Source organism: Leptospira hartskeerlii (assembly GCF_002811475.1).
Classification (GTDB): domain Bacteria; phylum Spirochaetota; class Leptospiria; order Leptospirales; family Leptospiraceae; genus Leptospira_B; species Leptospira_B hartskeerlii.
Genome location: NZ_NPDL01000004.1, coordinates 173,015 through 288,357 on the forward strand (window position 1 = coordinate 173,015; position 115,343 = coordinate 288,357).

General features: G+C 39.4%; 101 protein-coding genes and 1 tRNA gene (2 of these 102 running past the window's edge). 54 read left to right on the plus strand and 48 right to left on the minus strand.

Going from position 1 to position 115,343, the window contains the following annotated elements:
* Positions 1-162: the 5' portion of a hypothetical protein gene (locus CH352_RS08580; protein WP_100704890.1), read on the minus strand. 60 nt of this gene lie to the left of the window's left edge; only the first 162 of its 222 coding nucleotides appear in the window; the start codon lies at positions 160-162; its stop codon lies beyond the left edge, outside the window.
* 97 nt (positions 163-259) lie between these two features.
* On the opposite strand from CH352_RS08580, the gene holA reads away from it, so the two are divergent.
* On the plus strand, positions 260-1,363 hold the full coding sequence (holA, locus tag CH352_RS08585) for a DNA polymerase III subunit delta (protein ID WP_165780125.1): 1,104 nt from the start codon (positions 260-262) through the stop codon (positions 1,361-1,363).
* On the opposite strand, the gene CH352_RS08590 is transcribed toward holA, so the two are convergent.
* A complete protein-coding gene (locus CH352_RS08590; RefSeq protein WP_100704892.1) occupies positions 1,308-2,204 on the minus strand; it encodes an AAA-type ATPase lid domain-containing protein in 897 nt (298 codons plus the stop codon). The genes holA and CH352_RS08590 overlap by 56 nt on opposite strands.
* Before the next feature lie 7 nt (positions 2,205-2,211).
* Positions 2,212-3,786 carry an LIC10012 family protein gene (locus CH352_RS08595; RefSeq protein ID WP_100705272.1) on the minus strand — a complete coding sequence of 525 codons (1,575 nt, stop codon included), beginning with the start codon at positions 3,784-3,786 and terminating at the stop codon, positions 2,212-2,214.
* 134 nt (positions 3,787-3,920) lie between these two features.
* On the opposite strand from CH352_RS08595, the gene CH352_RS08600 reads away from it, so the two are divergent.
* Positions 3,921-4,475 carry a lipoprotein LipL21 gene (locus CH352_RS08600; protein WP_100704893.1) on the plus strand — a complete coding sequence of 185 codons (555 nt, stop codon included), beginning with the start codon at positions 3,921-3,923 and terminating at the stop codon, positions 4,473-4,475.
* A gap of 80 nt (positions 4,476-4,555) precedes the next feature.
* Here the strand turns inward: CH352_RS08600 and lenA are convergent, their stop codons facing one another.
* The 10 genes from lenA to CH352_RS08650 form a co-directional block, all read right to left on the minus strand.
* Positions 4,556-5,308, minus strand: coding sequence for a lipoprotein LenA (lenA, locus tag CH352_RS08605; RefSeq protein WP_100704894.1), 753 nt, complete (start codon positions 5,306-5,308; stop codon positions 4,556-4,558).
* A 68-nt stretch (positions 5,309-5,376) separates the two neighbouring features.
* On the minus strand, positions 5,377-6,330 hold the full coding sequence (gene dusB, locus CH352_RS08610; RefSeq protein WP_100704895.1) for a tRNA dihydrouridine synthase DusB: 954 nt from the start codon (positions 6,328-6,330) through the stop codon (positions 5,377-5,379).
* Complete coding sequence (gyrA, locus tag CH352_RS08615) at positions 6,327-8,840, minus strand: DNA gyrase subunit A (RefSeq protein WP_100704896.1); 2,514 nt, start codon at positions 8,838-8,840, stop codon at positions 6,327-6,329. Before gyrA ends, dusB begins: the two co-directional genes overlap by 4 nt.
* 30 nt (positions 8,841-8,870) lie before the next feature.
* Positions 8,871-10,784 (minus strand): DNA topoisomerase (ATP-hydrolyzing) subunit B, encoded by a 1,914-nt coding sequence (gene gyrB, locus CH352_RS08620; protein ID WP_100704897.1) that lies wholly within the window; start codon positions 10,782-10,784, stop codon positions 8,871-8,873.
* 86 nt (positions 10,785-10,870) lie between these two features.
* Positions 10,871-11,332, minus strand: a complete 462-nt coding sequence (locus CH352_RS08625) for a DciA family protein (RefSeq protein WP_100704898.1) — start codon at positions 11,330-11,332, stop codon at positions 10,871-10,873.
* Positions 11,329-12,426 (minus strand): DNA replication/repair protein RecF, encoded by a 1,098-nt coding sequence (gene recF, locus CH352_RS08630; RefSeq protein ID WP_100704899.1) that lies wholly within the window; start codon positions 12,424-12,426, stop codon positions 11,329-11,331. The genes CH352_RS08625 and recF overlap by 4 nt, the downstream gene beginning before the upstream one ends.
* A 12-nt stretch (positions 12,427-12,438) precedes the next feature.
* The gene (dnaN, locus tag CH352_RS08635; RefSeq protein WP_100704900.1) at positions 12,439-13,560 is read right to left on the minus strand and encodes a DNA polymerase III subunit beta; all 1,122 of its coding nucleotides are present in this window, start codon (positions 13,558-13,560) and stop codon (positions 12,439-12,441) included.
* A 325-nt stretch (positions 13,561-13,885) separates the two neighbouring features.
* On the minus strand, positions 13,886-15,193 hold the full coding sequence (gene dnaA, locus CH352_RS08640; protein WP_100704901.1) for a chromosomal replication initiator protein DnaA: 1,308 nt from the start codon (positions 15,191-15,193) through the stop codon (positions 13,886-13,888).
* A 315-nt stretch (positions 15,194-15,508) separates the two neighbouring features.
* Positions 15,509-16,456 (minus strand): hypothetical protein, encoded by a 948-nt coding sequence (locus CH352_RS08645; protein WP_100704902.1) that lies wholly within the window; start codon positions 16,454-16,456, stop codon positions 15,509-15,511.
* A gap of 17 nt (positions 16,457-16,473) precedes the next feature.
* Positions 16,474-17,397: a branched-chain amino acid transaminase gene (locus CH352_RS08650; protein WP_100704903.1), complete on the minus strand. Its 924-nt coding sequence runs from the start codon at positions 17,395-17,397 to the stop codon at positions 16,474-16,476.
* Between the two features lie 110 nt (positions 17,398-17,507).
* Between CH352_RS08650 and mnmG the strand changes: the two genes are divergently transcribed.
* On the plus strand, positions 17,508-19,394 hold the full coding sequence (mnmG, locus tag CH352_RS08655) for a tRNA uridine-5-carboxymethylaminomethyl(34) synthesis enzyme MnmG (protein WP_100704904.1): 1,887 nt from the start codon (positions 17,508-17,510) through the stop codon (positions 19,392-19,394).
* Between the two features lie 212 nt (positions 19,395-19,606).
* Here the strand turns inward: mnmG and CH352_RS08660 are convergent, their stop codons facing one another.
* On the minus strand, positions 19,607-20,350 hold the full coding sequence (locus CH352_RS08660; RefSeq protein WP_100704905.1) for a hypothetical protein: 744 nt from the start codon (positions 20,348-20,350) through the stop codon (positions 19,607-19,609).
* Positions 20,351-20,661: 311 nt separating this feature from the next.
* On the opposite strand from CH352_RS08660, the gene CH352_RS08665 reads away from it, so the two are divergent.
* From CH352_RS08665 to CH352_RS08685, 5 genes are read left to right on the plus strand one after another with little or no spacing between them, the layout of a single operon-like run.
* Positions 20,662-22,122, plus strand: coding sequence for a M20/M25/M40 family metallo-hydrolase (locus tag CH352_RS08665; protein ID WP_100704906.1), 1,461 nt, complete (start codon positions 20,662-20,664; stop codon positions 22,120-22,122).
* A gap of 1 nt (position 22,123) precedes the next feature.
* Positions 22,124-22,915, plus strand: a complete 792-nt coding sequence (locus tag CH352_RS08670) for an RsmG family class I SAM-dependent methyltransferase (protein ID WP_100704907.1) — start codon at positions 22,124-22,126, stop codon at positions 22,913-22,915.
* Positions 22,890-23,651: a ParA family protein gene (locus tag CH352_RS08675; protein ID WP_100704908.1), complete on the plus strand. Its 762-nt coding sequence runs from the start codon at positions 22,890-22,892 to the stop codon at positions 23,649-23,651. Before CH352_RS08670 ends, CH352_RS08675 begins: the two co-directional genes overlap by 26 nt.
* Positions 23,651-24,532 carry a ParB/RepB/Spo0J family partition protein gene (locus tag CH352_RS08680; RefSeq protein WP_100704909.1) on the plus strand — a complete coding sequence of 294 codons (882 nt, stop codon included), beginning with the start codon at positions 23,651-23,653 and terminating at the stop codon, positions 24,530-24,532. The genes CH352_RS08675 and CH352_RS08680 overlap by 1 nt, the downstream gene beginning before the upstream one ends.
* A gap of 3 nt (positions 24,533-24,535) precedes the next feature.
* The gene (locus CH352_RS08685) at positions 24,536-24,961 is read left to right on the plus strand and encodes an acyl-CoA thioesterase (protein WP_100704910.1); all 426 of its coding nucleotides are present in this window, start codon (positions 24,536-24,538) and stop codon (positions 24,959-24,961) included.
* On the opposite strand, the gene CH352_RS08690 is transcribed toward CH352_RS08685, so the two are convergent.
* Genes CH352_RS08690 through CH352_RS08700 form a run of 3 tightly spaced genes read right to left on the minus strand, consistent with a single transcriptional unit; the run spans position 24,958 to position 26,791 of the window.
* Complete coding sequence (locus tag CH352_RS08690) at positions 24,958-25,464, minus strand: YaaR family protein (RefSeq protein WP_100704911.1); 507 nt, start codon at positions 25,462-25,464, stop codon at positions 24,958-24,960. The genes CH352_RS08685 and CH352_RS08690 overlap by 4 nt on opposite strands.
* A complete protein-coding gene (locus CH352_RS08695; protein WP_008589609.1) occupies positions 25,461-25,808 on the minus strand; it encodes a bactofilin family protein in 348 nt (115 codons plus the stop codon). The genes CH352_RS08690 and CH352_RS08695 overlap by 4 nt, the downstream gene beginning before the upstream one ends.
* Positions 25,808-26,791: a M23 family metallopeptidase gene (locus tag CH352_RS08700; RefSeq protein WP_100705273.1), complete on the minus strand. Its 984-nt coding sequence runs from the start codon at positions 26,789-26,791 to the stop codon at positions 25,808-25,810. The genes CH352_RS08695 and CH352_RS08700 overlap by 1 nt, the downstream gene beginning before the upstream one ends.
* Before the next feature lie 119 nt (positions 26,792-26,910).
* On the opposite strand from CH352_RS08700, the gene CH352_RS08705 reads away from it, so the two are divergent.
* Genes CH352_RS08705 through CH352_RS08725 form a run of 5 tightly spaced genes read left to right on the plus strand, consistent with a single transcriptional unit; the run spans position 26,911 to position 32,777 of the window.
* Positions 26,911-27,717, plus strand: coding sequence for a TatD family hydrolase (locus CH352_RS08705; protein WP_100704912.1), 807 nt, complete (start codon positions 26,911-26,913; stop codon positions 27,715-27,717).
* Positions 27,710-28,963, plus strand: a complete 1,254-nt coding sequence (serS, locus tag CH352_RS08710) for a serine--tRNA ligase (protein ID WP_100704913.1) — start codon at positions 27,710-27,712, stop codon at positions 28,961-28,963. Before CH352_RS08705 ends, serS begins: the two co-directional genes overlap by 8 nt.
* Positions 28,964-29,016: 53 nt before the next feature.
* Positions 29,017-30,297, plus strand: coding sequence for an OmpA family protein (locus CH352_RS08715; protein WP_100704914.1), 1,281 nt, complete (start codon positions 29,017-29,019; stop codon positions 30,295-30,297).
* Positions 30,298-30,350: 53 nt separating this feature from the next.
* Positions 30,351-31,202 carry a substrate-binding periplasmic protein gene (locus tag CH352_RS08720; protein WP_207766623.1) on the plus strand — a complete coding sequence of 284 codons (852 nt, stop codon included), beginning with the start codon at positions 30,351-30,353 and terminating at the stop codon, positions 31,200-31,202.
* A gap of 3 nt (positions 31,203-31,205) precedes the next feature.
* The gene (locus tag CH352_RS08725; RefSeq protein WP_100704915.1) at positions 31,206-32,777 is read left to right on the plus strand and encodes a hypothetical protein; all 1,572 of its coding nucleotides are present in this window, start codon (positions 31,206-31,208) and stop codon (positions 32,775-32,777) included.
* On the opposite strand, the gene recR is transcribed toward CH352_RS08725, so the two are convergent.
* The 4 genes from recR to CH352_RS08745 are packed head-to-tail and all read right to left on the minus strand — an operon-like array spanning position 32,774 to position 35,684.
* Positions 32,774-33,367, minus strand: a complete 594-nt coding sequence (gene recR, locus CH352_RS08730) for a recombination mediator RecR (protein ID WP_100704916.1) — start codon at positions 33,365-33,367, stop codon at positions 32,774-32,776. The genes CH352_RS08725 and recR overlap by 4 nt on opposite strands.
* Positions 33,360-33,707 (minus strand): YbaB/EbfC family nucleoid-associated protein, encoded by a 348-nt coding sequence (locus CH352_RS08735; protein ID WP_100704917.1) that lies wholly within the window; start codon positions 33,705-33,707, stop codon positions 33,360-33,362. The genes recR and CH352_RS08735 overlap by 8 nt, the downstream gene beginning before the upstream one ends.
* A gap of 10 nt (positions 33,708-33,717) precedes the next feature.
* Entirely contained in the window at positions 33,718-35,166 is a 1,449-nt protein-coding gene (gene dnaX, locus CH352_RS08740) for a DNA polymerase III subunit gamma/tau (protein ID WP_100704918.1), read from the minus strand.
* 59 nt (positions 35,167-35,225) lie between these two features.
* The gene (locus CH352_RS08745; RefSeq protein WP_100704919.1) at positions 35,226-35,684 is read right to left on the minus strand and encodes a nucleoside deaminase; all 459 of its coding nucleotides are present in this window, start codon (positions 35,682-35,684) and stop codon (positions 35,226-35,228) included.
* A 73-nt stretch (positions 35,685-35,757) separates the two neighbouring features.
* Between CH352_RS08745 and CH352_RS08750 the strand changes: the two genes are divergently transcribed.
* Entirely contained in the window at positions 35,758-37,362 is a 1,605-nt protein-coding gene (locus tag CH352_RS08750; protein WP_100704920.1) for an anti-sigma factor antagonist, read from the plus strand.
* On the opposite strand, the gene CH352_RS08755 is transcribed toward CH352_RS08750, so the two are convergent.
* Both CH352_RS08755 and CH352_RS08760 read right to left on the minus strand, forming a co-directional pair.
* Positions 37,359-37,571, minus strand: a complete 213-nt coding sequence (locus tag CH352_RS08755; protein WP_165780126.1) for a transcriptional coactivator p15/PC4 family protein — start codon at positions 37,569-37,571, stop codon at positions 37,359-37,361. The genes CH352_RS08750 and CH352_RS08755 overlap by 4 nt on opposite strands.
* A 115-nt stretch (positions 37,572-37,686) precedes the next feature.
* On the minus strand, positions 37,687-38,619 hold the full coding sequence (locus tag CH352_RS08760; RefSeq protein WP_100704922.1) for a ferredoxin reductase domain-containing protein: 933 nt from the start codon (positions 38,617-38,619) through the stop codon (positions 37,687-37,689).
* Between the two features lie 257 nt (positions 38,620-38,876).
* Here CH352_RS08760 and lpxD point away from each other — a divergent pair, with 257 nt between their 5' ends.
* On the plus strand, positions 38,877-39,929 hold the full coding sequence (gene lpxD / locus CH352_RS08765) for a UDP-3-O-(3-hydroxymyristoyl)glucosamine N-acyltransferase (protein WP_100705275.1): 1,053 nt from the start codon (positions 38,877-38,879) through the stop codon (positions 39,927-39,929).
* A 416-nt stretch (positions 39,930-40,345) separates the two neighbouring features.
* On the opposite strand, the gene CH352_RS08770 is transcribed toward lpxD, so the two are convergent.
* The 3 genes from CH352_RS08770 to CH352_RS08780 form a co-directional block, all read right to left on the minus strand.
* Positions 40,346-41,539, minus strand: a complete 1,194-nt coding sequence (locus CH352_RS08770) for a multidrug effflux MFS transporter (protein WP_100704923.1) — start codon at positions 41,537-41,539, stop codon at positions 40,346-40,348.
* Positions 41,540-41,570: 31 nt separating this feature from the next.
* The gene (locus CH352_RS08775; RefSeq protein WP_100704924.1) at positions 41,571-43,184 is read right to left on the minus strand and encodes a long-chain fatty acid--CoA ligase; all 1,614 of its coding nucleotides are present in this window, start codon (positions 43,182-43,184) and stop codon (positions 41,571-41,573) included.
* Between the two features lie 113 nt (positions 43,185-43,297).
* Entirely contained in the window at positions 43,298-44,014 is a 717-nt protein-coding gene (locus tag CH352_RS08780) for a hypothetical protein (protein ID WP_243396182.1), read from the minus strand.
* 111 nt (positions 44,015-44,125) lie between these two features.
* On the opposite strand from CH352_RS08780, the gene CH352_RS08785 reads away from it, so the two are divergent.
* The 5 genes from CH352_RS08785 (at position 44,126) to CH352_RS08805 (ending at position 50,931) form a co-directional block, all read left to right on the plus strand.
* Positions 44,126-44,392 carry a metal-sensitive transcriptional regulator gene (locus tag CH352_RS08785; RefSeq protein WP_100704925.1) on the plus strand — a complete coding sequence of 89 codons (267 nt, stop codon included), beginning with the start codon at positions 44,126-44,128 and terminating at the stop codon, positions 44,390-44,392.
* Positions 44,393-44,541: 149 nt separating this feature from the next.
* Positions 44,542-44,772, plus strand: coding sequence for a YgaP family membrane protein (locus tag CH352_RS08790; RefSeq protein ID WP_100704926.1), 231 nt, complete (start codon positions 44,542-44,544; stop codon positions 44,770-44,772).
* 5 nt (positions 44,773-44,777) lie between these two features.
* On the plus strand, positions 44,778-46,205 hold the full coding sequence (locus tag CH352_RS08795) for a TolC family protein (RefSeq protein ID WP_100704927.1): 1,428 nt from the start codon (positions 44,778-44,780) through the stop codon (positions 46,203-46,205).
* Positions 46,195-49,344 (plus strand): efflux RND transporter permease subunit, encoded by a 3,150-nt coding sequence (locus CH352_RS08800; RefSeq protein WP_100704928.1) that lies wholly within the window; start codon positions 46,195-46,197, stop codon positions 49,342-49,344. Before CH352_RS08795 ends, CH352_RS08800 begins: the two co-directional genes overlap by 11 nt.
* A 129-nt stretch (positions 49,345-49,473) precedes the next feature.
* Entirely contained in the window at positions 49,474-50,931 is a 1,458-nt protein-coding gene (locus CH352_RS08805) for an NAD(P)/FAD-dependent oxidoreductase (protein WP_100704929.1), read from the plus strand.
* A 439-nt stretch (positions 50,932-51,370) separates the two neighbouring features.
* On the opposite strand, the gene CH352_RS08815 is transcribed toward CH352_RS08805, so the two are convergent.
* Positions 51,371-51,452, minus strand: a tRNA-Leu gene (locus CH352_RS08815).
* A gap of 116 nt (positions 51,453-51,568) precedes the next feature.
* Between CH352_RS08815 and hisB the strand changes: the two genes are divergently transcribed.
* The 6 genes from hisB to CH352_RS08845 all read left to right on the plus strand — a co-directional run bounded on the left by hisB (position 51,569) and on the right by CH352_RS08845 (position 57,213).
* Entirely contained in the window at positions 51,569-52,150 is a 582-nt protein-coding gene (gene hisB / locus CH352_RS08820; protein WP_100704931.1) for an imidazoleglycerol-phosphate dehydratase HisB, read from the plus strand.
* Positions 52,147-52,779: an imidazole glycerol phosphate synthase subunit HisH gene (gene hisH / locus CH352_RS08825; protein ID WP_100704932.1), complete on the plus strand. Its 633-nt coding sequence runs from the start codon at positions 52,147-52,149 to the stop codon at positions 52,777-52,779. Before hisB ends, hisH begins: the two co-directional genes overlap by 4 nt.
* Entirely contained in the window at positions 52,776-53,510 is a 735-nt protein-coding gene (hisA, locus tag CH352_RS08830) for a 1-(5-phosphoribosyl)-5-[(5-phosphoribosylamino)methylideneamino]imidazole-4-carboxamide isomerase (protein ID WP_100704933.1), read from the plus strand. The genes hisH and hisA overlap by 4 nt, the downstream gene beginning before the upstream one ends.
* Before the next feature lie 95 nt (positions 53,511-53,605).
* Positions 53,606-54,823: a vitamin K epoxide reductase/DsbA family protein gene (locus tag CH352_RS08835; protein WP_100704934.1), complete on the plus strand. Its 1,218-nt coding sequence runs from the start codon at positions 53,606-53,608 to the stop codon at positions 54,821-54,823.
* An 8-nt stretch (positions 54,824-54,831) separates the two neighbouring features.
* Entirely contained in the window at positions 54,832-55,374 is a 543-nt protein-coding gene (locus CH352_RS08840; RefSeq protein ID WP_100704935.1) for a hypothetical protein, read from the plus strand.
* A gap of 18 nt (positions 55,375-55,392) precedes the next feature.
* The gene (locus CH352_RS08845; RefSeq protein ID WP_100704936.1) at positions 55,393-57,213 is read left to right on the plus strand and encodes a DUF885 domain-containing protein; all 1,821 of its coding nucleotides are present in this window, start codon (positions 55,393-55,395) and stop codon (positions 57,211-57,213) included.
* On the opposite strand, the gene thiD is transcribed toward CH352_RS08845, so the two are convergent.
* The 3 genes from thiD to CH352_RS08860 are packed head-to-tail and all read right to left on the minus strand — an operon-like array spanning position 57,210 to position 60,196.
* Entirely contained in the window at positions 57,210-58,013 is an 804-nt protein-coding gene (thiD, locus tag CH352_RS08850; protein ID WP_100704937.1) for a bifunctional hydroxymethylpyrimidine kinase/phosphomethylpyrimidine kinase, read from the minus strand. The genes CH352_RS08845 and thiD overlap by 4 nt on opposite strands.
* Positions 58,014-58,031: 18 nt before the next feature.
* A complete protein-coding gene (locus tag CH352_RS08855) occupies positions 58,032-58,385 on the minus strand; it encodes an MGMT family protein (protein ID WP_100704938.1) in 354 nt (117 codons plus the stop codon).
* Positions 58,382-60,196 carry a sensor histidine kinase gene (locus tag CH352_RS08860; protein WP_100704939.1) on the minus strand — a complete coding sequence of 605 codons (1,815 nt, stop codon included), beginning with the start codon at positions 60,194-60,196 and terminating at the stop codon, positions 58,382-58,384. The genes CH352_RS08855 and CH352_RS08860 overlap by 4 nt, the downstream gene beginning before the upstream one ends.
* Before the next feature lie 27 nt (positions 60,197-60,223).
* Between CH352_RS08860 and rsgA the strand changes: the two genes are divergently transcribed.
* The 5 genes from rsgA (at position 60,224) to CH352_RS08885 (ending at position 69,033) form a co-directional block, all read left to right on the plus strand.
* Positions 60,224-61,192 carry a ribosome small subunit-dependent GTPase A gene (gene rsgA / locus CH352_RS08865; RefSeq protein WP_100733509.1) on the plus strand — a complete coding sequence of 323 codons (969 nt, stop codon included), beginning with the start codon at positions 60,224-60,226 and terminating at the stop codon, positions 61,190-61,192.
* Positions 61,176-62,489 carry a hypothetical protein gene (locus CH352_RS08870; protein WP_100704941.1) on the plus strand — a complete coding sequence of 438 codons (1,314 nt, stop codon included), beginning with the start codon at positions 61,176-61,178 and terminating at the stop codon, positions 62,487-62,489. Before rsgA ends, CH352_RS08870 begins: the two co-directional genes overlap by 17 nt.
* Positions 62,490-62,693: 204 nt before the next feature.
* Positions 62,694-63,623, plus strand: a complete 930-nt coding sequence (locus tag CH352_RS08875; protein WP_100704942.1) for a FecR family protein — start codon at positions 62,694-62,696, stop codon at positions 63,621-63,623.
* 218 nt (positions 63,624-63,841) lie between these two features.
* A complete protein-coding gene (locus CH352_RS08880) occupies positions 63,842-65,461 on the plus strand; it encodes an LIC10124 family lipoprotein (RefSeq protein ID WP_243396183.1) in 1,620 nt (539 codons plus the stop codon).
* The gene (locus CH352_RS08885; RefSeq protein WP_476737701.1) at positions 65,458-69,033 is read left to right on the plus strand and encodes a tetratricopeptide repeat protein; all 3,576 of its coding nucleotides are present in this window, start codon (positions 65,458-65,460) and stop codon (positions 69,031-69,033) included. Before CH352_RS08880 ends, CH352_RS08885 begins: the two co-directional genes overlap by 4 nt.
* A 2-nt stretch (positions 69,034-69,035) precedes the next feature.
* Here the strand turns inward: CH352_RS08885 and trmB are convergent, their stop codons facing one another.
* The gene (gene trmB / locus CH352_RS08890) at positions 69,036-69,689 is read right to left on the minus strand and encodes a tRNA (guanine(46)-N(7))-methyltransferase TrmB (protein ID WP_100704943.1); all 654 of its coding nucleotides are present in this window, start codon (positions 69,687-69,689) and stop codon (positions 69,036-69,038) included.
* Between the two features lie 49 nt (positions 69,690-69,738).
* On the opposite strand from trmB, the gene CH352_RS08895 reads away from it, so the two are divergent.
* The 3 genes from CH352_RS08895 (at position 69,739) to CH352_RS08905 (ending at position 71,880) form a co-directional block, all read left to right on the plus strand.
* Positions 69,739-70,677, plus strand: a complete 939-nt coding sequence (locus CH352_RS08895; RefSeq protein WP_100704944.1) for an MBL fold metallo-hydrolase — start codon at positions 69,739-69,741, stop codon at positions 70,675-70,677.
* A gap of 82 nt (positions 70,678-70,759) precedes the next feature.
* On the plus strand, positions 70,760-71,098 hold the full coding sequence (locus CH352_RS08900; RefSeq protein ID WP_100705279.1) for a PilZ domain-containing protein: 339 nt from the start codon (positions 70,760-70,762) through the stop codon (positions 71,096-71,098).
* 77 nt (positions 71,099-71,175) lie between these two features.
* A complete protein-coding gene (locus CH352_RS08905) occupies positions 71,176-71,880 on the plus strand; it encodes a hypothetical protein (protein ID WP_100704945.1) in 705 nt (234 codons plus the stop codon).
* On the opposite strand, the gene yihA is transcribed toward CH352_RS08905, so the two are convergent.
* The 3 genes from yihA to CH352_RS08920 are packed head-to-tail and all read right to left on the minus strand — an operon-like array spanning position 71,877 to position 75,751.
* Positions 71,877-72,551 (minus strand): ribosome biogenesis GTP-binding protein YihA/YsxC, encoded by a 675-nt coding sequence (gene yihA, locus CH352_RS08910; protein WP_100704946.1) that lies wholly within the window; start codon positions 72,549-72,551, stop codon positions 71,877-71,879. The genes CH352_RS08905 and yihA overlap by 4 nt on opposite strands.
* Positions 72,552-72,566: 15 nt before the next feature.
* Positions 72,567-73,820 carry a tRNA lysidine(34) synthetase TilS gene (gene tilS / locus CH352_RS08915; RefSeq protein ID WP_165780128.1) on the minus strand — a complete coding sequence of 418 codons (1,254 nt, stop codon included), beginning with the start codon at positions 73,818-73,820 and terminating at the stop codon, positions 72,567-72,569.
* Positions 73,821-73,822: 2 nt separating this feature from the next.
* A complete protein-coding gene (locus CH352_RS08920) occupies positions 73,823-75,751 on the minus strand; it encodes a GAF domain-containing SpoIIE family protein phosphatase (protein ID WP_100704947.1) in 1,929 nt (642 codons plus the stop codon).
* A gap of 342 nt (positions 75,752-76,093) precedes the next feature.
* Between CH352_RS08920 and CH352_RS08925 the strand changes: the two genes are divergently transcribed.
* Positions 76,094-78,139: a sigma-54-dependent Fis family transcriptional regulator gene (locus tag CH352_RS08925; protein ID WP_100705281.1), complete on the plus strand. Its 2,046-nt coding sequence runs from the start codon at positions 76,094-76,096 to the stop codon at positions 78,137-78,139.
* On the opposite strand, the gene CH352_RS08930 is transcribed toward CH352_RS08925, so the two are convergent.
* Complete coding sequence (locus CH352_RS08930) at positions 78,136-78,534, minus strand: SET domain-containing protein (protein WP_100704948.1); 399 nt, start codon at positions 78,532-78,534, stop codon at positions 78,136-78,138. The two genes, CH352_RS08925 and CH352_RS08930, sit on opposite strands and share 4 nt — an antisense overlap.
* A 4-nt stretch (positions 78,535-78,538) precedes the next feature.
* Positions 78,539-80,413: an ABC transporter ATP-binding protein gene (locus CH352_RS08935; RefSeq protein WP_100704949.1), complete on the minus strand. Its 1,875-nt coding sequence runs from the start codon at positions 80,411-80,413 to the stop codon at positions 78,539-78,541.
* A 267-nt stretch (positions 80,414-80,680) separates the two neighbouring features.
* Between CH352_RS08935 and CH352_RS08940 the strand changes: the two genes are divergently transcribed.
* The 6 genes from CH352_RS08940 to CH352_RS08965 all read left to right on the plus strand — a co-directional run bounded on the left by CH352_RS08940 (position 80,681) and on the right by CH352_RS08965 (position 87,872).
* The gene (locus CH352_RS08940; RefSeq protein WP_100705282.1) at positions 80,681-81,292 is read left to right on the plus strand and encodes an ACT domain-containing protein; all 612 of its coding nucleotides are present in this window, start codon (positions 80,681-80,683) and stop codon (positions 81,290-81,292) included.
* A gap of 123 nt (positions 81,293-81,415) precedes the next feature.
* The gene (locus tag CH352_RS08945) at positions 81,416-82,909 is read left to right on the plus strand and encodes an HD-GYP domain-containing protein (protein ID WP_100704950.1); all 1,494 of its coding nucleotides are present in this window, start codon (positions 81,416-81,418) and stop codon (positions 82,907-82,909) included.
* Between the two features lie 143 nt (positions 82,910-83,052).
* Entirely contained in the window at positions 83,053-84,540 is a 1,488-nt protein-coding gene (locus tag CH352_RS08950) for an HD-GYP domain-containing protein (RefSeq protein WP_100704951.1), read from the plus strand.
* 72 nt (positions 84,541-84,612) lie between these two features.
* Positions 84,613-85,758 (plus strand): chorismate synthase, encoded by a 1,146-nt coding sequence (aroC, locus tag CH352_RS08955; RefSeq protein ID WP_100704952.1) that lies wholly within the window; start codon positions 84,613-84,615, stop codon positions 85,756-85,758.
* 145 nt (positions 85,759-85,903) lie between these two features.
* Positions 85,904-87,358: an NADH-quinone oxidoreductase subunit G gene (locus CH352_RS08960; protein ID WP_100704953.1), complete on the plus strand. Its 1,455-nt coding sequence runs from the start codon at positions 85,904-85,906 to the stop codon at positions 87,356-87,358.
* Positions 87,345-87,872, plus strand: a complete 528-nt coding sequence (locus CH352_RS08965; RefSeq protein ID WP_100704954.1) for a NuoI/complex I 23 kDa subunit family protein — start codon at positions 87,345-87,347, stop codon at positions 87,870-87,872. The genes CH352_RS08960 and CH352_RS08965 overlap by 14 nt, the downstream gene beginning before the upstream one ends.
* A gap of 60 nt (positions 87,873-87,932) precedes the next feature.
* On the opposite strand, the gene CH352_RS08970 is transcribed toward CH352_RS08965, so the two are convergent.
* The gene (locus tag CH352_RS08970) at positions 87,933-88,232 is read right to left on the minus strand and encodes a DUF433 domain-containing protein (RefSeq protein ID WP_100704955.1); all 300 of its coding nucleotides are present in this window, start codon (positions 88,230-88,232) and stop codon (positions 87,933-87,935) included.
* 351 nt (positions 88,233-88,583) lie between these two features.
* On the opposite strand from CH352_RS08970, the gene CH352_RS08975 reads away from it, so the two are divergent.
* From CH352_RS08975 to rsx, 4 genes are all read left to right on the plus strand, one after another.
* Positions 88,584-88,985, plus strand: a complete 402-nt coding sequence (locus tag CH352_RS08975; protein ID WP_100704956.1) for a hypothetical protein — start codon at positions 88,584-88,586, stop codon at positions 88,983-88,985.
* A 321-nt stretch (positions 88,986-89,306) separates the two neighbouring features.
* Positions 89,307-90,998 (plus strand): RICIN domain-containing protein, encoded by a 1,692-nt coding sequence (locus CH352_RS08980; protein WP_100705283.1) that lies wholly within the window; start codon positions 89,307-89,309, stop codon positions 90,996-90,998.
* Positions 90,999-91,139: 141 nt separating this feature from the next.
* Positions 91,140-91,670 carry an RNA polymerase sigma factor gene (locus tag CH352_RS08985; protein WP_008590710.1) on the plus strand — a complete coding sequence of 177 codons (531 nt, stop codon included), beginning with the start codon at positions 91,140-91,142 and terminating at the stop codon, positions 91,668-91,670.
* 1 nt (position 91,671) lies between these two features.
* Positions 91,672-93,030, plus strand: coding sequence for an LIMLP_03685 family anti-sigma factor (gene rsx, locus CH352_RS08990; protein ID WP_100704957.1), 1,359 nt, complete (start codon positions 91,672-91,674; stop codon positions 93,028-93,030).
* A gap of 59 nt (positions 93,031-93,089) precedes the next feature.
* Here the strand turns inward: rsx and CH352_RS08995 are convergent, their stop codons facing one another.
* On the minus strand, positions 93,090-93,776 hold the full coding sequence (locus CH352_RS08995) for a YwaF family protein (RefSeq protein WP_100704958.1): 687 nt from the start codon (positions 93,774-93,776) through the stop codon (positions 93,090-93,092).
* 45 nt (positions 93,777-93,821) lie between these two features.
* Positions 93,822-94,646, minus strand: coding sequence for an acyl-CoA thioesterase (locus CH352_RS09000; RefSeq protein WP_100704959.1), 825 nt, complete (start codon positions 94,644-94,646; stop codon positions 93,822-93,824).
* A 99-nt stretch (positions 94,647-94,745) separates the two neighbouring features.
* Here CH352_RS09000 and CH352_RS09005 point away from each other — a divergent pair, with 99 nt between their 5' ends.
* Complete coding sequence (locus CH352_RS09005; protein ID WP_100705284.1) at positions 94,746-95,342, plus strand: TetR/AcrR family transcriptional regulator; 597 nt, start codon at positions 94,746-94,748, stop codon at positions 95,340-95,342.
* A gap of 20 nt (positions 95,343-95,362) precedes the next feature.
* Here CH352_RS09005 and CH352_RS09010 read toward each other — a convergent pair whose 3' ends face one another.
* From CH352_RS09010 to CH352_RS09030, 5 genes are all read right to left on the minus strand, one after another.
* Positions 95,363-95,959: a hypothetical protein gene (locus CH352_RS09010; RefSeq protein ID WP_100704960.1), complete on the minus strand. Its 597-nt coding sequence runs from the start codon at positions 95,957-95,959 to the stop codon at positions 95,363-95,365.
* Between the two features lie 77 nt (positions 95,960-96,036).
* A complete protein-coding gene (locus tag CH352_RS09015; protein ID WP_100704961.1) occupies positions 96,037-96,693 on the minus strand; it encodes an SAP domain-containing protein in 657 nt (218 codons plus the stop codon).
* A gap of 14 nt (positions 96,694-96,707) precedes the next feature.
* A complete protein-coding gene (locus CH352_RS09020; RefSeq protein ID WP_100704962.1) occupies positions 96,708-97,277 on the minus strand; it encodes a DNA-3-methyladenine glycosylase I in 570 nt (189 codons plus the stop codon).
* A gap of 114 nt (positions 97,278-97,391) precedes the next feature.
* The gene (locus CH352_RS09025; RefSeq protein WP_100704963.1) at positions 97,392-98,141 is read right to left on the minus strand and encodes a glucose 1-dehydrogenase; all 750 of its coding nucleotides are present in this window, start codon (positions 98,139-98,141) and stop codon (positions 97,392-97,394) included.
* Between the two features lie 53 nt (positions 98,142-98,194).
* Positions 98,195-98,623 (minus strand): MarR family winged helix-turn-helix transcriptional regulator, encoded by a 429-nt coding sequence (locus tag CH352_RS09030; protein ID WP_100704964.1) that lies wholly within the window; start codon positions 98,621-98,623, stop codon positions 98,195-98,197.
* A gap of 288 nt (positions 98,624-98,911) precedes the next feature.
* Here CH352_RS09030 and CH352_RS09035 point away from each other — a divergent pair, with 288 nt between their 5' ends.
* Positions 98,912-99,328 (plus strand): hypothetical protein, encoded by a 417-nt coding sequence (locus CH352_RS09035; protein ID WP_243396185.1) that lies wholly within the window; start codon positions 98,912-98,914, stop codon positions 99,326-99,328.
* Here the strand turns inward: CH352_RS09035 and lsa26 are convergent.
* On the minus strand, positions 99,318-100,109 hold the full coding sequence (gene lsa26 / locus CH352_RS09040) for a surface adhesion protein Lsa26 (RefSeq protein WP_100704966.1): 792 nt from the start codon (positions 100,107-100,109) through the stop codon (positions 99,318-99,320). The two genes, CH352_RS09035 and lsa26, sit on opposite strands and share 11 nt — an antisense overlap.
* 402 nt (positions 100,110-100,511) lie before the next feature.
* Between lsa26 and CH352_RS09050 the strand changes: the two genes are divergently transcribed.
* The 3 genes from CH352_RS09050 to CH352_RS09060 are packed head-to-tail and all read left to right on the plus strand — an operon-like array spanning position 100,512 to position 104,217.
* Positions 100,512-101,942 (plus strand): choice-of-anchor D domain-containing protein, encoded by a 1,431-nt coding sequence (locus tag CH352_RS09050; RefSeq protein WP_243396186.1) that lies wholly within the window; start codon positions 100,512-100,514, stop codon positions 101,940-101,942.
* Between the two features lie 9 nt (positions 101,943-101,951).
* Entirely contained in the window at positions 101,952-103,871 is a 1,920-nt protein-coding gene (locus tag CH352_RS09055) for a S8 family serine peptidase (RefSeq protein WP_100704969.1), read from the plus strand.
* Complete coding sequence (locus CH352_RS09060; protein ID WP_100704970.1) at positions 103,861-104,217, plus strand: hypothetical protein; 357 nt, start codon at positions 103,861-103,863, stop codon at positions 104,215-104,217. Before CH352_RS09055 ends, CH352_RS09060 begins: the two co-directional genes overlap by 11 nt.
* 36 nt (positions 104,218-104,253) lie before the next feature.
* On the opposite strand, the gene CH352_RS09065 is transcribed toward CH352_RS09060, so the two are convergent.
* Complete coding sequence (locus CH352_RS09065) at positions 104,254-105,285, minus strand: alpha/beta hydrolase (protein WP_100704971.1); 1,032 nt, start codon at positions 105,283-105,285, stop codon at positions 104,254-104,256.
* Positions 105,266-106,702, minus strand: coding sequence for a flavin-containing monooxygenase (locus CH352_RS09070; protein WP_100704972.1), 1,437 nt, complete (start codon positions 106,700-106,702; stop codon positions 105,266-105,268). Before CH352_RS09070 ends, CH352_RS09065 begins: the two co-directional genes overlap by 20 nt.
* Positions 106,703-106,821: 119 nt before the next feature.
* On the opposite strand from CH352_RS09070, the gene CH352_RS09075 reads away from it, so the two are divergent.
* Together CH352_RS09075 and CH352_RS09080 are read left to right on the plus strand one after the other, a co-directional pair.
* Entirely contained in the window at positions 106,822-108,525 is a 1,704-nt protein-coding gene (locus CH352_RS09075; RefSeq protein ID WP_100704973.1) for a GMC family oxidoreductase, read from the plus strand.
* Positions 108,491-109,537 carry a CPBP family intramembrane glutamic endopeptidase gene (locus CH352_RS09080; protein ID WP_243396187.1) on the plus strand — a complete coding sequence of 349 codons (1,047 nt, stop codon included), beginning with the start codon at positions 108,491-108,493 and terminating at the stop codon, positions 109,535-109,537. Before CH352_RS09075 ends, CH352_RS09080 begins: the two co-directional genes overlap by 35 nt.
* 37 nt (positions 109,538-109,574) lie before the next feature.
* Here the strand turns inward: CH352_RS09080 and CH352_RS09085 are convergent, their stop codons facing one another.
* Positions 109,575-110,879 carry a hypothetical protein gene (locus CH352_RS09085; protein WP_100704974.1) on the minus strand — a complete coding sequence of 435 codons (1,305 nt, stop codon included), beginning with the start codon at positions 110,877-110,879 and terminating at the stop codon, positions 109,575-109,577.
* A 248-nt stretch (positions 110,880-111,127) separates the two neighbouring features.
* Between CH352_RS09085 and CH352_RS09090 the strand changes: the two genes are divergently transcribed.
* A complete protein-coding gene (locus tag CH352_RS09090; RefSeq protein ID WP_207766634.1) occupies positions 111,128-112,579 on the plus strand; it encodes an NAD-dependent succinate-semialdehyde dehydrogenase in 1,452 nt (483 codons plus the stop codon).
* A 126-nt stretch (positions 112,580-112,705) separates the two neighbouring features.
* A protein-coding gene (locus tag CH352_RS09095) for a SpoIIE family protein phosphatase (protein WP_100704976.1) crosses the window boundary here: on the plus strand, positions 112,706-115,343 show its 5' portion. 506 nt of this gene lie beyond the right edge of the window; the window shows 2,638 of its 3,144 coding nt (coding positions 1-2,638); its start codon is at positions 112,706-112,708; the stop codon falls past the right edge of the window.

Sequence of the window (115,343 nt, forward strand, 5' to 3'; positions counted from 1 at the left end):
TCCATCCGGGCCGTACAATTTCAGAGATTTTCCTAAATCGGAAAAATCCCTTTGGCGTATAGGCTCTATTGCAGGCACCCTGGATTGATTTAGGATCGGTTTGATATAAGTAAGATAATCTTCTTGAGCAGAAATTCTCTGTACGCCGTCGCTAATTCTCATAGGGCCTAAACCTATCTAAAAGATCGGAAAAATCCCAGATCTACTTTAGGAAAAGAATCGGATCATCGGCTTGACTACCTGCGGAAATCCTTTCAGGATGATTTCCGTGGCAGATACAAAAGTCTCGAATTCCTACGACAATCTGATCGATTTTCTACATAAGACCAAGCCAAACCTGGAGACTTTGCCTCAGATCCTATTTGTGGTTTCTCAGGATTCTTACGAATTCGGTGTGGTCAGTGATCTATACAAAGCAGCTTATAAAAAAAGTGCGGATCCTTATGAGATCGTGGTCTTCGTAGCTGAGCCAGGCGATCTGGAGAATTTTCAGAACGAAGCTGGAAACCTGGACATGTTCGCGGCACAGAAATTATTCATCATCAAGTCTGGTGTTACATTCTTCAAACCTTGGTTGGGAAAAACAAAATCTAAAACTTCTCCCAAATCTTTCTCAGTTCCGGAAACGGTAAGAATTCTGATCCACTATGATCATTGGGATCTTCCTAAAGAATTGATTTCCATATTCAGAGACAAGGTTTCTCATTTTAAATCTTCTAAAATATTTCCTGATAAAAGAAAAGAAGCCTTCTTAAGAGCTGCCAAAGAAGTAGAAATAAAATTAGACGACGAAGCGGAAGAAGAATTTTTACTCAAAGTTAATCCAAGTGCCGGTGCATATTTAAAGAACTTAGAAAAACTAAAATTATACTTAGGCAAAAAAAGTTTCAATCTTGCAGATCTAAAAGAAGTACTATTTCAAAGTTCAGAATTCAGTTCTTCTGAGATTGTGGATTATTTTTTCGAAAAGGATTATGGAAGATTTTCCAGAGAGTTTTCAAAATTCAAAATAGGGAAGGATTCACTTCTCATTTTTCTTTCCCTAGTAAAGGATCATTTAGACAAATTAAGAATTTATAAAATTATTCTAAGAATGTATGACAAAGTACTGAGTGAAAAAGAACAATCAGATCTACTTGGGATCGGAGCCTATTCTCCTGCTCGAAAGAATCATACTTTCAAAAGACTAAAAAAAGAAAGTTCAACATTTAACGATATGGAAATTAAAGAATTGTATGAGTTCTTATTAGAAATGAACCAAAAAATCAAAACAGGTTCCGAAAAGGAAGAAACCGTTTATTATTTCTTTAGGAAGATGGAGGATTTTTTCCATCCTCGGAATCGAACAGTTCGAACTCGGTGATCTTTCTATAAATTGTTCTTTCAGAAATTCCTAATATTCTCGCAGCCTTTTCCCTGTTTCCATTTACGAGGATCAAATTGCGTCGGATAATTTCTCTTTCATAATCTCTAAGAGGAATTCCTGTGCGTACAGTAAGACCATCATTTTGTTTGTAGCCAGTTTCGAATAATTCCGGAGGAAGATGTTTCGTATCCAAGGTCTTCACATTATGCATAGAGACCATCGCTTCCAAAAGATTCTTTAGCTGATGAAGATTACCTGGATAATCGTACTCTAATAAAAACTTTCCTAACTTTTCAGAAATTTTAATATTCTTACGATTGTATCTTTTACCGATCAGATCTAGAAAAAAGCGGGTCAGTGGAGGAATGTCTTCCTTTCTATCTCTTAGCGTAGGAATTTTTACCTGAAGAGTTTGGATCTCAGTCATCAAGGATTCCTGCAGTTTACCAGACTTCACTTTTTCAGGAAGATCAGGTTGATCGGAAAGTAAGTATCGATTCTTCCCTTTTTCATTCCGTATCTTTTGCAAAAGTTGCACTTGAAAACTCGGATTCAAATTTGAGAAGGCTTCTAAAAAGATCGTAACCCCAGATTTTCCGTCTAACTTAGAAAATATCTCGGAAGTTTCTTCTTCTGATTCGGAAACAGAAAAATCAAAAACTTGATATTGAGGAAACCTGTCTTTGCAGAAGGAGTGGAACAAATAGCCCAAATAACTTTTTCCGGTCCCTGATTCTCCTAAAATTAAGATGGGTAGGTCGGAAGAGACCGCTTGTTTCATACGATCCAAGATCTTACGGGTAGATGGAGATAATGCGATAAAATTAGATTCTTCCATGGCTCTGCTACGGCTGAGAAACTTCCAGGATCTCTCCCTTTACTAAACAATCGAATTTGAATTTTTCCGTATTTCTTAGATAATTTCGAGCAACGGAAGGATCACATTCTAAAATTTTAGCAGTAGAGAAAGTATATCGTTCTAACGAATCCGGTATTACTTCGACCCCCTCTGAAGAAAAAGAGGATGAAAGAAACGTAACCGCCCATACTCCTTTTTTTCCCTCTGAAAATCCGGAAGTATTCGGGACTCGGATCCAGAACGCCTTAGACCCAGATTTGACTAAAACTTTTGGAAAATTTCCGAAATATTCTGAATTGGAAGCTTCGCTTACAGAACTGGAGAATAGAGATGCAAAATTGCTGCGAACCGGCTCAGAAGTGAGGACTTTCTCCTTCTTTACTTCTTCATAAATACTTCCGAGACTCCATGGATTTAGGAATTCTCCTAAGGAATACTTGCCTGCAAACTCTACTTTTTCGAGAGAAGAATCCTCTATTTTCATTTTTGGATCTGGAGAAGCGTTGGTGCTGTATAATTTTCCTTCTTTGAACACCAAAGTTTTGGAATCTCTTGGAGTTACTATTCTCTGGAAATAGGAAACTTCTCTGAATTCTGCTCCTCTCTTTGCTGCTTCTTTATGTTCCCTACGTGCTTCCGGCCCAGCATAGGAAGAATATAGAATAGAAACTTTTGCTCCAATCTGACTAAGACCCTCGATCGCAGCTCCATATCCACCAACTGAATTAGAAGCCTTCGCGTTAGTGAGAATGCTAATCATTCTTTCCTTTTTCTTTCCTGGAGAATCTTCCGAACTTAGAATCCTTCTTAATCGAAGAAGTGCATTTGTAAGATCTTGGGTGTTGGATTTTCCTTCGGATTTAAAATCCTTCCATTGTTTGATAAACTCCGAACGGCTGGATTCAGGAAAAACTTTGGAACCATTCTCGCTAAAAACAACTAAACGAAATTTTGTTTCCGGTTGCCAAGAGATCGCTTCTAATTGCGACATAAATTCTTTTCTTTCCGGTGCATAAGAATAAGAAGAATCAAGCACGATGGTTTGAGACTTCGCGGCTCGGACTGGTTCTCTGGAATATTCTTTTATCTTTTTCTTGGGAACCAAAGGAAAAGAATCCTTGGTCAACTTCTCTAAGGTCTCAAATAGATCTTTTCTGCCTATGATGGAGTATTCTTCCATTTTAGAAAGATTACAGTCATACACGGAACGATCAATTCGGATCTTCTCCTCGATAGACAACTGGTCTCGAACTACATAATCCGGTTTGAGTCTGGAACAAGTTTGTTTAAATTTTTCTCTTGAGACCTGGGGAATTAGAAAATCTTTTATTTCCGGATCTGAATTCGGAGAGAGTTGTTCTTTTATCTCAACAGAATAGAACCTTGTCGCGTAGAACTGGCCCAATTTTGCTAATTCATATGGCTTATCTCCTGTTCCTTCCAAAGACTGAGGAGCTTGTCCTTCCCAATTTCCTGGAAGAAATACAACTGTCGTCGCTATTGCGTCGCTAGCTGCCAGAGTTAGCAGAGCAAAAAGATAATTTCGGAAATTTTTTGACAATTGTGCGTTGCGAATAAATATTTTTTTACCAAAAAGTTGGCTGCTTTTAATTTTAAACGTATTCATTAAAAAATGGCTTGCGGAATCCGTTTAATGGATATATTCCTCAATTCCATCTGATCAAGGAGAAAATGATGATCAAGAAAGTAATCGTTATTGCACTATCTGCTGCATTACTTACCTACTGCGGAGCTAATACCGCTCAAAAAGACGCTACTTCCGTTGGTGACGGGGGATGGTCTTTCGAAGGCTGGGGTGGACCACCTGAGCAAAGAAACGACGGTAAAACTCCAAGAGATACCAATCCTAAAGACTATTATTACATGAAGTTCGCTTCTCGCGCATCTGCTAAAGCTGTTGCGAAAAAAAGTCTCGCTATGATGCAGTCTACCTGCCGCGAAGCTTCTCGCTTACAAGGTGCTTCCGACGTTGTTAAAAAAATGGTCGGTGAGACAGTTGAATCCGCATCCGGAGTTTCCGACGGTGAAGCAACTGCTTCCGTTATCGTTGGTACTTCTGCAGGTATCGTTAAAGGAGTGGGAGTTTACGAGTGTAAAGCTACTGGTCCAGGTTCCGATCCTAGCGATGTTTCTAAAGACAACTGGGAAGAATGCCAGTGTGTTATTTACGCTAAATTTCCAGGTGGACGCGACGCTCTCGTAGCTAAAGCTCAAGAAATCGGTAAATAATATTAATTCAGTTCGAGTTTCTACTCTAACTGGAAAGGAAAACCCCGCCTTACAAAAGGTGGGGTTTTTTATTTTAAGTTTTACTGAGTTGGTTGTTGTTCGGAAAGAGTTATGCCAAATTCAGTCGCAAGGGAATTTACAGATTCCTGATAAATATCTCCTTTCTCAAAAACGGCCTTTAAAGCAGAAATTGCAGCCTTCTTGAATTCTTCCTGTTTAGCCGGGTCAGTAGTTTTATTGAGTTCGATCAATTTTAAACTCGCTGCCTTTAAATTTCGAACGCTATCTCCCAAAAGAGGATCTCTGGAAATATTAGAAGATACAGGTTGGATCCAAATATCGTGCAAGTTATTTAGCTTTCCACCTTTCAAGATAGAACCGTAACAACGTACTTTAGAAAATTCTCCACTTGCTTCAGACTCAAAGCAAGACATTCCCTTTTCTAGTTTTCCTTTAGAAGGAGAAGTAAGAGAATTTTTAGCAAACGCAGTGTCTCCGTCTGCTACCACGAATAGAACCGCATCGTAGAAGTTTTTAAGAAGTGCAAAACCTTCTTTTCCATCTACTGTTTTAAGTTTCAGATAATCTGTTACCGTTTTATTCCCTTTAGCATCCGTAAATTCGAAAGGAACGATCTCTAATCCGTTTACTTCTTCGAATTCGTAAACTAAAGTGACTTGTTCCGATTTTTCTTTGGTTCCTGGCTTTTTATAAACGTTTTGATCCACGCCGGAATATTTTGTTCCAACGATCTGTTCAACCGGAGCTTCTTCTTTCTTTTTATCACATGCGAGTAATGCAAGTATGGTGAATATGAGTGCAATGGCTCTCATCAAATTCCTCCTTGAAAGGAATTATCAGCTTATTTTGGAAAACCTTTGTCAATCTCAATCCTGGCGGATCAAGAAGCTATACTCAAACTGTTTTGAGCTTCGCGAAGTATTTGGATCAGTTTTTCCGGATCTTCCATTTTGAGAAGTTCCATTCTCATCGGTTCCACTTCCTTTCTGGATTGTATATAACGTACTAAATGTTTCCTAAGAAGGATCAATCCGTACTTATCTCCGAATGTTTCTCTCATCAACTGTAAATGATTTATAGTAGTAGATACAATCTCCTCGAAACTTAGATCTTCCTTTTTAATATCGGAAAATATCCATGGGTTTCCGATGGAATTCCTACCGATAAGGACTCCGTCCACTTTCGACTCTTCTTTCCTGCGGACTGCTTCCTCATAACTACTAACGTCTCCGTTGCCGAAGATCGGAACTTTCCTTTCGGATTTGATATCTGCGATCGCGTCCCAGTCCGCTTTTCCGGAATATCCCATTTCGCGGGTCCTTCCATGAACTGAAATTGCCATCACTCCTGATTCTTCTAAAATCCTGGAAACTTCCATATAGTTTCTAGAAGTATCGTCCCATCCTAAGCGGATCTTAGCGGTCACTGGAACATCCAGCGCCTTTCTCATTTCTTCTATTATCTTTCCTGCATATATGGGTTTGCGGAGAAGTCCCACTCCGGATCCCCTCATGGAAACATTGCGGGCAGGACAGCCCATGTTCAGATCTATAATGTCTGGATTTAATTCACGAATTCTTTTTGCCGCATCTACTATAATCTCAAGCTTGTTGCCGAAGATCTGGAAAGTAATCGGCCTTTCTTCTTCACGAAAACGTAATAGAGATAATGCTTTTTTCGAACCTACTGCAAGGCTGTCTGTGGAAACAAATTCGGTATAGGAGAATGCAGATCCATATCTGCGGGCCATGGTTCTAGTCGGGCTATCACTGATCCCGGCCATCGGCGACATTGCCAACCAACCGGGAATTTCGACAGAACCGATACGGATCATTTTTCTTTGCTTTCACGAATCACGGTACAATCTTGGACTCTATCATTGTCCTTGATGTCCACGACTCTGACTCCCACTGCAGTTCTTCCCATTTTAGAGATTTGATTCGCCTCAGTTCTGATGACCATTCCTTGCTGAGTGACTAGGATAATCTCATCTTCTTCGCCCACGGAGCTCACTGCAACTGCGGCTCCGTTTTTCTCTCCAACTTTCAAGAAGGCCATTCCTTTGCCTCCTCTTCCTTTGGTACCGAACTCTTCAAAGCCTAAACGTTTTCCGTAACCGTTTTCGGAGATGAGGAATATATCGTCGCCTTCTACCACTTTAGAAAGACCTACGATCGCGTCTTCTTTGGAAAGTCTCATCCCGGTCACACCTTGGGCGGTTCTACCTTGAGCGCGGATTGTATCCATTTCGATTCTAAGTGCTAGTCCGTTTGCAGAGAAGATCATTACGTTATCACCTTTTACGACGGAAATTACTTCGATGAGTTGGTCTCCGTCTCTAAGGCCGATCGCGATGATACCTGATTTCTTAACATTACCGAATTCGGATAATTCTACTCGTTTGATAAATCCGTTTTTGGTAACGAGTAAAAGATCTTTTCCTTTATCTTCTTCTCTGAATGTAAAGATTGCAGAGACGGTTTCGTTCTCTCCTAGTCCGATGATAGCCTTTAAAGATTTTCCTCTGGCTTCTTTGGAAGCCTGGGGAAGTTCGTATGCCTTCATCATGTAAACTTTTCCGGTATTGGAGAAGAACATGACATTGTCGTGTGTCATGGCGGTTTTCATTATCTTGACTACGTCTTCTCTTTTCTGAGAAAGTCCTTGGATCCCTTTTCCGCCGCGTCTCTGTCTTTTGAAAGTATCGAGAGGAAGTCGCTTTATGAATTGGTCATAAGTAATTTGTAATACAACTTCTTCGTCTGCGATCAGATCTTCTGCGTTGAAAGTAGAAGATTCTACACTTTCTAAACTAATATCAGTCTTTCTTTTGTTTCCGAATTTTTCAGAAACTTCGGCCAACTCAGTGCAAACTATGTCGGACACTCTTTCAGGTTTTGCTAGAATGTCTTTCAGATCCAAGATAAGAGCACGAACTTCTGCCAACTCATCGATGACCTTTTGAACTTCCAAAGAAGTAAGTCTTTGTAGTCTCATCTCGAGAATTGCATCGGCTTGGATATCTGAAAGAACGAATCGAGCCATCAATTGTTCTTTTGCTTCCGCAGCATTTTTGGAAGCGCGGATTACTTTGATTACTTCTTCAATATTCTCGAGAGCAATCTTCAATCCTTCTAAGATATGGGCGCGTTTTTCCGCTTTATCTAGATCAAATTGAGTTCTACGAACGATTACTTCTTTTCTGTGAATTGAATAAGCGGTAAGGATCTCTTTAATATTGAAGATCTTAGGCTTATTATCCAAGATCGCAAGCATCGTAATCCCGTAACTTACTTGTAGTTGAGTCAGTTTTAAAAGTTGGTTCAGGATTACTTGAGCATTTGCATCTTTTTTAATATGAATCTCTACTCGGATCCCTTTCCTATCCGATAGATCTAAAATTTCAGAAATTCCCTCGACTTGTTTCTCATTAACAAGCTCGCCAATTCTTTCTAGAAGAGTCTTTTTATTTACTTGGTAAGGAATTTCGGTTACGACGATTACTTCTCTGCCTTTTTTGTTCTCTTCGATTTCTACTTTAGAACGAATACGGATCGAACCCTTTCCGGAATGGTATGCAGATAATAAGCCTTCTCCGCCGATGATCGTACCACCGGTAGGGAAGTCCGGACCTGGCATTATTTTAAGAATTTCTGATATACTTATATCAGGATTTTTGATTACTGTAATAACAGCTTCAATCGTCTCTCTTAAATTATGTGGAGGAATGTTTGTAGCCATTCCCACTGCAATTCCGGAAGAACCGTTTACGAGTAAGTTAGGAAAATTTGCAGGAAGTACATCAGGTTGTTGTTTGGTATCATCGAAGTTCGGAGAAAAGTTTACTGTTTCCTTTTCGATATCTCTTAAGAGTTCTTCTGCAACTTTTGCTAGTCTTGCTTCTGTGTATCGATAAGCTGCAGGATTATCTCCGTCGATTGATCCGTAGTTTCCTTGCCCGTCAATAAGAGGGACTCTAAGAGAGAACTCTTGGACCATACGGACTAATGCATCGTATACGGAGCTATCTCCATGTGGGTGATAGTTACCTAATACTTCTCCTACGATTTTGGCGCATTTAACGTAGGGCCGGTCGCTTCTCCAGGCCCTTTCATTCATTGCATGTAGAATACGTCTGTGAACCGGTTTTAAACCGTCTCTGACGTCAGGCAAAGCTCTTCCCACAATTACGCTCATCGCGTAACCCAGGTAGGCTTCCTTCATTTGGTCTTCGATTTCGACAGGAATTACCCTGACGCCATTCTTCAATGCCTCGCCAATATCCGGACGGGAAGAAAGACTAAATCCTAAAGTTTTTGTCTCGTTCTCTAGCTCTTCGCTCATTTGTTTTTAGAATTTCCTATTACCAATATATTAAAGATCAAGGTTCGCAACTTTTGCAGCGTTGACCTCGATAAAGCGACGTCTCGGATTTACTTCATCGCCCATAAGTATATTAAATGTATCTTCTGCTTCCACATAGTCATCGAGTTTTACCTTTAGAACGACTCGCTTTTCAGGATCCATAGTTGTTTCCCAAAGTTGCTCCGGATTCATCTCACCCAAACCTTTATATCGTTGGATGACTGCCTTCTCTGTTCCTAAGGACTTTAAATACTCATCCTTCTCCTTATCAGAAAATAGATAAGCCGATGTCTTGCCATGTTTAACTAAATACAAAGGAGGCTGTGCAACATATAAATATCCTTTCTCTATGATGGATTTCATATAACGAAAGAAGAATGTAAGAAGCAAAGTGCGAATATGAGAACCGTCTATATCAGCATCTGTCATAATAAAGATTTTATGATAACGAGCCTTATCTACGTTAAATTCATCTTCACCAATCCCGGTGCCTAATGCAGAAACCAAAGTGCGAATTTCTTCATTTCCGAGAATTTTATCTAAACGAGCTTTTTCTACGTTCAGAATTTTTCCCTTTAGAGGAAGAATTGCCTGGTAATGTCTATCTCGTCCTTGCTTAGCGGAACCGCCTGCTGAATCTCCCTCTACAATATAAAGTTCAGAAGCTGCGGGATCTTTTTCAGAGCAGTCCGCTAATTTTCCAGGAAGACCACCACCTTCCAAAACTGATTTACGACGGGTTAAATCACGTGCTTTACGAGCGGCTTCGCGTGCCTTAGCAGATAATATACATTTTTCTAATATCTTTTTAGTAATCGCTGGATTCTCTTCAAAGAAAAGGGAAAGACCTTCTCCAGTTAGAGTTTGCATGATCCCTTTGATCTCTGCGTTTACTAACTTTTCTTTTGTCTGAGAGTTAAACTGAGGTTGAGGAATTTTTACTGAAATCACTGCAGTGATTCCTTCTTTTAAATCCTCTCCAGATAATGCAGTAGGTTGTTTTTTTACGAGCTGTTGATCTTTCTTTAAGAAATCATTAAGAGTTCTAGTTAAAGCTGCGCGAAAACCTTCTAAGTGAGTTCCACCCAAGTTATTGTTAATATTATTGGTGAAACAAAAAATATTTTCGGAATATGTATCAGAGTATTGGATCGCTATTTCAGCGACCACATCGTCTTTATTTCTTTCGAAGTGAATTGTTTTGTGAAGTGGGTGCTTGTTCTCATTCAGATATTCAACGAAGGAAACAATCCCTCCATCAAAGATGAACTCATGCTTTTCTGAGTCAGACTTCCTTTTGTCCTGAACGATAAGTTTTAGGCCCTTATTCAAAAATGCCAATTCTCTAAAACGAGAAGTTAGTACATCAAAATGAAATTCAGTGGTAGTAAAAATACTCGAATCCGGTTTGAATCGGACAACTGTCCCTCTTTCGGTAGTATCTCCGATTACATTCACTGGACCCTGAGGCACACCTCTGGAATATTTTTGATGGTGGATTTTACCTTGTTGATGAACTTCCACTTCCAATGATTCTGAAAGAGCATTGACTACGGAAACCCCGACCCCGTGGAGACCACCAGACACCTTATAGGCATCGTTCTCGAACTTTCCACCAGCGTGTAGAATAGTCATAACCACTTCGATCGTGGAGATATTTTTTTCAGGGTGGATAGCGGTAGGAATACCCCTACCATTATCCTTCACTTCTATAATATTATCAGGAAGAATGGAGATTGTGATCTCGGTACAATGGCCGGCCATTGCCTCGTCTACGGAGTTATCAACGACCTCATAGACCATCTTATGAAGACCGGTCTCATCTTGGGTCCCGATATACATTCCGGGGCGTTTGCGTACGGCCTCTAATCCTTCTAGGATTTTGATCTGACCTGCGCTATAACTGCTCTCTGGTTGGCTCATCGGTCCTCCGGAATCTAGGAATAGTTTTCCTGAATTCGCTAAGGAGGCAAGGAAATTCGGCTTATTATTTAGAAAGAATATCCCTCTTAAAGATATTCAATTAGCTCTAAAAGTCTTTTTTTCGCGATAGGATCGGTTTCTTTTTCAGCTAAAGAAACTAGGTTTTGTTTGCCTTCCAATCCGGTTTTATCCGCGGTATGCGAAGGGGATTTTTGTTTTTTAGGAGTGAGATTACCGATCCTAATTTCTATTTTTTTTACTACATCTCTTCCCAAGTACCGAGCAGAATAACTTAAGATCCTTTTTCTCATAAAAAGGATCTCCTGTTTATATGCAGAGTGAACAGTTAAGATCACCAGCGTATCACCGTTTAACGCAAATGGTTCGGAATGACTCGCATATACCGGACCTATTATGTCGACCCAACGTTTAACTAAAGTTTGAACTGCGATCTTCTCTGCTAAACTTTCTTCCGTTAAGCCCAAGTTTTGAAGAATGGTTTTAAATTCCTGAGGATCGATCTTTTGTATCTTAGGTTCTTCTTTCATTGGTAAGGAGTAACTAGTCCGTTTTTGACTACAAAGATCTGTTTTTCATCTTCTAATCTTCCTACATAATCGGAGATACCTTCCAGATCGGTAGTGGTAAAGAAAGCCTGTCCTGAATTCAAAACCAGATCCACAAAATATTCTCTTCTTTTTACATCCAATTCTCGGATCACGTCATCAATTAGAAGAATCGGGGTCTTTCCCAATTTCCTGCGATAATATTCGAAAGCTGCCGCTTTTAAAGAAATTACAGTACTTCTTTTCTGGCCCTGAGAAGCGAAGTCCATAATATCACGATTATCTTCTCCGATATACAGATCGTCTCTATGGATCCCGACAGAAGTATAACCTAGTTTTCGATCTCTGTTAATATTTCTTTGTAAGGTTTCTTTAAAATTTTCCAGGTCGAAAAAACTGGGTTTGTATTCCAGATTTAGATTATCTCTTCCACCACTGAGCTTTTTTAGATTTTCTCTATAGATAGGATCAAATTCTAAAATGAACTCTTTTCTTTTATTAAAAATACTGATCCCTTTTTCTATCAGTCTTTGGTTCCAAACTTCATAAAGACCAGGATCGGAAGAACCACTTTTTAAAAGTGCGTTCCTCTGTTTTAAGATACGATTATATTCTATTAGATCATTTAAGTAAGAAGGATCTAAAGAAGAAAGAAGACTATCCAAAAACCTTCTTCTTTCAGAAGGCCCACCTTCTACGATCACCAGATCCAAAGGTGTCATTAAAACACTCAGAAACTTACCGACTAACTCGGATCTTTTTTTAACTTCTTCTTGGTTGAATTTAAGTTTGCGACGACTGACCGGTTTTTTAGAAAAACCTAATTCATAAATTTCTCTTTTATGATCTCTATCTACTTCGCCTTTGATATAATATCCGTCGGAATTCCAACGGATCAAATTTCCTTCTTCTGATTCTCTAAAACTTTTCAGCCAAGAGATCATGGAGATTGCTTCGAGTAAGTTTGTTTTTCCTTCTCCGTTTTCTCCCACAAAGAAAATAAGCCTGGAATGGAACTCCAGGCTTATTTGTTCGTGATTTCTGAAATTGAGAAGCCTTAGGCTTCGTAAAAACACAGATCTTCTCTTTTAGATTTTCATCGGCATGATTACCGATATAAAATCAGGATCAGAAGGATCCTTGAACACTACAGGTGAACTTGAATCACTAAACTCTATTCTGAATTCATTATCATCAATAGACTTGAATACATCGGATAAATATTCACCTTTGAATGCTACAGTAACCTCATCACCAGAATAATCAATCGGCATATTGATACTAACCTCGTTCACTCCTTGTGTTTGAGCGTAGAAGTTAATATTATTTTTTGTGAATGTTAAACGTATCTGACGAGTGGGTTCTTCTGCTGCGATCAATGCTTGTCTAAGATAGATCTGGAATCCTTCTTTAGGGATTACAGCACTGAATTTAGAAGACTTAGGAATTACTTGCTCATAATTCGGGAAGTTACCTTCGATCAATTTACAAAGAAGCTCGATCTGATTTGCGTTCACATAGATTTGATTGTCTATGATTCCGATCTTTCCTGTTTCTGCAGTCGCGATCATTTTAGAGATCTCTCTGATTGCCTTAGAAGGAATGATCACCGAATCTTTGAATTTCAAAGTAGTGGAAAGAGGTCTTTCGATCTTACATAACCTTCTACCATCAGTAACTGCAAATACAAGTTTATCTCCTTTAGGAACCATAAATAGTCCATTGAAAATATATCTTTGGTCTTCATGAGCAATTGCATAAGAAGTCTTACGGATCATCTCTGCAAACATAGCAGTAGGAAAATCAGAGATATTAGATGCATCCACTTTAGGAATGGTTTTGATCTCTTCCGCATCCATTCCATTCAATTTATTTTTATAATCATTCTTCTTAGTAGCGTCGGTGATATAAGTAATACTCGAATCAGCATCGCTATCTTCAGTTGAGAGTAAGGCCTCTTCGAAGTGAATGGTTTTAAAAATACTGGATAATTGTTTTGCAGGTAAAGAAATATCTCCCGACTTTTCTACTTGAGCATTTAATGATGTTTTAATAGATATTTCTAAGTCAGTCGCAGAAATAGATACGGAAGAAGTTTCTGCTTCTAATTTTAAGTTGGAGAGAACCGAACGTATCTCTCTCGCAGAGATTACTCCCTCTACAGCGTGAATCGCTTTTAGGAACTCGGATGTGTTCACTTTGATCTTCAATTTGCATTCTCCATTTATATAGGTGATCTATATATAGATTCTTATATATGTACTGTTGTAGTACTTGTACCTGTGCATATGTAGATAAGAGTCATAACTCTTTAGATAAGGGAAATATGTCGCATATATATTGAAAAGTACAATTTCCAGGGACCGGAAAAAACTCCTTCGTATCTGCTATAATAACCTTCAAAACCAAAGTCTATAAGGGACAATAATTTTGTGTTATGTCTTATTTACTTGTTATACATAGAATATTAACTATTTATTTACAGGTTATCTATAGGTCTATGTCGCCTTTAGATAAGAATTGAAACTAAGTTTTTTATTGGAAACGGAATCGGTTCAGAACTTCTTCCACTTTAATGGAAAATTCTTTATCGACTTTCATCTTATTTTCGATGTTACGAACTGCGTGGATTACAGTGGTATGCTCTGCAGAGAACATTCTTCCTACCTGACTTTTATTCAGTCGGAAACCTTTATGTAATACATACATACAAAGATGTCGAGGGATCACATACTCAGGCTTTCTACTCTTTCCCATCACCTCGTTCGGATCCAGATTATAAAGAGAAGAAATATTTTCTATGACCTTGTCTTGGCTAAGTTGGAAATTCTTTTTACGGAAGATACGATTCTTCAGTATCTCTTCTATCATTGTTGAGGTGAAGAATAGATGAGAGAACGCTCTTTTATGAAGAGCTAAATCATTCAAAGCGCCAAGAAGCGCGCGAGTATCATCTTCAATTAGATCCGCAATGAACTGTATATGTTCCTGAGAAAGACCCAAATTCAAAATCTGGCAGTTCTTTTCCAGAATGCCAACGCGAATGTCTCTGTCAGGTGGTTGAATATCTGCCTGAACACCAGTTACAAATCTAGATTTTAATCTTTCGTGAAGTGGAAGTTCGGAACTAGGACGATCTGACGCGATTACTATTTGTCTTTTTCTTTCGAACAGAAAGTTGAAGATAGAGAAGAACTCTTCTTGGGTTTTCTCCGCTCCTGTATTCAAAAGTTGGATATCGTCGATCAAAAGGCAGTTATAAGATTGGTACTTAATTTTAAAAGATTCGATAGAATCTCTAGATTGAAGAGCGAACAAAAACTCGCTCATAAATGACTTTATATCTACGTAATGTACCGTTTTCCAAGGTTCTTTTTTAAGAATTTCGGAACCCATAGAATGCAGAAGATGCGTTTTACCCACACCTACTTTTCCGAATAAGTATAAAGGATTGATCTCTGCAGGATTTTTTACACATTCCATCGCTGCGCTAAAAGCAAGACGATTGGTGTTCCCTACGATAAAATTATCAAAAGAGTAATCCGGATTAAAAGAATATGACTTATCTTTGAATTTTTCCTGAAGAACTTCAGTTAGATTAGAAGCCGCTTCTAAAACGATTTCTACCGGGACTCTGTTTCCGCTGGCTCTGAAGATTGCTTCTTCTATATGGTTTTGGTATTTTTTCTCAACATGTGTCTTTATATTAGAAGATGGAGCTATGAGAATACAACGATCGTCAGTTAAACTCTCTAATTGTAAGGTATATATAAACTTATCAAAGTACGTAGGAGGAATTTCCTTGGAAACTTCCTCTAATACACGCTTCCAACTAGGGTCCAAAAAAAACTCCAAAGAAAAAAATCAAATACGCACCGACGACTTTATGAATACGAAACTCGTATTTGTCTCGGAAAAGAAAAAACTGAATTAGGAAACGGTCTGAAGGACCATCCGACGAGATTACACTATTTTTCTTCCGTCAGTCGCATACAAATGAAAATTCGGAAATCGAAAAGGAAACCTTAGGAAAAACATAGTGGATTAGTGATAGATAAGTCATTATGTCACTTAGTGCAATTACTAGTATTTTATTACATTTAACCGTTGTTATGCGAAGTGGACATTTGAGAGTTTAAAGAAAATATAAAGAATTTCCTATTTTTGTTCTAGGAGAGATAGCTCATGTATAAGCAAAGATAACGCAATGTTCTCTTGTCCATGTATTCTCTCGTGTAATTTTTCCTTAAAACGAAAGATAGCTTCCATCTTAGGTAAATTAGAATCAAAATCTGACTTGGAGAACTCTTGTAACAATAGTAATCCGATTAGATCTAAGAAGTCTTTGAAGGAAAAATCTTCTTTCCAATCGGAATGCTCTTCTTTGTATTCCACTATCCATTCTTCTAATCTAAGATAATCCAATGGTTGTCTTAGATTTCCATTAATTCTTTGAGAAATTTGTTCCAGCACAGCCGGTGGACAATCAAAGGATACCATACTTCCACCTTTCGCAGTAAAGTAAGGTATTGAATTTTTATTATGTAATTCCTTGATCACTTGTTGAGGAAGATAACCGAAAGGAATGCAGACCGCTCGACTCACGATCGTTTCTTTCAATTGTTCTAAGTCGTTTACTATAAATATAAAACGAGTGAAGAAGGGAGCTTCTTCCAAAGATTTTAAGAGTGCAGTCTCCGCTTCGTTACCGATCAAAGATGCATCGGGGATGATGATAAATCTTATCTTAGAAAGATGCGGTCTATAATAAAGTCTTGTGCGGATCAACCAACGGATAGTGAACTCTTCCGGGTTGTCTTCCTTACCAATCGCTATTTGCTTATTCTTTTCTAATGGAAACCAAACAATATCAGGATGAGAATGATGCATGAACGCTCTGCAAGAAACGCAGTGTCCACAAGAAGTTCCTTCTAAACAAAGAACATGTCTTATGAATCTTTCGACTGCGGATTCTTTTCCGGTACCTTCGGGTCCGTGAAAGATCAGTAGGGGAGGAAGAAGGTCAGGTTGAGATGAGTATTTTTTTAAGAATACTAGTGCCCTTTCTTGGCCTTGGATTTCCTCGATACCGAATGCGGAAGACATGTTCCTTTTATTAAAGATTAATAAACAGGAGTCAACCAGTGTTTGTAGTTTTGATTTTTTCCAACTACTAGATCAAAGAATGTGGACTGAAGTTTTTTAGTGATTGGTCCCATCTCTCCGGTCCCGATCTTTCTCTTATCAACTTCACTTACCCAAGCGATCTGCACTCCTGTTCCGGAGAAGAAGATCTCATCAGCTATATAAAGTTCACTTCTTGTGATGTCTCTTTCGATAACTTCGTAACCTGAGTCTTTTGCAAGTTGCAGAACGGAACGTCTTGTAATTCCCTCAAGCAAAGAAGAAGAGATTGAAGGTGTGATGATCTTTCCATCTCTTACTATGAAGATGTTCTCCGCAGAACCTTCACTTACTAGACCTCTGCCATCTAAGAAGATTGCTTCATCATATCCGTTTTGAACTGCTTCCGATTTTGCAAGAGCGGAGTTTACATATCCACCGGAGACTTTGGAGAGAGTAGGGATGACAGTATCATCGAACCTTCTCCAACTAGAAACCATAGTAGTCAGTCCACGTTTAGTATCTAAGTAATCATCCAGCTCCAAAACATAAATTGCAAGTTCAGTAGGAACATCATGGAACCTTGGGGAAAGTTGCAGCGCAGAAGTATAAATGAAAGGTCTAAGATAAACGTTCCTTCTGTATCCGGATTGTTTTAGTAGATCTAAGGTTATGTCACGGAGTTCTTCCGGAGTTTTTGTGAATTGCAACTGCATGATCTTAGTAGAATTCACAAGACGTTTATAATGATCTAAGATCCTGAAAACATATAAGTTATCAGAACTAGAATCATAATATCCTCTGATGCCTCCGAAGACTGTGGTCCCATATTGTAAGGCATGAGTTTTGATGTTTATATTTGCTTCTGACTCCGGGACTATTTTTCCTTCGAAGTAAGAGAGTTTCTTGATGGATTCGGGCATGTACAGGGAACCTGAAAGTGATACTATTGATTACATGATTCTAAGCATAGGCTTTACTGTCGACTAATGATCGACCGAACGATTCGCTTATGCAGGAGTGCTAGGTCTGAATGAATTCTTCTTTTTTTCCCAATCGATTTGATTGTGTGGTGGTCGGTGCTGGTCACGCAGGCTCCGAGGCTGCCTATGTCTCTTCTCTTGGCGGTGCTAGAACTTTACTTATCACAATGAACTTAGATACGATAGGACAAATGTCTTGCAATCCTGCGATCGGTGGAATTGCAAAAGGACATATGGTTCGAGAAGTAGATGCACTTGGTGGCTTAATGGGAAAGGTCATCGATGCAACTGGTATCCAATTCAAAATGTTGAATACTTCGAAAGGTCCTAGCGTTTGGGCTCCAAGAGCTCAAGCGGAGAAGAAAGAATATCAACTTAAAGTAAAACATACACTTGAATCCATACAGAACTTATCCATCAGACAAGATACAGTAGAAGATCTTTTGATAGAAGGAGATCGTATTATTGGAGTTCGGACAGGAAGAGGTTTCGAAATTTTCACCAATCATCTGATCCTAACTACTGGGACTTTCTTATCTTCTATCGTTCATATAGGAACTTACCAAAAAGAGAACGGAAGATTCGGAGAGCCTACAGTTAAAGGGCTTTCTCATTCACTTGCGAAGTATAATTTGAAATTAGGAAGATTGAAGACCGGAACTCCACCGCGAATTCATAAAAATTCCGTGGATCTTTCTGTGATGAGCGTGCAAGACGGTGATCCGGATCCTTCTCCTTTTTCTTTCTCTACAACTAAGATCACTCGCAGACAGATCCCTTGTTATATCACTTACACGAATGAAAAAACTCATCAGTTGATTAATGAGAACATTCATCTTTCTCCAATGTATTCAGGTCAGATTAAATCGACTGGGCCTAGATATTGTCCTTCGATAGAAGATAAGGTTGTTCGTTTTGCTGATAGAGAAAGACATCAAATTTTTTTAGAGCCAGAAGGTTACGATACACAAGAGATCTATTTGAATGGAGTATCTACTAGTCTTCCGGAAGAAGTACAATGGAAACTTGTGCGTTCGATTGTAGGCTTAGAAGAAGCAGAGATCTTAAGACCTGGATATGCGATCGAGTATGACTATGTTGATCCTACAGAATTAAAACCTACATTAGAAACTAAAAAGATCAAAGGTCTTTATCATGCGGGACAGATTAACGGCACTACAGGTTATGAAGAAGCAGCGGCACAAGGTTTGGTTGCAGCTTATAGTGTACTTTCCTCGTTAAGAGGGGAGGAGCCAATGTTATTCTCTAGAGGTGAATCTTATATCGGGGTTCTTGTAGATGATCTAGTTCATAAAGGTGTGGAAGATCCATATAGAATGTTCACTTCTCGTGCGGAACATAGACTTCTTTTAAGACAAGATAATGCAGATCAAAGACTTATGAAGTATGGATATAAGATGGGTCTTGTGTCTGAAGAAACCTTCAATGAGATGACGAGTAGATATAAAAAGATCTCTGAAGTTAAAGAGAAGATACAATCTACTCCTCTCAAACCTCTCCCTGAGTTTGAAGCTTTATTAGAAAGAAAGGGAATCCAAAGTTTAAAGTACGGTGCAAAGCTGGACTCGTTTTTGAAAAGACCAGAGATTGCTTTTGAAGATGTTAAGTTTTTAGTACCTGAGTCAGAAGAACTGAGTGCTCAAGATAGAAAAGTTATCGAGATGGAGATCAAGTACGAAGGTTATATCAAAAGAGAACAAGATACTATCGATTGGAAGAATAGATATCTTACTACTCCGATACCTGAAACGATCGATTACTCGTTGGTGCCCGGTATTAAGAAAGAAGCCATCCAGAAACTTACTAAACATCGTCCTTTAAATTTAGAAAAGGCAGCTCAGATCTCTGGTGTCGATCCAAGTGATATTGATATGCTTCTTTTTTATATCAAAGGAAGAAAGCCGAGTCCGGTTTAAAGACTGCTGATAAAACAAAAACCCCGGGTTGCCTCGGGGTTTTTTATTTCTGTTTATATACTTACCAACTTTGTTGCGCGTTTCCGTGTTGGAATTCCAACGTTTCACGTGAAACGGGAGATATTATCTGAACTGGTTCGTCTTTCAAAAGGAATAAAAAAGGGAGAGCGATTGCCCTCCCTTCTCTCTGTTTCACATGAAACGCAGGTAGTTTATTTTCCGTAAACGAGCTCGTGAGTTTTCTCCACTGCCCATTTATCTCCCTGTTTGATTAAGAAAGTAAATTGTTGTAAACGATTCTCTTTATCCCAGATCAATCGATTCATTCTTTCAATTGTTCCTTGAACATTCATACGGCTTAGAAGTTTTCCATTCGAATCAAAAGTCAAGACAGTAGATGCAGCTTGTTGTTTATCTTCATTGTAAATATTCTGTTGGAATAGTCCTGGCTTGTTCGGGTCTTTAACTATAGCAAATCTTTCAGTCGTCTTTGCATCAACCCATTCAGTTTGGGCTTCTTTTACCAACCCGTTCTCACCCCAAGAGATGATCGTGCAGGTAAGTATATTCTTTCCGTTTTGATCTATTAGTTCGATCGATGAAAGAACTCCTGCTTTATTGTATCCGAAGTTTTTGGATTCAAGGTTCACTCCGTCTTTATTATAGAGTTCTTCCTTTAGGATTTTTCCATCTTTGTATACGAACTTGGTGTAACCATCAGGCTTTCCATCTTGTCCGATATAGTTTTCCTTAATCAATTTTCCAGAAAGATCATATTCATACTTAGCAGTATAGATTAGATTACCTTTCGAATCTTTTACTAGCTCTTGAGTAGGTCCGCCTTTTTCGAATCCTAAAACGATCCTATCGGTATGAGACCACTTTCCGGGAGTGAAAGAATGTATCGGGCTGATGCAGAAGATAAAAACGAAAGAGAAGAATACTCTTTTTAACATGGAGATTACCTCCTTCTAGACATCGACTATTTGCGTAAAATGTTAAGAGTCTTTTTAGGAAATTTGAATGGATTTCTTCCGTAATGATACCGGATCAAGATCAGATATTGAGGTCTTTTCTTTTTGTAGTATCTGTAAGACTCTTGGAATCTCATTTTACTTTGGTAGGAGGTCCTACAGAAAATTATAACATTCTGTTCTCAGAATCAAAGGAAAACTCCTTGCCGAAGCCAACTGACTGAATATTTTTTTACGGGCTTCTACACCGAAAACATTAGAAGCCAATAAAGAAAGACTAGTGGAGAGGAAATATGTCCCTCAAAAAAATCGGAATCACAATCCTTGCTCTTATTGCGATCTTCGTCCTTTATACAATCGCATTCACTGAAAAAGGGATCAAACCCATCCAACCTGAAGCTATTGTTCCGAACTTAGATTACTCTTCTCTAAGTGAAGAAGCAGCAAAAGATCTACAGGCATATATCAGAATAGCTACTATCAGAGGTAGAGAGAAAGAAGGTGCACTCTTTTTAAAATCTATCTTGGACAAGAGAGGAATTCCTTCTCGCATTATTGAATATCCTGGTAAGCCGGATAGAGCATCTCTTCTCGCTGAGTTAAAAGGTAAAGATTCAACGAAAGAAGGGTTAATACTTACAAATCATATCGATGTTGTAGAAGCAGATGCAAAAGATTGGGACGTTCCTCCATTCTCCGGAGTAAGAAAAGGAGATAGAATTCATGGGAGAGGCGCAGTAGATGTTAAGGGTCTTGGCATCATGCAACTTTATGCATTCTTACTTATTCATGAGAAAAAGGTCCCGCTAGAAAGAAACTTAATGTTCCTTGCTATCGCAGATGAAGAAAGCCGCTCAGAACACGGAGCAAGATTCTTAGTAGATAAACATAAAGAAATATTCAATGGATATGAATATGTTTGGAATGAAGGTGGAACTGGATCGAAAGACATAGCTATCAAAGGATCTAAAGTTTTCAACATACAACTAGCGGAAAAAGGTGCAGTGTGGTTGGACTTAAAAGCTAAATCAATTCCGGGACATGGAAGTACTCCTCCTGTATCTTATGCTGCAAAGTCCATGGTAGATTTTTTGCAAGATGTGCAGAACATCGGAAACAAAACGATGATCAAGGATGAGACTGCAGCATTCTTCTATTCATTAGGAGGGATCAGTAATTTTCCAGATTCATTTGTGTTAAAGAGATCTAGAAATCCATTACTCTTTTTGATCTTAAAAGGTGTGATCAACTCCAACAGACATCTTAGAGCAATGACTAGAAACACAGTGAGTTTAACTGGTATCGATAGTCATCCTATCGGAATGAATGTGATCACTTCCGAGACAACCGGTTCTTTAGATATTCGTATTCTTCCTGGACAAGATGAGAAAAAGATCTTTGAAGAAGTGAAGGCACTCGGAGAAAAATACGGAGTAGAAGTGAGTGCTCGTCACTTAGAGTCCGGAAGTATTTCTCCGATGGATGGATTACTTTTTAGAGTTCTCGCCGGTACTGTGACTACAGTTGAACCTGGATCCATCGCTACACCATTCTTATCACCTGGAACTACTGACAGTTCGTATCTCAGACAAATTGGATTAAAATGTTACGGACTTATCCCCGCATTACTTTCCTCGGAAGAGATAGATGGAATTCATGGTAAGAACGAGAGCATGAGTGTTCCTCAGCTCAAGATGGGTATTGAAATTTTATTCAAATCTATCATCGAATACAATCACCAAGTCGCAAAGTAGAATGACAGAAACAGAGACAAGCCATCCGGACTTCAATCATGATCCGGATGGGATACAAGCTGCGGTAAAATATAGATTCCCAAAAGACGCAGAACAGATCCTTCCCTTATTCGATTGGGAACTTGTCTCTTTATTCTTATCCTTCCTAAAAGAAAAAAATCAAGCAGGCGGTTTTTTCTCCAAAAGAGATACGAACGAGATCTTAGATCGTCATGTTCTTGAATCAATCTTTCATATTTATAAGATCCATCAGATACTTGGATCGTTTAACAAGATGAAGGTGGGAGATGCTGGCACAGGTCCGGGTATACCCGGCTTCTTCTTTCGTTGTTTAATAGAAAAGGAAAGGCCTAAGTTAGTTCTATTAGATTCACAAAGAAGAAAGCTTTCTCATACAGAGACTTTCGTGAAAGAAAATAAGATCACAGGTGTGGATTTCCTTTTTGCAAGGGCGGAGGACTGGAAAACTGACTGGAATTTGGGTGTTTCTAGGGGGTTTGTGCCCTATCCTTGGAGCGCAGAAGTCTTAAGTAGATGTATTATAAAAGGAGGATATTATGTCCCTTTTATCGGGAAAGACGAGTTTGATTCAAAGATTGAGAAGAAGATCTTAACTGATAGTGGCTTTGAAGTTATTAAGACCGTATTTTTATCTGAACTCGAATTTTTAGGCATGCGACATATTAAAGTCTTGAAAAAGGTCGGATCGGCAAGGCAAGGTATTCCTAGAGCTTGGAAGCTCCTCGAGAAGGAGAGCAAAGAATTCTATGGGAAAGATCGTATCCATCAGTAATCAAAAAGGCGGCGTAGGCAAGACTACTACCTCCATCAATCTTGCAGCAAATCTGGCTGCGATTGGTAAAAAAGTTTTAATCGTAGATTTTGATCCACAAGGTAACTCGGGATCCGGTTTAGGGTTCGAGATCAATACTCTCCAAAATACTTCTTATGAACTTTTGATCGGAGAATCTTCCGCAGCGGAATGTATCAAAAGAACTGATATCGAAAATCTTCATATCATTCCTTCAAATATCAATTTGTCAGGTGCGGAAGCTGACTTATTGGGAGAAGAGAATCGTGAGTATCGTTTAAAAGAAGCGATCGGTCATTTGAGAACAGAGTATGATTATATACTCATCGATTGTCCTCCTTCTCTTGGTGTTCTAACTATCAACGCATTATCTGCGGCTGATAGTGTGATGATCACTCTTCAAACTGAATACTTCGCTTTGGAAGGACTGACTCAGCTAATGAAGATCATTTCTCTTGTGCAGGAAAAATTGAATCCTTCACTTGAGCTTGAAGGTGTGCTGCTTACTATGTTCGATAAGAGAACCAATCTTGCACAACAAGTGGCAGAAGACGTTAAGTCTTATTTTAAAGAAAAAGTATATACTACAGTTATCCCAAGAAATATCAAACTTTCAGAAGCTCCATCTTTCGGTAAGTCTATTCTTTCATATGATCCGGATGGGATAGGTGCTCAAAGTTATAGAAGTCTAGCGATCGAAGTTGCCGGTAAAAATTAATGAGCGCTAGTCCAAAACCGAAAGCATTAGGAAGGGGACTCGGGAATTTAATTCCTGTTTCGGAGGAAAAATCTTTCAAGGAAGCAGGTGGAGAAGGTTCGCTTAGAGAAGTAAAACTTTCCGAGATCCGTCCGAATCCTGACCAGCCAAGAAGAACTTTTAATGAAGAATCTTTGCGTGAACTTGCAGAGACTATCAAAGCTCACGGAGTGATCCAACCGATTGTAGTTAAGGACACAGGTTCAGGATATGAGATCATTTCAGGAGAGAGAAGATATCGTGCATGTAAAATTGCAGGCTTCGTAAAAATTCCTGTAGTAGTTAAAAAAGCCAATATTCAACAAACCTTGGAAATGGCTCTTATCGAAAATATCCAAAGAGAAAATTTAAATCCGATTGAAGAGGCTTTGGCTTACAAGACTCTTTCTGAAAAATCCGGATTAAAGATTACCGATATCGCATCTCGTGTAGGTAAGAATAGAGCGACTGTTTCTAACTTAATTCGTCTTTTACAATTGCCTGATTCAGTTATGGATTTGGTAAAGAACGGCAGAATATCAGAAGGTCATGCAAGACCGCTTCTATCCATCGCGGATCGTAAAAAGTCAGAACAGCTAGCTTATCAAATTGCAGAGAAGGGTCTGACTGTCCGTCAGGTAGAAGACATCGTTGCAAATTTAACTGAAGAAGCTCCGGTTAAAGAAAAGAAAAAATCCAAACGTAAAGAAGTAGATATTGTAGAACTCGAAAACAAGTTCCGCAAAAAATATTCGATGAAAGTGGACATCACTCATAATTCTTCTTCCGGAAAAGGAAAACTCAGTATTGCTTATCCAAGCTTGGATGCTTTGCAAAAAGTTTTAGACGCTTTAGGATTGTAATCCATGAGTTCTAACGAATCGGAGTTTTATTATACTCTAAGAGTACGTTATTCCGAGATCGACGCACAAGCAGTAGTATTCAACGCTCATTATCTCACATACTTTGATACAGCTCTAAACGAGTACATGAGATTTTTAAAATACGACTATAAGGGCGAATTAGAAAAGAATGGCCTGGACTTTGTAGTAACTCGTTCACTGATAGAATACAAATCACCTGCAAGATTCGACGAAGAACTAAAAATTTATATAAACGCAGGAGAGATCAAACCTGCTAGCATTCTTTGGAATATTCAGGTCCGAAAAGTATCGGACGATAGTTTGGTTTGTAACGGAGAATTGACCTGGGCGTTTTTACAGTTAGAATCCAGAAAGCCTGCAAAACTTCCCGAAGTATTTAAGAACTTAGGATCTAAAACACTATCTTAATTCATCAGGTCTACTAATAGACCGCGAATATCTTCCATTCTTTTCATCAGATCAAAAGTAGAATTTTCAGGATGAATAATAAAGTCTGCTAGAGTCTGGATCTTATCATCTACAATTTGGATCACTTGGTAAACTTTCTCTGAACCACCTCTTGCTCTGGTACGTAAAGTTTCTAAACTAGTATTACGATCCATAACTTCTTTCAGGATACCTTGAACGATCCTTTTATAAACTTCTAGATTTGCGTAAGTAGGGGATTTTAAAAAATTTCTCTCAGCATCGGGAAGGTCCCTAAGTAGAGAATTTAGATCTCTTGTTCTTTCCTGATTATAAGGAAGTAGATGTTCTACTAGATCGAAAAATTCACTTTTAGAATCCGGTATCTGGGAATCTGATACGGAACTTGGTACAGGTTGGTATAAGGAAGAACTTAGAGAAAGTCCGAAGTCTCTTTTTCTACGTGATTCTGTGCGAGGATCTTTTTGCTGAGATTGGATCTTCAATGAGTGGTCGGGTTAATCTTACAATTTCCCTCGAATTGTACTCCCTCTTCCATAACTACCTTTGGAGTGATGATATCACCTTTCATACGGCAGCTGGCGAGCAAAGTCACTCGTTCCGACGCGAATATATTCCCATTAATTTCACCGCCGGCGACGACAATACGAGCTTTAATATCCGTATCGACGATTCCGGTCTTTCCGATTAGGACTTTTCCGTCGGTTTTTATGGTTCCCCTAAAAATACCGTCGATACGTAGAAGCCCGGAAAGTTTGAAGTCTCCGCTGAATTCGGCGCCTTCGCCGATGATGCTATTTACTGCTAATTGCTCTTCTGTATGGGCCATCAGTCTTGGATCTGGTTCAAGAATGCAAAAGGATCAATCGCTCTGGTGCCCACATGAATTTCATAATGAAGACTGTACTGAGGACTGTTTTCCGATTTCCCAACGAAGCCTAATACTTCGTTTTTGGAAATTTGCTGGTTCGCTTTCACTTTTACACGATCCAAATTAGAGTAAATCGTTTTCCAACCGAATTTGTGAGCTACTTTCACAAAGTATCCGGTATTACGAGTATATCCAATCTCATATACAGTTCCTGGAGCAGTTGCCACTACTTCCGATCCAGCGAAAGCACCGATATCTAATCCATTGTTAAAGTCTCTACGAGCGGTAACCGGATTCAGATATTCTCCGTAAGGATAAAGAACATATCCTTTTACCGGCCAGATGGACGGGGTTTGACGGATTAGATTTTTACGTTTCTTTAATATACTTATGATTTCTTGCGTGAGCTCGTTTGCAACTTTAAGATTGTGAACGTCTTCTTTCAGGCGAAATACTTCTGCACCTGGTGCTAAGTTATTATCGGGACCAAGAGCAAGCTTTTCTGCTCCACCGATCCCTTTTGCAACTTTGGAATTGTCTCCGGTCAATCTTCCATAAAGTGCGCCTACATGATTGTGATAGTATTCAACGTGTTCATGAAGACCGTTGATCTCTTCTTTCATTTTAGCAGACTGACGAATGAAGTCTTGGTTGGATAAATTCAACTCAGTAAGCTGGTGAATAGATCCCGAATGACTAAGAACGTTAATAGAGCTGATAAGAAGAAGGACCAGAATTGTCCCGATGAAGATTGTGATCGCTCTGTAAGAGATATGAAAGTTGATCGTCTTTTGTTCGGAGTGAGGGATCACCATGACGGTGAGACGTTCTTTACCCTTCTTATTCCAATTTGCTATTTTGATATCTAGCTTAAGCTTCAGATCTTGGTATTTATATCTGAGCCTATAATAAAGTAGTGCAAGATAGGATTTAAGATTCAAGCTATTATGTCCCAAACCAACGAGTTTCCCCGTTCCGTTGTTATGCTGTAAGGATTCTAAAAAATTCTCTTTTCAGTCAATACAAATCATGAAAACTGCCTTTTAAAAGCCGTTTTCACATGTACACCATCATCGACACTCACTGCCACTTAGATATAATACAAGAGCAAGGGCAGGATATTGCAGAATCTCTAAAAAAAGCAAAAGAATCCGGTATAAAAAAGATCGTCCAGATCGGTATCGACCTTGAGAGTTCAATTAGAGCGAAAGGTTTATCTGAAAAATTTTCAGATGAAGAGATAGAAATATTTTATTCGATCGGATGTCATCCAACTGAGACTCACGAATTTCCAAAAAAAGAAGAAATTTTGACACTAGTCAAAGAAAACGTGACGGACCAAAAGTTATCCGCGATCGGTGAGATCGGATTAGATTATTATCACGATGCCTCGACTAAGGCATATCAGGCGGACGTGCTTCATTCTTTTTTAGAAGCTTCTTCTCAATATTCTCTTCCTGTAGTTATTCATTCAAGAGATGCAGCAGAAGATACAGTTTCTATTTTGAAAGAACATAGAGACAAGGCATTTGGAGTGATCCATTGTTTTACTTATGATTATCCAACCGCGAAGAAGTTAGTAGACCTTGGATATTATATTTCCTTTTCAGGAATTGTTGCATTTAAGAACGCAAGAGATATCCAAGAAGCAGCTGAAAAACTTCCGTTAGAAAGTATGTTGATCGAAACAGATGCACCGTTTCTTGCACCTCCACCTTTCCGCGGAAAAAGAAACGAACCATCTTATACTAAATTCGTTTTAGAGAAAATGTTCGCGCTAAGAAAAGAATCCAACTCAGAAGTAGAAAAAACTTTGTATAATAATTCCCTAAAATTCACGCAAAGGAAGGCGTACCATCATGATTGATCTGAAATATATCACTGATAACACTGAAGAATTAAAATCTAATCTGGAACTGAGAGGTTTTAAAGATCTCGCAGTTTTGGATCAACTTGCTGACATCATCCAAAAAAGAAAGGGCCTTCAAAAAGAAGCGGATGTATTCCGTGAAGAAAGAAATAAAGCAAGTAAAGAGATCGGAAAAGTAAAACAAGCAGGTGGAGATATTGCAGCTGCTTCTTCCGCAGTGAAAGAGATCGGAGATAAGATCAAAAAGATTGAAGATGATCTTGAATCCCTTGAATCTAAACTTTTGGAAATCAATTTAGGTCTTCCTAATATTCTAGACAAGGATGTTCCTGTAGGCAAGAACGAGCACGATAATAAAGTTTTGTATGAAGTAGGAGAAGTCAGAGACTATAAATTTACTCCTAAGCCTCATTTCGAATTGGGAGAAGCATTAGGCTGGTTCAATTTTGAAAAGGGTACTAAGCTCGCAGGCGCGAGGGCTTACACATATTTTGGTCTAGGTGCTAAATTAGAAAGAGCACTCGCAAATTTCATGCTTGAAACTCATACAACTGAGCATGGATATACAGAAGTTTGGGTACCTGTCATGGTAAACGATGAATGTATGACCACTACAGGACAGTATCCTAAATTTAAAGACGAATACTATAGATTGGAAAGAGACGAACTCAATCTAATCCCAACTGCAGAAGTTCCTTTAACAAATCTATACAGAGATGAGATTATTCCTGAAAGCTCTCTTCCTGTATCTATCACAGCTCATACTTCTTGTTTCAGAAGAGAAGCGGGTTCTTATGGAAAAGATACGAGGGGTCTTGTTCGAGTTCACCAATTTCAAAAAGTAGAACTTGTGAAGTTCGCTCGTCCGGAAGATTCCGAAGAAGAACATAAAAAGATGCTTTCTCATGCTGAGAATATCCTGAAAAAATTAGGGATCCGATACAGAGTGATGTTATTATGCAGCGGTGATATTTCGGCTGCTTCTTCTAAAACATACGATCTAGAAGTTTGGATGCCTGGTTTGAATCGTTGGATGGAAATTTCTTCCGTTTCTAATTTCAAGGATTTTCAGGCAAGACGTGGTAAGATCCGCTACAAATCCAAAGAAGGCAAAAACCAATTAGTCCATACTTTGAACGGTTCCGGTTTGGCGATCGGTAGGACCTTGGCTGCAGTTATAGAAACTTATCAAAAAGAAGATGGAACGATAGAGTTCCCTGAAGCTTTGAAAAAATATCTCTGATTTTTTCTTCGAAAAAGTATCAGGTTTTTCTCTAAAAGACAGATAGTTAGAGTATGGCTTCGAAAATCCATACTCAGTTTTCTAATTCTTTTAAGATCGTTTCTGTCTTACTTTGTTATTTCATATTCGCAGGATTCTCAGTATCCGGTGCAGAAGATTCTTCCGTAAAAGGAAAAGTTGCTCTTCTTAAAGGAGAGGTTAATACTTCTTTAAACGAGTTTGGGATCAGTCTTTCGGAAGACGGTAATATTCTATATTATTATTCCAAACGTAAGAATTCAAATTACTCAGATCTTTTCAAATCTGTAAAAACCAAAGACGGATGGAGTTTAGGCGTAGAAGTTTCCGAATTAAACTCTCAATTCGACGATCAAAGTCCCTTCATTATTGAAAATGAGAAAGCGATCATATTCTCCTCTAACCGAGACGGAAGTATAGAGTTCAAATTAAGTAGCGGTAAGATTGGAGTCTCTAGAGATCTATATTTTTCTACTTTGAAAGATGGAAGTTGGGATAAGGCTACTAGACTTCCTCAGGAAGTGAACACTCCAGCAATCGAGGAGAATCCATTTTTAGCTGGAAGCTATTTATTCTTCACTCGTTATCCATTCGGAAAAGTTGCTGAGTCAGACATTTATATTTCAGAATACAAAGATGGCTCTTGGAGAAAAGCAATCCGTATGGAAAGTCCCGTGAATACGGAACACGCTGAGATTGCAGCTACTATGAGTAGAGATAGCAAGTATTTGTATTTTTCTTCCAATCGCCCTGGCGGTTACGGTGGATTAGACATTTATAAAGTAGAAATTAAGGAAGACGGAACCTTTTCACCTGCCGTTAACCTAGGACCCGTAATTAATTCACCAGGTGACGAAGCATTTTACATTGAAACTCCTGACGGTAAGAATGCATACTTTTGTAGGCTCGTGAAAGAAGGCGGGAATTACGACATCTACGAATTTTCAGTAAATGAATGGGAGGAATTGAAGAAAAATAAAAAAATCTCCTTAGAATCTATTCATTTTAGAACTGGCTCCTTTGAGATCGAAGAAGAGTCTTTTGAAATTTTGGACAGATTGGTTACCTTCTTAAATGAAAATTCATCCATAAAATTGAAGATCACAGGACATACAGATTTGCACGGAGATCCGAGCGACAATTTAGAATTAAGTCGTAATCGGGCCGCAGCAGTGAAGGAATATCTGGTCAAGAAAGGGATCTCCTCAGGTAGATTTACTACGGACGGAAAGGGAAGCAAGGAGCCGATTTATCCGGAAAAAAACCCTGAAACGGACCGTAAAAATCGTAGGACCGAATTTCAGATTTTAGAATAAACTAAAAACTCCTTTAACAACCTGAAGATGCCGATAACCTAGGTATCATGAAAATGCGGAAGCAGTTTCAGTCGGCATTCTTCTCGGCCATTGTACTTTTTATCTCTCTAGACTTATATTCCCAAACCAAAGCTATACCTTCTAGATTGGATTCCGTCCTTTCGAAGAAAGAATTGGTGGTCGGGGTCAATCGAGTTTACGAACCTTTTTACATCCAAGACCCGAAAGAAGGTTTTCCAGGTTTTGATATGGAACTTGCAAAGTTATACGCGGATTATTTGGGAGTTGCACTCAAAGTAAAACCTCTCAAAACTTTTCGTCAATTTTCGGATGAGATCGCGGCAGGTACGATAGACATTGCAATGGCGGGAATGTCTACTGATCTAAGTCGTGGAAAGACTGTTACTTTTTCCGATCCTTATCTTCTTACAACTCCTGCTGGTCTTGTGAATAAACGTTCTCTTCCTCCTGAACCAGAAGGTAGTATCGTAACTACTAGAACTTTTAAGTCCTTAGAAGATTTAGCAGTTCTTAATGCTCTTTCATTTTCCGTAAGATCCAATACTACAAATCACAATTATCTTTTGAGAAGGTTCGGTAAGAACCAAATTTACAGTTATCTTTCGGATTCCATTGCGATAGATGCATTAACAAAAGGGAATGTGATTTGTTATGTTGCGGATAGTTTGTATATTCTATCCTTATTACAAAAACAGCCGAGCCTAAAAGCTAACTATGTGGCCCTAATAAATCCTGTCATGGACGAGTATATAAGTGCTGCATTACCTTTGAATGACTTAGTTTTTGCGGATAATTATAATTTCTTTATTAAGGAATTAAAAAGGACAGGAGTGATAGAAGGTCTACGCTCTAAATATTTTCTAGGAAGCAGTTGGGTAAAATAATTCGTGTTGGACTCTCTGTTTCAAAAGATCCGAACTTTCGTCCTAGTTATTTTTGTTCTTGCTGGTATTTCTATTTCTGCTCAGGAAGTAGAGGAAAAGACAAAGATAGATTTCCAAGGAAACTATAGGGTGCGTGGTTTCAATTTAGGAAGAGATATTTATACTTCCAGACAGACTCCTGTGACTCCATATAATCGTTCTGATTTCGTACAGCAGTATAATAAAGACACCCTCACAAAATATCAAAATGAATTAGCTGCTAGAGAAAAAGGTTATCCTAGCACTCTCAGTCCTCAGAAAGAAGATACAACTTATTACGATGCAAGGATGACCTTGAATATGAACTTCTCCACTTCGAAATATTTCGAAGCATTGGTGGGTGTTCAGATAGGGGATATTATCTTCGGGGGAAGAGGAGTTAATCAAAGTTCCAGTGTTGGACCTGGACAAGGCGGAGAAGCCACATTTAGTTCTGCAGTGAATATGCAGACAAACTTTCTCTATCTCAATTTTAAATTGCCTGAGAAAAGTTTTACTGCAAGGGTTGGTCTTCAACTTTTCACGTCAGCACAAGGTAGAGTAGTGTTCGTACCTGGAACAGGAGTGAACTTAACCAAAGATATCAGGGATTGGAATACAACAATAGAGGGTGGTTGGTTCGTAGCGAAGCAGAATAATCTTACCGATTTGGATAAAAATACTTTCGCGGATAAAAATTACCAAGGTTCGAATATTTATTTTTATAAGATTAAAACTAGTTTCTTTAATAATGCAAAACATGAGCTATATAGTTTTTACTTGGATGATAATTTAAGAGATATTCAGGATGTAAGTGGTGTGTATGGTCTTGTTTCCAGAACAAGCGAAAGTAATCAATTGTTCTGGCACGGTCTATTCAACGAATTCAATTTTTCGGATTTTACATTAACTGTTCATGGTATCTATAATCACGGACATGTTAAATCTTTGAATCCTTATAGAGATGCAAATGGGGACGAGATCCAAAGAAAGTACGACTTGTATCAGATCAAAGGCGGATTCTTTGATACACAACTCTCTTATCGATACAATGAATCCGTAAGTGTTACCGCAATGGGTTCCGGTTCAACAGGAAGACCTGGTTACGAAAAAGATGGTACTAGATCTAATTTACATGGAAATGGTTATCGAACATTACTCCCAGGATATTCTCTTTCCAACATTGCAAACGACTTTACGGGAGGTTATGCATTATTCTCCGGTAGAGACATGAGCGGTCTATATGAATACGGGATTTTTACGGATATAGTTTTATCAGGCCCTCTGGTCTTAACTTTAGGTTATTATAGATTATATGGAACCAAATCTCCACTTATAGATAATAACAGATTTTACAATGAGGAAAACTTCTATCATACTTCTGCATACTTTGGCCAGGAATATAACCTGAACCTAAGATGGAGTGCGTTCAGAGATATGCAGATACTTTTACGTTCCGGTTATTTTGTGGCAGGAAACGGATTGAAAGCTTATTTAGACACGACACAAGGAACAATCTTAAGAGAATTGTTCGTCACTGCAGAGCATAGATTCTAAAGTTTGAGTCTGGAGCGAATTGCCCTTCCTAAAGTGTATTGGTCCGCGAGCTCTATAGAGCCACCCACAGTAATTCCATAAGCAATCCTGGTAACAGTTACATTAAAATTCTTTAATTGATGGTTTAGATAATCGGCAGTTGCGTCCCCTTCTAATGTAGGGTTTGTAGCAACTAAAACTTCTTTCAAATCCTCCGGTTCGATTCTACTCAGAAGTTCTCTAATGCGTAGATCTTGAGGTCCAACTCCTTCTAAAGGAGAGATCACGCCGTTTAATACATGATATCTTCCTTTGAATTCTCCTGTGTTTTCTATAAAGAAAACGTCTTCAGGTTGTTCAACCACGCAAACTGTATGACTGTCTCTTTTTTCGGAGAGGCAAAGATCGCAGATCTCTTCTTCAGAATATGAGCCGCATCGAGAGCAGAAACGGATCCTTCCTTTTACTTCCGATAAACTTTGAATGAACCCGTTAAAAACTGCGGGGTCCTGTCTTAATAAATGAAAACTGATACGGTAAGCACTTTTTCTTCCGATCCCAGGAAGAGAAGAAAGAGCATTTACCATTCCCTCGATTAAATGTTCAGCCAAGGTTACCGCCGAATAATTTGGAAATTTCGGAGAGATCCAGTCCGCCTGTGATTGATTTTAATTCGTACTCGGCAGCTTGTTTTGCTTTTTGGACGGCATCGTTAGTCGCTGCCATTACCAGATCTTCTAACATTTTATTATCTTCTGAATCGAATAATGCACGATTGATCTTTACATCTACGATCAGTCCATCTCCGGTCGAAGTGACTTGCACCATGCCAGCGCCTGCGTCACCCATTACTCTCAAGCTAGAGATCCTCTTTTTGATCTCTTCCATTTTGCCGCGCATTTCTCCCATCTTGGAAAAAATTTCGGATGCGTTTTTTAGATTTTCAAACATGGTTTACACCCTAGAGTCCCAGCTTGGGTACTTTGGAAGGATCTATATCCGTTCCTAAAAATTCGTTTTTAAAAGATTTTTCCCATTCTGCGTCTTCAGAAGAAACACCTTTAGCCAGATCTTCTAGAGAAGAAAGTGGCCCTGCTTTTTGTTCTTGAGGAATTTCTTTCTTCTCATTAGACACAATTGGAGAAGGAGTCGGGGCTGCAGTTTGTATTTCTTTTGCCGGAGTAGGAGCTTGCTTTTTTGGAACTTCGAATGCGACGGATGCTGTGCCGGCGTCCTGATCTTGGATCATCAATATGAGATGATTGATCCTATCTACAAGTCCTGCAAGACTAGGTTTAGCTAGATCTTCCGTAAGTTTTTTGATCTGAATCTCAATGAAAATTTTAATCTCAAAAGAGTTTCTTAAACGAAGAGTTTTAACTTTTTCGAATAATTCAAAAAGACGAAAAGAAAGTTTGTTCAACGCGATAGGGTCAACCGATTCGAAGTCCTTTCTCATCTTGATCAAATCTTCTCTAGGATAGTTTGCTGATTCGGAATCTGCTGCGGAATCTTTCACTAAACATACTGTATGAGTGAACTCGATCGAATCCCAAAGAAATTTGTATATGTCCTGACCTTCTTGGTATAAGTTCTCGATGATCTGTAATGACTTGGAAGAATTTTCTTCATCTACCAGGCTCTTAATAAAATCGGATAAGAAATCGATCCCATGATAACCGATCATTTTTCTGATCTCGGATCCTAAGAGTTTATTATCTGTGAACACAAGAGCCTGCTCCATAAAGGAAAGCATATCTCTTACAGAGCCGTCACCCTTCTTCGCTACCCAAAACAATCCTTCCGAATCGTACTTTGTGTTTTCTTCCTTACATAAATTCTCCGCGTAATCTTGGAGTACGGATAAAGGAACTTTTTTAAAAATAAAGTCTTGGCAACGGGATAAAATTGTCTCTGGAATTTTATGGTACTCTGTGGTTGCTAGAACGAAAACCACGTGAGCTGGAGGTTCTTCTAAAGTTTTTAAAAGTGCATTGAAGGATTGGTCAGTAAGCATGTGCACCTCATCTATGATGTACACTTTGTATTTACCGCCCATCGGAGTGAATTTTACGTTATCTCTAAGTTCTCTGATATTTTCTATACCGCGGTTACTAGCAGCATCTATTTCAAGAACATCTCCGGAAATTCCTTTAGTGATCTCTTGGCAAGAATCGCACTGATTGCATGGCTCGTTATCGATAGGATTTTGGCAGTTTAATCTTTTTGCAAAGATCCTAGCGATTGTAGTTTTTCCAACACCACGAGGGCCGAAAAAAATATACGCATGACCTATCTTTCCGGATTTAACCGCGTTTTGTAATGCACCGATCGCAAGATTCTGATGGATCACGTCCTGGAATCTTTGGGGACGATATTTGCGGGAGAGAACTTCGTGATTTCCGGCCATAGGTTGTAATTTTACCAGATAGTATGGGACAAGAAAGAAGGAAAAGCCTAAAAGTCCGTCTAATTTCTCTTATCTTTGAAGAAAGTTTTGAATAACTCTGTGGTAGCTTCTGACTTAATTAGTACGAGTTCTGGAAAAAAATTTCTACTATAGATCGTTTCTAAAGGAAGGGAAGATATTCCTTCTCCCAATTTTGCGGGGACCAGATATGCTACTTTAGGGATTCTAGAAAGAAGAATAGAACCTCCACACATCAAACAAGGTTCCAATGTGGTTATGAGGATACAATCAGTGAGATATCTTTCCTTGCAGATCCGTTTTGCTTCAGAAATAGCGAGAACTTCGCTATGTAAGGAAGAATCTTCCGAAATTTCAACTGAGTTGAAAGCTTCACAGACTAAACTTCCGTTTTTGTAAATTTGTGTGAAACTAGGGATCTCATCGGACTTTTGAGTACGAATTTCCGCAAATCGGTCTAAAAAAACCTTAAGTAATGGCTCTATAATTTCTTGGCTCATTTTCGGTTTCTATTTCCGTTTCCCTTTTAAATTCTTCTTGCTCTTAGCGTATGTAAATGGTTTTTTCTAGCGCATGATTCTTTCGGCCAAATTGATGAGACCGGCCGGTTCTTCCGCAAAGTCCAATACTCTACTTATACGTTTAAATTCTCCTACGGGACCTGCTTCCGTTCAAAGGCAACCTTTAGTTTTAGGGCTAGCCTTGGACAGAAGTTGGTCCATGAAAGGAAGTAAGATGGATTCGGTGATCCAGGCATCTTCTTCCTTGGTCAATTGGTTGACCCGTCGCGATTTTTTAACCGCTGTTGCTTACGCAGAAGACGTTCAGGTCATCCAACCGCTAGTTCCTTTGGCCGAAAAAAATTCAGTCATTCATAGATTGAATTCTATCCAAGTGGGTACTTCTACCAACCTAAGTGGCGGATGGCTTCATGTTCTGAGAACCTTAGAATTACATCCTATCGCTGATGGTTATAAAAGAGTTATCCTTCTTACTGATGGAAATCCAACATTAGGGATCAAGGATCCTGTTCAGCTCATCCAAATTGCAGCTGATGCTTATAAAAAAGGGATCAGCACAACTGTTATCGGTTTCGGTAACGACTTCAACGAAATTCTTTTAAAAGAGATCGCAGAGTCCGGCGGAGGAAATTTCTACTACGTGGAAACTCCTGAAGAGACTGGAGATATATTCTTCAAAGAGTTTGGAGACATCGGGACCTTATACGCGCAATCTATCGAACTCAAAGTGGATTTTCCGAAAGGAATGGATTTTCTTGATATAGTCTCAGAAGTTTCTTCTTACCAAGAGCCTGACCCTGAAGAGACAGGACGTACTAAAACATTGGTATTAGAAGTCGGAGATATGAGAGCGGACGATGTAAAAAGTCTAGTGGTACAACTTCGCCCAACTAAAAAGGAAACTCCTGCGAATATTAACATTTCTGCAAGTTATTATGAATTAACCGATGGCGCTAAGTTAGAACAGAAAACTATAGATATTCCGTTAGATTGGAGCGATGACTCTGCCAAGGAAGATGCCGACGTAGTTGTCGAGGCTACGATCGCGAAAACCGGAAAAGGTTTAAGAAAAGCCGGAACACTTCTGAAAGAAGGTTATACAGAAGAATCTATTGCGCTCTTGAATGATCTTATTAAAGACATTAATGAGAAGGAAGAATTAGCTCCGGAAGTTTTACAAACTCTTGGCTTTCGGGTGAGTTCTTTAAAGAATCGGATCTTGGAAAATTCTCCTACGGCAGCAAAACATTTGGTGGCTTCAGCCTCCGAACTTCAATACGGAGCGATGGAAAACTTTCCGGACGATGGAGTGGAATACCACGATCAGATCTTTGCCTTCCGTACGAATGAAGATATAGATCTTTATAAATGCCCTGAGATTAAAACTGCGATCCAAGAAAAGATGAAAGAAGGTTACAGATACATAGTATTTAATCTGGCTAAATCCTCTTATATTGACTCTTCTGCGATCGGTATGTTAATACAAATCGCAGGTTGGCTTAGAAAAAGAGGCGGAGAATTGATCGTTAGTAATCTAAGATCTTCCGTTAAAAAAGTATTCTCGATCACTCGATTAGAATCTCATATTCGCGCTTCTGAAACGGAAGAAGAGGCCCAAAGTTTATTAAAGGCCTGGATAGAAAGTAAGGCGGTTTAGCTTAGTGCGCTTTCCGCCGCAAGTATTGCATCTTTGACTTCCGAGTATAATCCGACCGGGATCGCGATCCCTTTTTGGGTAGGTTTGTATTCACCTTCGCTGTCTGTGTACCAAACTCTTAAGTTCAGATATTTATTTCCTTTAAATTCTGAAATTTCGACTCGGATGATCTCACCTTTGCCTTTATCGATATCTCGGATTACGCTCATAGTTTTCCCTTCCTGACGGCAAAAGACTAAATTCCCGGTTTTGGATTTCCAGTCGTTTTCGAAATAAAAAAGGCTCCCGTAGGAGCCTTTACTTAGAAAAATTTTAGAAAATCGATCAGTAGGTTTCCACGAATAATTGGTGGGCGCCTTCCAGATGATGTTTGTATTCTTCGTAAGTTCCGGAGTTTCCGTCGATCTTTTGGATCTCTTCGATTACTCCTTTTTCCATTCCTTTCGGACCACCGCAGATATAGAAACGTCCACCGGAAGAGAGAACTTTTTTAACTTCCGCTTCTAACATTCTAACTCTGTGAGAGATATACATTCTTCCGCCGTCGAAAGGATTGTTTTCTTCTCTGGAAATAGCGGTAACCAATTTGAAATTAGGGAACTTCTTCTCTAATCCTCTTAGGTAATCCATCATTACTAACTCATCGGAGTAAGGTGCTCCGTATACAAGAGTAACATTACCAGTGAAGTTAATAAGTTTATGTTCAAGAAGTTCTTCGCTCATTCCAACAAATGGAGCGATACCGGTTCCAGTTGCGAGGAACATGATGTCTCCGGAGAAGTCAGTGTTTGGAAGAAGGAATTTTTTTCCGGAAGGTCCGGTCATCACTACTTCGTCACCTTCTTTCAGATCACAAACGTAATTAGAACAAACTCCTTTGAACTGAACGTTTCCTTCCGCATCATAAACATTATCTCTTTTGATAATGAATTCGATCGTATCTTCTTTCATTCCGAAAGAGTAACTAGGAGAAGCGATTGAGTATAAACGCACTGTGTAGGCTGCGTCTGCTAAACCCTTTGCTTTTTTCTCAGGGTCTTCTCCAGGAGGAATGATACCGCCGGATTGTCCGATCAAATAAGGATACTGGCCATGGTCGATTGCTATAGTAATTCTATGAATTAAGGACTCGCCTTCTTTTTTAGGTCTTTTACCTTTTCCAGTTTCTGGAGTAAGTAAAACATTACTGATAACCTTAGCTTTTAGCGGGTTTGATTTTTTGAATATATTGATTTGCGGCTCTCTAACGGGCTTCATAGGCGGGCTGGATCCTGATGTCGATTTCTAATGTATTACAGATTTTTTTCGGAAGCTAATTCGTCAAACGGGATATTTCCAAAGGAAGAAGGGTCATTTTTCCGTATTATGTCTTCTTTATCTTTAATCCTTAGATAAGTACCTCTCTATGATATACATTAGCTTATCTAAGTAATTCGTTCTGAAATTTCGGATAGATCCGAATTCGATCCATGGATACGTTGGCAGATACTAAAAGTCTAGGAAAGAGGGTCTTAATGGCTAGATATACCTTGGAAGAACTGGCTTCCAAAATTTCCGGAGCAAAAATAGAAAATTGCGCGGACCCCAAAAAAGTTCAGGTGGAATCCGTTTCTCCGATTAACCCGGGAGTTACGAACAGCATTAGTTTTCTCGCAAATAAGAAGATGTTAAACGAGGCTAAGAAGACAGCCTCTACTATCATCCTTACTACTTCCGAGTTTGCAAAGGAATTAGAAGTGCCTTGTTTGGTTGTAGATAAACCGGATCTAATACTTGCTCAGGTCTTAGATCTGATCTATCCTCCTCATAAGTTCGAAAACAAAGTAGAAGCGAATGCATTCGTTCATCCTAAAGCAAAGATCGGTAAAAATTGTTATATAGGAAATTTTGCATCCGTTGGAGAAGATGCTGAGATCGGAGACAACTCTGTCCTAGAAGATGGAGTTCGTATCGGAAGAGGGGCAAGAGTCGGAGAAGGTTCCCATATAGGGCCGAATAACGTGATCCACCACGGAGTCATTATAGGAAAAAGATTTAGATCTTTCGGAAATTGTACTATTGGCGGAGATGGATTCAGATTTGTATTTGCAAACGGTAAACACAACAAGATCCCTCAAGTCGGAACAGTGATTGTGGGAGATGATGTTGAGATGGGTTCCAATAGCGCAATCGATAGAGGCGGTCTGGAAAACACAATCATTGGCGACGGCTGTAAATTCGATAACCTAGTTCATATCGGTCACAACTGTGTATTAGGAAAGAATGTTGTAATTGCGGGTTACACTGGTGTCGCAGGTTCTACAACGATAGGAGATAACGTTACTATCGGCGGAGGTTGTGGCATCGCGGATCATCTTAGCATCCCAAGCGGGACAATCGTAGGTGGAGGAACTTCTGTCAGAAATACTCTCACTAAGCCTGATATCTATGTGGGCTGGGACTATGGACTAACTTTCCCGGAGTTCCAAAAACTCAGAGTGAATATCAAGAACGTGGTCAATTTCCAAAAATGGGCCAGAAGAATAAAGGCTATAGAGTCCAAACTCGGTCTTAACTCCGAGGAATAAGCTATAATCTAAAGTGGCCCCGATTCGAGATACTCAGCTTAGAATCGCCTAAATCAAGGATTCTAAGCTGAGTCCAAAATCTTTCCGAATTATGTCCAATAGGCTTGACATGGTTCGGAGAAGGTTCAATTCTTCGCCTTATCCCAATCCGGAGGCTAGCCTTGAATACCCGACCCAATACTGAGGTCTTGGACCATATTCCAAACTCCCAGATTTCCGGGCGGGACTTTCCTCAAATAAATAGATTAGGAAAGTTGTTGGATTCTTATGCGGACAATTTGCTGGAACCACATTCACAAAAAGTGGTGCTTATCAGCGAATTAAGATATACCCGCAATTAAACAAAAACAGATCTTTGATAAGACCCGAATTCTCGGGTCCATCATTCCTTCTTCTCATTTTATCAAGAAAGAATATTAAGATTCTTTAATTCTTTTATGAGCTTTTCCAAAGAAAAATAGAGAAGCTAAAGACATAACGCCGGAAATCGACATCACTGCGATCATCGGATAAGCGGTTCCGTCATGAAGAAGGCTAACTGCCGCAGTGGAAACGGCACCGAATACCATCTGCAATGCTCCCATTAAAGCGGATGCACTTCCTGCATTTTTTGAAAAAGGGGCCATTGCAAGTGCAGAAGCATTCGGAACAATAAGTCCGAAAGCGCTCACTAAGAAGAAGATCAAAACAAGCATAGGAATAAATCCTAGGCCAAAAATTTGGAAGATCACAAGCAAAGAACAAAGTATCAAATAGGAATATCCGACATACTTAACAATTGTTGCCGCTTCGAATTTTTTAAGAAGAATACGATTGATCTGACTTGAGAGGATCAAACCGAAAGCGTTAAATCCAAATAAATAGCTATATTCAGTTTGAGTGAGTCCGTTCAAAACCATGAACACGAACGGAGAACCTCCTATGTAGGCAAACATTACTGAGGCGGAAAATCCGGAACTAAGTACATATGTTTTGAAGATCGGATTGGAAAAGACTTCAATATATTCTTTGATCACTGGAGCAATCTTAAGAGAAATAGAAGAATCTCCTCCTTTGGAGTCTTGAAATATCAAGACTGACCCAAAAAGCATCAAAGTAGAAATTCCCGTAAGAGTAAAAAATATCCAGTTCCAACTTGCAAACTGTAAAAGAAGTCCGCCTACGGTAGGAGCAAGTATCGGAGCGATTCCCATTACTAAAATGATCTGAGAAAAGACTTTAGCTCCTTCATGAGGAGAGAACACATCTCTTACGACTGCCCTTGGGATTACCATTCCTGCGCAAGCGCCCAAGGATTGTAAAAAGCGGAAGAAAATTAATGCATTAACTGAATTCGAAAATCCGCAAGCTAATGAACTCATTATGTATAGCGTAAGACCAATGAGCAAAGGAATCTTACGGCCGAAACGATCTATGATCGGCCCATAAAATAATTGTCCGAAGGAAATTCCAAAAAAGAAACTAGTTAACGTTAGTTGCACGTCTGAGATTGGAGTTCCAAGATCTTTTGCAATCTCATTCATACCCGGAAGATACATGTCGATCGAAAAAGGTGCAATTGCAGTCAAAGCCCCAAGTACTAGGATTAAAATGCCGTTAGATTTGCTCACTCTCCTAGAATTGGATGGGAATACTAGCGGTCTATTCTTCTAATTCTTTTCTTAGAATTTTCTTATCGAACTTGCCTACGCTTGTCTTTGGAATTGCAGAAACCGACCGAATATCATCTATCTTTGGTAATTGCCAGTGAGCAAAATGATCTTTCAGTCGATCATGGATCTTCTTCGGATCTACTTCTTTACCTTCTAGAGGAACCACAAAGATTACTGGGGCCTCGTCTCTTACTGGATCCTTTCTTCCTACAACTGCTGCTTCTAGAACATCCGGATCTGCCATAACAAGATTTTCCATATCTACTGAAGAGATCCATTCTCCTCTTGTTTTGATTAGATCTTTTTTGCGATCTGTGATTTGCATGTAACCGAATTCATCAAGGACTACAACGTCTCCTGTGCGGAACCAACCGTCGGAGGTAAAAGATTCGGAAGATTCCCCGCTTTTATAAGATGCAGCGATCCAAGGTCCTCGTACTAAAAGTTCACCGGGAGTTTTTCCATCTTTTGGAACATCTGTACCGTTATCATCGATTGCACGGATCTCTACCCCGGGGACAGGCACACCTTGTTTAGCTCTGTAAGAATATCTTTTACTATCATCCCAATTTTTCATAAAACCGCGAAGATGAGAGACAGTTCCAACGGGAGAAGTTTCGGTCATTCCCCAAGCGTGAAGAATGGAGATCCCGAACTCTTTTTCAAAACCTTCGATTAGACCCCGAGGCGCGGCTGAACCACCGACTACCATAGTATGGAGTTTCAGATTATATTTCGTTTTCTTTAAGTGTTGATAGAGAACATTCCAAACTGTAGGAACTCCCGCTGTTAATGTAACTTCTTCAGATTCTAATAATTCCGCAAGCGCAGCTCCTAAAAGATGTTTTCCGGGAAATACTAACTTACATCCGGTCATCACTGAAGCAAAAGGAATTCCCCAAGAATTTACATGGAACATCGGAACTACCGGAAGGACAGTTTCTGATTCTCTAATACACAATGCGTCTCCCATGCATATTGACATAGAATGTAAAAATGTGGATCTATGAGAATAAACTACTCCTTTCGGATTCCCCGTCGTTCCGGAAGTATAGCAAATTCCTGCTGCTTCGAACTCATCTATAATTTCGAAATTTTCAACCTCATCTCCTGTTTTCAAAAAATCTTCATACGAGATCGCATTTGGAAGATTCGGGAAAGGAATATTCTCCTTGTCATCGATGATGATAAACTTTTGGACTCCGTGGATTTGACTTAGATTCTTTTCGATCGCAGTAGCTAAAGATTTATCTACAAAGATAAATTTATCCTTAGCTTCGTTGATGATATAAGTAAGTTGTTCCGGAAATAATCGAATATTGATCGTATGAAGAACTGCTCGAATACTCGGGATTGCAAAATATAATTCCAAGTGAACGGAATGATTTAAACAAAAAGTGGCGATTGCTTCTCCGGGTTTTACACCCGCTTTTCGTAATGCACTCATCAAACGGATCGTTCTTTTGTAAAATTCTCCGTAAGTTAATCTTTGGATGGAATTATCATGCCATTTGGTTACGATTTCCTTATGAGGATGAACCTCTTTTGCTCTTTTTAAAATGGAAGGCAAAACCAGTGGATAATCCATCATTGTGGAACGCATAAACTTCTCCGCATAAATTGTCGGGCCAAGATTATTGCATTGAATTAGTTGAGGTCAAGAAGAATCGAAAGAATTGTAAATTGTTTTATCTCTAAACAAAGTTAGTCGAAGATTTACTTGCAATACCCTGCCATCGTAAATCCTAACTCATAAGCTGTGAAAATTTGAATATTTGCCGCCCAAGCAAGTTTAGGATCAGCGTCTGTTAGACCTGACGTTGCGATTGTAATGGGCTCCAATATTTTTTGAGTGAATTCACAGGGAGAAACAGGAATCCCTTGATCACCTTTCATATATTTTCCAAGAGAGAAGAATAGAAAGTTCCTTACAATCTGAGACTTGCCTTGCACTGCGTTTGCGAATTTAAGATAAGATCCTAAATTGGTTTCAAGTTCTTGTCTTGCCTTTAGATCTAACGGGTTTTTCTTTAATTTTGCTGCAGTTGCCTGAAACTTTTTCTCTAGATCTATACGAAGTCTTTCTGCACAAAAGAATTCAGTTCCTTCTTTAGCATGAAAGGTCTCGTATTTAATCCTATAATATTCGAGTTTTCCGTCTTTGTTAAGTTGTAGATGTTTTCCTTCTCCTACTTCTGGAACATATACAATTTGCCCGGTAAGGTAAGTTTCTCGGATATTCTGCTCGGATATTTTATACAAAGTATCCAACATAATTTTCTCATTTTCGATAGAAGCATACTTTCCGGAAGAGAGGAATTGTAAACATGCCTCATTGATGTCCGGATGTTCCGCATAGACCTGTTGCATTCTTTGAGCGGAACCAACGCAAGAAATTAAGAATACGGAACAAAGACTAAGAATGGCTTTCATTTAGATAGAAGATCCGGCAATAAGATGTGTGATCCATCCTTTTTTATTATAATGGGGAGAAGGTTTTAGCATAATACTTGACATTTGCACATACCATACAGGGTATACGTTATGGAATTAGATGAAATAAGAAAACAACTTACTCATAGACTACATAGGATCAAAGGTCAGCTGGACGCGCTTGAAAAGAGTCTGCATAATAAGGATGAAGATTGTGAAAAAACCTTAATCCTACTAAAAGCCTCGAGTCAGGCGCTCAAAAAATTTGGTGAGGCATATGTTCAGGAATATATGGACAGATGTTTTTCCGAAAAGAAATCTTCTGTTTCTATCCAAAAAAACCTGAAAAAAGCGATTAAAGCCGCGTTCTCCTTATAATCCCTTCCTTTTAAGCAATCCCACACTTCTGCTATTGCGTTCGAACAGGCTTCGGACGCTCTTAAATTTATTGCATCTATAGATTTCTGTTGACTAATCATATACCCCTACGGGTATATGGATATTATATACCTAGGGGGGTATATAATATGGAGAATACAAACACTCAAAGCTGGTACTTGGAGAGAGTCTTGTTCCTGATTGCGGGATCCGTCTCTTTGATAGGTTTAATCATCGCGAACTTTTTCAGCCAGTGGGGACTTGTTCTAAATCTTTTAGTTGGGATCAATATGATCCTCTTTTCCATGACAGGATTTTGTCCTATGGGGTTTATTCTTACTCGATTGGGCATCCCTAAGAAATGCGGATCTGATAGGTAAATCCAATGAGATCTAAATCCGCTCTATCGCTTATACTGGGTGGGGTATTGTGTACGATACCTATTCCTAGCAAGGCTTCCGATCCTAATATGGATTTTTTCTCTGTATGGGAAAAGGTCGCCGGAAATTCTCCTTCTTTACAAACAAAAAGTTTGGAGATAGAAGCCGCGAAATCCGCAAGCGCTAGAGCGGGTTTACACTGGTTTCCAAAATTATACACAGATGTTCGTACGTATCAAACGAACGATCCAATCTTAAATTTTACGGGAAAACTGGGCCAAAGATCTGCAACTCAATCCGATTTTTCTACTGCAAGCAACCGGTCTAATCTTTCCAATTTTTTGGATTCCAACAACCAACTTTATCAAAATATAAATCCGAATTCGGCAAATATATTTGCGAAAGATACCTTAAATCACCCGGGAAACAATATCTATTCACGGGGAACTTTAGGTCTTGAGTTTTCCGTATATGAAGGTGGATCTGGGAAGGCCTTCAAGGAAATTAAAGATAAAGAGCTTCAATCTTATGTTCTTGAATCTGAATATTTTAGAAAAACTTTATATATTCAAACGGCTGTAGCATTTCATTCTTCTTTAGTGTTTTCCGACGGAGTTAAGGAAAGAGAAAAAATACTTCGTCAGTTGGACTTCTTTGTAAACGCGTATAGGCTGGATACCGCAGGGAATCCAATCGGACATTCCGGTTCTTTGGCATTAAAATCCGTTCAACTTAGGGTTTCTTCTGAAATAAAGGAGAAGGACCTTTATCGAAAAGAGTCCTTAGAATCGATCAGAATATTGTCCGGTGGCGCGCTGGAAAATTTACAACCTTCTGAAACTTCTTCCTCTCGTTTTTATGAAGAAGCTTTACCTTTGCCATCTTCCGAATCTGAGAGGCGTACTGCGATTTCTAAAATTCTAGAATCTCATTCAAATATATCTAAACAGAAGGTTGAGATGGAGAATTCAAAATTTCTTCCTAAGGTAGGAGTTTACGCGGAAGCGTATGGATATAACGGAGATAGGAATTTTGCAAACTCATACAACGCTGGTGTTTTTTTGCAAATGAATCTTCTTAATCCTACTGATCTCGGTTCCAAAAAAGAAGCTATGATCCAAGCGGATGTCGCAGAAACAAAAGCAAAGGAAGCAAGACTAAAAGAAAATTCTGATTTTAAGATCCTTTTAGAGAAAGAAAGAGTATTGTCTGAAAATCGAAAAGATTCCGAACAATCCTACCGTATCCAATACGAACAACTTCTTCTTTCTCAAACATTATTCAAAAGAGGTAATATTCCTGCTTCTAGTTTAGCGGAAAGTTTTTCCAGGACTTCGGACGCTTTGTCTAGGAAAGAGTTTATGGATTTAGAATATTTAAGAACAAGAGCTCAGCTCATCCTTTATTCAGAGGAAAACGATAATGGGAAATAATAAACAAGAACAAGCCGAAGGCTTTGCAGGAATACTTGCGGGAAAATTTATCCGCTCTAAGCTAACTCCGATCTTTGCGATAGTAAGTATCTTTGCAGGAATTTTATCCGTATATTTAACTCCAAAGGAGGAAGAGCCTCAGATTTCAGTTCCGATGGTGGATATTTCCTTTTCTTCTCCTCAATATTCTGCAAAGGAAATGGAAAGAAAAATTACGGAACCGGTAGAAAGATCCGTCTGGGGATTAGAGGGAGTGGAATACGTATATTCTGCAACTAGAGACCACCAGTCTTTGATCACTGTCCGTTTTAAGGTGGGTGAACCTTTAGAACCGTCGTTGGTTAAGATCCACCATAAAATTTTAGAGATCAGAAATCAACTTCCTCAGAATACTTCCGATCCATCAGTAAATTCTTATACAATCGACGATGTTCCTTTCCTAGCTATCACATTCAGTTCTACTGAAAAGGACGACTATTCTCTTCGTACTTTAGTTTCTCCTTTGGCAAGAGAGCTTTCCTCTACCCCAGATCTTTCCAAAGTGGAATTATTAGGAGGAAGAAAAAAATCAGTTCGAGTAATTGCAAATCCCCAAAGAATGAAAGAGTTCGGTGTGGATTTTATCCAATTGGCCGAAAGTCTTCAGGCAAATTCTTCCGACTTTCCTGCAGGGAAAAATTGGGGAGTCAAAAATGTTTATGACATAGAGATAGGTTCTTCTATCCGAAATACTGACGATCTAAATAAGATCCCTATCAAACAAAGTTGGGGAAGGGTTGTTAAACTCGGAGATATAGCACAAGTATACGAGGGTCCTCAAGAGAGAATCAAACAGTCCTTCTTCTTTCAAAAGGAAAATCCCGATGTTGGGGAGAATGCAGTCACAATCGTGTTTTCCAAAAGAAAAGGTACTAACGTAGAAGAATTGTCGAAAATTATCCGAGAACGTGCGGATGAATTTAGAAAAGATCTTCCTAACGGAATAAAACTGAGTGTGATCAGGGATTATGGCAGCACAGCAGGAGTAAAATCCAAGGAGCTTATTGAACATCTTCTTATCGCGACTATTTCAGTTTCAGTTTTGATCGCTTTATGGATGGGGATCCGCGCTTCTTTCGTAGTGTTCGTAGCGATCCCGGTTACGTTAGCTCTTACATTGGCAATTTATTATTTCATGGATTACACTTTAAATCGTGTAACCTTGTTCGCACTTATTTTTTCGATCGGGATACTCGTAGATGATGCAATAGTTGTGGTGGAGAATATAGAGCGGCATCTCGCCTTTCCTGGAAATAAAGGAAAGATCAGATCTATCTTGGATGCAGTTTCGGAAGTAGGAAATCCTACTATCTTGGCAACCTTTACCGTAATTGCTGCAATATTGCCGATGGCGTTCGTGCGCGGATTGATGGGACCATATATGAAGCCGATCCCCGTTGGAGCTAGCCTTGCAATGCTTCTTTCTCTTTTTGTAGCCTTCTCCGTTATTCCTTGGATTAGTTTAAAAATTTTGAAAGAGCATACTGCTACAAACGCAGGTCAGAAAATTTCTCGCTTAGATGCGATTTATCTTAAAATAGCAGGCTGGCTTTTAGAATCCCGATCGAACTTGATGAAAATGCTTACTTTGATCCTCGCATTATTTGCTATTTCGATTTCCTTAGTGGCATTCAAAGCGGTGAAAGTGAAGATGTTACCATTCGACGATAAAGACGAATTTCAAATCACTTTGGATTTTGATCCTAGAACCCCACTTTCTAAAACCGTAGAATTAAGTGGCGAACTCGCAAAATCCATTTTAAAGGAAGAGAATGTGGAGAAGATCCAGATTTTTGCCGGAGAGCCCGCACCCTTCTCCTTTTCTGGAATGGTAAAACATACATTTTTAAGAAGAGAAGAATGGAAATCGGATCTTCATATAGTTTTAAAAGACAAGGATTCTAGGAAAAAAAAGAGTCATGAGATCATAGAGTCCATTCGTCCTATTTTAGAAAAATATAATAAGGAAAATTCTGTACTTAGTAAAATATTGGAGATTCCTCCTGGACCTCCTGTTCTTTCTACATTAGTAATAGAAATATACGGGCCGACCGAAAAGGAAAGGATCCGAGTAGCTAAAGAGATCCGTTCTATAGCGGAAGCGCAAGAAGGAGTAGTAGATCTGGATTCTAGTCTTTCAGAAATAAGACCTAAAATCAGATATCCGTTCAAATTTGATAAAGGTGGACTTGCAGGAATTCCTTCTTATATGATCGCTAAAAATGCGGGATTTTTTTTCGGAGAAACTCCGGTGTTCATTCTATCCGAGTCGGATCATCCTGAAGATATTTCTGTCGACCTATCCGTCCCGAATGAATTTAGATCCTCATATTCTCCGTTTTCAAGTTGGGATCTATCTTCCCAATTTTCAGGATCTGTTTCTCCAAAGAATTTATTAGGAGAAGGAGAAAGAATTTCTTCTAAAGTACTCCATCGAAAAAATTTAAAACCATTAGAGTATGTAACCGCTGAATTTTCCGGAAAAGAAGAAGCTCCCGTTTACGGTATTCTTTCTTTGACTCCTAAAATTCAATATCCGATCTACACTTCGGAGGTACCCTGGAATACAAAACAGCCGACAGTAAAATGGGATGGGGAATGGTTCATAACGTATGAGGTCTTTCGAGACTTAGGCGGGGCATTTGCAGTTGTGATGATCTTGATCTATATATTGGTGCTTGGTTGGTTCCAAGATTATAAACTTCCGATCATCATCATGGCGCCGATACCGATCTCCCTTATTGGAATTATCCCAGGGCATTTAGTTTCTGGAGCTTACTTCACCGCGACGTCTATGATTGGATTTATCGCCGGAGCAGGGATCATAGTTCGAAATTCGATCATCTTAGTGGATTTTATTCAGGCCGAGATTGATGCAGGTAAGGATTTGAAGAGAGCAGTCTTAGACGCGGGAGTAGTTCGTTTTCGTCCGATGTTTTTGACCGCGGCAGCAGTGATTGTTGGATCTTCCGTTATGTTATTCGATCCTATTTTCCAAGGTTTGGCAGTGTCTTTGATTTTCGGAGAGATTGCAGCAACAGTGCTGAGCAGGTTCGTCGTTCCTGCGTTTTACTTTTGGTTTTCAGGAAGAAAAGCGTAAAACAATAACAAAAATAGGTCGTTTCAATAGAAGCGACCTGACAATTGTCGTTCTTTAAAAATCCGAATAAGTATCCTTTTTAGTTTGGATTTTTTCCTTTTTTGATATAATACCTATAGGGGTATATGTATGAAAACCGTAATTTTAGGCGGCGGAATTTCCGGCCATACAGCCGCGACACTTCTTAAAAAGTATGTAAAACAAAAGCACGAAGTCGTGGTAGTTACACCGAACTCACAATGGAATTGGATCCCTTCTAATATTTGGGTTGGGGTCGGGGCAATGAAACCTTCCCAAGTCACTTTCGAGTTGAAGCCGGTATATGACAAATTGGGAATTCGTTACGTGCAAGCGAAAGCGATTAGTATCCATCCGGAAGGTGGGCCTGAAGGCAATGGATCCTATGTAACTATTGAATATGTTTCCGGAGAAGAACAAGGAAAGAGAGAAACAATAGAATACGATTTTTGTGTGAACGCTACCGGACCTAAATTGAACTTCGATGCGACTCCAGGTTTGGGCCCTCAGCATGGGAATAGCTTGTCTGTTTGCACTTATTCACACGCTGAGGAAGCTAGCAAAAAATTAGGAGAAGCGATCCAAAGGATGAAGTCCGGAGAAACTCTTAACTTTGTGATCGGGACTGGGCATGGAACATGCACATGTCAAGGAGCAGCATTCGAATATTTATTCAATATAGACTATGAATTGCGTAAAGCTGGAGTGCGAGATCGTGCCCGTCTACTCTGGATCTCGAATGAATACGAATTGGGCGATTTTGGAATGGGAGGAATGCACTTGAAGCAAGGCGGCTATGTTACCAGCAGTAAAATTTTCGCGGAGTCTTTATTTGCCGAGCGAGATATTCAATGGAAGACTCGCTCCCATGTAACCAAATTAGAAAACGGTTTGATCTATTTCGTTACTCTAGATGGGGAATCAGGATATGTTCGCAGTGATTTTACAATGCTAATCCCGCCTTTTTCAGGAGTAGGATTAAAAGCCTATTCCAAATCCGGCCAGGAAATCACTGATACCTTATTTGCTCCGAATGGAATGATGAAGGTAGACGCAAACTACCAAGCGAAATCTTTCGAGCAATGGGAGCCTAAAGATTGGCCTAAAACATATCAATCGCCTTCGTTTCCGAACTTATTCGCTATTGGGATCGCATTCGCTCCGCCTCATCCGATTTCAAAAGTTATGAAAACGGAAGAAGGAGTGCAAATTTCTCCTACACCTCCTCGTACCGGAATGCCTTCCGCAACTATGGGACGCGCTGTCGCTAAAAGTATCGCCGACATGATCCTGAAGGAAAAACCCTTCCCAAGTCATACTGCCTCAATGGCGGAGATGGGAGCTGCTTGCGTCGCGTCCGCCGGAAAAGGATTATTTAACGGAACTGCTGCTTCTATGACCGTGTACCCTGTGGTTCCGGACTACAAGAAATATCCGAAATTCGGGCGATCCTTAAAATATACCACCGGAGAGATCGGATTGGCAGGCCATTGGATCAAGCTGCTTCTACACTACTTGTTCCTTTATAAGGCAAAAGCTAAGCCTGGATGGTGGGCGATTCCGGAATAAATGGGAGGGACAGATGAAAGTTGAGAACGTAAAGGAATGGATTCCGTTGGAAAATGCACAACTAAGGGATGCGTATACCCAAGGGGACTTCACTTCGGTACCTGGAAAAACCTTACTAAGATTACGTACCTGCGTTCTTTGGCAAATCTGGAGATTTTTTTGGATTAACGTGCGTATGACGTTGATGATCCTTAAATCTCATCACTGATTTCCGACGTTCGAATCTTGAATTTTTTGTCTTACTTAGTTTTGCCGAAGAAGGGACTCGCCTTTACGCAGTTTACCATCCTGGTAAACTAAGCTCCGAGGCGTCTCGTCTGAGCCTCAGGACATCCTGTCCTTCGGTCGCAAACATTACGCTCCCTAAGGGTCGCTATATTTGCTTTCTCAGACTCGCTTCGAGTCCCTTAGATCTTAATTTAATATCAGTGAAATTTTTTGCCGAAGAAGGGACTCGAACCCCCACGGTGTTACCCGCTGGTACCTGAAACCAGTGCGTCTACCAATTCCGCCACTTCGACTTGTGGTTGGAGGGATTTCTTTCCCTACGGATAATTTTGGCCTTGGGGACTTTCCGTCAGCTTATTTTTGGAATTCATTGACACGATAATTAATAGGAAAGTAGGGTCAGGATAGAATGAAAGAAGAACGCAAAACTTCGGAGACGGACATCAAGCTCTCCCTGAATATTCGGGGTACAGGAAATTATAAATTCGATACTCAAATCCCGTTTTTCGAGCATATGCTTTCCCATGTTTCTAAACATGGTCTTCTGGATATTGATCTATGGTTACGAGGCGACATAGAAATCGACTGTCACCATAGCGTTGAGGATACTGCTATTCTTCTTGGTGCGACTCTTCACAAGCAGTTGGGAGACAAAGCAGGTATCCGAAGATACGGTCATTATACCCTTCCAATGGACGAGGTTCTTACCACTGTTGCTGTGGATCTGGGTGGTAGGTATTATTATAAATACACCGGTCCGGAACTCGTTGGTAAGTTTGGAATATACGATGCTGAGCTGTCGTTGGAATTCCTACAGAAATTTGCTTTGAATGCAAAGATGAATCTTCACGTTCATGTTCACTATGGGGAAAATCGTCATCATATTCATGAATCTATTTTTAAAGCTTTCGGTAAGGCTTTGAGAATGGCGATTGAGATTGATCCTGCTGCGGGCGGAGCAATTCCTTCTACCAAGGGCGTTTTGGAATGATTGCCGTTCTTGATTACGGAATGGGGAATATCCACTCCTGTTTAAAAGCGATCTCACTCTTTACTAAAGATTTTTCTTATACTAAGGAACCTTCCGTTTTGAAACAGGCGGATGCGATCATTCTTCCTGGCGACGGGCATTTTGATAAGGCAATGAAAAATCTAAATGAATCCGGTTTGAGAACTTTCGTGGATGACCATGTTAAGGAAGGAAAACCTTTGTTCGGGATTTGTATCGGTTTTCAAATTTTGTTCGAAGATTCCGACGAAGTTGTTTCCGAAAATAAGAATGCGACTGTTCCTGGACTCGGTTATGTCAAAGGTAAGATCCGTAAGTTTAAGGGAAAAAACTACAAGGTCCCTCATATCGGATGGAATAAATTATATAAAAGAAATCCTTCTAAAAGTAATTTATTGAAAAATTTAGAAGACGAATCATTCGCTTATTTTATACACTCCTACCGTCCCGTTGGAGTGGAGAGTTCCGCGATTACCGGTTTCTGCGATTATTATGGGGAGAAGTTTCCCGCAGTAGTTGAGAAAGGAAATATTTTCGGAACACAGTTCCATCCCGAAAAATCCTACTCCTTCGGTCTAAAGATTCTGGAGAATTTTATTCAATCCTTATGATTTTAATTCCGGCCATCGATTTGTTGGATAATTGCGCTGTCAGATTATTCAAAGGTAAATACGACGAAAAAACAATCTACTCCACCGAGCCTTGGAAACTTGCGGAAGGTTTTGAAAGAAACGGTGCCACCCTCCTACATCTTGTCGATCTGAATGGTGCTAGAAATCAGATAGGGATTAATACTGAATCTATTTCAAAAATTCGTAAATCTTCTAATCTAAAGATCCAACTAGGCGGAGGGATACGCGATAAGGAGAAGTTGGAATATTACAATTCCATTGGTATTGATCGTTTTATTCTAGGAACTGCTGCCGTAAACAATCCGGAACTTTTAGACTTCGCTTTGAAAAAATATGGAGAAGATAGGATCGTCGTAGCGGTAGATGCCAGAGACGGTATAGTCAAAATAGCAGGTTGGGAAGTAGACTCCGGCGTGAAGTATCTGGACCTTCTGGAAAAAATGAAACAGGCAGGTATCCGTAATATTATTTTCACGGACATCGCACAAGATGGAACTTTGGCGGGTCCAAACCTTAACGCATATAAGGAAATTTTAAGTAGATATAATTTTCAAGTAATAGCCTCCGGTGGTATTTCTTCTTTAAAAGACATCATGGCATTATCTACATTAGGGACTTCTGTTCCAATGTATGGCGTAATTACTGGAAAAGCTTTATACGAAGGTAAAATAGATCTGGCCGAAGCTATTACAAGCCTGGGCTCCGATTAATTTTTAATTCCTGTTTATCAGCACCGATCCGCATATTTTTTCTTTCCTTATGCCTTCCTGGTACGTATAAAGGTATTTTGTAATCGGAGTCCCGAATGAAAAAACTGTCCCCTAGCTCTATTCTTGCCGTAATTTCCGGTATCGCTGCATTTATCTCGTTCTTATTGATCCGAAAATATTTCGGAGGAGAGACTGCAGATGGACTCGCGCAGTCTCTTTGTGATGCAGTCAGTGAATCTGGTTCTTGTTCTAAGGTTTCCGAAAGTAGCATCTCTGCGATCAGAAATGTTCCTTGGTTAGGAGATCTTCCGATTGCACTTTTCGGATTCGCATTTTACGGATTCGTTACATACCTTTTTATCCGATCCGAAAAGAGTCCTGAAAACAAAGAAGGTTACCTTCTTCTTTCCTTTTACATTTTGCTTGTAGCATTGGTGATCGATCTTGGATTATTCTCCGCTTCCGTATTTTATATAGATGCGATTTGCGGACTTTGCGCGGTTACTTGGATCTCTACTTTGATCTTGGTTGCAGGGACCTTCTTCCAAATTAAAGACTATAAGGACAAGTCGTTGAAAAAAGCATTCAGCATCTTTCAACTGGAAGGTTTAAATACTTATATAGTAGTTTTATTGTTCTTAGCGGCAGGCCAGATCGGAGGAAAATCTTTCCACGACTCTTTAGTAGATGGAGAACATACAGGTGTAGCTCAGATCCAAAAACAATTGGCTGATTACGAAAAAGCACAACCTGTTTCAATTGATCTGCAAGGCTCTTCTATTCAAGGAGATCCTAATGCCCCGATTACCATCGTAAAATTTGCCGACTTCAATTGTGGCCATTGTATGGACACTTCTCATATTCTAAAAAGAATTTTGAGAGATTATCCAGGATTAGTAAAAATCGTTTATAAAAATTTCCCGTTAGACGCGAATTGTAACCGATTGGTCCAATCTCCCCGTCCCGATGCGAGTTCCTGTGTGGCTGCTTCTGCTGCGATATGTGCGGATAAGCAGAATAAATTCCCTGCAGTTTACGAAGGACTTTATAGAAATACCGAAAATAGGATCGCTCATTCTCCTGCTTCCGTTCTGAGTTTAGCTCAACAAGAAGGATTGGATATGAATCAGTTCCGAGCTTGTCTATCTTCTCCTGCGGTCCGTAATCAGATCAATAAAGAAGTAGATGATGCAGCGAAGGTAGAGATCCATAGTACACCTAGTTTATTTATTAATAATAAACCGATCCAAAGTGGAACTCCTAAGGAAGCTTTCTTAAGAGCTTTGATTGAAAGTTTAATTAAAAAGGTCTGAGGTTTTAAGTGTCGGAAGCAGCCGAAGTCTCCAAAAAGAATTTTTATTGTAGGAACTGCGGCTCTTCCATTCTTTCCGATTCGGAAAAATGTTTGTTTTGCGGTTCTTACCAGTTACCTGGAAGAATTCCTTTTTTCAAATTTTTATCCGAAAGTAGATTATTTAGGACGGCATTCTTTTTTCCTTTTTCGGCTCTGATTGCTTTTGCACTTCCAATCATACACGCGTTGAATCCGATCCCATTCTTAGATTGGTCTTGGATACTTCTCATTTCCTTTTTCTTTTTTACATTCTCCATCTTCGGATTCGTTTCAGAATGGATCTTTTTGAATAAGTTCAAAGGAGATGCAAAAGATTTTAGAGAAGGATTTTTCGAATGGCAGAAGACTTTGTATCTTCGCAATCCTTATCTTTCCTATTTCGGAATGTTCTTATTCGTATGCGTTCCTTTATTAAATTGGGAAAACCATTTTTCTTTTGCGGCGTCTTCTTCCGCAATTTGGACACTCTTACTCGTATTTTTATCTAAGATCCTCATTCCACTTTTCTAAACATCGGAGTATCCATCCATGCTGAAGAAGATCCTGATCATCTCTTTATCGACTATTACTATACTTGCCATTTCTTTAGGAATTTTAATTTGGCATACGATCAATTTCAGACCTATCACATTAGGTTTATATTATGAAAAGATCTTTTGGGAGAATGTTCTGGATGATCCGGAAACGCTAACCTCTCTTAGGATTTTGGATTCTTGGGGGATTACCTCTCACAATTACAAATGGTCGGACTCTTCTCCTGAAAAGGAAATGGAAAGAGCAGACAAAGCGAAACGAGATTTGGAAATTCTTAAGACGTACGATTCTTCCGGATTAAGTGGAGAAGATAAGATCTATTATAAGGCTTTAGAATGGGATCTTGAGTTAGCTGCCGATTACGAAAAATTTATTTATAATTCTTATCCGGTAAACCAACTGTTTGGCGTTCAAAATCATATTCCTTCCTTTTTAGCAACTTCTCATATGATAGAAGATTATGAAGATGTGGAATCTTACATTGTTAGGCTCAAAGGGATTTCTGCAAAATTGGATCAAGTGATCCGTGGTTTGGAGATCAGACAATCAAACGGTGTAATCCCACCCGATTTTATTTTGCGAAGGGTCTTGGATGAATTAAAGAATTTCCGGGTTAAAAATCCGGAAGAGAATATTCTTTACGTAAGTCTCCGCAAAAAATTAGAGAAGAATGATGAAATCCTCTCCGAACAGAAAACTTCCTCTTTAGCGGAAGTGAAAAAGATTTTAGAAAGCTCGGTCTATCCGGCTTATTCTAAACTCCAAAATTTTTTAGAACAACAGCTTAAGTCAGCGGATAATAAAGCAGGAGTTTGGAAGCTTCCGAACGGCGAAAAGTTCTATGAACATACTTTAAAATATCATACTACAACAAATCTTTCTCCACAGGACGTTCATTCTATCGGACTTTCGGAAGTAGCGAGGATCCAAACCGAGATGAAATCCATTTTAGAAACCTCAGGGATCAAAGTTTCAAATTTGCAAGCAACCATGAAGCAGTTGAGAGAAAAACCTGAGTTTCAATTCCCGAATACTCCGGAAGGAAAAGAAAAAGTCATAGAGGTTTATAAAGAGATCTTAAAAGAATCGATTGAAAGATCTAAACCCATCTTCCCGTCTTGGCCTAGAGCAAAAGTGCAAGTGGAAAGAATTCCTGAATTTAAAGAAGCAGGGGCACCCGGAGCGTATTACGAAGAACCAAGCTTGGATGGAAAACGTCCCGGAGTATTCTACGCAAACTTGCGCGACTTAAAAGAAATTCCTAAGTTCGGGATGAACACATTGACTTATCATGAAACAATTCCAGGACATCATTTGCAGATTGCTTGGTCCCAAGAATTAACTTCTGCACCTAGAAAACTACGAACCACACATTTCACTGCATTTGTAGAAGGCTGGGCTTTATATGCGGAAAGACTTGCAAAAGATTATAATTTTTACTCCGCCCCATACATCGATTTAGGAAGACTACAAGCCGAGCTGTTTAGAGCCGTTCGTTTAGTTGTGGATACTGGAATTCATTATAAACGTTGGAGCAGAGAAGATGCGATCCAATATATGTCCGACAATACTGGGATGGCTCCTAAAGAAGTTTCTGCAGAGATTGAAAGATATATTGTCTATCCGGGGCAGGCTTGTTCTTACAAGATAGGGATGATCTCTTTTTTAAAAATGAGAGAAGATTGGAAGTCCGTCAAAGGAGAAGCCTTCGATATTAAAGAATATCATGGTTTTGTTTTAGGAAAAGGTTCACTTCCATTGGAAATTTTAGAAAAAGCCTCTAAGGAAGAATTGGGGCTCGTTCCTAAAAACTAGAGTTTTGGATTATGATTTAATGTCTTTGTCTTTCCTGCGGGGAACGACTGCAAAATTGCCGCATGTAGGAATTCCCTTGCTTTAGGCACAGATTCTGAAAGAGGAAATCCTTGGGCCAAGTAAGACGCAATCGCAGAAGAATAAGTACATCCGGTTCCATGCGGATTAAAGTCCTCTACGAAAGGTTTTGTATATTTTATAGTTTTTCCATTCGGAATTCCTAATACGTCCAGCGCCTCTTTGGAATTTTTGATATGTCCACCCTTTAATAAAACAGGCACACCTAGTTTTTTAGCAAGGGAAATTGTCTCCGACTCCATTGAATCGATTTTGGAAATTTCACCTGAGCCTAATATTTTTGCCTCATCCAGATTTGGCGTAACGAGACTTGCCATTGGGACTAATTCTGAGATCAGAGATTGGATTGCTTCATCTTGTAAAAGTTTGGCTCCGCTTGTGGCAACCATCACAGGATCTATTACTAACTTGAAGTTTTGACCTTTAGCTTTGTACTCTTTTAGGATTTTAGAAATTCTCAGGATTAGACTTTCGGAGAATAACATTCCGGTTTTGATCGCCTTCACAGGAAAATAAGAAAGCACAGCTACGAGTTGTTTTTCTAGAAAATCAGGATCTACTTCTAAAATTCCGGTGACACCGTCAGGATTTTGAGCCGTTAAACAAGTGATCACAGATGTTCCGAAAGATCCGGTGGAGTTGAAAGTTTTTAGATCTGCTTGGATCCCCGCTCCACCTCCGGAGTCAGAACCTGCGATTGTTAATACTACCGGCTTTTGCATTTGGGACCTTACATTAAATTAATCAGGCCAGCCGAATCGTTTCCAATCCACGACCTCTTCTCTAGAAAATTTGATACCTTCCGATTCTAAAAGTTTTTTTTGTATAATTGCTCTAGGAGTATCTCCTCTGTGGGAAATTTTTCCCATACTATTGATGACTCTTTGCCAAGGTATCTTCTGCTCTTGACTTTTTTTTAATGCATTTAATGCGTAACCAACTGCCCGGGCCGCCCTGGGTTTTCCGATTAGAACCGCAATCCTACCATAGCTTGTAACTTTTCCTTTCGGGACCTTCTTTACGATTTTATAAACTAGGTCGTAAAAATTCTCTGCCTTTGGTTCTATCTTTTTCTTTTTGGGTTTAGCGGTCATACGGCAGGTTTTTCTAAATTTGTCTCTGCAATTGGCTGAGGAGGTCTAAGAGGTAGTTCAACTTTGAATACAGTTTTTCCAGGCATGGACTCCACTGTGATCTTCCCTTTGTGTTTTTCTACGATACCTTTTACAATACCAAGACCAAGCCCGGAACCTTCTCCTTGGTCTTTAGTAGTGAAGAATGGATCCCAGATCCTATCTTTGATAGAAGGATTAATTCCTGGGCCATCATCCTGTACTTCGATCGTAACTGTGTCGCCGGCAGAATATACAGATAGTTCAATCGTGCCCTGGCCTCGAATGGCTTGGTTTGCATTCTGGATTAGATTAGTCCAGACCTGGTTTAGCTCATCCGGATTACATACAACCTTAGGAATTGCGGAGAAGTTCTTCTTCACTTCTACTCCATACTTAAGTTGATTGTTCATGATCACCAAAGTGTTTTCGATACCTTCAATCAAATCCGCGCTAGTGAAAGATTTGCTTTGGTCTAAGTGAGAATAATATTTTAAAGCTTTTACGATCCGAACAATATTTTTGATAGAATATTTGATATTTTTAATGTTTCGATTCGTATTGGAGGCATGTTTTAGCATTTCATATCCAGGTTTTGCGCCTTGTGCTAAAATTTCCAAGATGTACTTTCTCACTTCCATAATATCGTTTTCGATAATGAAAGAGGCTACTTCTCCTGCTAGGGAAGTTTCTATTCCCATTTCGATCATCTCTTCTTTCATTTCTCTTTTGATCCGAAACTTATCCTTGGATTCCATGATCTGGCTTTTTTTCCGATCTCTCAAGATATGAAGAAGTGCGACTTCGAATGATTTTCTTAATTTCTTGTTTCTTGCAAATCTGACAATTTCGAATACGTTCTTTACAATATAATTCATATTCGATTCAAGATTGTCTGCGGAACCGTTGATCACTCCGGCTGGAGTATTGATCTCATGTGCGATCCCCGCAACCATGGTTCCTAAAGAAGCCATTTTTTCGGACATGATTAACTGAGATTGCGCGCTCTCCAATTCCTGGGTCCTATGACGGACTTTTTCTTCCAGTGTTTCAGTAAGTTCTATTAGTCTTTCGTAAAAAATGGAATTGGAAAGTGACATTACAGAAACGGATCGCATCTCGTTCAGTTTTTCCAGTTCGGAAGCAGTGTACCTTCTTCCATCGTTCTTAGGCCCTAAGACAAGCATTCCTAAGAGGCTTTTATTTAGGATAAAAGGAACGAGAAGATCCGCCTTTGTTTTTGCCGCGAAAGAAAGCGCATGTTCTTTGATCTGTTGTAGTTTTACGTTATCTACAAATTCTTCGGAATAAAAAATTTTATCGTGTTCAGTGATCCATAAAAGGAAAGGATCGAAGATGTAAAAATGGTCTTCTACGATATCTCGAGGATAAGGGGAGAATTTTCCAAGATCTTCTCTCCATAAATAAATTTTGGCCCTGCTTGCATCGATGATACTTGGTAGAAATTTCAGTATTTTATCGCATACACTTTCTGTGATGTTGGTTGCAATAAGATCACTTTTGAATTTATCTAACGAAGAAAGGTATTTTACGTATTCTTGGTCCGTCAGTTTGGAAAGTGCGGATGATAAGTTCCATGCGGGTCCAAACTCGTTGAACCAGATCCAAACAAAAACAGCGGCCAATGTGGTAAAAGGCAAACTGATGAGAAGCACGATCGTACGATCCGGATCCAAGGATCTGAAATCCAAACCGAATATTAGCGCCGATTGCAGAAGGAATGCGGCTAAAACAAGACCGAATATTGGTCCGAATTTGCGTATGATTTTCATCGCGTGCCCGTAAAATTAGGCTTAAGAATGTCTACTTCCACGATTCCAGTAAAGGAGTTTTTTACGATAGCAAGGGTCTTTGGGGCCTTCTATGATTTGTATTCACCCGAAAGAGGAAGAGTAAGAGCCGTACTCAGAGGGAGGCTCAGAAATATTGCCGCAAAAGAAAGACATCCCTTTGTTGTAGGCGACAGGGTTTGCGCAATGGAATCAGGCGGAGAATGGGCTATCGAAGAAAGATTGTCCCGTAAAAACGAACTTCTACGTAAAAGTAAAGAGGGGGATGCACAGGTACTTTGTGCAAATGTAGATCAAATTGCAGTACTCGCCTCTTTAAAAGATCCTGAAACTAAAGATGGATTTTTGGATCGATGTTTAGCGGCGGCATATCTGTCCCAGGTCCCTCCTCTAATCATATTCACAAAATCGGATTTAGTGGATCGAGAAACTGCGATTAAACGCTCTTCCGTTTATAAAGATCTAGGCTATGAGGTAATTATCGTATCTTGCCAGACCGGCCAAGGTCTAGAAGAACTTTATTCCAAGTTTTCTTCTAAAACGACCTACTTGGTCGGAAATTCAGGAGTCGGAAAATCTAGCTTAGTAAACGTCTTATCGGATAGGGAATTGCAAAAAACTTCTCAGGTCAGTCTTTCCACTAAGAAGGGTAAACATACGACTACAAACTCCAACTTTCTGGTCCTGGACGATAATATCGTGTTAATCGATTCTCCAGGTATTAAAGAATGGGGGATCTTACATTTGTCCAAAGGTGAGATCTTGGAAAGTTACCCGGAATTGAGAAAGTATAAAGAAGAATGTGATATTTCCGACTGCTGCGACGCGGGCCCTGGATGCAAAATGTTGTTTTCTATGGGAGAAGCGACCGATATAAGTACGGAAAGAAGAAAGAGCCTGGAATCTATGCTTGCAAGCTTGGAAAACCCGTTTAGAATCACACGTAGAGATCACTTAAAGAATGAAAGTAAATCCTAAATCGATAGAATACCGCTCGATCGAAGAGGTCTTAAACTTCGTAAACGTTTACGACACAGGAAATATGTTACGTTTCCTAAATGCGATCGAAGACAATAGCGGCAATATTCTAGTAAAGGAAGAGGTTCAGGTAAAAGAATCCGCTCTTACTCGACTGAAAGAAATTAAGGGTCAGTACAATCCCGAATTTAAGATAAAATTAACTAAAGAATTAACCGGCCAAATCCAGGACAAACTTGCCGAAAAGATCGTTTCGCAACTCAAGCAAACGGATAAAAAATTCTTAAAATTCATGTACGAAGAGAATAGATTCAACTTTAAGGGAATTATTCGGAACGGGATCAATAATAAGAAACATCTACTCGCACTCTTTAAAGTTTACGAAACAAATCCTCACTTTTTCAAACATATCTGTGAACTAGGTTTACTTGCTCTAGGAATTGTTTTGATCCCGGATGCACTAAAATACAAAATGTTACGCAGATACTCTTTCCTTGGCGGGATCTTTATGGATATCGCTAGGGTTACGGGGGACCATTGGAACAAACCGTTTCCTGACGATACCGAAAAAACAAGGATCGCGAAACAATGTGCTAACTTCATGCAGAAGTTGGATCTTCCCGAATTCGTATGTTCCGCTGCTTCTAACCATGTTCCTCTAGGATTACAAGACAATATAGATGTACCGGCAGCTGGTCCTAAAAAATCTGAAAGAGAAAATCCGGATGAAACATTCTTTGCTGAGATGATGGTGGATGATGGAGAAAGTGATTCCACACCAGACGACGAAGAAGACGCAGGACTTCCTGATAAATCGGAAGATCTATTACGCGAACTTCTTACCGACTCATTAAAGATAGCAAGATATATCCATACTGTTAGTTCCTTTTCTCACGATAAAGAATATGTAATGGAAGAATTGGTGTACTTCTTGGCATATAATACATCCAGGGGTTACTTCAACGAAGTGCTTGCCAACCCTTTGGTGAACTTATTCAAACAATTTGAAGAAAACGTAAAGCGTATGCGTAAATTAGCGGAAGTGGAGATGCAATGTCTTCATCCTCCTGCTGCTTGGGCCTATCCAAAACCTAAAGCAAGCCAGGTTCTATGTAAGAATAAGGTCTGGGATTGTCCGAATATTGTGCAAGGTTGGGATATTCATGTCATCTCTTCCCAAGAAGCATTCGGTTGGGTAGGCTCCAGTCTAAGTGCGGATCATTATCCGAAGTGTAAATTGGAAGAAGAACTAGATTCTCTACCTGAAATTGAGCCTAAAAAGGTAGAGAAAAAATAGAATTCGTTCTCAAATCGCTAACCCTTAAGGGTTAGTTTTCAGACTTTATAATATAATCTGCCAAAGGGACATTTTTAGGAAATTTTTTTCCAAACCAAATCTTTTGCTTTTTGTAAAATGGTTTAAACAGAAGTATTGGTAAAAAGTCCTTGTTAGTTTGTTATATCTAGAGGATTCTTAAGCTTAAAAAGCGGGGGAGAATATATGTTAAAAAATAAAAGCACCCTAATTCTAATGACTCTACTAGCAGTTAGTTATCTAATCGCTTGTAGTCCTAAAACAAGCAGTGGCCAAGTTAAATCGGAAGCAGTTTCTTCAACAGCTAAGATTGTTTGGTTGAACGGTGATGTAAAAGTCCAATCCGCCGAAGGTGAGAAAAAAGCCGAATTCGGTCAGACTGTAACTGCTGCAGACACTATCCTTACCGGTAAAAACGGATCCGTAGAGATCATGGTTGCCGAAAGTGGCATCATCAAAGTTTCCAAAGAGACTGAAGTATCTATTGCTGCTCTAGTCGGAGACGAAGGAACTAACGTTAAAGTCAATCTGAACTACGGAAGGATTGTAACTCTGGTTCGTAAAGAGAACAAAAACTCCGATTTCAGCGTAGTAACTCCTACTGCTCTTGCGGGAGTTCGCGGAACTACTTTCTTAACTTCTGTTGAAAACCCAACAGGTACAAAAGTGAACTGTGCAGAAGCTCATTGCGATGTTAAATTCGCAGTATTAGAAGGTTCTGTTGCAGTATCTAAAGTTGGAGAGGAGTCCGAAGTCATCTTGGAAAGAAACAGAGAGATTACTCTAAAGAAAAACCAAAAGTTGACTGAAAAACTGATCCTTTCTTTGAGACCTGAGTCCGTAAAAGAACTGAAAGGACTCATCGTTCTTAAGAAAAACGACGTTTTAGAATACAATAACCTGGTGGATGAGTTGAAAGCGTCCAGCGAAGAACTTCGCATTTTAAGCCAGGCTTCCACAGTGGAGGAAGTTCGCACTCAATTGCAGAAACGTGAAGCTACTAGAGCCAACGCGGACGAAGTAGCAAGAACCGCTCAGCAAGTGAACGAAACTAAATACGTCCAGCAAGACGTTCAAAAAGAAAAGTTGAAACTCAACGCGAAAGAAACTTTCTAATTTAGTTTCTTTTCTCTTTTCCGCTTTTCTATTCTAAAGGACCCCGCTTACGCAGCGGGGTTTTTCTTATTATATGCATTCTTCGCATAAATATCGTAATCTTCCAATAATCTAAACAGACCAACCAAGGTCGGATAATTCTTTCTAAAAAGGCTCTCATTTTTTCCGGAACTAGGAAAAGATTTGCTAAATCAGTCCCTGGGAAATTTTTTTACGGGATGGGGAACAATTCATTTCGTAATCTTATTATATTCTCTCTTATTACGAGTCTTGGGCTTACTTGCTCCTCGGTACAGAAGCTGAACGAACCTTCTAAGCTGATACAAGAACCGTATTACAAGCCGATAGGCGACTCAGAGAGTGTATTCATTTTTAGGGAATCCGACACTGACTTTCGGGTTCGTAAGGCGGGGCATGAGGTTCCGATCTTAGCGTTCTCGCCAATAGAATATCCTAAATCTGTGGATAAAAAATTGGCGTCTTACTTTGATCAAGAGATCAGTTTGATTTGGAAGGATATCAAATTTTCGAACGCCAAAATTTCTCCGGATGTCTGGAAAAACAAAACCGAATTAGCTCAAGAATTAAAATCCAAAGATGTGGATGTCTTGGTTTTGGGTTCTGTAGCCGAGTCCGAAACTGGTTGGACTTTTAAATTTGATTTAAAAGATTCCGTGGAAGCAAGTTCCTACGGAAACTTCGAACTTTCTTTCAAGCGTCCTGTTTCCAGCGAAGAAGTGGGAGCATGGAATCAAGCAATCTTCTGGAAATCTTCCGATAGAGTTATTTCATTAGAATCCAAACAAACCACTGTTCCGGTTTGGGATAGAAAACCGGATCTAGCGAGAATTAAAGAAATCGTAAATTCTTCCATCAAAGGAACTTTAACAGTAAGAGCATCCTCCGGTGACACTGAAATTCTTTGGAAAGGTAAATCATTAGGCAATACTCCATTGACTGAAGTGCCAATCCAAGAAGGGATCCAAGACATTCAAGTAGTCTTAAAAGGAAAAAAACCGATTACTAAGTCTGTTCAAGTAAGGGCGGGCAAAAAAAGTTTCCTCTTTCAAGAATGGGAAGAAGATCGTACATTAGGTTCTGCTAAAGTAATTACAGTTCCTAACGGATTATCCGTTTCTTTGGATGGATATAAGCAGGGAGAGACTCCCTTCTTTCGCAGTAACTTAACTCCTGGCGCTTATCAGTTGGAGCTCCTAAAAGAAAGTGCTGACGGTGCTTATGTATATTACGAAGGGATCTTGGATGTAAAACCGGATCGTCTGGTCGAATTGGCACTTCCTTATTTTGGATATGGGTTATTGTCCGAGCTAGAATTCTGGAAACCATCCGGAGAATCTGGATTTTCTCCCTTTGGGCCGAATGGTCTGGAATTCGCAAAAAAGAAGAACTTATCCAATGGCTGGAATGGAGTATATTCTCTTCCATTCATTCCGGAAGAGTTAGAGATTGAAGGTTACTTCTTACTTCCTGTAGATCATGGGGACGGTTCTGTGGCAGTAACATTCCACTTAAACGGTCTTTCTTTGGGAGTTGTAGCTGGAAAGGAGAAGGTCTCCATCTTCCAATTTCCTTCTGATGGAAAAACACTCAGCACTTATAAATACTTGGATGTAGACAAAGATATCGGCCGTCCATTCTCATTCAAAACGGATCTAAAAAACAAAAAACTTTCTCTCTACTTAGGAAGGGATGTTGTTTGGCAAGGGGATTTACCTGCGGGAGGACTCTGGACTGTTTCCGTTTTGACCAGAGGAGAAGAGTTTAGGGAAAAAACTCCCATTAAAGATCTGAAGATTCTCTATAAGGGATACAAATGATGAATCGTATACTTTCTAATTTTATAATATTCTTTATCGTTTCCATTTTTTCGGTACATTGTGCTTCTAAAGATTTCAGAAAATCGAATTCTCAAGATGCGATCCTGGAAAAGGACATTATCGCCGCTCAAAAATTAAAACAAGCATCCAGACTGATTAACGAAGGAAACTCCGCTTTTCAGAAAGGAAAGTTCGAAGTTTCTCTTTCTAAAGGAAGAGAAGCTGTAAAAGCATATCCAACTGCAGAAGGTTATTATCTGATCGGATCTTCCGAATATCGTTTAGGAAAAACGGAAGATTCTTTGAACTCTTTGAAAAAAGGAACCGAGCTAGATCCGGAAAATGAGCAAATTCTTTTGACTCTCGGTATCTTATACACTTCTCAAGGAGCAAATAAGGACGCTTTAGAAGTTTATTCTAAATTGGAAAAACTTCCTAAAGTAGACGGAAGTGCTTATACTTTCAAAAAAGCAGTATTACTAAAAACTATCGGAAGATACGACGAGGCATACTCAGCTCTCAAGTCTATTCCCGAAGATAAATTTAAATTTAAAGCCCAGTTGTACATGCAATTGGGAGATACTGCAGTTCAAGTAAAAGATTACGAGGCTGCAGAATCTTATTTTGAGAAGGCTAGAAGTGCTGATCCCGATTTAGCATCTGCAAAACAATCAGCTTCGGCAACTAAAGTGGCTGGTTTATTAGAAAAAGGGAATGCTGCTTTAAAGGTAAAAAATTACAGAGAAGCAGTTCAATTTTTCACTTCTGCGACTCAATTAGATCCTAAGAACCCTTCTCCATTTGTATTTTTAGGAAATGCTAAGATCCTTTCGAACGATATGGATGGCGCTGTTAAGGCATTCGAGACTTCTTTAAAATTAAAAGCAGACTATTTAGAAGCCTATTCAGGTCTTGCATCTGCTTATAGCAAATCAGGAAATAATCCTAAGGCAATCTCTGTTTTAGAAAAAGCCATTCCATTCTTCCCTAAAAACGCAACTATTTATAACCAAATCGGTTTGAACCAAAAGTCTTTGGGTGAAAATGCAAAGGCAATGGTTTCTTTTAGCAAAGCTCGCGAATTGGATCCGAATTATAAGGAACCGGTCTTAAACTTAGTCTATCTTCTTGCTTCCGAGCACAGATATAAGACTGCTAAGAATGAATTAGATACTTTAAAGTCAGATGAAGAAACGAAGAAGGTTGGCGCTTTCTTGGAATCTTCCGAGTTGATCCATGAAGGAGATTTACGTCTTCGCAAAGGAGATACTAAATCTGCTAAAACCTATTTCGATCGAGCGAAAGCAAAGGATCAGGATGATCCAGGAGTTTATACTGCTTACGGTCGTTTGTATCAGATAAGTGGAGATGCAAAACTTTCAGAACAGAATTATCTAAAAGCTTTGAGCATACAAAAAGGAAATCTTCCTGCTCTCCAAGGGTTGATCCGTCTTTATTCTGTTCAGAAAAACCAATCCAAAGTTGCTCAGTACACTAAGGAATTGGAAGCGATTACCGGAAATGATCCACTTTCTGGTATCGTACTCGCGAGAACTTACGAAGATAAAAAAGAATTCGATAAGGCAGAAAATACTTATAAGAATTTAATGAAGAAGTATCCGGATAACGAATCTATTCAGTTCCGATTGGCATTTCTTTATTATAAGATCGCTTTAGAAGAGAACGAAAAGGCAAACTATGACTCTGCAAGTTCTTGGTTAGCAAAGGCTGAGAAATTAACCAAGGATCTTCCTGAGGTCGCGGAAGCAAAACAAACTATAGACCAGAACAGAAAGTTCTCCGAAGTAGTTCCTACCATCCAAAAGGCAAATCGTCTTTTCGACAGCAAGGCTTATGAAAAGGCAGTTCCTCTTTACCAATCTGCCTACGATAAAACTAAAAAGCTGACCTTATACATTAAAGTAGCTGAATGTTATCTTGCAATGGGAATGGAAGAGAAAGGAATTTCTCTTTTAGAAAATTCTCCAGAAGGATCTAAAAATCTCGCCGCTCAAGAGGCAATCTACGCCTTCTTACTCAGAAAAGGAGAAGTAGATAATGCAGAGAAAGGATTCCAAAAGGTTCTGGAGAAAAAGCAGGATTCTTATTATAGTCATTATCAACTTGGAATTATCGCTCTCCAAAAGAAAAACTATGATTCTGCGATCGAATCATTCAATCGTTCTTGGTTATTAAATCCTGAGTTTACTGCATCCAGAATCGGTAAAGGGATCGCCTATTATAATCAAAGTAAGAGTAAAGAAGCCAAAGAAGAATTCGAAAGCGCTATGAAGGCGGATTCTGAAAACGAATTGGCTCCTTACAATATTGGGATCGTACTCTTTAACGATAATCTTCTGGAGCAATCCGTAGAGATATTTAAAGAAATTATAAAGAAGAATCCGGACTTTCCGGATGCACATTTCCAGCTTTCTTACATCTACTTTAAGAAAGGAGATCTTGAAGCTGCTGATGCTGAGATTGTAAAAGCTCTTGAGCTTGAAAGAGATGAGAAATTCTTACATGCCCGAATCAGGATCCTATCGGAGTTAAAAACTAAAAACCCTGCAAATGCAGAATACAAAAAACTGGTGATAGAATTAGGAAGAGAACTCGCGGAAAAATTCCCGAATTCTCCTTATTCCGGTCAAGCAGAAAGATTGGTTCTTTCCGATTCAGATACACCTGTGATCTTACAGCCGTTCCCGAATCGTGGATCTTTGATTGGAGTTCCGGTGATCGTTAACGATCTATTATTAATGAATTACGGAACGTCTATAGAAGCGTTAGATAAAAACAGAGCGATCCGTCTTTGGAGGATCACAAGTACTAAACCTTTCCGTAATGTTCTCGCGGATCGTAGAATATATGCCTTCACAGATAGAAGTTTAGAAGTCAGAGATCAAAACTCCGGTTCCGTTTTTCAAACAATCAATCTGTCTGGAATGTTCAAAAAGGCATTGGTTTCAGGAGATAGAATTTTAGTAGAAACTGAAAGCGCTGGAAAAAGAACTTTAACAAGTTATTCGGATACTTTCGAAGAAAATAAATCCATTCCTTTGGATTCTAAGTCTTGGTCTGCATCTAAAAAAGGACAAGTGTTCTTAGTCCAATCTTCTTCTAAAGAAGATAAGATCTTATATTCGGATGCAAAACTGAGTAAGGATATAGATTCAGCTTGGACCGGAAATACGAATCCAAGATTGCTCGGTGCAACTGATGATGGAACATTCTTCCGAACTGATAAAGAGATCGTATATGTTTCCGGAAAAGGAAAGGCGACTAAGACTGAAATTTCAGACAAGGCTGCTAATCTTTTCAGTGTAAGAGGAAACTCTCTTTGGTTCGCGGGTAACGATAAAATTTATCGTGTTGATGCGGATTCTTCAAATTTGAAAGAGATTAAAATTTCGGATAAAGAAGTAGAAGGTTTATTACCAGGCAAAAAGAAAGATATTATCGTATTATATAAAGATAATACTGCTGTCAGATACGATGAAAAGGGAGAAACTGTCTGGACTTATAAATTAGTACAAGATGGAGACAACGTTTACTCTTTATTGTATCACTAGAACTAGTTAGAGACTTTGATCCGATCCAAATAATAGATCCGGGAGCCAGCCTCCCGTTTTTCCTGCTCAAAATGGGAAATTGGAAAGTTTGCTCTTTCGAGAGCAAACTCGGAATCGATTACTTTATATCTAAGATCATTTCTAAAAAGGCGGATCCCTTTGCGCGCATACGGGCCGTAGTCAGTCGCAAAATGGAATTTTCCACCGTTCTTTAATAGAATGTAGATCGTATCTAAAAATCTGGGATTCAAAGTCCTATGTTTATGATGCCTGCGTTTAGGCCAAGGATCAGGAAAATTTAAAAGTATCTCATCAAAGATACCTGCTTCGAAAATTTCTTCTAGAAACCAATTGAAGTTCACTGAAAGGAGTTTAACGTTCTTAATATTATATTCTTTCAGATCACGGATTGTTTTGCGTAAACGATCCGCCTTCTTCTCCATAAGAATGAAACCAGTGTTTGGATTATTTTTGGCTAAGGATACAGCAACTTCACCCCAACCCGAACCTAGTTCTAGATAATATGTCCCGAATTCTTCGACAAACAAATCGTTTTTTTTTAATTTACTTCCGGGGTTTATTTTTAAGAAATAATCAGAGGTAAAGGGTATTCGAGTAGCGATCTTCCATTGTTTTTCACGAAAATTCGATGTCATCGCCGAATGCCTGCAAATACCAAATCTCTTAGTTGTCTAATTTAATACAGTGAAAATAAAATTATACGGAGTGAGAGGATCTCTTCCTACTCCGCTTTCCGGTTCGGAATACAGAGAAAAATTAGAGAAAATCCTAGAGTCCGCTCATAGGGAATTCAAAGATCAGAACGGAACCTTCTCCGTTCCTACATTCTTACAATCTTTAAGCCCGGAACTATTACGTCCTGTGGGAGGAAACACTACTTGTGTTTATGTTGAATCTACAAAAGGTCAGAAATTAATTATAGATTGCGGTTCCGGAATGAGGGAACTGGGAAATGATCTTTTGAAAGATGGCATTGCTCAAGGTGGCACCATCCAAGTTTTAGTGACACATACTCACTGGGATCATATACAAGGTTGGCCTTTTTTTAAACCTGGCTATATTCCAAGCGTTCAAGTCGATTTTTATTCTACGATTTCTAATCTAAAAGAAAGATTCGATCGCCAACAAAATCCTGAAAATTTCCCGATAACTTTAGATGAGATGATGTCCAAAAAAACATTCAATCTTCTCCAGAGACAACAAACAGTTCAGATAGGTGATTTTAAAGTAACTCCTTTTCTTTTGAAACATCCGGGCAATTGCACCGGTTATCATATAGAAGAAAATGGAAAAAGTTTCTTATTCTGTACCGACGTTGAAGTGAGAGAAGAGGATCTTTCCGAATTTGAACAATTACGCGCTAAATTCGGAAGCCCGGATATGTTGATCATAGATGCACAATATAGTTCCGAAGAAGCCGAACGTAAGATCGGCTGGGGCCATACATCCGGTAGATTGGCAGTACGTTGCGGAGAAGTTCTAGGTGTAAATAAACTGGTTCTAACTCATCATGAACCGGATCATCCGGATGAAGAAATCATACGAATGTTCAATCAAGAAAAACAATCTACCGCGCTCTCTGAGATCGTATTAGCGAGAGAAGCAGATATATTTTTAATATAATCTTAGCTTCAAAAGAAATCTTCTTTTAAAATTTTTCCGAGTACTGTATGCTCTCCCGGCTATGCAAAGATTAGAGATCGGGATGAGCCCTCCTCAAAAGGTAACACCTGATTTGCCGGCGGATCAAAGATTTTATACGAGGTTCCGTAAAGACAGTCGGATTAAACTTTTTGAGGAAGGAAATTGGAGCGAAGGTATTCTGGTAGATATATCGATGATAGGAGCATCCATTCTTTCGGATGAGAATTGGAGTCCTGGCAAAAAAGTCACGATTATGTCCCCAATGTTTACTTGTGAGATACCAGGAGAGGTCATCCGTAAAACTGTTAGCGACATGGGGCAAAGATATGCGATAGTGTTTCACGATCTTTGTGACTCAAGCATACTTGAGATACTTAATAAGATAGCACATTGCAAATAACGTTTTTCTATTAAGTAAAGGGAATTTTTTTTCAAACCTCTAAACTCAAGGCTTACCAGGCCGACATTTATAATAGGATGAACCTGGGAGTTATACAATCTTCTTCCATGATGGAAAGACCGAAAGATACTTCGGTTAAGTACATTGGTCATGGGCAACTGGAAAGTGCGCCTCAGGCTAGTTCTGTACTCCATGTTATTTCTCATGAGCTTGCACATGTTGCAGAATTTCGCAACGAAGCAATCCGAGATAATGCTGAACTTCGATCCATAGACGTTTCTATCGAATACGAACTGAGAGATGGAAAATTAGTCGCTGTTGCTGGGGAAACAAAAGCAACCACAGTTAAAAAGACCGAAGAAAAGAAATCCAATCTTTCAGCTTTGAATGAAGAAGGAAGTGGGAATTCTGACAAACAGGTTGATTCTGCAAAGAAGAAGGAAGCTGCTTCTCATTCTGATCTGATTTCTGATAAAGAATGGGAGCTTATGTCTGAACTGCGCGATATTGATCTAGAATTGAACCGATTGGATAAAAATCAGGTTTCTTCTCATGAAGACCCGGAAAGAAAGTCAGAAGACGAAGCTCGTCGTCATATGGAACTTATCGAAAGAAAACGTAAGTTGGAAATGGCCTTAAGCCAGGAAAAACTGAAAGCTCTTTTGGAAGAGACTTTAAAAACGATCCAAGAACTAAATCAGAAACAGGTCCAATTTGCCGGACAAGTATATTATGGAGATGCAATCAACTCCGCCGGCAACCTTTTAGAAACTCACGCTTAGCCTTGTTCGTTGATCTCTTGAGGGATCGCGTCTTCTTCCATCGGAGGAATAATCAAGGATTTCATCATATTCTCAATGATCTTTCTGAGTTCGGGCAGACCTTTTCCATACTTAGGAGAAACAAAAACGATTTCCAACATAGGATATAATCCTTGGATGTTTTTCATTTTTTTTCTAAGTTTAGAAAGTTCTGACTGATTGAGTTTATCTATTTTTGTACGGATTAAAACAGGTTTGGTCCCTTTTTCGAAACAAGTGCCAATTAATTCTAATTCTTCGTCAGGCAATTCTCTTTGAGCATCTGATAATAAGAATAAACATTTTAGATCTTTGGCAGAGTTCAGATAATTCATTAAAAGATCCATCATCTGTTCATGGTCTTTATGTGAATTTGCGGAATAACCGAAACCAGGTGTGTCCACTAAGAACAAAGATTTAGAAACTAAGAAAAAGTTTAGAAGTTTGGTTTTACCTGGAGTTGCGGAAACCTTAGCTAAGGATTTTCTTTCTACGATTGCGTTTAACAATCTGGACTTTCCTGAGTTGGAACGGCCAGCAAATGCGATATGGGGAATACCTTTGGCAGGAACTTTAGAAGCATCCGCATAAGAAGAAAAAAATTTAACTTCTCTAAAGAATGGGTCCGGCTTTAATTCTTGGAGTTCTTCCATAAACCTCTGGACTCTCTAATCTTGTTGGAAATCATCCGCTCGAATATCATCCAAACGGGCATCCCACATACGAAGACAAAGCAATACAGTTTTCCCCTCCCGTTTTAGAATGGGTAGCATTTTTCTGACCGGAACCGGAATCTCTTTCTCTCTAAGGATTTCGGAAACGTCTCGATGGATTCCTCCAAGCAGGATCTTTTCTCCTTTTCCGTCGTTAGACGGCTCGCAATTTTTCGGGATCTTTTTTGTCTTACCGTTCCATTTCAAAAAGAAAGAGTCAGAGTTATAGCTGAACGGTTTCAAATAAGATGCGGTTTTGGGTAAGATGTACAAATCTGACGAAACACTTTTCCAAAACCAAACTTCTTTGTTTTCGAGAGAAAAAGAAACTTTTCTGTCCAGGTTATGAAGAAGGTCCGCAAGAAATTGAGAATTCAGCGGATGAAGGCTTAAACTTTTAAGATGTAAGTCCAAAATTTGTTTACAAACCGATGCAGGCTCTTCTTCCAAAATGCGCCTGGATACCGTTCTAATCTCATCTTCATTTACTTTGCGGTTCGCAATTCCTCTTCTAGGTGTATCAGAATCGTGAAAATTATGAAAAATTTTATCAGGATCAGCACCTTCTTTTAAAAGTATCGGAAGAAGCTCCGATCGGATCCTATTCCTAAGGTACTGCGAAGAATGATTGGATTCGTCTTCGAACACGGGCCAATCAGCCTTTGCCAATGCTGTTTTACGATCCTGTTCTCTGAATAATAATAATGGTCTGAATCTATTATTCTCCAAAACTCCTAATGTGCGGAGTGAATTCCAACCACCACCTCTGATGAGTTGTAGGAGTACCGTTTCTAGATAATCTTCCGCGTGATGCCCGGTCGTGATATAACCGCCTATTCTTTCGGAAATTTTTTCTAGGTCTCTAAACCTAAGAACCCTTCCTGCCTCTTCTAAGCTTAGTTTTGTCTTGTTGGCAAACTTCGGAACGTTTTTTTTTTTAAAGATGGAGTTAGGAGCTAAAGATCCGATATATTTTAAGATTTGAGATTCTTGTTCCGCATTATCCCGGATAGAATGATCCAAATGATAAATTGTCGGAGAATGAGATATTATATTTTTATTATAAAGCCAAAGATAAAAATGAAGAAGTAATGCAGAGTCTTTTCCGCCCGAGAAAGAGATAACAGCAGGTTTACTTTTCATAAAGTCCTGATAATTTTCTAAACGAGACCAAGCAGACTGAAAAATGGATTCTAAAGATTCGTTCATTCTTATTTTAGGCGTTTGACGCCTATTAGAGTAATATCATCTGTCTGCTCCCTTTCCCCGGTAAAGTTTTTTATCTTTTTTAACACGGTTTCCAAGAGAAGAGGAAGGCGTTCTTTTCTGGCATCAAAAACACATTTATGTAGGCGTTCCATTTCAAAAAAGTCTTCGGAAGGATCCATTGCCTCCCAGACTCCATCTGTGAACATCAGGAAAAAATCACCCGGTTCTAAAAAGAATTCACCACTATTCTCGAAACGATCTATTTCAGGATCTATTCCTAAAACCACTCCTCCAGTTGGAATTTCTTCTAAACGATTTTCCTTTTTACGATAGACTAGAATATTTCCTTGGCCTCCACCACTGAATACAAAACGATTTTCGTTCTGGTCCCAATGAATTATGGTTAAAGACATAAAACGTGGAGAGATAATGTCCTTAAAATAATTTTGATATAGATAAGTGTTTACGGTCTGCAAAATCTCCCAAGTACTCGGATTTTTTCTTACCAAAGAATGGATCACCGTTCTAACAGTTGCCATTACGATGCCAGCAGGAACTCCCTTGCCACTAACGTCTCCTATACACACATAAGTTTCTTTGTTGGTGGGATGTGTTATAAAATCGTAATAGTCTCCGCCTACTCCGATCGCAGGCACCATTAATCCACCGAATTCATAATTTGGATGGTCGGGCATTTTTCTTGGAAGCAAGGATCTTTGTAAGTCTCTCGCGATCTCTATCTCCTTATCTAATCTTTCTTTTTCCGCTCTCTGGTGGAATAAGTGAAAGTTTTGGACAGAGATCCCGGCCTGGACTGCAAATGCGTTTAATACATCAATTTCTTCAGGACTCCAGTGTAGTTCTTCTTCTTTGGCGAGAAGTATCCAGATCTCTGAATTATCGGAACGTAGTACGGGTAAAATTGCTAAGTGCTTTTTCTTTCCGTTACTTCCTAAAGTTTTCCATTCTTTTAGATCGGTGGAATCTATTAAGATTGCGGATTCTATCGGTTTTTTAAGTACGTTCCAGTCTCCTTTTAATTGTACATTTAATTTGATCTCTGGAGCTCTTGGACTTCCCGTAAGTATATGGCCTTCAGTAGAAATTGTTTTTCCTTCATTGTCTATTTTTCTTTCTAACAAAACGAAAAGGTTACTTTCTGAAAATTCGGTTAAAGAAAGAAGAATAACCCGAAAAATTTCAGTTCTATATTTGAATCCTAAACTACTGAGTTTTAATGCCGCAGAGTGAAGATTTCTAAAATTCCTGGATTGTGTTTGGGAAACTTCAAAAAGAATTCTGTTTTTTAGCGTGGTAGCAAACTGACTTGCTATCAATTCTAGAAAATAACGATCCTTCTCCGCTTGTATAGGATCATCTTTTTCATAATCAACATTAATTAATCCTAATACTTCCTTTTTTAAATGAATTGGAACGGAAAGTTCCGATTCTACCTTATTCACACGACCATATTGTCTGATCTGTTTATGTGATTGTTCATCAAATCTATAGTAAACAGATTTGCAAGTCTCGATCGCTTGTCCTAAAGGTCCATTTTGCTCTCCTTTTTTGATTTCCATTCTAAAAGCCAACTTTTCTAAAGCAGGACCTTTTTTGTTCTTACAGGATTTGACAAGGATACGATCCAATCTTGGCTCATATACCATGACTGAGATCCCGGGAAGATCCAATTTTCTGAATGCTAGATTGGTAAAGTTTTGGAGAAGGTCATCCAGATTCGGACTAGTATTAAAAAGAGAAAGAAATTCTAATAAAATCTCGTTGGATAACGCGTGAACTTCCGGAGGTTTAATCCTATTTCGTTTTCTTTTTTCTAAGATCCATTCTCTTCCACAGGAATTACAAAGAAATTTTCCATCTTTGAGTTTCCCGTCTGGAAGATAAAATTCTCCGCAAAATACGCAGGACATCCGGAGAAAAATGGTAAAGAAAATGTTTACTAGAGGAAAGACGTTTTCGGTTCATTTAAAATAAAATCTCTGCATAACGAGAATTCGTTCTAAATTTCGAAAATTATCTTCCTATATAATCAGAAAGTATATCGATCATTCGTAATATTATGTCATTTGAAACATTGAACCAATATTGATTCTGATACAAATCTTGCGTTCTTTCCTGGAAACAAAGCGAGTTGCTTGGATTTTAAGGTTTTTTCCTTGACCGCAAAATCATCAATCAGCACCTTTTTTAAGCAGATGTCCGGTTACATAAAACCCAGCCCACTCCGCCATATTCAAGAAGTGGCAACCGCAATGAATTCGACTTTAGATCCAGACCGTCTTCTGGATCTAATTTTGGAGAGATGTATCCAAATTTGTGAGGTCGGTTCTGGCTCACTCATGTTGATCAGCAGAACGGATGAGGTCCTGGACATCGTTACTTTCAGAGGAATGAATCCTTCCGTTCGCACGAAAGTTAAACTCCGAGTGGGAGAAGGTATCACCGGTATCGTTGCAGCTTCCGGCGAAGGGATGATCGTAAACGACGTTACCCAAAACCCGCATTATATTTCCATTAAGGATGATATTCTTTCCGAGCTAGCAGTCCCAATGATTGTAGAAGACGAGGTGATCGGAGTTATCTCTCTCGATTCTAGCAGAAAGCAGGCTTTCTCTGACGAGCACCTTGAGTTAGTATCTACTTTGGCCAATATGGCTGCCCAGATCTTTAAGAACCTCCAGACTTTCAGACAGTTGGAGCAGAAGAATAAGATCCAACAAGTACTCATAGATATTTCTAGAACTGTAACTTCTACTTTAGTTCTGCAGGAAATTTTTGACGATGTGATGGATAGATTGGACAAATCTCTGAACCTGGAAAGAGGTTCCATCGTTCTATTCGATTCTGAGAAGAATATACTGAAACTCAGCGCGGCGTCAGGACTGACCGCAGAAGAGATGGAGAAGGGAGTGTATCTTCCCGGTGAAGGGGTCACTGGAAAAGTTTACGAATCCGGAGAAGCTGTCATCGTAGAATCCATCGTAAGCGATGAAAATTTCCTGAATAGATTAGGGAACGCTAGTCATTTTAAGAATAATCCTGAGAACGTTAGTTTCCTTGCTGCACCTATCAAATCGGATACGGATGTATTAGGTGTAGTTAGCGTATTCTTCGTTCATAAAAAATACGTGGATCTAAAAACGTATTTGGACTTCCTACAGGTAGTTGCCTCCGTAATTTACCAGGCGATCCGTATCCAAAAACTGATCGATGAAGAAAAACGTGAGATCTCCAGAGAAAACGTTCTATTAAAACGAGAACTTAAGAATAAGTACAAGTTCGGTTCCTTGATCGGAAAATCCAAGTCTATGGAAAAACTTTTCGAGATGATCCAGCTTGTTTCAGATTCTCGCGCTTCCATATTAATCACCGGGGAGTCCGGAACTGGAAAAGAGATGATCGCATCTGCGATCCATTATAACTCTTCCAGAGGTGATAAACCTTTTATCAAGATCAACTGTGCAGCTATTCCTGAAAATCTTTTAGAGTCCGAATTGTTCGGTCATAAAAAAGGATCTTTTACCGGTGCGGTCGCCGACAAAAAAGGAAAGTTCGAGATGGCCGACACAGGGACCATCTTCTTAGATGAGATAGGAGAGATGGATCTTAATCTTCAATCCAAACTTTTGAGAGTTCTCCAAGAAAAGGAAATTGAAGCGGTAGGTTCGGTTAAACCTAAGAAGATAGACGTAAGGATAATAGCTGCGACTAATGCGGATCTGGAAGAGCTAATCTCTCAAAAACTCTTCAGAGCTGATTTATATTATCGTTTGAATGTGGTCAATATGTTGACTCCGCCTCTTCGTGAAAGGCCTGAAGATATTCCACTTCTTATCAATCATTTCATTTCTAAATATACTTCCGAAAATATCAAGAAGATCAAAGGAATCACTAGAGAAGCCCATAAACTTCTGATGAGTTATAGCTGGCCTGGTAACGTTCGTGAATTAGAGAACGTGATCGAAAGAGCCGTTGTACTTTCCCAATCCGAAATGTTGGATATCCAGGATTTCTCAGAGATCAGTGGACGCATCCTTTATGGCGACGAGGGAGAAGATGTGGAAGTCGGTGTAGATCCGGAAGCTTCTTCCGAAGTTGCAAGTTCCAAGTTTTCCCCTGCTCATTTAGATGCATTAGATGGAAGAGCTATGGAAGTTGTTGTGGGAGAAGTCGAAGCAAGACTGATCAAGTATGCTATGAAGAAGTTCAAATACACCAAGACCAGAGTTGCCAAGTTCTTGGGTATAAACAGAAACACCTTAGATAAAAAGATCAAAGATCTTAAGATAGATTATTAGGAAGGAAGTTTTTCCTTCCAGTTCTGATCGAATTGTTTATAGTTACAGGTCAATTCTTCGTCCTTTAGGATCTTACGCACAGCTCTGTCCCTTCCTAAAGGATTACTTGCTCCTTGGACGCCACTTTTATCTTCCAAAGTGTTTGCTTGATCGCTATGGTTCATGAAGCGGGAATTATCTACGCAAAAATACCATTGCCCTTCGAACAAATAAGAATAAATATAGATCAGATTTTGGAGTCTTTCAGGAAGAGCTTGAACTTCCTCTTCAGTAAGGGTCCAAACAGTTTTAGGATGGAACTCCCATACGAGTTCACCTTCTTCTATATCCCTGCCTGCAAAAACTCCAAGGCCCCCTATCGGAGACTCGGCAACGTAAGTCGGTACTTTCAGCATATTTCTATAATCCGATTGCGGCCGCAGAAAGTGAATCATTTTCCGGAGAAGGATAAGGTTCCAAGCTTCCATTTTTCAAGATCACTACTTGGTCGGCAGCATGCAAACCGGTTAACCTATGGGTCACGGAAACGATCGTTCTTCCTTCTCTCAATTTTTGGAGAGTTTTTAAGATCCTCGCTTCTGTAATGGGATCCAATGCGGAAGTCGCTTCATCCAAAAGTAGAATTTGAGGATTTCTTACTAAGGCTCTTGCCAGAGCTATCCTTTGCTTTTCTCCGCCTGAAAGTTTAGAACCCTTGTCTCCTGCGATGGTTTCGTATCCATCCGGAAGTGCGGAAATGAATTCGTGGATCTCAGCCAACTTTGCTGCTTCGATCGCTTCTTCCGGAGTTGCGTCCGGACGTCCCATACGAATGTTTTCGAGGATGCTTGTATGGAATAAGAAAGTATCTTGGAATACGATACCAATCATGGAATGAAGTGCATTCAATCGGATCTTCTCCATTGCGATACCGTCCAAGCTGACTTTTCCTTGGTTCGGTTCCATCATTCCCAAGATAAACTTGAGAATAGTACTTTTTCCGGAACCACTTTGCCCAAGGATAACGGTATAAGTTCCCTTTTTGATCTCCAGATTTACTCCGCTAAGATTCTTTGTCCTACCTTTATAACGAAAATGTAAATCTTCAAGTTTGATAGAATTTTGTAATTCGGATGGAGCAAATGGGCGTTCTCCTTCCGTTTCGAAGGTTGGAGTTCTTAAGATCTCTAGTATTCTTCTAGCGGAACCGCTTGCTTGGTTCATTGTAGGAAAATACTGGGAAACATAAAGTAGAGAATAAGACAAATTCAAGAATGGAGGAAGAAAAGCAGCCAAAGCCCCGACGCTCACCATTCCATGAAATGCAAACCAAGCACCTGAAATCAAAAGTACAGCTTGTAAAAGAAGAATTCCACCGGAAGCAGAACGTTCTAAATAAGAATTGGTCAGTCCTAGCCTTAAAGAAACATGAAATAGTTTCTCACAATTCCCTTTAAATTTATCCCAGAAGGCCCCGTCCAAATCATAAACCCGGATCAGATTTTGAGCGGAGATAGATTCCTCAACAGCAGTTAAGACCTTGGCTTCTTCTATCTTTCTTTCGTAACTTGCTGCAGTAGATCTTGTGGAGAAGAATACAGGTCCTAAGAAAGTAATCGGCCAGATCAAGGTTGCAATTGCGCCTAACTTCCAATCTAAGGCGAATAATAACGCGGTCCCAAAAATCGCTTCTAATAATGGAGAAATTCCCCAAGGAATCAGAGCAAGCACTGCGTTTTCTAAGGCTGTCAAGTCAGTGGAGAATCTTGAAAGCACGTCTCCCAGACGAGTATTTGAGTAAAAGTCTAGATTTACTCTTTGTAAATGAATGAATAGTTCTTCTCTCATGTCTCTTATGGCGCGAGCTGAGACCCAATTGTATAGATAATCGCGGACCGTCCCTGCAGCGGTGATTAAGATTGTGCCACCAACCAGTAGGGCGCCCGTGATATAGAGAACTGTTTCATTCTTCCCAATTAAAGCTTCGTCGATCAGAAACTTAAAAGAGAAAGGAATTGCAGAATAAACGATGATTTCAGTAAAAAGAAGGCCTAAAACGACACCTAGTCGTACTTTATAATTCTTAAAATATCTGCCTAACCCAAGCAGAACTAGAAAGGGAGATTCGGAAGAAGGTTCGGTCCCTGCAAAACTTGGCCCTAAAGAAGAAGAATAAGAGCCTCTAGCCGCTTGGCTTCCTTGAGGAACCTTAGGAACGGCTGATTTTGAGTTAGAATACGTCGCTTGTGCTTTTCCGAATTTGAATCCTTCGGTAAATTTCTGTTTATTTGTCATATATGTATCCCCAGCGGGAAGAAAGGCGCATCGGTTTAGTAAAAAAATTTCACCGATTTCCCCAGTATATTCGAGAGGGCTTTCCGCGTATATCCGGTAGCAGCGGATTTTCCTCGAACTTCTGTCTCATTGATGAAAAATTTTAGGAGACAGAATATTGAAAAAGGCGCTACTACTCATTTAGACTTCGAAAACATTCCTCGAAAACTTGGGTTTTTGAGTGTTATTTTTCAAGGAATATGCAGGCTTTGTAGGAAAGCGGAAACTATGATAGAATTTAACTACAAAGAAGAATACGGAGTCTACAGAGTTACTCTTAAGACTTCTGAAACTGCCCCGGGAACACTTCACAAAATGGTGAAGGCAATGTTCTTTATGGGATTCGAGATCCTTTCCGGAGATATTCGCACGATCAAAGACGGCGATTCCATGATCAGTTACGACGAATTTCTTCTTAGATCTCCTGAAACAGATTCTAAAATCAAGGCATCCAAACTAGGTATCTTAATGTCTTCCGTCTTTTCTGATGACAATGCGTTGGAAGAGATGATCCAGACCTCAAGTGAAATAGATATTCGAAATACATTTTATCTAGGACAAGATTCTCAATTGGAGTTTGAGGACTTACCTGGCAATTCTGCTACAAAATTCTACTTAGAAGCTCCGGATAGAAAAGGATTATTATACTTTGTGACCGGAGTTTTAAAGGATCTGGGGATCAATATTATCTCCGGCGAAGTTAGAACTGACGGCAAGTCCCTAAAAGCCCAGGATACATTCATACTAACCGACTCTCGTACAGGACTCGGGTTTGCTGGAAGCTCCATAGAAGAAAGGATCCGTAGATATATTCTGCAAAGCAGCCTAAATCAAGTTTGATCAGGCATATTTGAAACGTCCAAATTATTAAACCCATAAAGAGACGTATTATAGTATTGGAATGATTCGATTCATCGGATCAATTTGCCGATATTATTATGCAGGAGTTCCTTCCACCTAACGATGGACGCAGCCAGAGATTTACAAAAATTCGATTTTACGGAAGAAGTGATCCAACACTTTCGAGAAAATAGAATTATACCTGTCGATTTTTATAATAAACACGGACAGATCCTGATCCATAAAAAGGATATGGCCTCCGGAGACGATATCAGTCGTCTTCAGAAATTCGAAAAGCAAGGGATCTATTTTTTAACCGCTGAAATCGGTAAGATCCATGCAGGTTCTAATAAAAAAGGCTCCTTAGATCCTTCTTTCGATAAACTTATTAACCCTACACTCACTTTGGATATGTCCAAAGGAGCGACCGATCTACTATCTGATATCAAAAAATTTCCATTAAATGGAGATCATGTTAAAGAGATTAACAAATCTATAAACGCAGTCTTAGATGATTTTAAAACTTCTCCGAATATGGAGACCGGACTAGTCAACATCATCGAAGTAATGAAAAATGCTGGAATGCCCGTGGACTCGGAAGTTTTAACTAAGAGAACTGTGATCGCAATGGCTTTGAAGGTAAGAGCTGCAAAAGTTTTTACTAAAGTAGATATGGAGCAGAAGAAGACAGAGCAGATGAATCTAATGATGGCTTCTTATCTTGCGGATATCGGCTATACCCAGATGAAGATCCCAACTCACGCGAATCTAAAACCGGAAGAATTGGAATATATTAAGAATCATCCGATCATCAGTTATTTGATGATCGCTAATCTTTCGGAGATTGAAGATCCAGTCAAGGCAGTAGTTCTGAACCATCACAGACCTCATCGTGGAGAAGGGATGAATAATAATTATCCCCAAACCAAACCTTTAGTACAAAAGCTTCAAGGTTATAGAGAAAAATACAAAGACGATTATCGCAAAAATCTTCTAGCTACCGATATCCAAAAGCAAGTTAAGTCAATTCTAACTAACGCTATCTCTTACGAAGATATAGGGATACTTTCCATTGCAGGTGAATTTGCTTCCTTAACTACTCCTCAACCTTGGAGAGAACCGATGGACGGCCTCAAGGCGATGAAACTTATCTTAAATAATAGTTTTTTTGCCTATAATGAAAAAACATTGAAAGACTTTTTTGACCATGTGGGACTTTCCTTATGCGATAACCAACCCTTCGTTAAAGTTGATGATTACGTTATTGTCGCTTCCCAAGATTCTAACCGTAAGGTGTTTTTCGAGATCTGTATTATAAAAGAATCTCATAAAAATTCCATCAGACCGATGTTGGAAAGGATCGGAACCATCCGACCGAAGTTCGCAAATAACGGCAAGATTAGGATCTCTGGCTTCGAGATGGGTAGCTTGAGTGTAGATAGAAGAAGAGCAATTTTTAACCTGGAACGTAATGCCGACCCTAGAAGGATCATCTACCTTGTGGATCCTGAAATTGATCCTGAGTTTTTCGATTCTTTGGATCGTAAAGTTAGGGAAACATATCCCTCTAGGACTTCTTCCGATTCGGATTCTGCCTCTAAAACTCCTGTTTCTTGATCGATTGACACAATTTCGGAAATTTATTCTTGCCTACTAGCAAGGTTAAATCATTTCTTTGTTACTAAACAGATATCTTACTTAAACGTTATATACATCGGGCTTATTTTTTGGCCCTGTGGTAATGCGTATGGATTTTTATAATGACTCAGTTTCAAAGTGGTCCAATCGATCCTCTCAGACTTGAAAGATTTGAGTTTAATGCAGATGTAATTAGACAGTTTAAGGAAAATCAAACCATTCCTGTAGACTTTTATAACAAGAACGGACAGATTTTAATCCATCGCAAAGATAACGCTAGCGAAGCGGATATTAATAAACTACAAAAGTTCGAACTTCAAGGGATTTACTTCCTTCTATCCGAAAGGCATAAGGTAGGGATCCAAACGGACCAACCAGATTCGGTAAACGGCAAAAAAGTTTCTTATATCAAATTAGTGAATCCTGATCTTACCTTGCAGATGGCAAGACAGGCTTCCGATCTTCTTAAAGATTTACGAGATTATCCTTTAAACGGAAATCATGTGAAGAACGTTGCAAAGGCGATCGACGGGATCCTAGATGATTTTGCGAATAGCCAAGATGTTGAATTAGGATTGGTCAACGTTATCGAAGTCATGAAATCTGCCGGAGTGGAAACTGACTCCGAAGTTCTTACCAAAAGAACCGTTATCTCTATGGCAATGAAACTTCGGAGCCTAAAAGCGATCTCAGTCAAAGACAACGAAAATTCTAAAGCACAACAATTGAATCTGATGATGGCAGCTTATATGGTAGATATAGGCAAAGTCAGAATGAAATTTCCAGTGCATGGGAACCTAAGCACAGAAGAATTCGAATATGTAAAAAATCACCCTATCATTAGCTACTTGATGATAGGAAACATGGCTTCTATACAAAGTCCCGTGAAAACCGCGGTATTAAACAGTCATAGACCGTACAGAGGAGAAGGATTGAACAATAACTATCCTTCTACTGCGTTCTTAACGAAACGACTGGGAGAATATTACGAAAAATATAAGAATGATCCTTCCAGAAGCGTGCTTGTAGAAGATATGCAAAGGCAATTGTACATTTTACAGAGTAATTCTTATAGTGAAGACGATCCTGCTATTATTTCTATCGCGGGCGAATTTGCATCTCTTAGTAGTGAACAACATTGGAGATCGGCTTATTCCCCTGTCACAGCAATGAAGTTGATCCTAAATAACAGCTTTTTCTCATATAATGAAAGAGTTGTTAAGGAATTTTTCGATTTCATGGCTTTGAGTTTATGTGAGAACAAAAGTGTTCTGAACGAGGGAGACTATGTGATTGTAGTTTCTACGGATTCCCAGCATAAGATCCACTTTGAGACCTGCGTCATTAAAGAGATTAACAAAAATCAAACTCGCCCTCTTCTAGAAAGAGTTGGAACAATCAGACCTGTATTCTCTAATAAGGGAAAACTTAAGATTGTAGGTTACGATCGTAAAACTTTCCGCCCGGATATTAGAAAGGCGGTTTTCAATCTTGCGAACGCAGTGGACCCAAGAAGGGTGATTTATTCAATCGATCCTGAATTGGATCCACCTTTGTTCGATCTGATTGATAGAAGTTATCGCAAAACAGCTCCGAAATCTGTCGCGTAAACGATTCTCTTTTCCTCTCAGTATTGGAATCCTACTTTCTTCCGTTGGTGGTCTCCTGTTTTCTGGTACTGTATGCCTTCCAGTTGGGGTAAAATATTCAAAGTCAGTACGTTCGGAGAATCTCATGGCGAAGCCGTGGGAGTTGTTGTAGAAGGAGTTCCAGCGGGTATTCCGATCCGATTGGATGAGATCCAAAAGGATTTAAACAGAAGAAGACCCGGACAAAGTAAACTCACAACTCCTAGGGACGAATCGGACACTGTTCGAGTTCTCTCCGGAGTTTTTGAAGGAAAAACGATCGGAAGTCCGATCGCATTGATCGTAAACAATCAGAACACGATCTCCAAAGATTACGAAAATCTAAGGGAAACTTTCCGTCCTTCTCATGCAGATTATACTTACCAAACCAAGTACGGATTCCGCGCTCACGTAGGAGGAGGAAGGTCCTCCGTTCGTGAAACAATTGCAAGAGTGGCTGCAGGCGCGATTGCCAGAATGATCCTAGAAGATGATCTTGGAGTCAAAACAGTCGCTTGGGTGGATACAATTGGCACCATCTCTTCTGAAATTGCAGAAAGTAAATATCCTCAGACCAGAGAAGATGTAGATGTAAATGAAGTCCGTTGTCCTGACACTCAAGCTGCAGACAAAATGCGTTCTCTTATTTTGCAAATGAAAGAAGCAGGAGATAGCGTAGGCGGAATTATCCGCTCTGCTTCATATAATCTTCCCCCAGGTCTTGGAGATCCGGTGTACGATAAACTGGATGGAGACATAGCAAAAGCAATTCTATCCATTCCTGCATGTAAAGGTTTCGAGGTTGGTTCCGGATTTTCTGGAACTCTTCTAACAGGAAGCACTCATAACGACGAATTTTACGTGGAAGAAGGAAGTGGAAGAGTCCGTACTCGCACAAATAATTCCGGAGGACTCCAAGGTGGGATCTCCAACGGAGAAACTTTGGTAGTCCGAGCTGCGTTTAAACCTACCTCTACCATTTTCAAAAAACAAAATACTGTGAATATCGACGGAAAAGAAACCACATTGGAAGCGAAAGGCAGGCACGATCCATGTGTTCTACCTAGAGCAGTTCCGATTGTAGAAGCTGCGATAAACCTGGTTCTAGTAGATGCTTATCTTTACCAAAGGGCGATGAATCCTCAGTGGTTCCAAAAATGGGCCAAAATTCCGGATTATTACAGAGATTTAAAACTCTGAATTTGTATCTTCGTCCACAAGCGGGTTTCAAGAATCTGAGACAGGCTCTCACATCTTTGCGATCTAGAAACGGGTTGCCAACTTAGAATAGTACGTTTCAAATGAAATTTGACGCCCTGGCTTGTTTAGAAAAACGGAGGTTCGAGTGGTCAAGATAAAGATAGACGGGATCGAATACGAGGTCGACGAGAAAAAAAATCTGATATCCGCCGCTAAAGATGCCGGAGTGGATATTCCGTTTTTCTGTTATCATCCTAAATTATCAGTGGTGGGCATGTGCCGTATGTGCCTCATCGAGATAGAGGGGATTCCCCGCTTACAAGTTGCCTGCAATACTAAAGTCACCGAAGGACTTTCTATCATTACTAAGAGTGATAGAGTCATCGAAGCGAGAGAAGGAACGATGGAATTCCTACTCGCAAATCACCCATTAGATTGCCCTGTCTGCGATAAAGCTGGAGAATGTCAGCTCCAAGATAATTCCTTCAAAGAAGGGAAAGGAAATTCCAGATTCACATTAGAAAAAAGAAATATTCCTCAAGAAGAGATCGGTTCCAACCTGATCATTAACCATAATCGTTGTATCGTATGTTATCGTTGTGTTCGTTTCGAAGAAGAAATGGTGGGAGAATCCAACCTAGGGCTCTTTGAAAGAGGGTATCATTCCATCATAGGTCTCGCAAAAGAAGAACCTATCAATCATAATTACCAGGGCGCGCTTGCGGATATTTGCCCAGTCGGTGCATTATTAAATCATAAAACATTATTCAAATCCAGGGTCTGGTGGTACAAATCCGAAGACTCCGTATGTCCTGGGTGTAGCACGGGTTGTAAAACTTATACAAATGTTCGAGACAATAAAATGTTCCGATATATGCCTCGTATCGACGAGGAGAAGGACCAATATTTCCTTTGTGATAAAGGAAGATTCAATGTTGATTGGCTGAATACGAACAGATTGTTCTCCTTTTATAAAGGAGGAGAAGTAAGCGTTAGCACTACTGTTCTGGATGAGATTTCTGAAAAAATTTCGAGATCTAAAAAGATCGCAGTGATCGGTGGAGCTCACGAGTCGGACCAAAACTTAAAATCTATCAAAGAATCCTTATCTAAACTCGGAGTTGCATTTGTAACGGAAGCAAGAGTAAGTTCTGAACAATATAAAGAACCTGAACAAGTGGATTTCTTATATACTACCGACAAAAGGCCGAACACTAGAGGTGCTTTAGACTCGGGTTTTGTTTCTGGCGAAGGAATCGATTCCATTCGATCTGCGGCCATAAAAGGCGAATTCGATCTGATCTTTGTAATTAAAGAAAAGGTTTCTGAAATCTTAGCTGGTGTTCCTTCTGAATCTATAGTAGTTTTAGAAACGAATCTTACGGAAGATGTTGCTAGTGCAAAATATTCCGTACCGATAAAAGTGTATTCTGAACAAAGTGGAAGTTTTACGAATAAGAAGGGATGGGTCCAGAACTTCAATAAATCTATGGAAGCACCAAAAGGTTTATCAAGCTCTGCGGAAATCTTCTCCTTATTAGAAAAGAAAACGTTAGAATTACGTTCTAACCCTAAAGAGGCAGCCGTTGGGAACAGTTAATGTAATTAATGTAGCGGCAAAACATAAGCCCGCTTGGTACCAAAGATTATATTCCTATTCGATTGCAAATGGGCTTTGGATAACTCTTAAACATTTTATCAAAGCAGCTTTTCTAAAAGGCGCAGTCACATTAGAATTTCCTGAAAAGAAAAGAAAGTTCTCTCCTCGTTTCCGTGGAATGCATACCATGAAGCGCGATGAGATAGGCAGAGAAAGATGCACTAGCTGTTTTTGCTGTATGTGGATTTGCCCCGCAGATGCAATCAAGATAGAAGCAGGACATGTAACTCCTGAGATACAACATCTTCATCCTGAAGATAAATTTGCTAAGAAGTTCGAGATAGATCTATTACGTTGTATATTCTGCGGAATGTGTGAAGAAGCATGTCCTAAAGGTGCGATCTATTTGGACGGCCCGGCCGAGATGGCCGCAGACAATAGAGAAGATTTGATCTTAACTAAAGAAAGAATGATGCAAAAAATCGGAGGACCGATCATAGGAGAAAGACTCTAATTCTCCGACCTTTCTATTTCAATAGCCCGCTTCGCGGGCTTCAAAGTCCAGCCCAAATCCTTAAGAAACTCTCCGGTCAGCATCTTTCAATTCTGAAGAAGCAAATTCTCTCGGAAGTTCTCGATTCGCTTTATCTAATATCGGAGAATGTAATCTTTTAGAAGCATATTCCAAACAAGCTTCGATATCCAAAACCTTAATGTTCGGATATTCGTTCAAGATTTCACGGTATCCGAATCCTAAAAAAATCATATCTAATATTTCTAAAACTCGGATCGAGGTTCCCCGGATGACTGGCTTACCTCCGCAGATGGAAGGATGAGAGATAATACGGTCTAGTTTTTTTGTATCGGTTTCCATTCTAATTATACAACAAAGCCCCAAACCAAATTTTGAATCTTAAATTCTACTGTCTGAAATTTTTCCTTGGAAAGAAATAATCCCTAAGATTTAGGGAATGGGCAATATTCAAAAAAATTCCTAAAGTAACATAGGGAATAATAAATATATAAAAGTAACTAAAATACTCTTAGAATAGAAAATTCACCGTAAATCGCACTAAGTCAATCCACAGAAAAAGAATTCGATTCAAAGTAGAGCCGCGTCACAGATCATATTCTATTCTTAACACTTTTTAGTGTTCAAAATATGGAAAACGGCTCCATCGAATCAATTTATGCTAAAATAGGCGACGTCTTCCGATATTGCCGGATGGAGAAAGGTCTCTCTTTAAAGGAACTTGCCGACTCTCTTAAAAAAGAATATGGAGTTCCATTCAATCCTAACCTTTTAGGAAAAATAGAAAGGGGAGAATCAAGGCTACTCACCCATGATTTTATCAATCTGTGTATATTCTTTCGTTTGGAGCTAAAAGCATTTCTAGACAAAGATAAGAAGAATGTTCACGAAACCGCTTTAGGTGATCTTACGGAAGATCCTGCAATTCGCAGGATTTTGATCTTCATAAGCGAGAACAGAGGTTCTAAAGGATTTGTTACTTTCTTAGAAGAATTCCTAAAATTTATGGGGCCTCAATTGATCAGAATGAGCAAAGATACGGATCCTAAAAATCTTAAAGCTGCTTCTCCAAAGAAGAAGGGCCGTAAGCCTTAATGCTATCCCTTTAGTGATTTGGCACTTCTTCTTTATAAAATATAGAACGAACTTTACTTATTAAAATCGAACGAGCCTTCGAAATAGAAATTTTATTTATTTCAAAAAATATATTATCTCGTTTCGAAAGTAAGTGAGAATTAAGAAGCTTTTATAACCCTATCGTTTAAATACTTAAAACCTCCACATTAAAACTAAAGAGGGATCATAATGAAGAGAATCATCATCCGGAGTGTATATACTCTGGTTATCATAGGACTTCTCGGTGGGTCATTCGTGGCTTGTAGCGATAAGTCTTCGTCGAACGGAGCGGAGTTAGGAGTGCTTTCCAGCCTTCTTCCTTCTAAAAGCGGAAATGGATCTAAGTTATTTAGCACAGCCAGCACTTATTTTCATAACGAGATTTTTCCTCCACATTGGTTGAATTGGACCACTGATGGTGCGAACCCAATTGAGACCGGACCTACTTTCTTAACTCGCGGTTTGAAATGTAGCGGTCGTTATTGCGATGATGTAAATCTTCTCGCAAGCGAATCCGGATACACACATACCAATAGTTGGTGGACAGATTGGTTTTCCGAAGAAGGAACCAACTATCGTGTTTGCGATAATAATGCATTCGTGACCGGTATTAAATGTTCAGGAAGTTATTGTGATAACGTTTCCTTAAAATGTTCTCAATTAAACAATAATGGGGTTAGAACAGGATGTTATTGGACTTCAGGTATTTCTGAAGAAGATGGCGGAAAATTCGTAGCGCCTGAATCTATGTACATCGCTGGTGCAAGCTGTAATGGTCGCTATTGCGATAGTATGAGTCTATATCTTTGCCAAGCCGATAACGGTGGACCAAATGTTGACCAGGACGCATTGGCACAACAATTTGCACCTCGTTTGAGATTTGATCAAGAGACTACCACAGGTTCCGGAGATTCTGGAAAATGTTTTACGAGTGATCCTCAGACTTATTACACTCAAAGAGCCGCAGGAGTTTCTGCTCAAGACCTTTGTAATAAAGATTATTCTACAATTTCGAATAACCAAGTTCCTATATTCTACGACACTTCTCTGGTTGGAACGAATGCAGTTCTTATTAGATATTGGTTCTTCTATGCTTGGCAAAGTACTTGTTTCCTAAGTTTCGGAAGTCACGCGGCAGACTGGGAAGGAATGAGTGTCCTAGTAGTGAACGGACAAATGAAACGAGTTGCTTGGTCTCAACACTCCGGATGGTATTCCAAAGAGATCGGTAACTTCGAAGTAGCAGATGGAACTCACCCTGTTGCTTACGTCGGTAAAAACGCTCATGGGTCATTCCATGATGACGGTGGATCCGGCGGATGTTTGTATTTCGAAGATTTCAGAAATCCAGGCGGCAACGATTATCACCAAGACACTTGGAACAACCTAGTTCGATTGAGAAGGGGTAGTGATGCTCCTAGTTGGATGAATTGCCAAGGAAGTGGATGTTTCGACGGAATTGGTCACCCAATGGAAAGAGGAGACTGGCGTTCCAACGCAGGTTGCGGATCTGACGGTTGTGGTAAATCTTCCGTTGGAGGAAGCATTCCTTTTGTGAATGATCCGACAGGTTCGGATTATTCCGGCATCATGGCAAAACATAGCGGAAAGGTAATGGATGTTTCCGGTCAAAGCACTAATGACAGCGTTAATATCTGGCAGTGGACAAATCTAAACCAAGATAACCAAAGATGGTTACTTGAATCTACAGGTGATGGATATTTTAGATTTATCGCAAAACATAGCGGCAAATGTATGAATGTGAAGGGTGGATCCACTGCGGCAGGAATGAATGTAATTCAATATTCTTGCGGTGGGGGAAACAATGAAAGATTCCAATTACTTTCTTACGGAGATGGATTCTTTGCTCTTCAAGCAAAACATAGCAGCCAGTGTTTAGATATCGCGGGTGGTGCGACTGGAGACGGCGGTCTCTTGGTCCAATGGCCTTGCGCTTGGACTGATAACGAAAAGTTCCAATTCTTGCGCTAAAATTACGGGGCTGGTAAGTCGCCACGTTTTCTGAAAAGATAAGGCTCTCGATTTTCGGGGGCCTTATTTTTTCTGCTTCCGCAGAATCGGAATATCCCAAAAATTAGCAGAAATCCTTTTTCCGGCCGTACTGAACTAAAAATGCAAGGTCTTTCCCAACAGGAATTCATCACTCTTTACGAGTCCTGCAAGAATACAGTGTACCATTTCCTGCTCAAACTCTCAGGAAATCCCGAAATTGCCGAAGATTTGACCCAAGAGACATTTTTAAAGGCCTTTGAGGTCATGGATCGTTTCGATTCCGAAAGGGGAAGCTTCTCCTCTTGGTCTTGTACAATCGCTAAAAACCTTTATTTTAAACATTTCAATCGTACAAAGAAAGAGACCGGGAACGTCTCAATAAATGTAGAGAACTTTCCGGAGCTTTCAGGCGGGAACCATGAGGATCCTCTGGAATTGGAGAAAAATTCTCTCAATTTGGCTTTAAAAGATGGGGTTTCCCGTCTTCCCGAGCCTGAAAAGAGTATAATACTACTGAAGGAAATCCAAAAGAAAACTCTCAAGGAGACTGCGGATGCTCTTGGTATATCCGAGAGGACCGTTAGTCGTCGTTTGCTTAGTGCGTTCAGATTATTAAGAACTCATCTTGAAGCGGAAGGGATCGGACTATAAGATGGCATTAAATATCCAACAGTCGAATAGTTTCGAAGACCTATTAGAGTCATATATTTCCGGTCAGCTTGATGCTGCCGGGAAAAAACAACTTTTGGAGATCGTATTAAAGGACCCAGAAAGAGCAGCCGAGTACCGAAAAATTGTCCAAATCCAGTCCCAACTTAGAACTTCCGGCGCATCGCAGGAGTTGAAAAATTTATCTCCTCAGACTTCTTCCAAACAAATCCTACCTTTTCCTAAACCTATAATATATCTCGCAACCGCGGCTTTAGTATTTGCGTCTTTTGGAATATACTTCTATCAAAATTCTTCCATTAAAAAGGGAGAAGCCACTTTAGATAAGTTTACTTATTCTTATGGTGATTGTTCTATCGAAGGTAAAACTTCGCAAGCGGGAGAAGATGTTTCCGGCAAAAGGATCGTATCCGGAAAATCTTCCGTATGCGATGTTCAGTTAGAAGGAGAAAAGAGCGTAGCTGTCAGAGCTTTGCCGGATACTGATTTTACTGCAGAACGTAAAGAAAATGCAATCCATGTGTCTCTTGGATACGGAACAATTCTTCTAGATAGCCAAGGTCCTAAAGATTCAGAAAATATCTCTATCGGCTCTAACGATTTCCGACTGATCTTGGAAGGGACTAAGCTCTCGGTTAACAAAGGACGTACCGATTCTTCCCTTTCCGTAAAAGTAATAGAAGGAAAAGTCAGATTGGAATCTGGCGACGCTATCTTCTTGGAATCGGTCTCAAGTTGGTTAACCAAGGAAGAAGTTGCACTACTCGCAAAAGAATATCCGATCTTATTCGATAAACAACAACTAACGATAGAATCAGGGCAACAACTTGCATGGAAAGGATTGTCTCCCGCAAGAATGAAAGGTCTTAAAAAGATCGAAGATTCTATCAAGGCGAGTAAAAAATCTCAGCCTGGCGCTCAACTGGATGAGACCTTAATCAAGAGCCTAAAACCTCATGTAGATTCTCTTCCTAAAGATCCATTCTTGATCTCCCCTAAAGAGCTTAAGAACTCTCTCAAAAAAATACTTCCGGATGAAAAAGCGGATCTGGAAAGAAAGTTTGCGAGTATGGTTCGTTTTCCTCCAAAAGACCTGAAAGAAAGAGAACAACTGATGGAGTTGGTCAAGAAGGTGGACAAGGCATCCATTACGGATATCTTAAATAGTAAAGGCCCAGGAGCTCCTCACGCAATCTCTCAAGAAGTTCGTATTCTTCACTTGAAAGATGGATCGATGGAAAGAGGAATTATCTACCAACAAGATAGTTTCTACGTCGTATTAAGACCTGACGGAAACTTGATCATTCCTATCGACGCTGTAGATAGAATAGAATCCGAGTAATCTGTGCCTGCTCGAGACAGGCACTTACTTTAGTGTGGATTCACTACATTCTCCTTTAATTATTCTGCTCTGGCGTTTTTCTTCCAAAAAGGAAGATATAGTATCGTAAATAGGATCATTCCAAGTAATTGCATCCAAAGAATATAAATGGGCCAGGGACCTAAATAATCCATCAGAGAACCTGCTGCGGATTTTTCTCTCATATATCCGTAATTTGCATCTAAGGCAAAATCTATAATTAAAGCGGCGATCAGGTAAATCTGGCTGTAAAGAACGGTTCGGAGTACAGCTCCTTTTCTAGGAGTTAGTTCCAAGCCGAAAACAACATAAAGAGCAGATATTACGAGACCGGAATGAGCGATGAAAAATATAAAAAAATAAATATGAGGAAATGTGACCGAAAGATCAGGAGTGATCACTCCTTGCATGGAACCTGCAATCACCCAAAAATAAGAAAGTTCGGCAAGAGTTCGATTCCGAGTAAATAATGCCAGGGAAGTTACGATCGCAGACCAATTACAAAACTCCATAGGCAGGTCATAACGAGCCTGCCAATAGCCTGAATCGATCCTATATATTACATAAACTAAATAGTTTAAAAGAAGAATAGTGCCGAGCGTATATCCAATCGCATTTTTGATTTTTGGAGAAGCGAACTTTCTAGCGAAATAAGGCAGACCGAAACCGAAGAATGCAGTAAGGGCAATAATAACAAAATGGAGAGGGTCCCAATGTTCGAATCTCATTGAAGATACCCTCTCCTCACGTTAGTGAAATTTCAAATCATAAATTCAATCAAAGAGCGGCTTATTTTTCACGCTAAAGATCATTTTCATTTCTTCTTCCGTAAATTGATGAGGTCTTTTTCTTTTTAGATCCATAAAGAGCCCATGTACAAAAGAAGTAAGGATCAATTTTTTAGTCTTCTTAGAGAATACATCATGACGAAAAGCTAATCTATTCTTCTCAGCTTTTTGATAAACGGTTACGATCACAAAATCATCTGGAAAACCAAGTGAATCGAAATAATTCAATTCCGCTTTGTAAACTACAGGGCCGATCCCTTTCGCCTGCAATGAATGTAGATCCAACCCGCATTGATAAGAAGAACGGATTCTTGCATCATCTAAATAATATTGTATCGTTTCTAAATTTACCTTACCTTCCGGATCCATCTCTGCCCAACCTACGCTGATCGGATGGTAGAATGCGTAAGGATAGTCTTCCTCAGAATAAAGGACTTCTTCTGAATCATCAAAAAGGCTCAATACGAATCTTGCCTTACACACTAATGCGGAATCTGAGCCACGGAAAATTTCCTGCATGATCTCTGTGGATTCAGGATTGGAGTGAAGAATGTCAGTAGTAACTACGGCATCTTCCGGATATTTTAACTCTGCCTTGTATTCGATCTCGCATTGGCGGACTATTAGGCGGTCTGAACTTAGGATTGTTTCCCCTTCTTCCTTTAAAAGTTGGAAGGTTTTGATCCTTGCTTCTTCAAAATAACTTTGATAGGTTCCGTTGTTTACATGTCCGTTTACATCTATATCGGATTTGCGGACTGGAACGATGAAGGATGTAATGATCTTATCCGATTTTTCCATGAGTCTCATAAAAAGCCTCCGGTAGACAAATTGGTCTACCCAGTACTTCCAGAATAAATTATGGTAGACAGATCAGTCTACCATAATTATAATCAGAATAGAAAAAAGATGAGAATCCAAAAGGACTTAATCCGGTCAGAAGACCCTGCCAAGGAAAGGATCTTAAAGGCTGCTTTTAAATTATTTTATTCGAAGGGGTATCCCAATACAGGAATAAATGAAATTTTGGAAGAGGCGGGAGCTTTTAAGAAAAGCTTGTACATCCATTTTCCTTCTAAAAAGGATCTGGGTAAGGCATACCTTTTGGAGCAGGAAGAAGCTATATTAGGTTTTGTTAAAAGGATTGCGAAGAGAGAAAAAAATTATTCCGACTTTATTAAATCTTGGATGAAAATGTTGAGGAGAGGTTTGAAAAATACTTATATCTACGGGTGTCCTTATGCAAATTTATCCAACCAAACACATGACGAGCCTGAAATTTCAAACTTTGTAAAGGTTGCATTGAATCGCTGGGTACAGGATTTCGAATTTTGTTTAAAAGAAATCACTTGGAGTTCTAAGAAGGCAAAGACCGAATCCGAGTTAAAGGAAATTTCGGAAAGTATTCTATTTTATTACCAAGGCGCATTACAGCTTTATGGGATGTCCGGCGACTCCAAACATATCCATCGATTGGAAAAAGCACTTTTATCATTGGATAAATAGCATTATATTTTCAAAATATACTAATCCCAGATAGAATTAGCACATTCTACTAGATCGCCTGCAAAATAATGAGGAAAAGAATAAGCCAGTTTTCCTGTTATCGGGTTCAGATCTTTATAAGAAACGGAATCTATTCTTAAAGTGTCCGACTCGTCCCTGTAAATTTTGAATTTTAAGTGAAGTTTGAATTTGTCTTTTCCAAATTTGAAACTCGTATTGTCCCTACATGATTTGAAACAACTCTCAAATACTTCTTCGGTGTTTCGGTTAGTGCGAAGAGTAAGTGATTGTTCTTTACAATTGAAGGAACATTCGTCCGGATCGGCGGGTTCGTACGGAAATTCGATCAATACGTCTTTGTTGCCTTCGGTCTTATAAGAGCCATGTATGATAGGCACTAATTCTCCGGGTCTTCTGCTTCTCATAGTTGCGCCGAAAGGAGGACTGAGGATCAGTTCTAAACCGCTGATTTCTAAATATAGTTTGGAGTCTATTTTGGGAAAATTTTTTTCCCAATTTAAACATACTGCCTTACTTTCCGACTGAGCTCCTAAGAAAAAAGGAAAACTAAGCGCGATACAAAATAGAATGGAGACTGAGAACAACTTAACTTTCATTTGCTTTGAATAATATTTTATAATGAGTTAGGATAGTCTACCAGCAGAAAAAGCTGATTTTCGTTACAGATTTAGCGTTACTTATTACCCTTAGCTTCCAATATTCGAATATCTTTTGCAAATTCTTCCAAAAGAGAGGGATCGAATTTTTTACTGCCGACTCTGTCTCGGACCTTTCCCCATAAAAATGCAGCTATATTCAGTTTGTTCTTAAGCGGAGAAGTTTTCGGATCAGAATGAAAATCTTTTACGAAACGATTCCATCTTAGAACGCGATCGTCCGGTCTTTCTTCCTTGGGGGGATTTTCATATATCTTCAAAAGGTCTTGGACGGAGAGTTTTAGATTCCCGACCTTCTCTGCATCTCGAACTGCTTCTGCCATTGCTTTTGTAAAACTGAATTTTTTGAGATCATAATACTCTCTACAGAATTCTCTGAATTTAGAATCAAATCGAATTCCCTCCGGAATGATTTTAGATTTAAGAGTGATCTCTTTTTCACTTTTGGTTTTTCTACGAACGGATATTGGAGTTTTAGAAGAACTTTCCTTTTTGAGAAATTTCTCTCTTCCTAATGTAATATACGATCTTAATCTTTCCTCTAGTTCCGCCTTTGCACCTTTGGAAGAGATTTTTAAATTTAGACAGATCTCTTGTAATTCTTCCCTATACCAATAGTGAGATTCGAATTCGGATACTGTTTTGATTTTTTCGAAAGAAGGGCGAGATTTCATTTCTAAATAAAGATCTATTTTATCTTTTTAGAATTCCAAGCAGGCTTGGATTTTAATGCTTTCTTATAAATGGGACAACCCGGTCCATGAGCGCCTTCTAGATAACCTGTGCTCATTAAAAATTCATTCACTATCTCTCCACCCACAAACACGAAATTTTTTTTGAATAGTTTGGTCCATTCTTCCAATGATTTGGGATGATGAGAGGCCAACCAATCTTGAAAACTTCCAAATTCTTTTTGGAGACCAACGATCACATTTGCGTTATGAATGGCTGCGTTTATTTTAAGTCTGTTCCGAATGATCCCTGCATCGTTCATAAGCCGATCGAAATCTTTTTCGGAGAATTTTGAGATTTTTTTGATCGAAAAGTCTTTGTATGCCTTGCGAAAGTTTTCCTTTTTTCTTAAGATCGTGGTCCAGGATAGACCCGCTTGGTTGATCTCTAGGATAAGTCTACCGAATAGCTCGTCATCCGATTTTAAGGTAAAACCATATTCAGTATCATGATAGATTTTGTTTTCAGGATCTTGGTCCTTTTCGAGGGAAAGAACATAGTGGCAATATTTTGTAAGCGAATTCATATGATAAGAAGAAGATAATCTTAAGAGTTAAGTCCCTTCTAGTAAAAGAACAGGCAAGAAATTTTTTAGATACTTCTCTTGCCTGTCCATAAAATTACAAAATAAGTATTCGGTCTAAAAACCGATTAGCATTCCCCCATCCACTCTAAGGGTTGCTCCCGTAATCCAATCCGCTTCTTCCGAAGAAAGAAATGCAACTGCAGAAGCGACAGCTTCTTCTGGATTTCTTTTGATTTTCAAAGGAATAGAATCTAAGATAGAATTTCTAATTTCTTCCGGAACATTTTTAGCGAATTGGTTATTGATAAAACCGGAAGCTACACAGTTTACGGTGATATTTCTGGATGCAAGTTCTCTGGCCGCAGATTTGGTAAGAGCAAAGAGTCCAGCTTTTGCAGAAGAATAGTTTGCCTGTCCCGCATTTCCATAAAAGCCGGAAACGGATCCAATGTTTACAATCCTGCCTGAGCTTTTCTTAAGCATAAACTTTGCCGCACTTTGGATCCCGAAGAAGGCCGCTTTCAAATTTACAGAGTGTACCTTCTCCCATTTTTCTTCAGACATTCTTAAGAGAAGATCGTCTTGAACGACTCCTGCGTTGTTGATCCAAATATCCAAGGATCCGGTTTTTTCAATTGCGAATTCCGCCAATTCCTTATTTTGATTTTTAGAAGTCACATCACAGGTTTTCCAGAAGACTCTTTCTGAATTATATTTTGCCAATTCGTCTGCTGTTTCCTCACAATTGGAATTTTCTAGATCCGAAAGAATGATTTTAGCGCCTCTTTCCAAAAACATTTTTGCGATCGTTTTACCAATTCCTCTGGCTGATCCGGTGATTACCGCAGTTTTACCTTCTAACATAATTGTTCTCCTATTTATTTCGATATCGAAATAAATGTTTTAAAAAATTTGCGTCATAGATCGAAATTCGAATGGATTTTAGTTAAGATTCGCATGAATTCTTCTTTTTCTTCCTGCTCCAAATTCTGGCTGAGCTTTGTAAGTGTGGCTTTGGAAGCTCTTTGTACTTTCTCTAAAGTTTGTTTTCCCTTCTCCGTTAATTCTGCCGAAGTAACTCTTTCGTCTTCGTAAGGTTTGGATCTTTTAATGTAGCCGAATTCTTCCATCTTATCCAAAAGAGCAGTCACTGTAGAATTAGTCCTGTCTAAGAGCTTTGCTAATTCGCTCATAGTGAGCGGACCTTCTTTACCCAAAACAAAGAGTACGCCTCCGTGAGCTGGCACCAGATCTCGAATCCCTTGCTTTAAGAACTCTTCGGACAAATGTTTTTGGATCCGATCCCTAGTCCTAGATAATAAATGAATTACGTATTCAGGTTTCATTTATTTAGACGTCGAAATAGTTGAAAAGTTTTGTCAAGTCGAAAAAATGGGAGGGGATTTTTAGATACTTAGGTCTGATTTTCTATATAATTTGGGTTAGGATTTAGTCTCTTTGAAATCTAAGAAATTTCTTTCCAAAATGATTTTCTTATGAAATTCTGAAAAAATCTCTGCCTCTTCATGTTAAAAATATTCGTATAATAACGTATGGGACTTTCATTTAGGCATTTCTTTTATTCCTTATTGTTCGTGCTCTCTTTTATAATGAGTTCGAATTGTGAGGGAGATTTGTACGAAATCCAAGATCCCTCCTTAGGAATGGTGCAAGATGCCGCCTATTATGTAGAGGCACACAAATTAGCAGATACTCAGAATTTAAGAATTTTTGCAGAGCCTTCCGATCATAATGTGTATGCTCATTTTAATTTGAAAGTCTCTCCAGAACTTTTCCTGAAACAAGGTTGGAAGAAGGGAAACCAGGTCGACGAAAGTTTTTGGAAAGAAGAACTTGCTTGGGATATTCTTCACTTCGGATTAGAGGCTCCGCTAGAACTTGCGGATGCTAAAGTTTATATCAGAGAAGATCTCTCCGGAAATTTTTCAGGTAATATAGAAGTTCTTGTTCTAACTGGAAACGAAGGTTATCTTGTTTGTAGACAATTCACTTCGGATTCTAAATCTTACTTGAGCAATTTTAGTTTTTAGGCTTTTCTTGGGTACCCGCAGGTTCCCTAAAATTAATCTCAAAAATATCGTAATGTGATTCTCTGGCTCCCGTCACAAAAGCGACAGATACTCCCATATAATATTTACCGGTATACTTCATCGCCTTCCAGGCATATTCCGCCATCTCCTCGGAAGTGATGGAGAATGGATGTATCCTTCCCCGAGACTCGTCCATATAAAGACCTTCGTAGGTCCCTACGATCGTGCCTTTATATTCTAAACTTAGGATCCTTCCCATCACGGAAAAATTTCTTTTTCCTCCAGTCTTACGACTTACCATCTTATCGATCGGGTGAGAGGTATCATGGGCTTGTACCCAAACTGTAATTCTTCCACTTGGATCTTTTACTGGAGTGGAATGAGGTATTATGTTTTCTTGATATTGTGCTTGAATGACTTCGATACTGCTTGAGAGTGCGATCGGCTGGATCCTATGGATATTGAACTGGATCAGGATAGTTTGGTTTAGGTTTTTACTTAGAAAGTTTACTACATCTGCGTTTTCCGGGCGAACGCTGAAATTCGCCTTTCTGCGCATTGGCATATAACATTCGTCCCTGGTCTCATCGCATTCTTCCGCAGGATCAAAGGTTAGTACTTCTATCACTCCCTCATAGGATTCGAATACGATCCCTCGGCTCTCGAATTGGATTAATTTTGCGACCGTCCAGCCTTCCGAATAGGTTCCCAGGGCAAAAGCGGGTGCCTGGAAGAATAAAACCGAAACATAAAGAAAAACGGAATATTTTCTGAGGGTCATAAATCTCTATTGGACGAGGTTTTTAGGCTCTTACTACCTATCGGCACCTAAGATCCCGAGGTCCAAGTATTTTCCCACTATCAACTGATCCAAAGCAAAATATCGAAAAGTTGCCATCCATATAGTTCCCTTTTTTCGCCGGTTTTTAGAATTATTCTGCCAATTCTTCCTGGTTTTAAGATCGTATTTTTCTGGACGTACCTTTCCAAACATTTGGCAATAGAATGGGAGAAATGTAGTCTCCGTTTGTTAATAATATCATAACTTATATTGGATTCCTTGTAGGAATTCCAACATAGTAGGGATTCGAAATTGAGCTCAGGTTATTATCGTTTTATTTTTATTTTATGTGTTTTGGTAGGGATTATTCCGCAATTGAATTGCGGGGGAGGGGGCGGTGGAATGAAATTATTTCCAATTTTTCCGTCTTCTTCCGGTATCAAGGGTCTGCATATTTCGGACTCGGCAGGCAATAGATATTCTTCCGGTTCTACACTTTCCTTAGGTTCTGCTTTGATTAGTTCCTCTTCTTCTAATACTTTGAAGGTTGAAAATGACGGAAATTTTACAGTTACTCTAACCGGAAGTCCGGATGCGGTTTCTAAAAGTGGGATACACTCTTCTCAGTATGTGATCGATTCCCAACCGGCGAGCACGAGCTTGGCAGACGGAGATTCTAGTTCTTTTCAGATCAGTTTTCAACCTAGTTCGGCCGGTGTAAAGTCCGCGTATTTGATAATCAATTCGGATGATCCGAATATTGGTACTTATATTCTTTATTTGAAAGGAACTGGCACAGAAGCTCCGGCTCCTTCTATCCAAGTTTCGGAAGGTAGTTTTAATTTTATTCCGAATGCACAGACGAATTTTTATGCTCCTTCCGGTGGAACTTCTTCCAAAACGATTACGGTTAAAAATTCCGGAGACCAAGATTTAATAATTTCTAATATTTCTTTAAGCGGAACCGATGCAGGTAGTTTCGGTGAAAACGGTTCTTCGGTTACGGTCTCTCCTAAAAAAACTTATACATTTACGATTTCTTTCAATCCGCCTTCCGTTTCCACATTCTCCGCTTCGATTTCCATAGATAGTAATGATCCGAATATTGCAAGTTATGCTCTTGGTCTTTCTGGGGTTGGAACTTCCGGAAGCGTGCCGCAAATTTCAGTGACGTATTCGGATAATAATGGTATTTCCAGAGATATTACAAGTGGCACGGGTTTTTCTTATTCTTTCGGAAGTGTGTTTCCTGGAGTTATATCTTCCAGTAAGACGGTCACAATCCGTAATTTAGGAAGTTCTAATTTAGATCTTTCGGGCACTCCTGTTGCTTTAAGCGGGACGGATCCTGGAGAATTTATATTGACTCAACCTTCTGTCACCAGTCTTTCTCCTAATACATCCACTACGTTCTTGATAAAGTTCAGCCCTACAAGCGTTGGCTCTAAGTCTGCTACTGTTACTCTAAGCACAAGTAATGGAAAAGGAGGAAATGCTTCCAGTTCTGTTCTGGATGTCTCTGGAGCGGGAGGCAGAAGGGACATTATCGTAACCTGGGCACATTCTAAAGAGCATGCAGTTCATATGGCCTCGGGTGCTTACAGGGTCTGTTATAAAAAAGGTTCGGACTTTAGCGCGGAAGGAGATTCAGGTGTGACCTGCGATACAGATGTAATGTATGCAGGAGATCCTTATACTCCGAATTATAAAACGATTACAGTAAGTTCCGCAGGGACTTGGTATATTAGAGTGAAATCATTTTCTCAATTTAATGGAACCGGCTCTACATTTTCAAAATCGATCCAGGCAAAAGTAAGCTCCCCAGGATATTAAATAAATCTTATGAAGAATAAATTAATCATATTTGCTCTAATTTTTTCGATCTTCTCTGTCGGTTATCTTTTTGCTGAAAAGGAAATGACTGTGCTTCCGAACTGGTCCAAACTTTTGGATCCGGTTGGAAATACTGATAATAAAAAATATTATAAAAGAGATTCTAAAATAAAATTTAAATCTTCGGAAGTCTTGGTCAAGTTTAAAGACAATGCCGGAGACTCAGTAAAATCGTATGCAGTCAGCTCTTTTAATGGAAAAGTACTAAACGATTTAGGTGAGACTGGAATTTCTCAAGTTGAATTGAGAGAAGGCCAAACTGTAGAAGAGGCCGTTGCTGAGTATTCTACTCATCCGGATGTGGAATATGTGCAGCCGAATTTTATCTATCACGCAAGCACATCTCCGAACGATCCGATCTATAATCAGTTATGGGGAATGAATAATACAGGGCAAAGTGTGCTAACTGCAACATATGCTACAAATAATCCCGGAACAAGCAATGACGATATGAGAATGGAAAGTGCATGGGATGTGAACACAGATTGTTCTAACACGATCGTAGCCGTCGTGGATTCAGGAGTGAATTATAATCACCAAGATCTTAGTGCGAATATGTGGAGCTCGGGTTCTTGCGTATCGGATAAAGGCGTTTCTTTAGGCGCGTGTTCCAATGGTTGGGATTACGCAGACAATGATTCCAATCCTATGGATTTGAATGGACACGGAACTCATGTGGCTGGTACGATCGGGGCCGAGGGAGCTAATGGAATAGGAGTTGTAGGAGTTTGTTGGACTGCTAAAATTATGGCGGTTCGAGTTCTGGACCAATCTGGTTCCGGAGATACAGCCACTATTATTAAAGGGATTAATTTTGCAGTACGCAACGGTGCCAAGGTTTTAAACTTAAGTTTAGGTGGTCCTGATTACGATTCGGCTATGCGTTCTGCGATGGCAAATGCAGGAAGCAAGTATGACGCATTATTCGTGGTTGCTGCAGGAAATGATAGTAACGATCTGAAATCGGATAATACGTATCCTTGTGAGTATGATGAAGCTAATATTCTTTGCGTAGCGGCTTTAGACCAAAAATTTCAGTTAGCTAGCTTCTCCAATTATGATTCTTCCAAAAGTAGAGTGGATATAGGCGCTCCTGGCACGAATATTCGAAGTACCTGGGCAGGTGCGGAAGCAGCTACTTCTTTAGCTTTTGCTAGCTGGACAAAGACTACTGTCCAAGGAACAGCTTGGAATTCCGCGAACTGTCCTCCAACTGTTCTATATTTATCAACTAGCTGCGCGACTGCAATTATAGGCACTTCTACTTCCGGATACTCATCTAATACATATTCCGTTACGTATGCTCCTATCTCGATTACTTCAGGTGCAGATGCCGTCACTGCCCGAATGAATTTATATTTAGATACAGAATCTGGTTATGATGGTATCAATATGTATGCTTCCACTTCTTCTGTCCCATCAATTATATTCAGTTCTATTAATAAAGTAGGAAGTCTTTCCGGCGAAACAAACGGTTCATTGATCGCGAATTTTGAAGTCGCAGCGAAAAATTGTGCCGGCTCTTCCACATGCTATTTCGGTTATGAATTCGTTTCAGATTCTTCTGTCAATCGGGCGGGGGTCGCAATCACCGCATTTAATTTAATTACTTTAGATGTTAATGATTTAACTCAATACAATACCATTAACGGAACTTCTATGGCGACTCCTCATGTGACCGGACTTGCTACTTTGTTGAGGTCGTTTAATCCTAAATTTACATATTCAGATACGATTAAAGCGATTGTTGCAGGCGGCACGACTGCTAGTTCTCTCCAAAACATTACTAAATATGGAAAGGCAGCTAACGGAAACGGAGCGATTCGAAATCTGGAAGCGCCTACGGATTTAAGTGTAGATGTTCCTTAAGACTTTTTTAAAGGCAATTTCGATTTTTGTTTTTCTATCTCTGAGTGTGCTTTCCGTATTTTCTCAAGGATTTCCTAAGAATCTTCCTACTGAAAAAGGTAAATATGTGAAGCCTGGACGAATAGTTCCGAACGAATATATTTTCAAATTAGTTTCAGGAACTAGCTCTGATAAGATCAAGGAATTGCTTCCAAATTCTATTATTTTGAATATAGAAACTATTATGGAGAATACATACAAAGTTACGTATAAATCCGATCCAGGCCTGAATATTCTCAAGACTGCTTCTTCCAAATCTGGTTTTGTAGAATCAGTTCAGCATAATTTAGTTTATAGGGCTTTCTAAAAGTCTTTTTGCCGGTTACTTTACAAAAATAGAATATTATTTTTCGGTAAAACCAGCTTGTATCCATTTTGCGATTTGATCCAGGGCATTTTTTGCTTCAGGAACACTTCTTCCTAAATTGAAAAATCCGTGGATCAAGGTTTCATAGGTTTTAATTTCCAGTTTTACTTTTGCTTTCTGAAGAAGGTCTGCATATGCGAGTCCTTCGTCCTGTAATGGATCAAATCCTGCGATCAACATATAAGTTTTAGGCGTATGAGAGAAGTTTGTTTGTTGGAAAGGTGTAACTCTTGGGTCTTTCCAATCTTTTACATTCGGTAAGCTGTGATATTTGAAATATCGGAGCAAATCCCGAGTGAGAGCGTATCCATTTGCAAATTCTTCTACACTTTTTCTTTCTTGGATTAGATCGATCCAAGGATAGATAAGTATTTGGAATTGAGGAAGAGCGAGTTTTTCTTTTTTTGCCTGCGTAGAAATGGAAATTGCTAAATTTCCTCCCGCAGAATCTCCACCTACTGCAATTTTCTTTGGATCAATTCCGAGTGACTTTCCATTCTCCTTTACCCATTTGTAAGCGGAATATGCATCTTCCCAAGAAGAAGGATAAGCATGTTCAGGTCCCAATCTATAATCGACTGCGAGTATCGCTCTACCTGAAGTTTTCGCTAAGTATCTCAAGGGCGGATCATGAGATTCCAAATCCCCGATTACGAATCCTCCTCCGTGAAAATAAAGTAAACATGGCTCTAAGTTTTTAGATATATTAGAAGAATATAATCTGACATTGATTCTCGGACCTGTTCCGGGGATTGAGAAATTTTCCACCCTGGGAATTTCTGCTTTCTCCAAGTCGAAAAATTCCATTATATTTTTGAAAAGTTTTCTCGCTTTAGGAGGAGTTAAATTTTCCGGTTTAGGTTTTATTTTAGCTAAAAGTAATGCGGTTCGGACCTTGGGATCCAAGGTCCTTCCTCTTTTGATATCCTTTCCGAAGATCCCAAGTACTGAGTTTGGAAGAGAAAGTAAAGCTCTTGCGGCTAAGGTTTCAAACTTTTGCCAAAGCACTTTTTTTCCTTGGTTCCGATTTTCCGTTCGAAGAGCTTTGTTTTCCGGATTGTTTATATTTTGCTTTGGATGGAACGGGTAATGTTTGTAAACTTTTTGAAGCTCTCTTTTTACCTGCTTTTAACTCCTTCTGCATATAATACAAAAAGTCTTCGTAGTCTACCTGCATTGTATGTCTTGCAGAAGTTACATATCTCTTCTTCATTCTTTTTTCGTATTCTTGGATCTGCTTTTGCATTTCCGGTTTTGTAGGTAGGCTATAATTTCCAGTTAGATATTCTGCGAGCCATTTTCCTTGGAACTCTGCGAGGGGCATGATCGCTCCTAAAGGCTGATACAATCCTACAAAGAATAAATTATTCAGGTCCGGTTTGAAAGTCCTATGGAACAAAGGAAGATGATTTTCGGGAGCAGAGATGAACTCAGACTTGAAGAATGGGAACTTGACGTTATATCCAGTGCAATAAATGATCGCGTCAATTTCTTCCTCGGAGCCGTCAGAAAACTTTACCTTGTTTCCATTATATTCTTGGATCACAGGTTTGTATTTTATATCTCCTCTTCCGAGTCTTACTAAAATATCTTGAGAGATAGTCGGATGAGCTTCTCCAGGTTTATGATCCGGCTTCGGAAGACCAAAATCTTCCATTTTACCAACCCCAATTTTTAACATAGTTCCAAACAGAAATTGTTTTAACCAGAAAGGTGTTCCGGGAGGAAGTAACTCTGTTTGTTTATCTAAAGGTTTTCCAAATAGATAATTCGGGATCACCCAAGCGCCTCTTCTGGAACTTAAGAAAACTTTTTTTGCAACTCCAGGACGGCTTAACTCAACGGAAATATCCATAGCGCTGTTTCCCATACCAAGTACTACAACTCTTTTGCCTACCAATTGGATCGGATGTTCCGGATCTACATAGTCGTGAGAGTGTATTATCTTTCCGTTAAATTTGCCGGGAAAGTCAGGTTCAGGCCAACGAGGAGACCAATGATGTCCGTTAGCTACAATAACCGCATCATAAAATATTTTTTCTCCCTTCTCGCTAGTGACTAGATAAGTTCCGTCGTCCTGCGGCTCAATTTTTGCCACACCGTTCTTAAACTTAATATGTTTACGAAGTCCAAAATGTTCCACATAATCTACGAAATATTTTTGAATAGGCTCGTGATTCGGATAATCCGCGTACCAATCTGGCATCGGATAGTCCCTGTATTCCATTCTATCTCTATGAGTATTGATATGTAATGATTTATAAATATTACTCAAACCGTTGTCGTTTTTATATCTCCAATTACCTCCAACATCGCTTCCTTTTTCGTAACAGTCGTAAGGGATTCCTTTGTCCTGCAATGATTTACAAACAGTGATTCCACTAGAGCCAGCGCCAATAACGCAGACTTTCGGCAACTCTTGCATATAGTTCTCCGATCTTTTTATAAGGATGATAAAACGAATTAGTAGTAGAAGTTTTTCGAACGCATAGTCAAGTCCGAAAATGGATTGAGTTAATAAATCGATATGTTTAGGTCGGATTTATGAAGACAGAAGAGAAAACAAACGTTCATTTTGATTACGACTTTATCATAGTAGGTTCCGGTTTTGGTGGGAGTGTTTCCGCCATGAGATTAAGCCAAAAAGGGTATTCTGTCTTGGTAATCGAGTCCGGTAAAAGATGGACTGCAAAAGAATTTCCTAAAACGAATTGGTCCGTTCACAAATATTTATGGATGCCTAGATTAGGATTTTACGGGATCCAAAGATTGAATCTTCTAAAAGATTTTTTTCTAGTTAGTGGTGCAGGAGTAGGGGGAGGTTCTTTGGTATATGCAAACACACTTTACGTTCCTTCCGATAAAACATTAAATCATCCTACATATAAAAAGATCGGTGGTAAGGACGGAATGCTTCCTTTCTATAAAGTCGCTTCCACAATGTTGGGTGTAGTTAAAAATCCTCACTTAGATGGATCAGATGCGATCTTAAAAGAGATCGCGCATGAAATGGGAAGAGGAGAAACTTTTTCAGCAACTCCTGTCGGAGTATTCTTCGGAGAAAAACAAGGACAAACGGTAGAAGATCCATTCTTCTTAGGCGATGGTCCTGAAAGAACCACATGCAATCTTTGTGGAGGCTGTATGGTTGGATGTCGTTTTAATTCAAAAAACACATTAGATAAAAATTATCTATTTTTTGCCGAAAAGTTAGGAACGAGAATACTTCCCGAAACAAAAGTAACTGATATAGTTCCTTTAAATGAAAGAGGAGAAATGGATCCGGATGCAAGCGGAGAATTCGGTTACCAACTTTCCACTCGATCTACAACCGGTTGGCTCGGTTCGCCTAAAAGGAAATTTAAGGCAAAGTCCGTTGTACTTTCGGCGGCAGTAATGGGAACTGTAGGTTTACTTTTACATTCCAGAGAAGCTGGACATATGAAACGTCTTTCTATTCGTTTGGGGGATGATGTTCGTACAAATAGCGAAACAGTTTTGGGGGTTACCAAGTTCGGAAAGGATGTGGATTTTTCTAGAGGAGTTGCGATCACTTCTTCCATTCATCCGGATGAACACACTCATATAGAGCCGGTTCGTTATTCAAAAGGTTCTGACTTTTTCGGAACTCTTGCGAGCGTTCTTACTGATGGAGGAGGTTTCTTTCCTAGACCTCTCAAATATTTTTTCACCATGTTCACTCAGCCTATATATTTTTTGAAAGCGTCATGGCCTTTCGGTTTTGCTAAAAATTCTCTCATTCTTCTAGTCATGCAAACTTTGGATAATAAGGTAAAGCTGGTTCAAAAAAGAAGAATGTCCTGGCCTTTTGAGAAGTCCATGACTTCCGCTATCGGCTCAGGTGAGAAGGTACCTTCCTATATCCCGATTGCAAATCAGACTGCAAGAAAGGTTGCGAAGAAGATAGGAGGAATTCCTAGAAGTTCTTTAAATGATGTTCTTTTGAATGCTCCTATAACCGGGCATATCATGGGCGGTTGTGTGATGGGTTCGGATCCGGAAGAAGGTGTGATCGATTTTGAGAATAAAGTTTATGGTTATAGAAATTTAAGAATATGCGATAGTTCTATGATACCTGTAAATTTAGGAGTGAATCCTTCACTTTCTATCACTGCAATGACTGAAAGAGCAATGTCTATGATCCCTCCTAAAGAGAACAAGACTGTGTATAGTTTCGAATTCGAAAAACAATTTGGGATCACGTCTGTGGTCTTTCCTAAAATCTGAGCCGAAAACGATAGACCTAGACTTCACTAAAGAAAATTCTTTCCGTATCGGGTATACCGGTCCGGAGAGAATTTTGGGCTTATTAAAAGAAAGTTTAAAGGATTTTTTTCAAGACAAAAGGGATTGGATCTCTTTCGGGGGAGTGTTCCTTTTATTTTTAATTTTTTGGTCTTATAATTATTCCTTTCGATTTGCTCCACTTTTTACTCAGGCTTTAAAAGATAACCAGATCGGTTTAAGTCTATTTTACTTTTTATTTTTTACCGCAGGTGCTTTGGTCATCTATCCGATTGCTCTTGCGTTCTACGGAAAGTTAAACGAATTCAAATCTTCTATTCCTTTGATCTTAGGTTTTGTAGTAGTTCTTGCAATTGTATGTTCTGCAAGGATCAGGGATTCTGAGTTATTTCGCTGGGCTGGTTCTTCTTCCGTAGAAATTGCGATGCTTACCGTAAACTACATGGGGACAATTCTTGCGTATGTTGCATTACCTCTGGCTTGGATCATTCTTCGCAAAAATTCTCAGGACAGACTCTTAGGTTTAGATAAATCTCCCAAGTTCGGAGAAGTATTGTTCTTATTAGGATTGATGCTCCCTATAATCGCAATTGCATCCTTCTCTCTTTCTTTTCTTTCCGTATATCCTAGGTTCGCAGGAAGAATGTCTGACGGTTATTTGATCTATCCTCCTACTTTATGGATCATTCTATTCGAAATTTCTTATGCAGCCGACTTCGCAGTTTTGGAAACTTTCTTCAGAGGATTTATGGTTTTTCCATTGGCTTCCAGAGCAGGAAGTAAACCTGCAGTTTTAGCGATGGCATTTATGTACGGTTTATTACATTTTACAAAACCCCAATTCGAAGCGTTAGGTTCCTTTTTCGGCGGTTTTATTTTAGGTATGATCTCCTACAGGACTAAATCGGTATATGCAGGAATTCTGATACATATAGGGGTTGCATTGGCAATGGAACTTGCCGCTACTTTGCAGTTTTTATATTTTATGGAGTAAATATTCTCCGGTTTGATGAACCGGAGAATTGAGAATTTCAAATACGGATCGTATATCCGATATTATAGAAGAAGATCACGTGAACTATATGTTGTTGTTGGTAATGGTCCACCAAGGCCCTTTTTACCGCAGGGTCATCCGATAAGGAAGAGATGTAGTTTACGATCAGTTCATTCTTATATCCGTAAGCTTTAGCAGGATCGATAGTCAATCCATCGTTAGCATTGCTGTCAGGATACGCACCAATACTCGGTGTATAGGTTGCATTATCCACTAAGGCAGGTGTAGCTCGATACATCATGTTCGCCGCGAAGAAAAACTTTCCGTAATCGAATTGGAGCCTTGGACTGATATCGCTGATCCCTTTTTTACGATCTGTGTTATCATTTACTTCCGCGTAACCTACAACTAAACTAGGAGTAATCCTGAAAGTTTCTCCTTTAAAAAATTCGTGAGAAACAGTTAAACGATAGTTATGAGTTCCTTGGAAAGTCCCACCATAATCGTTCAACATTTTATTATTGATAGAGAACTGAGGATTTAACCATTCCCAAAATGGAGCCTTCCATCCAATCACCCAATATCCTCTCATCACATAAGTAGGATCGTTTTGGTTGATGAATAAAAATCCAGCGGAGAATGTACCAAGCCTTGTTTCATGATCGTACATTGCTCTGGTAAACAAATAATCATAGAGCCCGTTTTTTTCTTTCCTGGTCTTTACTTCATTTGGATCGAATTGTAGAGTTCCTGTGGCAAGTGACTTATCTAATAGATAAGTCTGATCAGGACCTCCAGGCGTGGATTGTAATCTCAAATCCGAGTCAGTGTTACTTCTGTCCAGCAATGGATTCATCATTGTAAGCCCAAGTTTGAATTGTTTAGGCAAACCTAATATTTCCACGCTCGTTGTTAAAAAATAAGCTTCGTAATAATCTTTGTAAGAAGTTCCGTTCCTTCTCGCTTGTCTTTCTCCGAATAGATCGGAACCTTGGAAGGCACCATCATTTGAAAGAGATTGAGAAAGTAGAATAGAATGTTCCGGAAGTGAGTCCTTAGGAGAAGGGACTTTCACTGCTCCTGTTGGAACACTTTCGTCAGAGGCAAATTCTGGAACGGTGTCAGGAGTATCTTCCGTGATCTGTTTTATTTTATCCTTGCGGATTCTATATATGACTCCGTCCGGATCGACCACTTCTATCTCGGTTTCCGTTTCTTTTTGAACGGAAACTTTTTTGAAAATACGACCCGCATTCATTTGGATCGTTACTGCTAAAATTGATTCGAGAGGGAAAGTGAGGATCAGTAGGAGGATTGAAGAAATACCTAAAATTCTTCCCATACGACCAGTATTCTAAAATGTGCCTGTTCCTTCAATACACATACATTTGTAATCATTTATTTACTAATCCCTTTACTGATGTATAACATTCTTTATTTTTCGAAATGACGTGAACTTTTTCCTTTCCGAAGAGTCCCACAAAGATTTGGTCCTTAAACTTTTTTGTACTTATAGATTCTATAAAATTCGGTTTTCAGCGTCGTTACGAAGATGTATCTTTGGAGAAAGAGCTTCTTTCAGGCAAAAATATGATCCAACTCAATCGACCTTCTTTATTCAAAAATTCTAATTTTTATTCAGGAGAATGGAGAACCTTCTCAAAAACTATCCCGGTATTTGATCCTGCAACCGGCGAGAAGATAGGAGAAGTACCTGATCTTCCCAGGGAGGAAGTAAGAAAAGCATTAGAGTTTGCGGAGAAGTCCCAAAAAGAATGGGCAAAAACAATTCCTAAACAAAGAGCAAGATTTCTGAGGAACTGGGCAGACTTAATGATCCAGAACAAGGAAGACTTGGCAAAAATTATGACTTGGGAACAAGGAAAACCTTTAGCGGAATCCAGAGGTGAGATCGATTATGCCGCTTCCTATTTAGAATGGTTTTCTGAAGAAGCAAAACGTGCGTACGGAGATTTGATCCCCACTCATAGAAAAGAACTTAGATTAATGGCCTGGAAAGAGCCCGTGGGTGTCACAGGGATTTTAACTCCTTGGAATTTTCCTTCTTCTATGATCACTCGAAAGATAGGACCCGCGCTCGCAGCTGGATGTGTTGTGATCTCTAAACCTTCCGAACTCACTCCTTATTCGGCAATCGCGTTAGCTGTTCTTGCAGAAGAGGCCGGTATCCCTTCCGGGATTTTTCAAGTGGTCACTGGGCAACCCGAACCGATCGCAAATGAATTTTTAGAGAACAAAATTGTTCGTAAGATAAGTTTTACAGGCTCTACGAGAGTGGGAAAAATCCTTTTAGAAAGATCAGCGAACCAAGTTAAAAGAATTTCGCTGGAGTTAGGAGGCAATGCACCGTTCATAGTGTTCGCGGATGCAAATATAAAAGAAGCAATACGTGGAGCAATTGCATCAAAATTTCGTAATGCAGGTCAAACCTGCGTTTGTACAAACAGATTTTTGGTAGAGGAAAAGATCCTAGAAGAATTTGCTCACGGTCTAGCGGAAGAAGTTTCCAAATTCAAGGTTGGGAACGGTTTTGAAGAAGGAGTCAATATTGGCCCTTTGATCCATTCTGCTGCAGTCAAAAAAGTGGACTCACATTTAAAAGATGCCATCGAAAATGGAGGAAGACTTCTGACGGGAGGCAAGCCTCATTCTCTGGGCGGGAACTTCTACGAACCGAGCGTTATCTCGGGAGTCTCCGAAAAATCGTTATGCTTCCAAGAAGAGACATTCGGCCCACTCGCACCTATAAAAAGTTTCCAATCGGAAGAAGAAGCATTACAGATTGCAAACGCGAGCGATGTAGGTTTGGCATCTTACGTGTATACGAACGATCCTGCCAGGATCTGGAGAATTTCCGAAGCTATAGAAGCCGGAATGGTTTCCGTAAACGAAGGCATTTTATCCACAGAACAGGTGCCATTTGGTGGAGTTAAAGAGTCCGGTATGGGCAGAGAAGGCTCTAAATATGGGATAGAAGAGTATCAAGAAATAAAATATATCTGTTGGGGCGGCCAAGGTTAATCATAAAAACTTCGAATTCTCGCCGTTAGTTTTGTAAAAAAATTTTCGTCTTCTGAGTTCGGACTTCTTTTCGCATTTTCCTTGACGAAGTCGTCTTTCGGATCAATTTCTTAGGCTGCCCTTTTTATGGACCCTTTTTATTTTAACTTTTACTTCTTCGGATCCTTACTCGCTTCCTTATTCTCATTGTACGTATCCTTTTTCTTTCTGACCATCAAGGAAAGAAGTAAGGCTGCTTTTCACCTAGGTCTTTCGAGTTTATCCACTACCATCTTTCACTTCGGGTATTTGGTAGCGTTTTGTTCTCCGGATGACTGGACGATCTTTCATAGATGGATTGTGATCCCATTCCCGATGGTGGGTTATACTCAGCTTTTTATATTCTTCTTCTACTTCCCAACTCCTAAAAAGGAAAAGTTAGGATTAGCTTTGTATGCGGTCTTGTATGCAGGGGTTATAACATTAGCGATCTTTTATATTATTTTATCTTTAAAATCGACCCGAAGTTTCGTAATGGGAAGTCATTATTGGGATTTCGAAACTCATTTATTCTATAAAATCTTCTCTCTTATCGTTTTTCTTTATAACTTCATTTTCTTAATTGCGGCCGTTTGGAGAGCAATCGTTGAAAAAGGAGGAGAGAGAAGATCCGTAATCTACATTACCCTTGCTTACCTGACGATTACACTTTTACCAGGCATTACAAATGCTTTAAGTAGAGAAGGTACTGTATCCCGTGCCGTTTATCAACAGACAGCGGATATTCTTCTTGTTGCTGGATTATTCTTAATACTTATCGTTTATGTAAACGCAACTAAAGAAAGAACCACGATCCTAAGTAGGATTGTGGGTGTGAGTATGGCGACCTTCCTTCTTGCCTTCCAGTTAGTTGGATTTGCAATATTAAACGGATATGATTCTTCTTTTGATCTAATTAAAAAGGAAGAAGCTAAACTTGTCGTTTTACAGGGAGAAACTCCTATCGGCTTTGCTTATTTGACTTCTTTCGATCCGAATGAAAATCGTTTTCAAACGGAAAAAGGTTTTAAAGATCTAAGATTCGATTCTGAAGATAGACTAGAGATAAAATTCTTTTATATTTCTAAAAATCTTACGAATCTAGGAAGTCTTCCTGCCAAAGAAAGATGGGAAAGATCCAAAACAATTTTAGAAAATTCTCCCAAAGAGTTTTATGCATACCAAGATGGGCTTAAACAATTTTTAGAATCAAAAGGAAATGATCCTGTCTCGGATGAAGATGTGCGAGAGTTCTTCAGACATCTGAATAAAAGATTAAAAGTAGTACGAAGTAAATATTCTCATTTGCCTTCCAAATCGGACGCTACCGCAATTTATAAACTTTTAAAATCGGAAGAAGTAGGTCTTTCTGCAATTTTAGAAAAAGTCAAAGTAAAAGCAGAAGCCGATCTCAAGGCAGATATATCAGAATCAGACTTGGATAAAACGGTTCTTCTTCCATTATCGCCCATTAGAGAAGTCGGAGAAAGGATCTATAGAGGAACGAAATATTATAAAGTAGGTGATGAGAAGCCACAGTACTACGTTTCGTATTTAGTTGTACATCCTACAAACGGAAATGTTTACGAAGTTGGTTTCACATATAAATCCTTCCGGACATTCATACATGAACCTGCGTTGATCTTAGTGGTATGTTTACTCGCTATCGTATTAGTAATTAGCCTAGGATTCAGATTTTTCTTCCAAAATGCTCTCATCAAACCTATGGACGAAGTAGTTGTAGGTTTAACGGAAGTGAACTCAGGAAACTTAGATTATAGGCTAGAACCAAGGGTAGAAGATGAGATCGGATTTATCGCTAGATCTTTCAACAGAATGGCAAGGTCTATCCAAGCCGCTCGAAAAAGATTGGAGCAATATGCTAACGAACTGGAAGAAAAAGTAAAAGAGCGGACCAAGGAATTAGAACAAACCTTAGGAGAAGTACAAGAACTCAAACAGCAACAGGACGGAGACTATTTCTTAACTTCTCTTTTGATCAAACCATTAGGTGCAAACAAAGCAGTTCACGAAAACGTAAAGGTGGATTTTTTACTAGAACAAAAGAAAAAATTTACTTTCAGAAGATATCATGATGAGATCGGCGGTGACTTAAACATTTCCAATCACATTGAATTACTCGGCAGATCATATACTGTATTCTTGAACGCAGATGCAATGGGAAAATCGATGCAGGGTGCGGGTGGTGCACTCGTTCTTGGATCTGTTTTCGAATCTATAATAGAAAGGACCAGACTGGTTGATAATATGAAAAATCAGTCTCCGGAACGCTGGTTGAAGAATGCATTTACCGAACTTCATAAAGTTTTTGAAAGTTTCGACGGTTCTATGTTGGTTTCTTCCGTAATGGGACTCGTGGATGACGAAGTTGGTATTTTATATTTTATTAATGCAGAACACCCTTGGACGGTTTTGTATAGAGATGGTATTGCAAGTTTTATAGAGGACGAACTCATGTTCCGAAAACTGGGAACCACCGGAATGGAAGGTCGTATTTATATTAAAACTTTCCAATTGGAGCCTGGAGATGTGATCATTGCGGGCTCCGACGGTAGGGACGACATTCTTATCGGAACAGATGCGGACGGCGGAAGAATCATTAATGACGACGAAAAACTTTTCCTTCGGATTGTTGAAGATGGTAAAGGAGATCTAGGTGGAATTTATAATTGTATTACTGGAAAAGGCCCTCTAACGGATGATCTTTCGCTTATCAGACTTTCCT

What these genes read in the sequence shown, in the direction of transcription:
- holA (WP_165780125.1), top strand. Translation starts at nt 260, where the DNA reads ATGATTTCCGTGGCAGATACAAAAGTCTCGAATTCCTACGACAATCTG.
- CH352_RS08590 (WP_100704892.1), bottom strand. Translation starts at nt 2,204, where the DNA reads ATGGAAGAATCTAATTTTATCGCATTATCTCCATCTACCCGTAAGATC.
- CH352_RS08600 (WP_100704893.1), top strand. Translation starts at nt 3,921, where the DNA reads ATGATCAAGAAAGTAATCGTTATTGCACTATCTGCTGCATTACTTACC.
- lenA (WP_100704894.1), bottom strand. Translation starts at nt 5,308, where the DNA reads ATGAGAGCCATTGCACTCATATTCACCATACTTGCATTACTCGCATGT.
- dusB (WP_100704895.1), bottom strand. Translation starts at nt 6,330, where the DNA reads ATGATCCGTATCGGTTCTGTCGAAATTCCCGGTTGGTTGGCAATGTCG.
- gyrA (WP_100704896.1), bottom strand. Translation starts at nt 8,840, where the DNA reads ATGAGCGAAGAGCTAGAGAACGAGACAAAAACTTTAGGATTTAGTCTT.
- gyrB (WP_100704897.1), bottom strand. Translation starts at nt 10,784, where the DNA reads ATGAGCCAACCAGAGAGCAGTTATAGCGCAGGTCAGATCAAAATCCTA.
- CH352_RS08625 (WP_100704898.1), bottom strand. Translation starts at nt 11,332, where the DNA reads ATGAAAGAAGAACCTAAGATACAAAAGATCGATCCTCAGGAATTTAAA.
- CH352_RS08645 (WP_100704902.1), bottom strand. Translation starts at nt 16,456, where the DNA reads ATGTCTTCCGCATTCGGTATCGAGGAAATCCAAGGCCAAGAAAGGGCA.
- CH352_RS08650 (WP_100704903.1), bottom strand. Translation starts at nt 17,397, where the DNA reads ATGCCCGAATCCATCAAGAAACTCTCTTACTTCGAAGGAAAAATAGTC.
- mnmG (WP_100704904.1), top strand. Translation starts at nt 17,508, where the DNA reads ATGAATTCTTCTTTTTTTCCCAATCGATTTGATTGTGTGGTGGTCGGT.
- CH352_RS08660 (WP_100704905.1), bottom strand. Translation starts at nt 20,350, where the DNA reads ATGTTAAAAAGAGTATTCTTCTCTTTCGTTTTTATCTTCTGCATCAGC.
- CH352_RS08665 (WP_100704906.1), top strand. Translation starts at nt 20,662, where the DNA reads ATGTCCCTCAAAAAAATCGGAATCACAATCCTTGCTCTTATTGCGATC.
- CH352_RS08670 (WP_100704907.1), top strand. Translation starts at nt 22,124, where the DNA reads ATGACAGAAACAGAGACAAGCCATCCGGACTTCAATCATGATCCGGAT.
- CH352_RS08675 (WP_100704908.1), top strand. Translation starts at nt 22,890, where the DNA reads ATGGGAAAGATCGTATCCATCAGTAATCAAAAAGGCGGCGTAGGCAAG.
- CH352_RS08680 (WP_100704909.1), top strand. Translation starts at nt 23,651, where the DNA reads ATGAGCGCTAGTCCAAAACCGAAAGCATTAGGAAGGGGACTCGGGAAT.
- CH352_RS08685 (WP_100704910.1), top strand. Translation starts at nt 24,536, where the DNA reads ATGAGTTCTAACGAATCGGAGTTTTATTATACTCTAAGAGTACGTTAT.
- CH352_RS08695 (WP_008589609.1), bottom strand. Translation starts at nt 25,808, where the DNA reads ATGGCCCATACAGAAGAGCAATTAGCAGTAAATAGCATCATCGGCGAA.
- CH352_RS08705 (WP_100704912.1), top strand. Translation starts at nt 26,911, where the DNA reads ATGTACACCATCATCGACACTCACTGCCACTTAGATATAATACAAGAG.
- serS (WP_100704913.1), top strand. Translation starts at nt 27,710, where the DNA reads ATGATTGATCTGAAATATATCACTGATAACACTGAAGAATTAAAATCT.
- CH352_RS08715 (WP_100704914.1), top strand. Translation starts at nt 29,017, where the DNA reads ATGGCTTCGAAAATCCATACTCAGTTTTCTAATTCTTTTAAGATCGTT.
- CH352_RS08720 (WP_207766623.1), top strand. Translation starts at nt 30,351, where the DNA reads ATGCGGAAGCAGTTTCAGTCGGCATTCTTCTCGGCCATTGTACTTTTT.
- CH352_RS08735 (WP_100704917.1), bottom strand. Translation starts at nt 33,707, where the DNA reads ATGTTTGAAAATCTAAAAAACGCATCCGAAATTTTTTCCAAGATGGGA.
- dnaX (WP_100704918.1), bottom strand. Translation starts at nt 35,166, where the DNA reads ATGGCCGGAAATCACGAAGTTCTCTCCCGCAAATATCGTCCCCAAAGA.
- CH352_RS08745 (WP_100704919.1), bottom strand. Translation starts at nt 35,684, where the DNA reads ATGAGCCAAGAAATTATAGAGCCATTACTTAAGGTTTTTTTAGACCGA.
- CH352_RS08750 (WP_100704920.1), top strand. Translation starts at nt 35,758, where the DNA reads ATGATTCTTTCGGCCAAATTGATGAGACCGGCCGGTTCTTCCGCAAAG.
- CH352_RS08755 (WP_165780126.1), bottom strand. Translation starts at nt 37,571, where the DNA reads ATGAGCGTAATCCGAGATATCGATAAAGGCAAAGGTGAGATCATCCGA.
- CH352_RS08760 (WP_100704922.1), bottom strand. Translation starts at nt 38,619, where the DNA reads ATGAAGCCCGTTAGAGAGCCGCAAATCAATATATTCAAAAAATCAAAC.
- lpxD (WP_100705275.1), top strand. Translation starts at nt 38,877, where the DNA reads ATGGCTAGATATACCTTGGAAGAACTGGCTTCCAAAATTTCCGGAGCA.
- CH352_RS08775 (WP_100704924.1), bottom strand. Translation starts at nt 43,184, where the DNA reads ATGCGTTCCACAATGATGGATTATCCACTGGTTTTGCCTTCCATTTTA.
- CH352_RS08780 (WP_243396182.1), bottom strand. Translation starts at nt 44,014, where the DNA reads ATGAAAGCCATTCTTAGTCTTTGTTCCGTATTCTTAATTTCTTGCGTT.
- CH352_RS08785 (WP_100704925.1), top strand. Translation starts at nt 44,126, where the DNA reads ATGGAATTAGATGAAATAAGAAAACAACTTACTCATAGACTACATAGG.
- CH352_RS08790 (WP_100704926.1), top strand. Translation starts at nt 44,542, where the DNA reads ATGGAGAATACAAACACTCAAAGCTGGTACTTGGAGAGAGTCTTGTTC.
- CH352_RS08795 (WP_100704927.1), top strand. Translation starts at nt 44,778, where the DNA reads ATGAGATCTAAATCCGCTCTATCGCTTATACTGGGTGGGGTATTGTGT.
- CH352_RS08800 (WP_100704928.1), top strand. Translation starts at nt 46,195, where the DNA reads ATGGGAAATAATAAACAAGAACAAGCCGAAGGCTTTGCAGGAATACTT.
- CH352_RS08805 (WP_100704929.1), top strand. Translation starts at nt 49,474, where the DNA reads ATGAAAACCGTAATTTTAGGCGGCGGAATTTCCGGCCATACAGCCGCG.
- hisB (WP_100704931.1), top strand. Translation starts at nt 51,569, where the DNA reads ATGAAAGAAGAACGCAAAACTTCGGAGACGGACATCAAGCTCTCCCTG.
- hisH (WP_100704932.1), top strand. Translation starts at nt 52,147, where the DNA reads ATGATTGCCGTTCTTGATTACGGAATGGGGAATATCCACTCCTGTTTA.
- hisA (WP_100704933.1), top strand. Translation starts at nt 52,776, where the DNA reads ATGATTTTAATTCCGGCCATCGATTTGTTGGATAATTGCGCTGTCAGA.
- CH352_RS08835 (WP_100704934.1), top strand. Translation starts at nt 53,606, where the DNA reads ATGAAAAAACTGTCCCCTAGCTCTATTCTTGCCGTAATTTCCGGTATC.
- CH352_RS08845 (WP_100704936.1), top strand. Translation starts at nt 55,393, where the DNA reads ATGCTGAAGAAGATCCTGATCATCTCTTTATCGACTATTACTATACTT.
- thiD (WP_100704937.1), bottom strand. Translation starts at nt 58,013, where the DNA reads ATGCAAAAGCCGGTAGTATTAACAATCGCAGGTTCTGACTCCGGAGGT.
- CH352_RS08855 (WP_100704938.1), bottom strand. Translation starts at nt 58,385, where the DNA reads ATGACCGCTAAACCCAAAAAGAAAAAGATAGAACCAAAGGCAGAGAAT.
- CH352_RS08860 (WP_100704939.1), bottom strand. Translation starts at nt 60,196, where the DNA reads ATGAAAATCATACGCAAATTCGGACCAATATTCGGTCTTGTTTTAGCC.
- rsgA (WP_100733509.1), top strand. Translation starts at nt 60,224, where the DNA reads ATGTCTACTTCCACGATTCCAGTAAAGGAGTTTTTTACGATAGCAAGG.
- CH352_RS08870 (WP_100704941.1), top strand. Translation starts at nt 61,176, where the DNA reads ATGAAAGTAAATCCTAAATCGATAGAATACCGCTCGATCGAAGAGGTC.
- CH352_RS08875 (WP_100704942.1), top strand. Translation starts at nt 62,694, where the DNA reads ATGTTAAAAAATAAAAGCACCCTAATTCTAATGACTCTACTAGCAGTT.
- CH352_RS08880 (WP_243396183.1), top strand. Translation starts at nt 63,842, where the DNA reads ATGGGGAACAATTCATTTCGTAATCTTATTATATTCTCTCTTATTACG.
- CH352_RS08885 (WP_476737701.1), top strand. Translation starts at nt 65,458, where the DNA reads ATGATGAATCGTATACTTTCTAATTTTATAATATTCTTTATCGTTTCC.
- trmB (WP_100704943.1), bottom strand. Translation starts at nt 69,689, where the DNA reads ATGACATCGAATTTTCGTGAAAAACAATGGAAGATCGCTACTCGAATA.
- CH352_RS08900 (WP_100705279.1), top strand. Translation starts at nt 70,760, where the DNA reads ATGAGCCCTCCTCAAAAGGTAACACCTGATTTGCCGGCGGATCAAAGA.
- CH352_RS08905 (WP_100704945.1), top strand. Translation starts at nt 71,176, where the DNA reads ATGAACCTGGGAGTTATACAATCTTCTTCCATGATGGAAAGACCGAAA.
- yihA (WP_100704946.1), bottom strand. Translation starts at nt 72,551, where the DNA reads ATGGAAGAACTCCAAGAATTAAAGCCGGACCCATTCTTTAGAGAAGTT.
- tilS (WP_165780128.1), bottom strand. Translation starts at nt 73,820, where the DNA reads ATGAACGAATCTTTAGAATCCATTTTTCAGTCTGCTTGGTCTCGTTTA.
- CH352_RS08920 (WP_100704947.1), bottom strand. Translation starts at nt 75,751, where the DNA reads ATGTCCTGCGTATTTTGCGGAGAATTTTATCTTCCAGACGGGAAACTC.
- CH352_RS08925 (WP_100705281.1), top strand. Translation starts at nt 76,094, where the DNA reads ATGAATTCGACTTTAGATCCAGACCGTCTTCTGGATCTAATTTTGGAG.
- CH352_RS08930 (WP_100704948.1), bottom strand. Translation starts at nt 78,534, where the DNA reads ATGCTGAAAGTACCGACTTACGTTGCCGAGTCTCCGATAGGGGGCCTT.
- CH352_RS08935 (WP_100704949.1), bottom strand. Translation starts at nt 80,413, where the DNA reads ATGACAAATAAACAGAAATTTACCGAAGGATTCAAATTCGGAAAAGCA.
- CH352_RS08940 (WP_100705282.1), top strand. Translation starts at nt 80,681, where the DNA reads ATGATAGAATTTAACTACAAAGAAGAATACGGAGTCTACAGAGTTACT.
- CH352_RS08945 (WP_100704950.1), top strand. Translation starts at nt 81,416, where the DNA reads ATGGACGCAGCCAGAGATTTACAAAAATTCGATTTTACGGAAGAAGTG.
- CH352_RS08950 (WP_100704951.1), top strand. Translation starts at nt 83,053, where the DNA reads ATGACTCAGTTTCAAAGTGGTCCAATCGATCCTCTCAGACTTGAAAGA.
- aroC (WP_100704952.1), top strand. Translation starts at nt 84,613, where the DNA reads ATGCCTTCCAGTTGGGGTAAAATATTCAAAGTCAGTACGTTCGGAGAA.
- CH352_RS08970 (WP_100704955.1), bottom strand. Translation starts at nt 88,232, where the DNA reads ATGGAAACCGATACAAAAAAACTAGACCGTATTATCTCTCATCCTTCC.
- CH352_RS08975 (WP_100704956.1), top strand. Translation starts at nt 88,584, where the DNA reads ATGGAGAAAGGTCTCTCTTTAAAGGAACTTGCCGACTCTCTTAAAAAA.
- CH352_RS08985 (WP_008590710.1), top strand. Translation starts at nt 91,140, where the DNA reads ATGCAAGGTCTTTCCCAACAGGAATTCATCACTCTTTACGAGTCCTGC.
- rsx (WP_100704957.1), top strand. Translation starts at nt 91,672, where the DNA reads ATGGCATTAAATATCCAACAGTCGAATAGTTTCGAAGACCTATTAGAG.
- CH352_RS08995 (WP_100704958.1), bottom strand. Translation starts at nt 93,776, where the DNA reads ATGAGATTCGAACATTGGGACCCTCTCCATTTTGTTATTATTGCCCTT.
- CH352_RS09000 (WP_100704959.1), bottom strand. Translation starts at nt 94,646, where the DNA reads ATGAGACTCATGGAAAAATCGGATAAGATCATTACATCCTTCATCGTT.
- CH352_RS09005 (WP_100705284.1), top strand. Translation starts at nt 94,746, where the DNA reads ATGAGAATCCAAAAGGACTTAATCCGGTCAGAAGACCCTGCCAAGGAA.
- CH352_RS09010 (WP_100704960.1), bottom strand. Translation starts at nt 95,959, where the DNA reads ATGAAAGTTAAGTTGTTCTCAGTCTCCATTCTATTTTGTATCGCGCTT.
- CH352_RS09015 (WP_100704961.1), bottom strand. Translation starts at nt 96,693, where the DNA reads ATGAAATCTCGCCCTTCTTTCGAAAAAATCAAAACAGTATCCGAATTC.
- CH352_RS09020 (WP_100704962.1), bottom strand. Translation starts at nt 97,277, where the DNA reads ATGAATTCGCTTACAAAATATTGCCACTATGTTCTTTCCCTCGAAAAG.
- CH352_RS09025 (WP_100704963.1), bottom strand. Translation starts at nt 98,141, where the DNA reads ATGTTAGAAGGTAAAACTGCGGTAATCACCGGATCAGCCAGAGGAATT.
- CH352_RS09030 (WP_100704964.1), bottom strand. Translation starts at nt 98,623, where the DNA reads ATGAAACCTGAATACGTAATTCATTTATTATCTAGGACTAGGGATCGG.
- lsa26 (WP_100704966.1), bottom strand. Translation starts at nt 100,109, where the DNA reads ATGACCCTCAGAAAATATTCCGTTTTTCTTTATGTTTCGGTTTTATTC.
- CH352_RS09050 (WP_243396186.1), top strand. Translation starts at nt 100,512, where the DNA reads ATGAAATTATTTCCAATTTTTCCGTCTTCTTCCGGTATCAAGGGTCTG.
- CH352_RS09055 (WP_100704969.1), top strand. Translation starts at nt 101,952, where the DNA reads ATGAAGAATAAATTAATCATATTTGCTCTAATTTTTTCGATCTTCTCT.
- CH352_RS09060 (WP_100704970.1), top strand. Translation starts at nt 103,861, where the DNA reads ATGTTCCTTAAGACTTTTTTAAAGGCAATTTCGATTTTTGTTTTTCTA.
- CH352_RS09070 (WP_100704972.1), bottom strand. Translation starts at nt 106,702, where the DNA reads ATGCAAGAGTTGCCGAAAGTCTGCGTTATTGGCGCTGGCTCTAGTGGA.
- CH352_RS09075 (WP_100704973.1), top strand. Translation starts at nt 106,822, where the DNA reads ATGAAGACAGAAGAGAAAACAAACGTTCATTTTGATTACGACTTTATC.
- CH352_RS09085 (WP_100704974.1), bottom strand. Translation starts at nt 110,879, where the DNA reads ATGGGAAGAATTTTAGGTATTTCTTCAATCCTCCTACTGATCCTCACT.
- CH352_RS09090 (WP_207766634.1), top strand. Translation starts at nt 111,128, where the DNA reads ATGATCCAACTCAATCGACCTTCTTTATTCAAAAATTCTAATTTTTAT.